This window comes from Oceanospirillum sp. (genome assembly GCF_048265165.1).
Classification (GTDB): domain Bacteria; phylum Pseudomonadota; class Gammaproteobacteria; order Pseudomonadales; family Halomonadaceae; genus Oceanospirillum.
On the sequence record NZ_JBLXCD010000002.1, the window covers coordinates 57672 to 173014 of the forward strand.

The 115343-nt window shown below is 49.0% G+C and carries 104 protein-coding genes and 7 tRNA genes (2 of these 111 cut by a window edge); 46 read left to right on the forward strand and 65 right to left on the reverse strand.

Annotation, left to right across the window (positions count from 1 at the left end; translation table 11 throughout):
• Positions 1-574, forward strand: the 3' portion of a protein-coding gene (locus tag ACN0R8_RS03820; protein ID WP_417595263.1) for a TolC family protein. The gene continues 740 nt to the left of window position 1, outside the view; 574 of the gene's 1314 nt are visible here — the last part of the coding sequence; its start codon lies off the left edge, out of view; it ends in the stop codon at positions 572-574.
• Between the two features lie 282 nt (positions 575-856).
• Here ACN0R8_RS03820 and ACN0R8_RS03825 read toward each other — a convergent pair whose 3' ends face one another.
• The 8 genes from ACN0R8_RS03825 to ampD form a co-directional block, all read right to left on the reverse strand.
• Positions 857-2137 (reverse strand): exopolysaccharide biosynthesis polyprenyl glycosylphosphotransferase, encoded by a 1281-nt coding sequence (locus tag ACN0R8_RS03825; protein WP_417595264.1) that lies wholly within the window; start codon positions 2135-2137, stop codon positions 857-859.
• Between the two features lie 38 nt (positions 2138-2175).
• Positions 2176-3057 carry a glycosyltransferase gene (locus ACN0R8_RS03830; protein WP_417595266.1) on the reverse strand — a complete coding sequence of 294 codons (882 nt, stop codon included), beginning with the start codon at positions 3055-3057 and terminating at the stop codon, positions 2176-2178.
• 4 nt (positions 3058-3061) lie between these two features.
• On the reverse strand, positions 3062-3997 hold the full coding sequence (gene rfbD, locus ACN0R8_RS03835) for a dTDP-4-dehydrorhamnose reductase (RefSeq protein WP_417595268.1): 936 nt from the start codon (positions 3995-3997) through the stop codon (positions 3062-3064).
• Positions 3990-4526 (reverse strand): dTDP-4-dehydrorhamnose 3,5-epimerase, encoded by a 537-nt coding sequence (gene rfbC, locus ACN0R8_RS03840; protein ID WP_417595270.1) that lies wholly within the window; start codon positions 4524-4526, stop codon positions 3990-3992. Before rfbC ends, rfbD begins: the two co-directional genes overlap by 8 nt.
• Positions 4527-4534: 8 nt before the next feature.
• Entirely contained in the window at positions 4535-5410 is an 876-nt protein-coding gene (rfbA, locus tag ACN0R8_RS03845) for a glucose-1-phosphate thymidylyltransferase RfbA (RefSeq protein WP_417595272.1), read from the reverse strand.
• Positions 5407-6498, reverse strand: a complete 1092-nt coding sequence (gene rfbB, locus ACN0R8_RS03850) for a dTDP-glucose 4,6-dehydratase (protein ID WP_417595274.1) — start codon at positions 6496-6498, stop codon at positions 5407-5409. The genes rfbA and rfbB overlap by 4 nt, the downstream gene beginning before the upstream one ends.
• Before the next feature lie 220 nt (positions 6499-6718).
• A complete protein-coding gene (gene ampE, locus ACN0R8_RS03855) occupies positions 6719-7750 on the reverse strand; it encodes a regulatory signaling modulator protein AmpE (RefSeq protein ID WP_417595276.1) in 1032 nt (343 codons plus the stop codon).
• A 45-nt stretch (positions 7751-7795) separates the two neighbouring features.
• On the reverse strand, positions 7796-8413 hold the full coding sequence (gene ampD, locus ACN0R8_RS03860; RefSeq protein ID WP_417595278.1) for a 1,6-anhydro-N-acetylmuramyl-L-alanine amidase AmpD: 618 nt from the start codon (positions 8411-8413) through the stop codon (positions 7796-7798).
• A gap of 185 nt (positions 8414-8598) precedes the next feature.
• Between ampD and nadC the strand changes: the two genes are divergently transcribed.
• Positions 8599-9444: a carboxylating nicotinate-nucleotide diphosphorylase gene (gene nadC, locus ACN0R8_RS03865; protein ID WP_417595280.1), complete on the forward strand. Its 846-nt coding sequence runs from the start codon at positions 8599-8601 to the stop codon at positions 9442-9444.
• 111 nt (positions 9445-9555) lie between these two features.
• Here nadC and rhtB read toward each other — a convergent pair whose 3' ends face one another.
• Both rhtB and ACN0R8_RS03875 read right to left on the reverse strand, forming a co-directional pair.
• Positions 9556-10179 (reverse strand): homoserine/homoserine lactone efflux protein, encoded by a 624-nt coding sequence (gene rhtB / locus ACN0R8_RS03870; protein WP_417595282.1) that lies wholly within the window; start codon positions 10177-10179, stop codon positions 9556-9558.
• 34 nt (positions 10180-10213) lie between these two features.
• Complete coding sequence (locus tag ACN0R8_RS03875) at positions 10214-10738, reverse strand: DUF523 domain-containing protein (protein ID WP_417595284.1); 525 nt, start codon at positions 10736-10738, stop codon at positions 10214-10216.
• 148 nt (positions 10739-10886) lie between these two features.
• Between ACN0R8_RS03875 and tsaA the strand changes: the two genes are divergently transcribed.
• Positions 10887-11639, forward strand: a complete 753-nt coding sequence (gene tsaA, locus ACN0R8_RS03880) for a tRNA (N6-threonylcarbamoyladenosine(37)-N6)-methyltransferase TrmO (RefSeq protein ID WP_417595286.1) — start codon at positions 10887-10889, stop codon at positions 11637-11639.
• 32 nt (positions 11640-11671) lie between these two features.
• Here the strand turns inward: tsaA and ACN0R8_RS03885 are convergent, their stop codons facing one another.
• The gene (locus ACN0R8_RS03885; RefSeq protein ID WP_028303926.1) at positions 11672-11881 is read right to left on the reverse strand and encodes a cold-shock protein; all 210 of its coding nucleotides are present in this window, start codon (positions 11879-11881) and stop codon (positions 11672-11674) included.
• A gap of 406 nt (positions 11882-12287) precedes the next feature.
• Between ACN0R8_RS03885 and ACN0R8_RS03890 the strand changes: the two genes are divergently transcribed.
• Positions 12288-12364, forward strand: a tRNA-Ile gene (locus ACN0R8_RS03890).
• 247 nt (positions 12365-12611) lie between these two features.
• Positions 12612-13055, forward strand: a complete 444-nt coding sequence (locus tag ACN0R8_RS03895; protein WP_417595288.1) for an OsmC family protein — start codon at positions 12612-12614, stop codon at positions 13053-13055.
• A 65-nt stretch (positions 13056-13120) separates the two neighbouring features.
• On the opposite strand, the gene ACN0R8_RS03900 is transcribed toward ACN0R8_RS03895, so the two are convergent.
• The 3 genes from ACN0R8_RS03900 to ACN0R8_RS03910 form a co-directional block, all read right to left on the reverse strand.
• Complete coding sequence (locus ACN0R8_RS03900) at positions 13121-13687, reverse strand: hypothetical protein (RefSeq protein ID WP_417595290.1); 567 nt, start codon at positions 13685-13687, stop codon at positions 13121-13123.
• A 68-nt stretch (positions 13688-13755) separates the two neighbouring features.
• Positions 13756-14490 (reverse strand): OmpA/MotB family protein, encoded by a 735-nt coding sequence (locus ACN0R8_RS03905; protein WP_417595292.1) that lies wholly within the window; start codon positions 14488-14490, stop codon positions 13756-13758.
• Positions 14487-16100: a hypothetical protein gene (locus tag ACN0R8_RS03910; protein WP_417595294.1), complete on the reverse strand. Its 1614-nt coding sequence runs from the start codon at positions 16098-16100 to the stop codon at positions 14487-14489. Before ACN0R8_RS03910 ends, ACN0R8_RS03905 begins: the two co-directional genes overlap by 4 nt.
• 288 nt (positions 16101-16388) lie before the next feature.
• On the opposite strand from ACN0R8_RS03910, the gene ACN0R8_RS03915 reads away from it, so the two are divergent.
• Positions 16389-17231, forward strand: a complete 843-nt coding sequence (locus ACN0R8_RS03915; protein WP_417595296.1) for an HD-GYP domain-containing protein — start codon at positions 16389-16391, stop codon at positions 17229-17231.
• Positions 17232-17324: 93 nt separating this feature from the next.
• Here the strand turns inward: ACN0R8_RS03915 and ACN0R8_RS03920 are convergent, their stop codons facing one another.
• From ACN0R8_RS03920 to ACN0R8_RS03930, 3 genes are all read right to left on the reverse strand, one after another.
• Positions 17325-18626: a sodium ion-translocating decarboxylase subunit beta gene (locus ACN0R8_RS03920; protein ID WP_417595298.1), complete on the reverse strand. Its 1302-nt coding sequence runs from the start codon at positions 18624-18626 to the stop codon at positions 17325-17327.
• A gap of 28 nt (positions 18627-18654) precedes the next feature.
• Positions 18655-20430, reverse strand: a complete 1776-nt coding sequence (gene oadA, locus ACN0R8_RS03925) for a sodium-extruding oxaloacetate decarboxylase subunit alpha (protein ID WP_417595300.1) — start codon at positions 20428-20430, stop codon at positions 18655-18657.
• Positions 20431-20519: 89 nt separating this feature from the next.
• Positions 20520-20768: an OadG family protein gene (locus tag ACN0R8_RS03930; RefSeq protein ID WP_417595302.1), complete on the reverse strand. Its 249-nt coding sequence runs from the start codon at positions 20766-20768 to the stop codon at positions 20520-20522.
• Between the two features lie 431 nt (positions 20769-21199).
• Between ACN0R8_RS03930 and ACN0R8_RS03935 the strand changes: the two genes are divergently transcribed.
• Positions 21200-22333: a tRNA dihydrouridine synthase gene (locus tag ACN0R8_RS03935; RefSeq protein WP_417595304.1), complete on the forward strand. Its 1134-nt coding sequence runs from the start codon at positions 21200-21202 to the stop codon at positions 22331-22333.
• Between the two features lie 75 nt (positions 22334-22408).
• On the opposite strand, the gene ACN0R8_RS03940 is transcribed toward ACN0R8_RS03935, so the two are convergent.
• From ACN0R8_RS03940 to recA, 9 genes are all read right to left on the reverse strand, one after another.
• Positions 22409-22485, reverse strand: a tRNA-Arg gene (locus ACN0R8_RS03940).
• Positions 22486-22602: 117 nt separating this feature from the next.
• Positions 22603-22679 (reverse strand) — tRNA-Arg (locus tag ACN0R8_RS03945).
• A gap of 72 nt (positions 22680-22751) precedes the next feature.
• Positions 22752-22828, reverse strand: a tRNA-Arg gene (locus ACN0R8_RS03950).
• A gap of 43 nt (positions 22829-22871) precedes the next feature.
• Positions 22872-22964 (reverse strand) — tRNA-Ser (locus tag ACN0R8_RS03955).
• 93 nt (positions 22965-23057) lie between these two features.
• Entirely contained in the window at positions 23058-23246 is a 189-nt protein-coding gene (gene csrA, locus ACN0R8_RS03960; RefSeq protein WP_417595306.1) for a carbon storage regulator CsrA, read from the reverse strand.
• A 436-nt stretch (positions 23247-23682) separates the two neighbouring features.
• Positions 23683-24915, reverse strand: coding sequence for an aspartate kinase (locus ACN0R8_RS03965; protein WP_417595308.1), 1233 nt, complete (start codon positions 24913-24915; stop codon positions 23683-23685).
• Positions 24916-25059: 144 nt separating this feature from the next.
• Entirely contained in the window at positions 25060-27705 is a 2646-nt protein-coding gene (alaS, locus tag ACN0R8_RS03970; protein ID WP_417595310.1) for an alanine--tRNA ligase, read from the reverse strand.
• A gap of 211 nt (positions 27706-27916) precedes the next feature.
• Positions 27917-28423, reverse strand: a complete 507-nt coding sequence (locus ACN0R8_RS03975) for a regulatory protein RecX (protein WP_417595312.1) — start codon at positions 28421-28423, stop codon at positions 27917-27919.
• A gap of 185 nt (positions 28424-28608) precedes the next feature.
• Positions 28609-29703, reverse strand: coding sequence for a recombinase RecA (gene recA / locus ACN0R8_RS03980; RefSeq protein WP_417595314.1), 1095 nt, complete (start codon positions 29701-29703; stop codon positions 28609-28611).
• Between the two features lie 243 nt (positions 29704-29946).
• Between recA and ACN0R8_RS03985 the strand changes: the two genes are divergently transcribed.
• Positions 29947-31854 carry a DNA topoisomerase III gene (locus tag ACN0R8_RS03985; RefSeq protein WP_417595316.1) on the forward strand — a complete coding sequence of 636 codons (1908 nt, stop codon included), beginning with the start codon at positions 29947-29949 and terminating at the stop codon, positions 31852-31854.
• A gap of 124 nt (positions 31855-31978) precedes the next feature.
• Here the strand turns inward: ACN0R8_RS03985 and ACN0R8_RS03990 are convergent, their stop codons facing one another.
• The 4 genes from ACN0R8_RS03990 to ACN0R8_RS04005 form a co-directional block, all read right to left on the reverse strand.
• Positions 31979-32476 (reverse strand): CinA family protein, encoded by a 498-nt coding sequence (locus ACN0R8_RS03990; RefSeq protein WP_417595318.1) that lies wholly within the window; start codon positions 32474-32476, stop codon positions 31979-31981.
• Between the two features lie 34 nt (positions 32477-32510).
• Positions 32511-34016, reverse strand: coding sequence for a methyl-accepting chemotaxis protein (locus ACN0R8_RS03995; protein ID WP_417595320.1), 1506 nt, complete (start codon positions 34014-34016; stop codon positions 32511-32513).
• A 94-nt stretch (positions 34017-34110) separates the two neighbouring features.
• On the reverse strand, positions 34111-34722 hold the full coding sequence (locus tag ACN0R8_RS04000) for an SCO family protein (RefSeq protein WP_417595322.1): 612 nt from the start codon (positions 34720-34722) through the stop codon (positions 34111-34113).
• Between the two features lie 319 nt (positions 34723-35041).
• Positions 35042-35299 (reverse strand): hypothetical protein, encoded by a 258-nt coding sequence (locus tag ACN0R8_RS04005; protein ID WP_417595324.1) that lies wholly within the window; start codon positions 35297-35299, stop codon positions 35042-35044.
• 81 nt (positions 35300-35380) lie between these two features.
• Between ACN0R8_RS04005 and ACN0R8_RS04010 the strand changes: the two genes are divergently transcribed.
• The 4 genes from ACN0R8_RS04010 to ACN0R8_RS04025 all read left to right on the forward strand — a co-directional run bounded on the left by ACN0R8_RS04010 (position 35381) and on the right by ACN0R8_RS04025 (position 38496).
• Positions 35381-36034 (forward strand): response regulator, encoded by a 654-nt coding sequence (locus ACN0R8_RS04010; protein WP_417595326.1) that lies wholly within the window; start codon positions 35381-35383, stop codon positions 36032-36034.
• Complete coding sequence (locus tag ACN0R8_RS04015; protein ID WP_417595328.1) at positions 36035-37342, forward strand: ATP-binding protein; 1308 nt, start codon at positions 36035-36037, stop codon at positions 37340-37342.
• A gap of 49 nt (positions 37343-37391) precedes the next feature.
• On the forward strand, positions 37392-37754 hold the full coding sequence (locus ACN0R8_RS04020) for a YgiW/YdeI family stress tolerance OB fold protein (RefSeq protein ID WP_417595330.1): 363 nt from the start codon (positions 37392-37394) through the stop codon (positions 37752-37754).
• A 64-nt stretch (positions 37755-37818) separates the two neighbouring features.
• The gene (locus ACN0R8_RS04025) at positions 37819-38496 is read left to right on the forward strand and encodes an AcfA family outer membrane beta-barrel protein (RefSeq protein ID WP_417595332.1); all 678 of its coding nucleotides are present in this window, start codon (positions 37819-37821) and stop codon (positions 38494-38496) included.
• Positions 38497-38532: 36 nt separating this feature from the next.
• Here ACN0R8_RS04025 and nadS read toward each other — a convergent pair whose 3' ends face one another.
• The 3 genes from nadS to ACN0R8_RS04040 all read right to left on the reverse strand — a co-directional run bounded on the left by nadS (position 38533) and on the right by ACN0R8_RS04040 (position 39412).
• Positions 38533-38823, reverse strand: coding sequence for a NadS family protein (gene nadS, locus ACN0R8_RS04030; protein WP_417595334.1), 291 nt, complete (start codon positions 38821-38823; stop codon positions 38533-38535).
• Positions 38823-39023 (reverse strand): type II toxin-antitoxin system RelE/ParE family toxin, encoded by a 201-nt coding sequence (locus ACN0R8_RS04035; protein WP_417596363.1) that lies wholly within the window; start codon positions 39021-39023, stop codon positions 38823-38825. The genes nadS and ACN0R8_RS04035 overlap by 1 nt, the downstream gene beginning before the upstream one ends.
• A gap of 125 nt (positions 39024-39148) precedes the next feature.
• On the reverse strand, positions 39149-39412 hold the full coding sequence (locus ACN0R8_RS04040) for a hypothetical protein (RefSeq protein WP_417595336.1): 264 nt from the start codon (positions 39410-39412) through the stop codon (positions 39149-39151).
• Positions 39413-39894: 482 nt separating this feature from the next.
• Here ACN0R8_RS04040 and mutS point away from each other — a divergent pair, with 482 nt between their 5' ends.
• Positions 39895-42435, forward strand: a complete 2541-nt coding sequence (mutS, locus tag ACN0R8_RS04045) for a DNA mismatch repair protein MutS (RefSeq protein WP_417596364.1) — start codon at positions 39895-39897, stop codon at positions 42433-42435.
• 11 nt (positions 42436-42446) lie between these two features.
• A complete protein-coding gene (gene fdxA, locus ACN0R8_RS04050; protein ID WP_417595338.1) occupies positions 42447-42785 on the forward strand; it encodes a ferredoxin FdxA in 339 nt (112 codons plus the stop codon).
• 613 nt (positions 42786-43398) lie between these two features.
• Here fdxA and parC read toward each other — a convergent pair.
• Positions 43399-45666: a DNA topoisomerase IV subunit A gene (parC, locus tag ACN0R8_RS04055; RefSeq protein ID WP_417595340.1), complete on the reverse strand. Its 2268-nt coding sequence runs from the start codon at positions 45664-45666 to the stop codon at positions 43399-43401.
• A 264-nt stretch (positions 45667-45930) separates the two neighbouring features.
• On the opposite strand from parC, the gene ACN0R8_RS04060 reads away from it, so the two are divergent.
• A complete protein-coding gene (locus tag ACN0R8_RS04060; RefSeq protein ID WP_417595342.1) occupies positions 45931-46743 on the forward strand; it encodes a nuclease-related domain-containing protein in 813 nt (270 codons plus the stop codon).
• 150 nt (positions 46744-46893) lie between these two features.
• Here the strand turns inward: ACN0R8_RS04060 and ACN0R8_RS04065 are convergent, their stop codons facing one another.
• Positions 46894-48516 carry a methyl-accepting chemotaxis protein gene (locus ACN0R8_RS04065; RefSeq protein WP_417595344.1) on the reverse strand — a complete coding sequence of 541 codons (1623 nt, stop codon included), beginning with the start codon at positions 48514-48516 and terminating at the stop codon, positions 46894-46896.
• Positions 48517-48723: 207 nt separating this feature from the next.
• On the opposite strand from ACN0R8_RS04065, the gene ACN0R8_RS04070 reads away from it, so the two are divergent.
• The gene (locus tag ACN0R8_RS04070; RefSeq protein WP_417595346.1) at positions 48724-49614 is read left to right on the forward strand and encodes a prephenate dehydratase; all 891 of its coding nucleotides are present in this window, start codon (positions 48724-48726) and stop codon (positions 49612-49614) included.
• 98 nt (positions 49615-49712) lie between these two features.
• On the opposite strand, the gene ACN0R8_RS04075 is transcribed toward ACN0R8_RS04070, so the two are convergent.
• A complete protein-coding gene (locus ACN0R8_RS04075; protein WP_078319363.1) occupies positions 49713-50012 on the reverse strand; it encodes a hypothetical protein in 300 nt (99 codons plus the stop codon).
• A 247-nt stretch (positions 50013-50259) separates the two neighbouring features.
• Here ACN0R8_RS04075 and ACN0R8_RS04080 point away from each other — a divergent pair, with 247 nt between their 5' ends.
• Positions 50260-50592, forward strand: coding sequence for a DUF3392 domain-containing protein (locus ACN0R8_RS04080; RefSeq protein ID WP_417595348.1), 333 nt, complete (start codon positions 50260-50262; stop codon positions 50590-50592).
• 101 nt (positions 50593-50693) lie between these two features.
• Positions 50694-51194 (forward strand): hypothetical protein, encoded by a 501-nt coding sequence (locus ACN0R8_RS04085; protein WP_417595350.1) that lies wholly within the window; start codon positions 50694-50696, stop codon positions 51192-51194.
• Positions 51195-51209: 15 nt separating this feature from the next.
• Here ACN0R8_RS04085 and dnaB read toward each other — a convergent pair whose 3' ends face one another.
• The 7 genes from dnaB to rnr all read right to left on the reverse strand — a co-directional run bounded on the left by dnaB (position 51210) and on the right by rnr (position 58550).
• Positions 51210-52613 (reverse strand): replicative DNA helicase, encoded by a 1404-nt coding sequence (gene dnaB, locus ACN0R8_RS04090; RefSeq protein ID WP_417595352.1) that lies wholly within the window; start codon positions 52611-52613, stop codon positions 51210-51212.
• 207 nt (positions 52614-52820) lie between these two features.
• On the reverse strand, positions 52821-53270 hold the full coding sequence (rplI, locus tag ACN0R8_RS04095) for a 50S ribosomal protein L9 (protein ID WP_078319366.1): 450 nt from the start codon (positions 53268-53270) through the stop codon (positions 52821-52823).
• A 20-nt stretch (positions 53271-53290) separates the two neighbouring features.
• On the reverse strand, positions 53291-54157 hold the full coding sequence (locus ACN0R8_RS04100; RefSeq protein ID WP_078319367.1) for a hypothetical protein: 867 nt from the start codon (positions 54155-54157) through the stop codon (positions 53291-53293).
• A 26-nt stretch (positions 54158-54183) separates the two neighbouring features.
• A complete protein-coding gene (gene rpsR, locus ACN0R8_RS04105; protein WP_028299482.1) occupies positions 54184-54411 on the reverse strand; it encodes a 30S ribosomal protein S18 in 228 nt (75 codons plus the stop codon).
• A 30-nt stretch (positions 54412-54441) separates the two neighbouring features.
• Positions 54442-54861 (reverse strand): 30S ribosomal protein S6, encoded by a 420-nt coding sequence (gene rpsF / locus ACN0R8_RS04110; protein WP_078319368.1) that lies wholly within the window; start codon positions 54859-54861, stop codon positions 54442-54444.
• A 177-nt stretch (positions 54862-55038) separates the two neighbouring features.
• The gene (gene rlmB, locus ACN0R8_RS04115) at positions 55039-55881 is read right to left on the reverse strand and encodes a 23S rRNA (guanosine(2251)-2'-O)-methyltransferase RlmB (RefSeq protein ID WP_417595355.1); all 843 of its coding nucleotides are present in this window, start codon (positions 55879-55881) and stop codon (positions 55039-55041) included.
• 182 nt (positions 55882-56063) lie between these two features.
• Positions 56064-58550 (reverse strand): ribonuclease R, encoded by a 2487-nt coding sequence (gene rnr, locus ACN0R8_RS04120; protein ID WP_417595357.1) that lies wholly within the window; start codon positions 58548-58550, stop codon positions 56064-56066.
• Positions 58551-58730: 180 nt separating this feature from the next.
• Between rnr and ACN0R8_RS04125 the strand changes: the two genes are divergently transcribed.
• Both ACN0R8_RS04125 and ACN0R8_RS04130 read left to right on the forward strand, forming a co-directional pair.
• Positions 58731-58817 (forward strand) — tRNA-Leu (locus ACN0R8_RS04125).
• An 81-nt stretch (positions 58818-58898) separates the two neighbouring features.
• Positions 58899-58985 (forward strand) — tRNA-Leu (locus ACN0R8_RS04130).
• Positions 58986-59220: 235 nt separating this feature from the next.
• On the opposite strand, the gene ACN0R8_RS04135 is transcribed toward ACN0R8_RS04130, so the two are convergent.
• Positions 59221-60057 (reverse strand): DNA/RNA non-specific endonuclease, encoded by an 837-nt coding sequence (locus ACN0R8_RS04135; RefSeq protein WP_417595359.1) that lies wholly within the window; start codon positions 60055-60057, stop codon positions 59221-59223.
• Positions 60058-60184: 127 nt separating this feature from the next.
• On the reverse strand, positions 60185-61612 hold the full coding sequence (locus tag ACN0R8_RS04140; RefSeq protein WP_417595361.1) for an MBL fold metallo-hydrolase RNA specificity domain-containing protein: 1428 nt from the start codon (positions 61610-61612) through the stop codon (positions 60185-60187).
• Positions 61613-61845: 233 nt separating this feature from the next.
• On the opposite strand from ACN0R8_RS04140, the gene ACN0R8_RS04145 reads away from it, so the two are divergent.
• From ACN0R8_RS04145 to ACN0R8_RS04170, 6 genes are all read left to right on the forward strand, one after another.
• Positions 61846-62706: a hypothetical protein gene (locus ACN0R8_RS04145; RefSeq protein ID WP_417595363.1), complete on the forward strand. Its 861-nt coding sequence runs from the start codon at positions 61846-61848 to the stop codon at positions 62704-62706.
• Positions 62707-62989: 283 nt separating this feature from the next.
• The gene (locus ACN0R8_RS04150; RefSeq protein ID WP_417595365.1) at positions 62990-63301 is read left to right on the forward strand and encodes a c-type cytochrome; all 312 of its coding nucleotides are present in this window, start codon (positions 62990-62992) and stop codon (positions 63299-63301) included.
• 65 nt (positions 63302-63366) lie between these two features.
• Entirely contained in the window at positions 63367-63657 is a 291-nt protein-coding gene (locus ACN0R8_RS04155) for a high-potential iron-sulfur protein (RefSeq protein WP_417595367.1), read from the forward strand.
• 260 nt (positions 63658-63917) lie between these two features.
• Positions 63918-64685 carry a helix-turn-helix domain-containing protein gene (locus ACN0R8_RS04160; RefSeq protein WP_417595369.1) on the forward strand — a complete coding sequence of 256 codons (768 nt, stop codon included), beginning with the start codon at positions 63918-63920 and terminating at the stop codon, positions 64683-64685.
• A 390-nt stretch (positions 64686-65075) separates the two neighbouring features.
• Positions 65076-66551: a sodium/proline symporter PutP gene (gene putP, locus ACN0R8_RS04165; protein WP_417595371.1), complete on the forward strand. Its 1476-nt coding sequence runs from the start codon at positions 65076-65078 to the stop codon at positions 66549-66551.
• Between the two features lie 204 nt (positions 66552-66755).
• Positions 66756-68498, forward strand: coding sequence for an HDOD domain-containing protein (locus tag ACN0R8_RS04170; RefSeq protein WP_417595373.1), 1743 nt, complete (start codon positions 66756-66758; stop codon positions 68496-68498).
• A gap of 65 nt (positions 68499-68563) precedes the next feature.
• Here the strand turns inward: ACN0R8_RS04170 and ACN0R8_RS04175 are convergent, their stop codons facing one another.
• The 3 genes from ACN0R8_RS04175 to ACN0R8_RS04185 all read right to left on the reverse strand — a co-directional run bounded on the left by ACN0R8_RS04175 (position 68564) and on the right by ACN0R8_RS04185 (position 71275).
• Complete coding sequence (locus ACN0R8_RS04175) at positions 68564-69244, reverse strand: hypothetical protein (protein ID WP_417595375.1); 681 nt, start codon at positions 69242-69244, stop codon at positions 68564-68566.
• Between the two features lie 235 nt (positions 69245-69479).
• Positions 69480-70502, reverse strand: coding sequence for a hypothetical protein (locus ACN0R8_RS04180; RefSeq protein WP_417595377.1), 1023 nt, complete (start codon positions 70500-70502; stop codon positions 69480-69482).
• Between the two features lie 137 nt (positions 70503-70639).
• Positions 70640-71275 (reverse strand): TetR/AcrR family transcriptional regulator, encoded by a 636-nt coding sequence (locus ACN0R8_RS04185; RefSeq protein ID WP_417595379.1) that lies wholly within the window; start codon positions 71273-71275, stop codon positions 70640-70642.
• A 469-nt stretch (positions 71276-71744) separates the two neighbouring features.
• On the opposite strand from ACN0R8_RS04185, the gene ACN0R8_RS04190 reads away from it, so the two are divergent.
• Positions 71745-73736 carry a monovalent cation:proton antiporter-2 (CPA2) family protein gene (locus ACN0R8_RS04190; RefSeq protein ID WP_417595381.1) on the forward strand — a complete coding sequence of 664 codons (1992 nt, stop codon included), beginning with the start codon at positions 71745-71747 and terminating at the stop codon, positions 73734-73736.
• Between the two features lie 80 nt (positions 73737-73816).
• On the forward strand, positions 73817-74089 hold the full coding sequence (locus ACN0R8_RS04195; RefSeq protein WP_417595383.1) for a late competence development ComFB family protein: 273 nt from the start codon (positions 73817-73819) through the stop codon (positions 74087-74089).
• A 54-nt stretch (positions 74090-74143) separates the two neighbouring features.
• On the opposite strand, the gene yegS is transcribed toward ACN0R8_RS04195, so the two are convergent.
• Positions 74144-75085 (reverse strand): lipid kinase YegS, encoded by a 942-nt coding sequence (gene yegS, locus ACN0R8_RS04200; RefSeq protein ID WP_417595385.1) that lies wholly within the window; start codon positions 75083-75085, stop codon positions 74144-74146.
• Between the two features lie 567 nt (positions 75086-75652).
• Here yegS and ACN0R8_RS04205 point away from each other — a divergent pair.
• The gene (locus tag ACN0R8_RS04205) at positions 75653-76711 is read left to right on the forward strand and encodes a DUF3549 family protein (protein ID WP_417595387.1); all 1059 of its coding nucleotides are present in this window, start codon (positions 75653-75655) and stop codon (positions 76709-76711) included.
• A 102-nt stretch (positions 76712-76813) separates the two neighbouring features.
• Here ACN0R8_RS04205 and ACN0R8_RS04210 read toward each other — a convergent pair whose 3' ends face one another.
• Both ACN0R8_RS04210 and ACN0R8_RS04215 read right to left on the reverse strand, forming a co-directional pair.
• A complete protein-coding gene (locus ACN0R8_RS04210; protein ID WP_417595389.1) occupies positions 76814-78331 on the reverse strand; it encodes an acetyl-CoA hydrolase/transferase family protein in 1518 nt (505 codons plus the stop codon).
• Positions 78332-78761: 430 nt separating this feature from the next.
• Positions 78762-79502: a glutathione peroxidase gene (locus tag ACN0R8_RS04215; protein WP_417595391.1), complete on the reverse strand. Its 741-nt coding sequence runs from the start codon at positions 79500-79502 to the stop codon at positions 78762-78764.
• A gap of 347 nt (positions 79503-79849) precedes the next feature.
• Here ACN0R8_RS04215 and ACN0R8_RS04220 point away from each other — a divergent pair, with 347 nt between their 5' ends.
• The 3 genes from ACN0R8_RS04220 (at position 79850) to trxC (ending at position 81361) form a co-directional block, all read left to right on the forward strand.
• Positions 79850-79993 carry a hypothetical protein gene (locus ACN0R8_RS04220; protein WP_417595393.1) on the forward strand — a complete coding sequence of 48 codons (144 nt, stop codon included), beginning with the start codon at positions 79850-79852 and terminating at the stop codon, positions 79991-79993.
• Complete coding sequence (locus ACN0R8_RS04225; protein ID WP_417595395.1) at positions 79968-80831, forward strand: hypothetical protein; 864 nt, start codon at positions 79968-79970, stop codon at positions 80829-80831. The genes ACN0R8_RS04220 and ACN0R8_RS04225 overlap by 26 nt, the downstream gene beginning before the upstream one ends.
• A gap of 89 nt (positions 80832-80920) precedes the next feature.
• Complete coding sequence (gene trxC, locus ACN0R8_RS04230) at positions 80921-81361, forward strand: thioredoxin TrxC (protein WP_417595397.1); 441 nt, start codon at positions 80921-80923, stop codon at positions 81359-81361.
• Positions 81362-81425: 64 nt separating this feature from the next.
• Here the strand turns inward: trxC and ACN0R8_RS04235 are convergent, their stop codons facing one another.
• The 3 genes from ACN0R8_RS04235 to lptF are packed head-to-tail and all read right to left on the reverse strand — an operon-like array spanning position 81426 to position 84204.
• Positions 81426-81983: an RDD family protein gene (locus ACN0R8_RS04235; RefSeq protein WP_417595399.1), complete on the reverse strand. Its 558-nt coding sequence runs from the start codon at positions 81981-81983 to the stop codon at positions 81426-81428.
• Between the two features lie 44 nt (positions 81984-82027).
• The gene (lptG, locus tag ACN0R8_RS04240; RefSeq protein WP_417595401.1) at positions 82028-83098 is read right to left on the reverse strand and encodes an LPS export ABC transporter permease LptG; all 1071 of its coding nucleotides are present in this window, start codon (positions 83096-83098) and stop codon (positions 82028-82030) included.
• Positions 83095-84204, reverse strand: a complete 1110-nt coding sequence (lptF, locus tag ACN0R8_RS04245) for an LPS export ABC transporter permease LptF (protein ID WP_417595403.1) — start codon at positions 84202-84204, stop codon at positions 83095-83097. Before lptF ends, lptG begins: the two co-directional genes overlap by 4 nt.
• Positions 84205-84410: 206 nt before the next feature.
• Between lptF and ACN0R8_RS04250 the strand changes: the two genes are divergently transcribed.
• Positions 84411-85895: a leucyl aminopeptidase gene (locus ACN0R8_RS04250; RefSeq protein WP_417595405.1), complete on the forward strand. Its 1485-nt coding sequence runs from the start codon at positions 84411-84413 to the stop codon at positions 85893-85895.
• A gap of 154 nt (positions 85896-86049) precedes the next feature.
• Here the strand turns inward: ACN0R8_RS04250 and ACN0R8_RS04255 are convergent, their stop codons facing one another.
• Positions 86050-88035: a diguanylate cyclase gene (locus tag ACN0R8_RS04255; RefSeq protein ID WP_417595407.1), complete on the reverse strand. Its 1986-nt coding sequence runs from the start codon at positions 88033-88035 to the stop codon at positions 86050-86052.
• Between the two features lie 297 nt (positions 88036-88332).
• Here ACN0R8_RS04255 and ACN0R8_RS04260 point away from each other — a divergent pair, with 297 nt between their 5' ends.
• The 5 genes from ACN0R8_RS04260 to ACN0R8_RS04280 all read left to right on the forward strand — a co-directional run bounded on the left by ACN0R8_RS04260 (position 88333) and on the right by ACN0R8_RS04280 (position 95471).
• Positions 88333-88764, forward strand: coding sequence for a DNA polymerase III subunit chi (locus ACN0R8_RS04260; RefSeq protein ID WP_417595409.1), 432 nt, complete (start codon positions 88333-88335; stop codon positions 88762-88764).
• A 228-nt stretch (positions 88765-88992) separates the two neighbouring features.
• Entirely contained in the window at positions 88993-91890 is a 2898-nt protein-coding gene (locus ACN0R8_RS04265; protein WP_417595411.1) for a valine--tRNA ligase, read from the forward strand.
• A gap of 184 nt (positions 91891-92074) precedes the next feature.
• Positions 92075-92752 carry a YqiA/YcfP family alpha/beta fold hydrolase gene (locus ACN0R8_RS04270; protein WP_417595413.1) on the forward strand — a complete coding sequence of 226 codons (678 nt, stop codon included), beginning with the start codon at positions 92075-92077 and terminating at the stop codon, positions 92750-92752.
• 58 nt (positions 92753-92810) lie between these two features.
• Positions 92811-94712: a DNA topoisomerase IV subunit B gene (parE, locus tag ACN0R8_RS04275; RefSeq protein ID WP_417595415.1), complete on the forward strand. Its 1902-nt coding sequence runs from the start codon at positions 92811-92813 to the stop codon at positions 94710-94712.
• 150 nt (positions 94713-94862) lie between these two features.
• Positions 94863-95471, forward strand: a complete 609-nt coding sequence (locus tag ACN0R8_RS04280; RefSeq protein ID WP_417595417.1) for a LysE family translocator — start codon at positions 94863-94865, stop codon at positions 95469-95471.
• A gap of 13 nt (positions 95472-95484) precedes the next feature.
• On the opposite strand, the gene ACN0R8_RS04285 is transcribed toward ACN0R8_RS04280, so the two are convergent.
• The gene (locus ACN0R8_RS04285; RefSeq protein WP_417595419.1) at positions 95485-95679 is read right to left on the reverse strand and encodes a hypothetical protein; all 195 of its coding nucleotides are present in this window, start codon (positions 95677-95679) and stop codon (positions 95485-95487) included.
• A 125-nt stretch (positions 95680-95804) separates the two neighbouring features.
• Between ACN0R8_RS04285 and ACN0R8_RS04290 the strand changes: the two genes are divergently transcribed.
• Positions 95805-96407: a hypothetical protein gene (locus ACN0R8_RS04290; protein ID WP_417595421.1), complete on the forward strand. Its 603-nt coding sequence runs from the start codon at positions 95805-95807 to the stop codon at positions 96405-96407.
• A 185-nt stretch (positions 96408-96592) separates the two neighbouring features.
• Here the strand turns inward: ACN0R8_RS04290 and ACN0R8_RS04295 are convergent, their stop codons facing one another.
• The 5 genes from ACN0R8_RS04295 to ACN0R8_RS04315 form a co-directional block, all read right to left on the reverse strand.
• Entirely contained in the window at positions 96593-97471 is an 879-nt protein-coding gene (locus ACN0R8_RS04295) for an Rpn family recombination-promoting nuclease/putative transposase (RefSeq protein WP_417595423.1), read from the reverse strand.
• Between the two features lie 141 nt (positions 97472-97612).
• Positions 97613-99445, reverse strand: coding sequence for a dihydroxy-acid dehydratase (ilvD, locus tag ACN0R8_RS04300; RefSeq protein WP_417595425.1), 1833 nt, complete (start codon positions 99443-99445; stop codon positions 97613-97615).
• Positions 99446-99833: 388 nt separating this feature from the next.
• Complete coding sequence (gene argA, locus ACN0R8_RS04305) at positions 99834-101198, reverse strand: amino-acid N-acetyltransferase (RefSeq protein WP_417595427.1); 1365 nt, start codon at positions 101196-101198, stop codon at positions 99834-99836.
• 203 nt (positions 101199-101401) lie between these two features.
• Positions 101402-102667 carry an inorganic phosphate transporter gene (locus tag ACN0R8_RS04310; RefSeq protein ID WP_417595429.1) on the reverse strand — a complete coding sequence of 422 codons (1266 nt, stop codon included), beginning with the start codon at positions 102665-102667 and terminating at the stop codon, positions 101402-101404.
• 44 nt (positions 102668-102711) lie between these two features.
• The gene (locus tag ACN0R8_RS04315) at positions 102712-103386 is read right to left on the reverse strand and encodes a TIGR00153 family protein (protein WP_417595431.1); all 675 of its coding nucleotides are present in this window, start codon (positions 103384-103386) and stop codon (positions 102712-102714) included.
• 316 nt (positions 103387-103702) lie between these two features.
• Here ACN0R8_RS04315 and ACN0R8_RS04320 point away from each other — a divergent pair, with 316 nt between their 5' ends.
• Entirely contained in the window at positions 103703-105166 is a 1464-nt protein-coding gene (locus ACN0R8_RS04320; RefSeq protein ID WP_417595433.1) for an inorganic triphosphatase, read from the forward strand.
• A 104-nt stretch (positions 105167-105270) separates the two neighbouring features.
• Positions 105271-106263: an ion transporter gene (locus ACN0R8_RS04325; RefSeq protein ID WP_417595435.1), complete on the forward strand. Its 993-nt coding sequence runs from the start codon at positions 105271-105273 to the stop codon at positions 106261-106263.
• A gap of 227 nt (positions 106264-106490) precedes the next feature.
• Here ACN0R8_RS04325 and ACN0R8_RS04330 read toward each other — a convergent pair whose 3' ends face one another.
• Positions 106491-107015 carry a DUF3087 family protein gene (locus ACN0R8_RS04330; protein WP_417595437.1) on the reverse strand — a complete coding sequence of 175 codons (525 nt, stop codon included), beginning with the start codon at positions 107013-107015 and terminating at the stop codon, positions 106491-106493.
• 129 nt (positions 107016-107144) lie between these two features.
• On the opposite strand from ACN0R8_RS04330, the gene ACN0R8_RS04335 reads away from it, so the two are divergent.
• Together ACN0R8_RS04335 and ACN0R8_RS04340 are read left to right on the forward strand one after the other, a co-directional pair.
• Positions 107145-108578 carry a sigma-54 interaction domain-containing protein gene (locus ACN0R8_RS04335; RefSeq protein WP_417595439.1) on the forward strand — a complete coding sequence of 478 codons (1434 nt, stop codon included), beginning with the start codon at positions 107145-107147 and terminating at the stop codon, positions 108576-108578.
• Positions 108579-108809: 231 nt separating this feature from the next.
• Positions 108810-110453: an acyl CoA:acetate/3-ketoacid CoA transferase gene (locus ACN0R8_RS04340; protein WP_417595441.1), complete on the forward strand. Its 1644-nt coding sequence runs from the start codon at positions 108810-108812 to the stop codon at positions 110451-110453.
• Between the two features lie 84 nt (positions 110454-110537).
• Here the strand turns inward: ACN0R8_RS04340 and ACN0R8_RS04345 are convergent, their stop codons facing one another.
• Positions 110538-110840 carry a hypothetical protein gene (locus ACN0R8_RS04345; RefSeq protein WP_417595443.1) on the reverse strand — a complete coding sequence of 101 codons (303 nt, stop codon included), beginning with the start codon at positions 110838-110840 and terminating at the stop codon, positions 110538-110540.
• Between the two features lie 254 nt (positions 110841-111094).
• Between ACN0R8_RS04345 and ACN0R8_RS04350 the strand changes: the two genes are divergently transcribed.
• The 3 genes from ACN0R8_RS04350 (at position 111095) to ACN0R8_RS04360 (ending at position 114265) form a co-directional block, all read left to right on the forward strand.
• Positions 111095-111661: a sigma-70 family RNA polymerase sigma factor gene (locus ACN0R8_RS04350; RefSeq protein ID WP_417595445.1), complete on the forward strand. Its 567-nt coding sequence runs from the start codon at positions 111095-111097 to the stop codon at positions 111659-111661.
• Positions 111640-112368, forward strand: coding sequence for an anti-sigma factor domain-containing protein (locus tag ACN0R8_RS04355; protein WP_417595447.1), 729 nt, complete (start codon positions 111640-111642; stop codon positions 112366-112368). The genes ACN0R8_RS04350 and ACN0R8_RS04355 overlap by 22 nt, the downstream gene beginning before the upstream one ends.
• A 268-nt stretch (positions 112369-112636) precedes the next feature.
• A complete protein-coding gene (locus ACN0R8_RS04360) occupies positions 112637-114265 on the forward strand; it encodes a methyl-accepting chemotaxis protein (RefSeq protein ID WP_417595449.1) in 1629 nt (542 codons plus the stop codon).
• Between the two features lie 120 nt (positions 114266-114385).
• Here ACN0R8_RS04360 and ACN0R8_RS04365 read toward each other — a convergent pair whose 3' ends face one another.
• Together ACN0R8_RS04365 and ACN0R8_RS04370 are read right to left on the reverse strand one after the other, a co-directional pair.
• Positions 114386-115123, reverse strand: a complete 738-nt coding sequence (locus ACN0R8_RS04365) for an ABC transporter permease (protein ID WP_417595451.1) — start codon at positions 115121-115123, stop codon at positions 114386-114388.
• On the reverse strand, positions 115120-115343 hold the end of the coding sequence (locus ACN0R8_RS04370) for an ABC transporter permease (RefSeq protein ID WP_417595453.1). Its footprint extends 469 nt past the window's final position; 224 of the gene's 693 nt are visible here — the last part of the coding sequence; its start codon lies beyond the right edge, outside the window — the gene reads right to left on this strand; the stop codon is at positions 115120-115122. The genes ACN0R8_RS04365 and ACN0R8_RS04370 overlap by 4 nt, the downstream gene beginning before the upstream one ends.

Sequence of the window (115343 nt, forward strand, 5' to 3'; positions counted from 1 at the left end):
CTTTCTGGAAAGTACCGCAACCCTTAGGCAAGCTGTTTTATCTGAAAGCGCGAATAAAGCCTCTTACTACCCGACACTTTCCCTTAGTCTGGATTACAGCGACCGCGACTCCGATGATGAGTTCAGGGAGAGTGAAGCCTTTATAGCGGCTATCAATCTGAGCCTCAATCTTTATGGTGGTGGCAAAACCAGCGCTTATCTTCGTCAGGCAACGGCAAAAGTTAACGCCCAAGAGGCCCGACGTGATGGCGTACTTAAGGATTCCGAGCAAAAAATCAGTCTTGCCTATGCCCGTAAAAAGAACTTGGAAGAGCGCCTGATCGCTCTGAAACGCTCTATACAATCCAGTGAACGCTATCTGGAAGCGGCCGAACGAGGAAGAGATCTCAATCTGCGAAGCCAGGTTGATGTTCTTGATGCGCGTACTCAAACATTGGATGTAAAGCTGAGACTGGCTGAGGCTATGAATGAATACCTACTGTCGGATCTGCAGCTGCAGTATCAGTCCGGCCAGCTGGACAGAGATTATGTGGCATTTTATGACACCTTATTTTCTGAAGCGCTGAGCCACTGATTGTTTTAACCATATTATTGATTAAGTTATTTAAAGCCGGTATTGCAAAAAATTATGATAACTGAACAATCCTCCGGGAAAACATCGTTCAGTATTATTTTCAGGAGCATGAACCGGCGATTGAATCAAATGTTATTCACCGGTTGCTTGGAAGTGGAAGAAAGTGCTGTCTGAGGCTGTTTTAGATAAGCTCTACCTGCTGAAGGCAGAGCTTGCCTAGCCACAGACCTGATCTTTAATGCCGCCCGTATAAATTAAAAAATGATTAACGAGGCCTGCCTGCTAGCGGGCTCCAAATCCTGTCAGTACCGTACGTATCGTCTTGAAAAAAATCAATACATCCAGCCAGATCGAAAAATGCTTTATGTAGTAGAAGTCGTATTGCAGCTTCTTCTCCATTCCTTTCAGGTCGGCTGTATACCCTTGGTTCACCTGCGCCCAGCCGGAAATTCCGGGTCTGACGACATGACGATAGGAAAAGAAGGGGATCATATCTTCATACCATTCGGCCAGCTCTTTTGACTCAGGCCTAGGACCTATAAAGCTCATTTCACCTTTAAGTACGTTAACGAGCTGGGGCAGCTCATCAATGCGATACTTTCTGATGATTCGGCCTATATCGGTTATGCGGGGGTCGTTATTTTCATTCGTATATCCCTCCCCCTCTATATCTACATGCATACTGCGGAATTTATAAACATTAAAGAGTTTTCCGCGGTAGCCAATTCTCTCTTGTATAAAAAAAACGGGGCCTTTTGAATCCAGCTTGATCAGCAGACCGGTAACAATAACCACAGGAAGGATCAACGGAATAAGAATAAACACTAATATAGCGTCAAAAAAACGTTTCATAATGCTGTACATGGGTGATGGCGTTAATGTGCCTATGTCGTTTTCAGCCATGTGCCCAATGCTGACTCGACCTGTCAGCATCTCCTCAATCTGCCTGTAGTGAAAAACCGGAATATTAGACAGTGTGCACTTGGCCAGAAATTTCTCCCATACCGCTGGAATCTGGTCAAAGTGCAGGTCAGCAACAATAGCGTCGTAGCGCCGACCCTGCAGGTCAGGCGCATACAGGGTGTGCAACTGAAGTTCAGGGTTAATGCTCAGGCTTTCTGCTCGGCCAAGGGGCACCAGCGCCAGTTTCGGTGCTCTGAAGCGTTTCCTGATATAAAACGCAGTTACCGACCAAATGTTAGCGAAGATGTAGGAGATCAGTAGCGGTTGCCGGATATATTCAATTCTTAGATAAGACATTCCGGAGACAATAACCAGCCAGATGATGGCTAATAACGGCAAGATATAAACAACGCTTTGCTGGGCCCCAGGAAAATGCCGAATCTGCCTGATAATAATGAACGCCAGGCAAAAACAGGTAACCTCTGAGAGCAGTGTATTAATATATAGGCTGTCGGATAGCTTGCCAGAATGGTTAAAAAATACGAATTGCCACAAGGGGAGTAACGTTACAAAAAGTACCCCCAGCAGGAACTGAAAATAACCACTAAACAGTATGCGTTCATGCCAAAGTGAGTGTCGGCGTTGAAATGTATTCCTCACTGTGAAACCTTATATAAGTAGCAGTACATATTTTTTAATTAGTATAATCCCAGAATAATCAACAACAGCAGATATAGCTTGTCTCGGGGCCGCCGTCTCAACTCTGAAAAGTTCATGATCAGAAAGCATCTGCTATTAAAATTGTTGACCTGAGCAGGGTCCAGTAATTCGGATATTCTGACAACCTGATCTCTGTACCATCCGTTTTTTACGAGCTTAATTCTTTTTATGTAAGCCTTGATGCTGACATTAGCCCCGACCTGATTTGAGCTGTGCTGGCGGTAATGCATACCGGGCTGAGAATCAATATACCATTTATATTTCTGATTTCGACAAAAGGCATAAATTAACCAGTCGTGCAGATCAACTAAATCAACACGCTCCTGTTGCGAAAGCAAGAGATGCTGCAACTTACAAGCCACGGAAGACCTGAGCAGATAAGTACATCCCGGGCCGGCAGCTTCAAAGAAATAGTCGTATTGTGTTTGGGGCTGGGCTTTATTTAAGCATTGCTTACGCCCATCCGGCCAAAAAGCGATTACATTGGAAGAGTATGCATCATACCCTTGCTCCAGAAATGACCAGGCTCGGCTCAGTTTATCGTTAAACCAGATATCATCCTGATCAGCCAGAGCGATGGCATCATAATTCTCCAGCTGGGTATCCCGCAACAGGCGATAAAAGTTCTTCCCGGCACTGCCAAAATGAAAGCCGCAGGGTAGCACTGTTATGTTCCCGGATTGAGCCGCGCGCTGTGTAATCCAGTATTCCGTACCATCATCTGACGAGTCAACACTAACAAAAAGATGCACATCAACATCTTTCTGCTGGAGAATACTGTCCACTTGCTCCTGAAGCCAAACCATTCCCTGATATGCGGCCATCAGAACAGCAATTTTAGGCGGTGGCGCACATGTCATAACATCAGGATTCGTTCTTCAGCTTTGTGAGCATCCGGCTCAACTCATCCTGCCATTGAGGTATCTCTATCGACAAGGTGCGCTGAACTTTAGTGCAATCGAGCCTCGAATTAAGAGGCCTTTTGGCCGGTGTCGGATACTCAGATGTCGTAATACCCTGAACCACAGGCTGCTTTTCAAGTAATCCCATCCCATAGGCCTGCGCGAAAATTTCTATGGCAAAGCCATGCCATGTAGTCTCAGGCTGATTGGAAAAGTGATAGATTCCGGAGTCTAAGCTCCCGGTGTAGAAGTACTGCCGGGCAAAACACCACAGAGTCTCAGCAATGCTGGCAGCACTGGTCGGGGCTCCCTGCTGATCGGCAACAACACTCAAAGCATCACGCTCACCGGCTAACCGAAGCATGGTTTTGACAAAGTTTCCGCCATGAACACCAAATACCCAGCTGGTTCGGAGGATCAGATAAAGGGCACCGGACTGCTGCAGCGCTTGTTCGCCGGCAAGTTTACTCGCGCCATAAATACTCTCAGGCGACGTTGAATCTGTCTCCTTGTAGGGAGTATCTTTTTCACCATCAAACACATAGTCTGTTGAAATATGGAGCACAGGTATCTGTCGCTGTTTGGCTTCTTGGGCTAAATTCAAAACACCATCGTGGTTAACAGCATAAGCCTGATCGGGCTCCGCTTCTGCCTTATCAACTGCAGTATATGCAGCAGCATTGATAATCAGATCCGGCTGAAACTGCTCCATAACAGCCTTTACTCTGTCAGCCTGGGTAATATCCAGTTCAGAAGACGAGCAGGCCAGAACCTGAACTATTTTGCCATCACCATGCTTTTCCCGATCAGCGCCTGAGACCGATACAGTCGTCGGTGCCTGCTCCACTAAAGACTTGCCGACCTGCCCATTAGCTCCGGTTATCAGAATTTTAACCATGCTCAGGTTCCAGAGATGCATATTTTGAGTCTTTATCAGACAATAATACGTCTTCTATTGGCCAATCAATATTCAACAAGGGGCAGTTCCATGCAACGCCACCTTCATCACTGGGGTCATAGTAATCAGTACATTTATAAACAAAATCGACTTCTTCACTTAAAACCACAAAACCATGGGCATAGCCCGGCGGAACCCAGAGTTGCAGGTGATTATCTTCACTCAGCTCAACACCGACATACTGCCCATAAGTTGGCGAGGCGGGGTCAATATCTGCTGCAACATCAAAAACCGCACCACGGGTAACACTGACTAACTTGCCCTGAGGTTTTGTTTTTTGGAAATGCAGCCCCCGTAATACACCTCTGCGGGAGCGGGAGTGATTATCCTGTACAAAAGCCAGGTCGATACCTGCCATATCCAGGTAGCGCTGCGCATTAAATGTCTCTTTAAAAAAACCACGATGATCACCGAACACTTTAGGTTCTATGATTTTAACCCCGGCTAAAGCCGTATCTGTTACTTTCATATTGGTATTTAAACTCTGTCTTCCTGTGCCAGCTTGAGCAAATATTGCCCATAACCGGTTTTAGCCAACAACTGCCCCTGAGACTGCATCTGTTCACGGGTCAGCCAACCGTTGCGATAAGCGATCTCTTCCAGACAGGCAATTTTAAGGCCCTGCCTGTGCTCGACGGTCTGGACAAACATACCGGCTTCCAACAGGCTTTCATGGGTTCCGGTATCCAGCCAGGCAAAACCGCGACCGAGTAATTCAACATTGAGATCACCCCGCTCCAGGTAAGCCTGATTAATGCTGGTAATTTCCAGCTCGCCGCGCTCTGAAGGCTTAACCTGTTTAGCTATTTCAACAACATCATTGTCATAAAAATACAGCCCGGTAACCGCATAGTTTGACTTGGGTTTAACCGGTTTCTCTTCGATGGACAGAGCCTTGCCATCAGGATCAAAATCAACAACACCGAAGCGTTCCGGGTCGTTCACTAAGTAGCCAAAAACAGAAGCACCCTGCTCACGGTCCGCGGCGGCTCTGAGCTGGCGGCTAAAGCTCTGCCCATAGAAGATATTATCTCCAAGAACCAGGCAAACGCGGTCATCACCAATAAACTCTTCACCGATAATAAAGGCCTGAGCCAACCCATCCGGAGATGGTTGCTCTGCATAACTCAGCTCAATGCCATAATCTGAGCCATCTCCCAGCAGCTTCTGAAAATTTGGCAGATCTTCAGGCGTGGAAATCACAAGGATTTCACGAATACCAGCCAGCATCAGTACCGATAGTGGATAAAAAATCATCGGTTTGTCGTAGATGGGCAGCAGCTGTTTCGATACCCCTTTAGTGATTGGGTAAAGGCGGGTGCCCGAACCTCCGGCTAAGATAATACCTTTCATGACTTTTCTCCCAAACGACCCAGTTGATACTCACCACTCAATACTCGCTGCCACCATTGAGGATTGTCCAGATACCATTGCACAGTTTTACGGATACCTGTTTCAAAGGACTCTTCAGGAACCCAGCCTAACTCGCGTTCAATTTTGCCTGCATCAATTGCATAACGCACATCATGACCGGGCCGGTCTTTAACGAAGGTGATCAGATCACGATAATGGTCGGCTGGCTTCTCCGGCAACCATTGCGCGTGGGAGTATGTACCCGGTGGCGCCAGCTCCTGCAGGAGGTCACAAATGACTTCAACAACCTCAAGGTTGCGCTTTTCGTTGTGCCCGCCAATATTATAGGTTTCACCGACAACACCGTTAATAACCACACTTACCAGCGCACGGGCGTGATCTTCAACATAAAGCCAGTCCCGTACCTGATTACCATCGCCATAAACCGGAAGCGATTTTCCGGATAAAGCATTAAGGATCATATGGGGGATCAGTTTTTCCGGAAAGTGGCAGGGGCCATAATTATTGGAACAGTTCGTCACCAACGTTGGCAGGCCATAGGTACGCTGCCAAGCGCGCACCAGGTGATCAGAGCTGGCTTTCGAGGCTGAGTAAGGCGAACTTGGAGCATAAGATGTCGTTTCCAGAAAGAGATCTTCAGTTCCTTCCAGATCCCCATATACCTCATCCGTTGAAATATGATGAAAACGGAACGCTGTCTTATCTGGCTCACTCAAACCATTCCAGTAACGGCGAGCCACTTCCAGAAGCGTGTAAGTACCTACAATGTTGGTCTGGATAAAATCTGCCGGGCCATCAATCGAACGATCAACATGGCTTTCTGCAGCCAGATGCATAACATGCGTGGGTTTAAAATCTGCAAATAGTGCGTCCATAGCTTCTGCATCGCAAATATCCGTTTGCGCAAACCGGTATCGGGGGCAGGAGGCGACACTGGCTACAGAATCCGGGTTGCCAGCGTATGTCAGCTTGTCGATGCTCATGACGTCATGAACTGTATTTTCTACCAGATGGCGAACCACCGCTGAGCCTATGAATCCAGCCCCACCTGTAACCATAATTTTCATTTCAAATGCACTCAAAACTATTTCAAATTTTGTCTGTTTCTACTGCAGAATCACAAGGCCAAAATAAACATGCTATTCCCAGATAAAGACCTCATTACAATCATGGAACCATAACAGAATGAGACATTCTTAGCAGCCAGTTTGACCATAGAATCACCTGCCGGAGCCTCATTCAGATGCCTACGTCACAACTCCATCAAAACCACAGCCATAACCATCATCATAACTCCATCAGAACCACTGTCACGGCTATCGCAATGACCCACAGAACAGAGCTTCTGCGTAGCAGGGCTTCCAGTTCCTGTAGCTGTTCATCTTTGTGGGTGCTGTCTTCAGCAGACGGGAAAGGTTCACTATCACAACCTTCAACTTTTTCACCCAAAGCCCCCAGAGCAAAATGGGTCAAAAGCATTTCATGGGAGTGCTTTTTATTTAAAAGGCTGCTGATCCATTGATGACTACAATACACAAAGTGGCCGGTCAGCATAAAACTCAGCCCCATCAGTTTTGCCGGTAGCCATTCAAACAGGTACTGAACATTTCTGATCCGGCTGGCGGAAATAGCCGAAGTTTTCTCTGCCGTGACTCCGATCGGCGACTTGTCACAAAACAGTATCATTAATCGGGCCAGTAAAGCACCTTCCGCGCCCAACCACATAAACCAAAACGTAATCAGAAAGAAATCCTGGAATCTCATATTTATGAGCCGGGAAAAAACCCGCTGATAAAGCTGTTTCTCATCTTTAATATTCTCACCGGGTAAAAGTTCAGAGGCATACTGATAAGCCCCTTGCAGGTCTTTTTGTCGCCAGGCGATCTGAAAACGGGTGAACCAGTGATAGCTGTCTTTGCGGCCAAGACTGTAAAGCAAGACCAAAATGGATAAAACAAAAGCAGGGAACCCCCAGATAAACTGTTCCAGAACAGCAAGCACAATACTAAGCCCAACAACAGGCAGAATAACTGAGACAAAGAAAACACCTGTTCCGGCAAACCAACGGGGCAAGGTTGTATTAGACGGTGTTGTATTGGACGGTGCTGTATTGGACGGTGCTGTATTGGGCTGATTAGCTGCCGTTGTTACGCTACCCGGTTCTTCACTTTCCGGATCATAAAGATGGCGTGCCTTTGGTTTGAACAAAGTGACAGCTCGGTCCTTAAGCGAAAAAAACCAGTGATCGTGGCATTTTTCAGGCATTAAGCTAAGAAGCGCCCGTAGCATCAGAACGGTAATTAAAACGACAAATTCCATGAGTAAACCTCGCCTGTCCGTAATATGACTTAATAAATTGAATTCTCAGGTCTGATTATCTTCGTTGCTGTGACTTATCATACCCTTGACCTGGTTTCGGTATCTGACCCAATCAAAAGCCTGTCCGGGGTCTGTTTTTCGTCCCGGGGCAATCTCATTATGGCCAGCGATATTATCAGTCGTTATTTTTGGATAATAATGCCTGATCTCATCGGTGACCCTGGCAAGAGCCCTGTACTGTTCATCGGTATAGGGGCAGGTGTCAGTGCCTTCCAGTTCAATACCAATCGAAAAATCATTGCAGTTTTTACGGCCCTGAAATGAAGACTGTCCCGCATGCCAGGCGCGCTGATTCAAAGGTACAAACTGAATTAATGAGCCGTCACGCCTTACCAATAAGTGAGCAGAAACTTCTATACCTTCTATTTCTTTAAAAAACGGATGGTACGAGTGATCCAGACAGTTGGTAAAGAATTGCTCGATATAATTCCCGGAAAACTCCCCTGGCGGCAGACTAATATTATGAATCACCAGAAGCTCCACATCGACACCCTCAGGTCGCCGATTAAAGTTAGGTGAAGGCTTTCGGGCCACACCAGCCAACCAGACATCTTCCTGGTCAGCGCGGGGTAAAGCCGCCGAGGGCCGTAAGTCTTGGTGCATAGTGTTAGCTCATCCCGGTCAGAGTCGTTGTTCGTTCAGGTTTGTAACAGGCAGTCTACCTTATCTTTCTTTATCACTGTTATCCGGGATTGGGATAAATAGTGGCCGATGCAGCCTTGCTGTTTTTATTGCCGTTTGTCTTTATAATAGCCGCAGCATTTTATCCATTGGCCCCGAGGTTGTTTATGTCCATGCCCCCCTTGCTAAAAAAGAGTATTCCTGAACAAGTTGCCGGGGCTATTGCCGAGGACGTGGGCGCTGGTGATATTACCGCAATGCTAATCCCAGAAGAACGTCAGGCCCGGGCACGGGTTATCACTCGTGACGATGCAGTGCTATGCGGCACAGCCTGGGTAGATGAGGTTTTTCGTCAGATAGACCCTGAAGTCAACGTTATCTGGCAAGCCAAAGATGGTGAACGTGTTATTCGTAACCAGGTACTCTTTTATCTCGAAGGCTCTGCACGCTCTTTGCTGACTGGCGAGCGCTGTGCCCTGAACTTTGTACAATCCCTATCCGGTACAGCAACACGCTGTCAACAATATGCGGATCTGGTATCTGATACAAGAGTCCAGCTGCTGGATACCCGCAAAACAATTCCGGGTCTGCGTTTAGCCCAGAAATATGCTGTAACCTGTGGCGGCTGCTTTAACCATCGCATCGGTTTGTATGATGCTTTTCTTATTAAAGAAAACCATATTTCTGCCTGCGGCTCCATTGCAGCCTCTGTTGAGCGTGCGCGCTCAGTCGCTCCGGGCAAACCGGTGGAGGTGGAGGTGGAAAACCTGGATGAATTGAATGAAGCTCTGGATGCCAGTGCCGATATCATTATGATTGATAATTTCTCCCTCAGCATGATGCGGGAAGCTGTAAAAGTAGCCGACGGCCGGGCTAAGCTTGAAGCATCAGGTGGTGTAACCGATGAAACTCTGCGTGATATTGCCTTAACCGGCGTTGACTACATCTCCATCGGTGCGCTGACCAAGGACTGTAAAGCTGTCGATCTCTCTATGCGCCTGGTAGAGATCTGATAGCCTGCATTTCGCCAGCCTCAATATGTCGGATGGCGCGCCTGTAAAATTTTGAGTTAACCTCAAGTTTTGAAACAGACGCCTATACCGGCCTGCTTTGGCTGGCGCACTTCATCCCCGGCTGTAAGAAGCCAATGCTGTTCCGGCTGCCATAAACATACCGCCAAAAACACGATTCTGGGATTTCTGATGTTTAGGGTCTTTAAACCAGCCACTGAGCTTAGCTGCCAGAGAGGCATAACCCACCATCACCAGTATATCGACGATTATCAGGGTTACCCCCATAATCAGAAATTGTGGCAACTGAGGAGCATCTGCCACGATAAACTGCGGAAACAGGGCGACCAGAAACACCGTTGCCTTAGGGTTGACCAGATTTACAAATGCCGCTTGCCAGAAACGTCGCCGACCACTTTCAACATCCTGCTGTTGTTTTGCATCCAGAGATAGCGGCTCCTGTCGCCACTTCTGATACCCCAGCCAAATCAGATAAGCAGCGCCCAGCCACTTGACCAAACTGAAAGCAATCTCAGACGATGCCAGAAGTGCACCTAGGCCAACGCCAACAATAATCACCTGGGCACCATAGCCAAGCTGTAATCCAAGAATAGCAGGCATGCTTTTACGCACACCATAACGAAGGCCATTGCTCATAGTGTTCACAGCGCCAGCACCGGGAGACACACTGATCAGAACCGAGGCCAGAAGAAAAGCCAGAAAAAACTCAAAACTCATAAAGATCCTAGACAGCCATTGCGGAACAATTTACTCAGGCATCTGCCGATGCTGTAAGCGGTTCTTCAAGTGATACCAGATAAGCATCTGCCTCTTCCAGCTGATGTTCATTGAATACTTTAATACCCGCTTCTTCCAGTGCCGCAGCTGTAACCCCCTGCCCATCACGAAGTTGCTTACTGAACTCGCCACTGTAGATCTGCTGATTGCCGCAGGAAGGACTATTTGCTTTCAGAACCGCAACCGCAATTTCTTCCTTCAGTGCCAGTTCCTGTGTTTTGCGGGCACCCCGCACAAAATACTGACTGACATTATGCCCCTGGCGGGTAATCACTTTTCCCTCTTCATGGAAAATATCTTTACCATCGAAACCTACCTGTATCTCTGCTGCAGGCCTTGGAACCAGCAGACCACCAAGGGTTTCAGGGCAAACAGAAACAAGGCGCTCTTCCTGCTGCCATTGATCCAGAATGGTATGAGCGACCGGACGGGAGGAGCCGTCATAACGCACACGCTCGCCAAGCAGACAGGCACTAACAAGTACTTTATTGCGGGTCATTTTTTCTTCCAACTTCTAAAAAAAGCAGTCTAGCAGGCTTTATTCTCTTGGGAAACTGCGAAGCCAATGGGGTGACTTATCTCACTCAGTGTCATTTGGGTTAAAATTAATTGATTGTCGGCTTGTTACTGCTTCTGAGGATATCTCTTTGCTTAAGACTTTATCGTTTTCTCCAATTGGTGTTGTTCACTCCTGTTATAAGGAGAAATTTGGCATTCCCCGTCAGCCGGGTCTGGCTCCGGCATCAACAGGCACTATCCGACTACTGCCACCTTATAACCTGCCGGAGGCTGTTCGGGGGCTAGAGGACAACACACACATTTGGGTACAGTTTGTTTTTCATCAATGTCTGCGGGATGAGTGGAAACCCACCGTGCGCCCTCCTCGCCTCGGGGGCAATGAGCGTCTGGGGGTTTTTGCAACCCGGGCCACATTTCGCCCTAATCCACTGGGTTTATCTGTGGTCAGGCTCGAAGGGATCGCGTTCACCGGTAAGGAGGTACTTATCCACATCAGCGGATTGGATCTGGTGGAGGGTACGCCGGTACTGGATATAAAGCCCTATATTCCCTATGTGGATAAAGTAGAGGATGCCAGAAGTGCATTTGCCCCGGATGCGCCAGTGAGCCACCCTGTCTTCTGGGCACCGGAAGGTAAAGCCGCACTGAATGCCTATGAAAAACAGCACGGTGCGATAAAATCCCTGATCGAGCAGGTATTACAGCAAGATCCTCGGCCAGCATACCGCCATGGCAAAGCTGACGAAAAAATCTACGGAATACGCCTGATGCAGGCAGATGTCAGGTTTCAGATCCGGGAGGGAGACACGGGTGTACTTACGGTCTGGGTAGTCGATGTGGTATCAGAGTATTTTCAGGCAAAAAAATACCCGCCAGGATAAGCGGGTATTCAGGTCAAACGAAGCTGTAATCATTAGACTACAGTTACGTTCTCAGCCTGAGGGCCTTTCTGGCCTTGAGTTACTTCAAAAGTAACCTGCTGACCTTCTTCAAGGCTACGACGGCCAGTACCGTTAATGGCGCGGAAATGTACGAATACATCGCTGTCGCCTTCACGAGAAATAAAGCCAAAACCTTTTTCGTCGTTAAACCATTTAACAGTACCAGTAATTAAACCTGACATAACGTCCTCTTTACTCTTGCTTGCGCCCGGACTCACCGGGAATAAAATCTTACATGGTTCATCCAAAGGACGTTCCATCATTGCCTCTGCAACTTAAGCTGCAGTATCTCTATTAGAGCATGACTTTATGGCTTTACAACAACTTTTTGCAGTTTTTCATAAAAAAAATGCCAAAGCAAAATAGCGGGTCATTATGCCCCAGAAGATAAAACCCTTGCGCGCCAGAGGATAAAACAAAGTGCCTGAGAGGCAATAACCATCACCCTGATCCTGTTTCAGACAGAAAACTCAAATTTATCAATCAGTTTGCGTACTTAAACACTGGCGAATCCGGCTCAGCTTTTGTACAATTCTGCCCACTTAAGTTTTACGGCTCAGTTTCTGTTAAAAGCGCCGGATAACTTTAGGGCCTGTAGCTCAGTTGGTTAGAGCACACGACTCATAATCGTTAGGTCCTCGGTTCAAGTCCGAGCAGGCCCACCATTGAATACCAAAACCCAGCAGTCACCCTGCTGGGTTTTTTATTGCCTGCCATTTCTTTATTGTCATGCTCTCAGCTTCAGTAACTCTTAAGCCTCTTTCTTTAGTTTTAGCGACCTACACGACCTGACCATCTGCTGTTAAGCTATTGACTAAGCGGCATATAAATATTAGAAAAAACTTATGTGATCGGCATTAGCCTGGGGTTCTACCTGAAATCAGCATATTTAATTTGAAAAAGGAATATTCCATGTCAGAACATCGCGCCCAACTTAATTGGCAGCGTAAAGCACACCCGGAAGACAACAGCACTTTCTGCCGGAATCACACTCTTGTATTGAATGGCGAGCAAACTATTAACGCCTCTTCAGCCGCTGGTTTTATGGGAGATGCTCAGTGCTCAGACCCGGAGCAGATGCTGGTCGCTGCCGTTTCCAGTTGTCATATGCTGACCTTTCTGGCCATTGCCGATATTAAAGGTTTTACAGTTGAAAGCTATCAGGATGATGCCGTTGGCTTTCTGACCAAAGCAGAACGCGGAAAAGTGGTCAGTCGGATAGAACTACACCCTTCAATCACTTTTGGTGGTGACAAGCAGCCAACAGAAGCAGAACTGGACAGGCTGCATGACGGAGCCCATAAGAATTGCTTTATTGCCAATTCAATTAAAGCTGAAGTCGAAGTTATTAAATAAGATGCAATAGCATCAGTAAGTGAGATGGCACTCACCATTAAATAGAGCAGTACCGCCGGGAGGGGCTACAAATGCCCCTCAATACGAACTGGGTATAGGGTATAGATCCGAAAAAAGTCCTGCAGCTGGAACCCTCTCAGTAAACCTTCGCTATAGCGTATCCTGCGGTTGCGCGTAAGACTGAACCCTCTATAAGACAGCAGAGCAAGGCACGCTGGACAGACCGTCAGACTACGGCGCTTGTGTTCATCTGCTGGCACAGGAAAGGGTGACGACAGGCAGGTTGTTGCCACCAGAGGCTCATGATGGCGCGCCTGTAAAACACCGCAACCCGCAACATGAAAGTGCTCTTTTTCTCTCTTTCGGGTCGGTTTACCCTCTTCTTTTTGTAGAACACCTTCATCAGCAAAGAACACAACAACCCTGCCATTTTTAATCGCCAATGTCTGATCCGGTAAAACCCGGATACTGTCGTAGGTGGTTTTAACCCCCTGATTTTCCAGTCTGGAACGCTCCTGACCGGTAAGGTGTTTACTGGCGTCAAACAAAACAAAATGTCCCGGCCTACGGGCATTCATCCGACGGCGCAGAGAGAGCATACCTTCATGCTGATTAAAATCCGGTAATTTCATTGCTTAATCTATGCCCTCATCCGCCAGAGCCTTCATCCAACAGTCAGCGCTCTCATTTATCCTGCGCATTATTTATCCAGGGCATCTTTCAGAATTTCACGAATCCGGGAATCTGCATCGGTTCGCAGGCGGAATTCAACACGCCGGGATCGCTCGCTGTTCTCCTGCCCAACCGTATCGATCACCAACTTAGATGAAGAAAGGCCATTAGCGGTCAGATGACCCTTCAACCACTCTTTCTGGTAGTTCACTTCCGGCAGAGAGAGCACATACCCCAGTGCCGAACGGGTACGTGCCTGAGACAGGCGCATATTGTTGATGTAAGCTTCATCGACACTACGGGCATTGGTCCAGTCACTTGAGGTATGGCCCTCGATACGAACCTCAGAAATATCATAACGATATTTATCCGAGGTAATAATGCGGGCGTAACGGGGGAAAAAATCCGCCAGAATTTCCTCAAACTCAGGCTGAAGTGATGACTGCCCCAAGTCAAACATCACATCCGTATTATAAAACTGAAGACTCAGGTCTTCGGCTTTCAACTCGGCCCCCCAGCGCGGCAGATCATCTTTAAACTCATTATAAAGATCCTGGTACAGCTGTTCGCGCAGATCCTGGTATAGCAGCGCCACTTGCTTAATTTTTTCCGTTTCCCGCTCAAGAATCACCATATACGCCACAGCGACCAACAGGAAAACCATCATCAGCCCCGCCATAAGGTCACTAACGGCAACCCAGTGCGCACCCTCTTCAGCGGTCAGGCTTTCTTCTTCATCCTGTTGCGGGCCCAGTTGGTTCACTTCACATTCCTTCCGGCTCTGGCAGCCCTACGCCCGGGCCGCAACGGCACATTGGCACTATCCGCTTCCTGTGTTTTAGCTGCAGAAGGTACAGGCGCAAGTACTGCGGAATCAGCACCATGGGCACTGGTATTATCGGTCTTGGTACTAGCCACCTTAGAACTATCGGTCTTGGTACTAGCCACCTTAGAACTATCCGTCTTGGTACTATCGACCTTGGTACTATCGACCTTCGTACTATCCGCCTTCGTCTTGCCAGCCTCAGTATTATCAACCCTAGCAGCATGGGGCTCAGCGGTTGCAGGTACAGGTCGGCTGCTGCCCGCTGCAGAACCTTTGGCTGCTCCTGATACGGATCGTCCCTCCCCTGGCAGCTGGGCTGAGATCTGAACAACCTGGCGCAATTTTTCAGTCAGTGGTAAGTAATCGCTGACAAATTTTTCAGATAGCGCTGTTAGCTGTCCGCCAAAGGTTTGCAGGGCATGGGTTAGCTCCTGCTCCATGGCATTGTCCATACGTACCAACTGTTTCTCATTCCGGTCAAGCATCTGCAGCACCACATCATGATGGCGACTGTTAACCTGCTCCATATCAGTGACTAGTTGCTGGTTGACGGTAATAACGGTTTTCTCAATGGTGGCGGAGGTCTGTGTCAGCAGATCATTCATCTGTTTATGACTCTCCCGTATGCCTCCGGCAAGCTCTTCTGTCAGAGCCATAATGCGACCTTCAAGGGCGGGCAAGCCATCGGAAGCCTTACTCACCAAACTTGCCAAGCTATCAAGGTAGCTGCCTAACGAGTTTGACTGCTGCTGCAGACCTGTCATGACGCCACCCAGTTTTTCGGAAACTTCATTAAAGGCCTGAGTATGCTGCACCATGGTTTGGTAGGCTTCTGTGGCTTTATCCAATACATCGCCATTGGCTTTTTGCTGCTCAAGCAGTTTAGCCAGCTCGCCTTTATAGTTTTCCTGCCATTCAACCATACGACCAACCGCCTGGTTCAGCTGCCGGAAGTTATCACCATATTGCACGGTAATTTTATCGTTAAAGCTGGTCATCAGCTCCGTAATCGCTGATGTTAACGCGTTACTGTTGGCGGATACCATCTCCTCCTGATACTGGCTGATCACGGTTTCCAGTCGCCCCAGATGCTGCTCCAACCCTTTGGTTCCGGCCTGTATATTATCGCCAATATCAGCCAGACCGGTTTTATTCAACACCAGACGAATGTCCCCCAACAGGGTTGCCAGATCATCCACCGTCGCGCCGGTATATTTGGTTTCGGTCTCGTAATTGCGAACATGCTTAATAACGTGACGCAGCTTAATACTCATCGCCGCCAAAAGACCCGCAATCGAAGACCAAAATGCGGTCTTAAGACCTTCGATCAGCTGGGGAACGCTGCCTTCAATGTCCGTGGTATCAAAATCCATCAGACCCAAAGCAACCCCCAGAAACGTACCAAAAATTCCGATACTGGTCAGAATCGAAGGCGCTGCGTTTACCGTGCGCAAAGAATAAACCGGCCCATGAAAATAAAGGGTCAGTGCCATAATGATCAGAATGACCACTGAGGTCAGTGGAGAAAACGCTGCTAAGAAGTCCATAACTATCGCTTTGGTCAAATGAACACCTATTATGGCGTTAAGTTTGTTGACTGAAAACGGGTATCGAAAAGGCAGCTTGTTATATTTCTGTGAATGGCGCTCAACAACATAACTGCATACAAATAATTGCAAATAGATACCATGCCAATAAATCCGACTAAATAAAGTAACTCAGGGTTTTTCCGAGGTTATCCACTTCTTAAAATATTCTATGATATACATCAATAATATCTAACATAACACTGCCTTCAATCTTATTAAGCTAAGACACATTTAAAGGATTAATTCGTGAGACCGTCACAACTGAACACCATGACAACGGAGCCTCTGGTAAAACTCCCTGCAAACCATCCTACAGAAGACCCAAGTGAATGGGGCAAAAAAAACCGCCCATCCGAGGAACTCAGCCTTGTTCTCAATGCATCAATACCAGCCAAAGAGAAAGCCTCGGCTGTATTTGAACATTGCAGCGATCTGATGCATAACCTGATGAACGAGCCTGTTACAGAGCAGCTGATCGAAGAGACAAGCCAACCGATCATCGCATTGGCAGAGTGCGTTATCGCGGACGAGGATGTCTCCGGCAGCCTTCTGCGCATCACCTCTCACGATTACTATACCTATACTCACTGCGTCAACGTCGGTGTCAAATCCCTGCTGATCGCCAAACATATGCTCAAAACAGCTGACGATAACCTGATGAAAGAACTCGGTGTTGGCTTCTTTTTGCATGATATCGGCAAGTCACAGGTTGACCCTGGTATTCTGAACAAGCCTGGCAGGTTAACCGATGAAGAGTTTGCCATTATGCGCAATCACCCTGAACGGGGTGCCGAGTTGCTGAGGCAGGCAAACTCCCTTGATGAGATCCGTGAAATTACCGTGCTGCAACACCATGAGAAAATTGATGGCACAGGCTACCCCTACGGCTTAAAAGGAGATGAGTTTCACCAATTTGGCCAGATCTGCGCACTGGCTGATATCTACGATGCTCTGACCGCTGAGCGATCCTATAAGAAAGGTATGACGGTATTTGAAGCACTAAAGCTGATGAAAGATAAGATGTCGCACCACTTTGATGAGAAGCTGTTCAATAGCTTTATTCAGCTGTTTATCAAAGAATCGACCTGAGGCTTCCTGCAGGGTATATCGGTATAGTTTCCATAAAAAAACCACCGTGATAAGTCACGGTGGTTTTTTTGTTCCGATCAACCCAGCAACAGCTTAGCCACCGAGATACTTGATCATCACACCGGCAGCAACCGCCGAGCCGATTACACCAGCCACATTTGGCCCCATGGCATGCATCAGCAGGAAGTTGTGCGGGTTATATTCCAGTCCGAGCTTGTTGGAAACCCGAGCCGCCATAGGCACTGCAGAAACACCAGCAGAACCGATCAGCGGGTTCACCGGAGTCTTGGTCATCTTGTTCATCAGCTTCGCCATCAGAACACCGCAACCTGTGCCGATACCAAATGCCACAATACCCAGTGCCAGAATACCCAGTGTTTCCACTGCGAGGAACTTATCCGCAATCAGCTTGGAGCCAACGGACAGCCCCAGGAAGATGGTAGTGATGTTAATCAACGCATTCTGAGCCGTATCACTCAGACGATCCACCACACCGGATTCCTTCATCAGGTTACCGAAACAGAACATACCCAGCAGTGGCGCGGCGTCCGGCAGCAGAAGCGCCACCAATACCAACAGAGCCAATGGGAAAATGATCTTTTCTGCACGGGTCACGGTACGCAGCTGAACCATCTCAATCTTACGCTCCTCCGGAGTGGTCAGCGCACGCATAATCGGCGGCTGAATCAGAGGCACCAGAGCCATGTAAGAGTAGGACGCAACCGCAATCGCACCCAGAAGTTCAGGAGCCAGCAGACTTGCCACATAGATAGATGTCGGGCCATCTGCACCACCAATAATACCGATAGCCGCAGCTTGCTGAACGGAAAAGTCCATCAACCCCATAGCGGACAAGCCAACCGCACCCAGTACCGTTGCAAAGATACCGAACTGAGCCGCTGCCCCCAGGAAAAGCGTTTTAGGATTCGCCAGCAAAGGACCAAAATCGGTCATCGCCCCGACACCCATAAAGATCACCAGAGGGGCAATACCACTACCGATAGCCACAGAATAGAAGCTATACAGCATACCGTTACTATAACCGGCATCCTGAGCCGCCAACTGTGCTGCAGCATAAGCACTCGGGCCAGTTTCATGCACCAGATGCTTGAGTACCGCAGGGTCTGCAGTATTCGCATCCAGAGCCTGGGCAATGGCCGCCAGCACTTCAGGTTTAGCGAAATGAATCGCCTGTTCAGCCGCCGATAACGCCAGTCCCGCCTCAGGAATGTTGGCCAAAAGACCGCCAAAACCGATGGGAACCAGCAGCAGTGGTTCAAAGTTCTTCACAATGGCCAGATAAAGCAGCAGCATACAGATGACAATCATCGTCAGCTGGCCTAAGCCCATATTATAAAGACCCGAGCCCTGCCATAAGCTCAAAAGTTGTTCCATTTGATCAACCTCGTTGTTTCAGCAGGACTTACAGCGTCACCAAAGTATCGCCAACAGTGACAGCATCACCTTCACGAACATCGACACTACCAATCGTACCAGAGCGTGGTGCCCGTACTTCAGTTTCCATCTTCATCGCTTCCAGAATAATGATGACATCACCTTCCTGAACCGCCTGACCGGGGTTAACCAGCACTTTGAAGATGTTACCGGCAAGAGGCGCACCAACAGGCTCACCACCGGACACTACCGGGGCCGCCGCCGGAGCGGGTGCTGCTGCAGGCTGTACGTTAGAGATATCACCACCCTCAGTTACCTGAACCACATAGTTCTGGCCGTTAACGGTGATGGTATAAACTTCAGGACCGGTATTTTTATTGCTGCTCACGGCTTTTGTACCTTCTTCTTCTGTTGGGACGGGCTCAAATGCATCCGGGTTACCACGATTTTCCAGGAATTTCAGGCCAATCTGAGGGAACAGCGCATAAGTCAGCACATCATCAATGGACTCAGAGGCAAGGCTGAAACCTTTCTCTTTTGACAGTTTGCCCAGTTCAGTGGTCAGTTTCTCCACCTCAGACTCAAGCAGATCTGCCGGTCGGCAGGTAATCGCTTCGGCACCATCCAGAACCCGAGCCTGCAGCTCAGCATTAAAAGGCGCCGGTGCAGAACCGTACTCACCCTTCAGAATGCCCTGAGTCTCTTTCGAGATACTCTTATAACGCTCACCGGTCAGTACGTTCAGTACCGCCTGAGTACCCACAATCTGAGAGGTTGGCGTCACCAGAGGAATGTGTCCCAGATCTTCACGTACCCGTGGAATCTCAGCCAGAACCTCATCGAACTTATCACCGGCCCCCTGCTCCCGCAGCTGGCTTTCCATATTGGTCAGCATACCGCCGGGAACCTGTGCCACCAGAATACGGGAGTCCGTACCACGCAGCGCACCTTCAAACTTCGCATACTTCTTGCGAACCTGACGGAAGTAAGCCGCAATGTCTTCCAGCAGAAGCAGATCCAGACCAGTGTCACGATCTGTTCCCTTCAGGGCAGCCACAACAGATTCAGTCGCCGTATGACCATAGGTCATCGACATAGAAGAGATCGCAGAATCCACACGGTCAATACCGGCTTCTACCGCTTTCAGAATCGTCATATCAGACAAACCGGAAGTTGCATGCGCATGCAGCTGTACTTCCAGATCGGTCTCTGACTTAAGGCGAGATACTAATTCATAGGCATCGTAAGGGGTCATAATGCCGGCCATATCTTTGATCGCGATAGAGTCTGCACCCATATCTTCGATCTCTTTGGCCAGGCTCAACCAAGCGTCCAGATTATGGACTGGGCTGGTGGTGTAAGACAGCGTGCCTTGGGCATGCTTACCTACCTTTTTAACCGCCTCAAGCGCGCGCTTCAGGTTACGGGGATCATTCATCGCGTCAAATACACGGAATACATCCACACCGTTTGTTGCGGCGCGTTCGACAAATTTATCAACCACATCGTCAGCATAATGACGGTAGCCAAGAAGGTTCTGGCCACGCAGCAGCATTTGGTGACGGGTATTCGGCATCGCTTTTTTCAGCTCGCGAATACGATCCCACGGGTCTTCACCCAGATATCGGATACAGGCGTCAAATGTCGCGCCGCCCCAGGATTCAAGCGACCAGAAGCCGACCTGATCCAGCTTCTCCGCAATGGGAAGCATGTCATCAAGGCGCAATCGGGTTGCGAACAGGGACTGATGGGCATCACGCAGGACGACATCAGTAATGCCTAGTGGTTTTTTGGACTCGGTCATGGGTTTGGCCTTTTCCATATTAATGAGATTTATTGGCTAAAAAGCGTCTGCTCTTACTTAACGGAATCACATACCTGACTTACGGACGTTTAACGCCCGGAACGGTACTTATGAACCGCCGCTGTCATCACAGCGATCAGCTCATCCTGATTACCGGCTGCAGATGCGCTTACAGGAGCTGGCTTGTTTGTCACCTCAGGAGCGGGTTTAACAAGTTTATTGACCGTAGAGGACATAAAACCCGTTACAAAAACCAGCAACGTCAGAAAAACAAAAACAAACCCCATACCGAACAGCATCAGATTGATACCTTCGGAGATCAGCTCAGAAGAGTGCATTAAGCCATTCCTCGTTTTGTTTTTGGTTGGGTCAGACTGCTTAGCCTTTCACCATTTTTATTGTCTCTTGCAACACATATTGATTGCTTTGCAAGCCGCCCGGTCTATGCTCTCGCCCATGACACAGACCCGGCAGCCGAGCTAATTTACCTTGATTAATAAACACAGGCAATAAAACTACCGTCTATTGTTGACAATATCTAAGACTGGCAAGTCAGCCCACCTTCCGTGTAATGATCAGAACCTCTGCTTTAGTCTAATGCCTTTAGCGCTATATGATCACAACCCTGAGCGTTATATGATGCCCCTCTTCGAAGGTGAGATCTCAGATCATAGCCTACTGAATTAAAAGAAAGCCCGATGCCGGTCGACAGCAGTTGATGACCGATCACCACACCAGAGTAACCCCTACAGAAATCCGGTCAGATACCATGCCTCAAACAGCCACGATTAACCCGCAAGCAGCTAGACCAAAGAAAAGTGCGACGCCGCAAAATAGTGTGACACCTCAGAAGCGTTCAACACCAGCGGAGCGACAGCAGGCAGGCAGCTTCGCGGATACAAAACCACTGGCTCCGACTCAAGACGCCAGAATAGCTCTGGCCCCCATGGAGGGCGTTGTTGATGCCGGAGTACGTCAACTGATCAGCGAGATTGGCGGTGTGGATTTCTGTGTCACCGAATTTATGCGTGTCACCACAGAGCTTCAGCCAAGAAGAGCCTTTATGCGCATCTGCCCCGAGCTTTTGACAGCCAGCCAGACCCCACAGGGCACCCCGGTACATTTTCAGCTTCTGGGCAGTGACCCTCAGTTATTAGCCGCCCATGCTGAAAAAGCCGCTGCGTTAGGCGCACAAGTGGTTGATCTTAATTTTGGCTGCCCGGCAAAAACCGTTAACCGACATAAAGGTGGTGCCGTTTTACTGCAAACACCCGAGCTGATTCACGATATTGTCACCGCCTGCTCTAAAGCACTGGCAGCTACCCCAGCCCGCCTGACCGCCAAGATGCGCCTGGGCTATGAAGACACCCGTCAGGCTTATGACAATCTCAGTGCAATTGAAGAGGGCGGTGCCACAGAGCTTGTTGTTCACGCCCGCACCAAGACCGACGGTTATAAACCTCCGGCCCATTGGCAGTGGCTGGACAAGCTACGGGCAGTCAGCCACATACCCATTATCGGCAACGGCGAAATCTGGAGTCCTGACGACTACTGGCGCTGCCGTGATGTCAGCGGCTGTACTGATCTTATGCTGGGGCGTGGTTTGTTAGCAGATCCCTATCTTGCCCGCCGGATTCTTGATGATAACCCGCAACTGCCCAGCCAAGCCGATTTGAGTGCGGCCTTATTGATCTATCTAAGACGCATGCAGTTACAAGATTACCCTGGCAAGTTTCTTCTCGCCCGTGGCAAACAATGGTTGGGGATGATAAAGAAGGGATTAGTGCCTGTGGATAGTTTGTTTGATGCCGTAAAAACCTGTCGGGATGCCGAGCAGATGTTCCAACTACTGGAGCAAAGTGCCGCCGGTGAATGCCATTACGCCCATTATCTGCCTGAGTAGGCCAGCGGCCTTGGTCAGAAAAAAGTACGGGCGAAAAAAAACCGCAGCCTGCTAGGACTGCGGTTTTTCAAATAATGGCCCGCTCGGGAGGATTCGAACCTCCGACCGCCTGGTTCGTAGCCAGGTACTCTATCCAGCTGAGCTACGAGCGGGTGGTATCAGACGTTTTACCTGTGTCTGCAACAGATTATTTTCTGGGTTGAAATCAAAATGCAATCATCAGAAAATAAAAAAAGCTGTAGCTCAATGAGCTACAGCTTTTTAAAATATGGCCCGCTCGGGAGGATTCGAACCTCCGACCGCCTGGTTCGTAGCCAGGTACTCTATCCAGCTGAGCTACGAGCGGGTGATTTCAGATATTTTGACTCTGCCTGAAAGAGTTTCGTTCACTTGGAGCAACCAAGTACCACATTTTAAATGGCCCGCTCGGGAGGATTCGAACCTCCGACCGCCTGGTTCGTAGCCAGGTACTCTATCCAGCTGAGCTACGAGCGGGTTATATGATAAGCGTTCAAAAAACAAACGTATCAAAAAAATGTGGCGGAGAAGGAGGGATTCGAACCCTCGATAGGGCTACAAACCCTATACTCCCTTAGCAGGGGAGCGCCTTCAGCCTCTCGGCCACCTCTCCGAAACACGCGGCAAATAATACCACGTTTTTTTAACTTGTCCATACCAGTTTCGAAAAAAATTTAGTTATTTTCCCGATAGTTACCACTGGTTACTATGAGTTCCCTTCAGGGTCTTCTTTCTCACGCTGAATGCGCTGGTAAATCTCTTCACGGTGAACAGCAACTTCTTTAGGTGCATTAACACCGATACGAACCTGGTTCCCTTTAACACCCAGAACCGTTACGGTTACTTCATCGCCAATCATTAGTGTTTCGCCTACACGGCGGGTTAAAATCAACATCGTTGAATCTCCTTATTTCCTCGGGTTGCCAGACCTTATCTCGGTTAGGGTCTGGCTTTTATAAAGATGGATGTAGAGACCATCTTGTAAAAAGAGCGCATATTATGCGGTAAATTAGCAGCAGCTCAACACTTTCCTGTCATAAGATTCTGATATCTGCTTTTTTGCTGTAAAAAAATGACCACATCTCACTAATCACTTCCATTGAACCTTTACGCTTAATATTACGTTAGCAGATTCAAAAAAGATTGTCGGCAAAAACTATCGGACTATTAGTCAGAACCTATCGTGGCCTTAATCAGGAACCCATATAACTGACCAGCAGGCTACGGGCCGAGTAACTACGCGATAATAAAAGACTAGCAGAACAAAAAAAGCCTGCAGAAAAATGCAGGCTTTACCAGGTCAGGCCCGGAAAGAATAAACGAAAGAGCGCCTATTCCTCTTCTTTGTCCAGACCAAAAGCGGTGTGCAGGGCACGCACAGCCAGCTCCATGAATTTTTCATCAATGACCACAGAGATTTTAATCTCGGACGTGGACACCATACGAATATTGATACCCTCATCAGACAGAACCTGGAACATTCTGGAGGCAACCCCTGCATGGGAGCGCATACCCACGCCCACCAGAGATACTTTTGCGATGGCGTTGTCACCGGAGATCTCGCCTGAGCCCAGCTCAGCGACCACACCTTCAAGTACAGCACGGGCTTTTTTGTAGTCGCCACGGCTGACAGTGAAGGTAAAGTCTGTGGTTTTACCGTCGGGAGCCACGTTCTGTACGATCATGTCCACTTCGATATTAGCGGCACCCACCGGGCCCAGAATCTTAGAGGCAACACCCGGTACGTCCGGTGCATTCAGAACAGTCAGTTTGGCTTCATTCGCAGTGAATGCGATACCTGAGATTAATGGATCTTCCATCGCGTCAGCTTCCTCAGCAACAATCAGAGTACCCGGGCCTTGGTCATCAAAACTGGACAAAACCCGTAGGGGAACATTGTATTTACCGGCAAATTCAACAGAGCGGATCTGCAGAACCTTAGAACCAAGACTGGCTAGCTCCAGCATCTCTTCCACGGTAATGGTTTCCAGACGCTTTGCTTTGGAGCAAACCCGTGGGTCTGTGGTGTAAACACCATCCACATCAGTAAAGATCTGGCACTCATCGGCTTTTAAGGCTGCGGCCAGTGCGACACCTGTAGTGTCAGAGCCACCACGTCCGAGGGTCGTAATATTGCCGTTTTCGTCAGCTCCCTGAAAACCTGCCACGACCACCACACGACCTTCATTCAGATCATTGCGGATCTTCTGATCATCGATCTGTTTAATACGGGCTTTTGTGTGAGAACTGTCGGTGGTAATGCTAACCTGTGGACCGGTGTAAGAGACCGCAGGGCAACCCAGCGTATTCAGAGTCATCGACAACAGAGCGATAGTCACCTGCTCACCGGTGGATACCAGCATATCCATTTCACGGGGAGTCGGTTCTTCGTTAATTTCATGAGCCAGCGCGATCAAGCGATTGGTTTCACCACTCATTGCAGAGACCACGACAACAACATCATGGCCCTCTGCACGGTAACCTTTCACTTTTTCAGCTACGGCTTTGATACGCTCGATGGAACCAACCGAGGTGCCACCAAATTTTTGAACGTAAAGAGCCATTATCAGCGTTCCGTTAGGGTTTGTTTTCCCCGGAAAAAACCGGGCTTGTTTCGGGTTTAGAATCTTTTAAGACCCGGAGTGAAATCCGGCACACAGCAAAGCGCCCTTCGGACCGAAGAGCGCGTTTATGACCTTAACGCTATATCAGGCCAGTTTGGATTCCACCCAGGCCTGTACTGATTGCAGCGCTGCAGGCAGAGCAGCAGGATCACTGCCACCCGCCTGAGCCATATCCGGGCGGCCACCACCCTTGCCGCCAACCTGAGTGGCAACATGGTTAACCAGCTCGCCTGCTTTAATCTGTCCGGTCAGGTCTTTGCTGACACCTGCGATCAGAGATACTTTATCATCCTTCACTGCCGCCAGAACCAGCGCACAGCGGCCCAGTTTATTCTTCAGCTGGTCCATCAGGTCACGCAGAGACTTACCGTCGGCACCTTCAACATGCATCGCCAGCAGCTTCACATCACCGATCTCAATCGCCTGACCTGCCAGATCAGAGCCTGCAGCGCTGGCCAGCTTGGCTTTCAGTTGCTCCAGCTCTTTTTCCAGCTGTTTGCTGCGATCCATAGAGGCCGTCAGACGCTCAACCAGCTGTTCCGGTTTGGTTTTCAGCTGAGCTGATGCCTGAGACAGTTGCGCTTCACGCTCCTGGGTATACGCCAGGGCTTCAGCACCGGCCACCGCTTCAACACGGCGGACACCGGATGCGATACCTGCTTCAGAGGTGATACGGATAAAGCCGATATCACCGGTGCGCTTGGCGTGGATACCGCCACAAAGCTCGATGGAGAAGCTCTTGTTCTCATCAGAGCCGGCACCCATGGTCAGTACACGAACCTCACCAGCGTATTTCTCACCGAACAGCGCCATTGCGCCCTTCTCTTTCGCAGCTTCCAGCTCCATCAGTTCAGTCTGAACCGGCGTGTTAGCACGGATCTGAGCGTTAACAATGGCTTCCGCCTGAGCGATCTGCGCATCGGTCATGGCTTCAAAGTGGCTGAAATCGAAGCGGAATCGCTGACTGTCAACCAGAGAGCCTTTCTGCTGAACATGCTCACCCAGTACCTGGCGCAGGGCAGCGTGCAACAGGTGCGTTGCCGAGTGGTTACGGGCGGTGCGGTCGCGCAGATCCGCTTCAACCTGAGCATTAACGGTATCGCCTTTCGCCAGAGAGCCCTCGACCAACACACCGTGGTGTACATGGGCGTTAGAGGCTCTCTGCGTATCGCGCACATCAAAACGACTTGCATCTGAGATCAGCGTACCGCAATCCCCTACCTGACCACCGGATTCTGCATAGAAAGGTGTCTGATCCAGTACGATCACACCTTCATCACCTGCGTTCAGGCTGTCTACTTCCTGACCGTCACGGAATAGAGCAATGATCTTGCCTTCACCCTGGGTAGCGCCGTAACCGGTAAATACTGTGTCCTGGTCCACTTTGATCAGGCTGTTGTAATCCAGACCGAAACTACTGCCAGCACGGGCACGCTCACGCTGAGCTTCCATAGCAGCTTCAAAACCGTCTTCGTCAACCTCAAGATCACGCTCACGGGCGATATCTGCGGTCAGATCCATCGGGAAACCATAGGTATCATACAGCTTGAACACGACGTCACCGGGAATCACCTTGCCATCCAGCTCTGTCAGATCCTGCTCCAGAATACGCAGCCCCTGCTCCAGAGTTTTAGCAAACTGTTCTTCCTCAGACTTCAGCAGACGCACAATGGTGTCACGCTGGGTTTTCAGTTCCGGGAAGGCTTCGCCCATCTCAGCCACCAAAGCATCAACCACCTTGTGGAAGAAGAGACCTTTGGCACCCAGCTTGTTACCGTGGCGGCAGGCACGACGAATAATACGGCGCAGCACATAACCACGGCCTTCGTTAGAAGGGATCACTCCATCGGCAATCAGGAAGCTGCATGAGCGAATGTGATCAGCTATGACTTTTAGAGATGGGTTATCATCGTTTGCACAACCCACGGCCTCAGCCACTGCTTTTAGCAGGTTCTGAAACAGGTCGATCTCGTAATTAGAGTGAACATGCTGCATCACTGCACTGATACGCTCCAGCCCCATACCGGTATCAACAGAAGGTGCCGGCAGAGGATGCATCTCGCCATCAGCGGTACGATTGAACTGCATAAAGACCACGTTCCAGATTTCGATGAAACGATCACCATCTTCTTCTGGTGTGCCTGGCAAGCCACCTTCAATATCAGCACCATGGTCATAGAAAATTTCGGTGCACGGCCCACAAGGCCCGGTATCACCCATCGCCCAGAAGTTATCTGAAGCGTAAGGAGCCCCCTTATTATCACCGATGCGGATCATATGTGCTTCAGGCACGCCGACTTCTTTCGTCCAGATGCCATAGGCTTCATCATCGGATTCATAGACAGTGACATACAGCTTTTCTTTCGGGATGCCCATGTATTGCCCGGAGGTCAGAAACTCCCAAGCGTAGTTGATTGCATCCTGTTTAAAGTAGTCACCAAAGCTGAAATTACCCAGCATTTCGAAGAAAGTGTGGTGACGGGCGGTATAACCCACGTTTTCAAGGTCATTATGCTTACCACCGGCACGGACACATTTCTGGGAAGTGGTGGCACGGGTATAAGGTCGTTTTTCCAGACCGAGGAAACAATCTTTAAACTGATTCATACCTGCATTCGTAAATAGCAGGGTTGGATCATCGGCGGGCACCAGTGAGCTACTGGATTCAATCTGATGGCCTTTTGACTTAAAGAAGTTCAAAAAAGCCTGGCGAATTTCTGCGCTTTTCATACAACTGGGTCCGTTGGCTAATACATGGTCTAAGGGCCCTGCTTCCTGACAAGGAGGCGGGCAAGGGGAGAAATGTTCCACCGAATAAATGATAAGTGTGGCTTTTTATCCCAAATAAAAGGCCAACATTATAAGACCTAACCACAGGAAAGGTAGTATTACTTTTGTACTGTCCGGGAATTTGCGACGCAGAAACCCCTAAAGCAGATCTTCAAAACAGATCATCATGATCCGGAAAACCCTGTTCATCAAATCGTGCCTGCGCCCAACGGATATTGTCACTGGAAAATCCCCGTTGATAGAGGTGTCGCTGCTGTTTCTGACGCACTTTAAAATCCTGATTCGGCTGGCGGAACTTTTTTTCCAGCTGGGCCAGTGCCCGTTCATTCCAGACTTTGTCTTTCGGGTCTAGGTACTCCTCTATCAGCAGGCTGTCCAGCTGATACTGCTGCAGATACTGCCGGATAAACTGCGGACCATAGCCTCTTTCAGTGCGAGCCCGTACCAGCATCTCGATATAGCGTTCATCACTTTGGTACCCCATCTCCTGCAAGCGCTGAATGACAGAATCCAACCATTGTGCAGCCTGCTCATTTTCTTTATCCAGCTTGGTTCTGAGCTTCTGACGCAACTCTTTCTCGGCATGATCCCGACGTGCAAGATACTCCATCGCCATCTGAAAAAGCTCAGATTCTGCCTCTGCACATTTCTTTGCCATCTATCTTTTCTCTGGTAAAGCGACACCCTTCGTTTCAAAGCTACATGACCACTTTCCCGGTGGATCAGCCCCGATATGGCATCGGCCGTTAAAAAGCCAAAAGGGCGCACCGTCACCGATGCACCCTTTTGATTATTACAGCGCTATTATACCTGCACCGAAATACTCCATGTTAAAACACAGATTTAGTCACCATCATTCAGCGGCGCTGCTTTGCCCGGTTTAGCCGCTTTATCAGCTTTGGCCGGAATTTCCGACTCTGCTTTCTGCTCAGCCTTGCCCGGAGCCGGAGTCAATAATAACTCACGCAATTTACTGTCAAGTTCAGCCATTTTTTCAGGATTATCCAGCAGGTACTGGGCCGCATTCGCCTTGCCCTGACCAATCTTACTTCCGTTGTAGCTGTACCACGCGCCCGCCTTATCCACCAGCTTGTGCTGTACACCCAGATCGATCACTTCACCGGCGTGGTAAATACCCTTACCGTACATAATCTGGAATTCAGCCTGCTTAAATGGAGGTGATACCTTGTTTTTCACAACCTTAACGCGGGTCTCGTTACCTACAATCTCGTCACCTTGTTTTACAGAACCGGTACGACGGATATCAAGACGAACAGAGGCGTAAAATTTCAGGGCATTACCACCGGTGGTGGTTTCCGGATTACCGAACATCACGCCAATCTTCATACGGATCTGGTTAATAAAGATCACCAGACAGTTGGCGTTCTTGATATTACCGGTAATTTTACGCAACGCCTGGGACATCAAACGTGCTTGCAGCCCCATGTGGGAATCACCCATCTCGCCTTCGATCTCAGCACGGGGTGTCAGAGCAGCAACGGAGTCAACAATCACCACATCCACGGCATTGGAACGTACCAGCATGTCGGTGATTTCCAGTGCTTGCTCACCGGTATCCGGCTGGGAAACCAGCATATCATCCAGGTTCACGCCCAGCTTTTCAGCATAAATAGGGTCAAGTGCGTGCTCCGCATCAACAAAGGCACAGGTTTTACCCATTTTTTGTGCTTCGGCAATTACCTGCAGGGTCAATGTCGTTTTACCGGAAGACTCCGGGCCATAGATCTCAACAATACGGCCAAAAGGCAGACCGCCAATACCTAACGCAACATCCAGCCCTAAAGACCCGGTGGATACCGCAGGGATAGCTTCACGAGGCTGTTCGCCCATACGCATTACAGCGCCTTTACCAAACTGACGTTCAATTTGGCCCAGCGCGGCGGACAGAGCTTTCTGGCGATTTTCTTGATCAGACATGACACACCTTTCGATTAAGATCCTTAAACTGCGAAACACTGTATATGAAAACAGTATAGGTGTACAGTATTCACAGAACCTATCAGGAGCCCTTTTTAAAAATGCTTTCGAATCAAAAAGATACCGATATATTAGGGCTCAATTAGTTTTATTAACCCGAGCTTTTGGCCAACCCAAATACTGGATAAGTCTCTGAAGCCAAAGAAATCAGGTAACTTCGAATTATAACCGTCTGGCAGACCGATGAAACTTTATATTGCGGAAAAACCCAGTTTAGGCCGAGCTATCGCCGCCGTATTACCAAAACCTCACAAAAAGCATGATGGCTATATAGAGGCAGCCAATGGTGACTGCGTCAGCTGGTGTATCGGCCACCTGTTGGAACAGGCTGACCCGGAAAGTTATGATCCGGCTCTGAAAAAATGGCAGCTCAGTACACTCCCTATTATTCCCGATGAGTGGCAGCTCAAGCCTAAGCCTAAAACCCGCAAGCAACTTAGCGTATTGCGCCAGCTAGTAAAGAAAGCCAGCCAACTGGTCAACGCCGGTGACCCGGATCGTGAAGGTCAGCTATTAGTGGACGAAGTGATCAGCTACCTCAAGCCACCTGCCAATAAAATCAAAAATGCCCAGCGGATACTGATCAATGACCTGACCCCAGCGGCCGTCAAAAAAGCATTAGCCAACCCGAGGGCTAACCGTGATTTTATTCCACTGGCGACATCTGCCCTTGCCCGCAGTCGGGCTGACTGGCTGTATGGTATCAACCTGACCCGGGCTTTTACCTTAAAAGGGCAGCAAGCTGGCTACAAAGGGGTACTTTCTGTCGGCCGGGTACAGACTCCGGTACTGGGGCTTGTGGTGCGCCGGGATGAGGAGATCGCCAATTTCTCCCCCAAAGACTTTTATGAAGTATTGGCTCATATCCAGCCAACCGAAGGTGGTCCTGTCAGCTTTACCGCCAAGTGGGTGCCAAGTGACGCCTGTCTGCCTCACCAAGATGAAGAGGGCCGGGTGATCAACCGTAAACTGGCGGAGCATGTTGTACAGAGTATTCTTCAGCAGCCCGCCATAGTGCTTATACTGGAAGAAAAACAAAAAAGGGAGGCCCCGCCTCTGCCTTTTAACCTGTCCCAACTACAAATTACGGCCAATAAGGTGTTCGGACTCTCAGCTCAACAGGTACTCGATACCTGCCAGGGCTTGTACGAGAAGCATAACCTGATTACTTACCCGCGCTCTGACAGCCGCCATCTACCCACAGAACAGTGGGGCGACCGACATCAGGTGTTATCTGCAATAGGCCGGAATCTGGGAAACGAACACCCTGCAGCTTTTGTCGCAAAGGCCAACCCAGAACTGAAAAGCAAAGCCTGGAACAGCGCTAAGGTGGATGCCCACCATGCCATTATTCCCACCGGAAAGGTTTCTGATATCAGCCGGTTATCAAACATAGAACAGAAAGTTTATCGCTTAATAGCCCAGTATTATCTGATGCAGTTTTTTCCGGCATATCGCTATCTGGCGCAAACGGCAGAGTTTGAGATCAAGGGAGGGAAATTTATTGCCAAAGCCCGACAGAATCAGGATCTTGGTTGGAAGCCGCTTTTGAAGCAGGAACCCGAGGAGCAGTATCTCCCCTCTTTCAAACAGGGTGACACCCTCTGGTGCAGCCACGGGGAGTTGCTGGTCAAGGAGACGCAACCACCAAAGCACTTTACTGATGCCTCGTTACTGGCTGCGATGACCGGCATTAGCCGTTTTGTGAAAGATACAAAGATTCGAAAAATTCTGAAGGAAACCGACGGACTTGGCACTGAAGCTACCCGAGCAGGCATTATTGAGCTGTTGATAAAACGAGGCTTTATCCGTCGACAGAACAAGCTTGTTTTATCCACAGACTCAGGCAAGGCACTGATTCGCAATCTTCCCGAGCCCACCACCTTGCCAGACCGAACCGCCCAATGGGAAAGCCAGCTCGACGCCATCAGTCAGAAGGCTAAACGCTACAATGATTTTATGTTGCCGATGCTGGAGGATCTGAAAGCACTGGTCGATCAGGCCAAAGCCGCTCAGATGAGAGGCCTTTCAGGATTAAACAGCCAAACTACGTTTAAAAAGCCTGCGGCCAAAAGGCGGCGTAAAAAGTAGTTTCCCTAGTGCGGTGAACCCTGTGCGTGTCACCATCGGTGCATGACGCCCCTCGTGGCTTATGCGCCCTAAGATCAAGATAGATCAATCACCTCAACCAACCCGTGATAAACAAAATGCAGGGTTATGACTGTTCACTCAAAAACATCAGCAATCGCTGCAAAGCAGTATCTATGGTCTGCTCCCGAACGGCATTGCGGTCACCATCAAAAAGAAAGCACTCGGCCTGAACATCAGAGGCACTGCCCCAGGCGATCCAGACAGTGCCAACCGGTTTGTCAGGACTACCGCCACCGGGGCCAGCAACACCACTAACAGATACGGCGAAAGTCGCCTCACTGTTCGCCACCGCGCCTGCGACCATCGCCGTCACGACCGCCTCGCTTACCGCGCCACGCTCAGCAATCACCTCTGCCGGCACACCCAACATCCGGCTTTTCGATTGATTGGAATAGGTCACAAACCCGGCATCAAACCAGGCTGAACTACCAGCTACTGCCGTTAACGCATGGGCGATACCGCCACCGGTACAGGATTCCGCCGTAGCCATAAGAGCTTTATGCTCACACAGCTGATTAGCCAGTTGCTCTATTAGGTCTTGGCGGAATACTAAACCAGTCATCTGTTTACCTCTGTCCTGAAAACACCAACTGATATCAGGTGATTTTGTAGCCACTAATCAGCTCATCAACATCGAGAACCTGCTGATCCAGTTGATCCGACATCTGGCGTGATCTTTGCGCACCTTCAACCAAACTTTGCCCAGATTCCATTATGGCATGTAAGTTTTCATTAATAGCATTCGAGGTTGAAGATTGCTCCTCTGTTGCAGACGCAATTTGCAGGTTTAACTCATTCACCTGAGTGATAGCATTCTCAATATGCTCAATGGCCACACCCGCACTTTGAATCGAAGTCAGTGTCTCTTCAGATCTCTGGTGCCCTTGCTCAATAGAACGGAGTGCTGCTCCGGAGATACGACCCAGTTCATCCGCTGTATTTTTAATTTCCAGCGTAAACTCCTGAGTTCTCTGGGAAAGTGTCCGCACCTCATCTGCAACCACGGCAAAACCACGGCCATGCTCTCCAGCCCGCGCAGATTCAATGGCAGCGTTCAGCGCCAGCAAATTTGTTTGCTCTGAAATATCGCTGATTGAGCTGGTAATATCAGAGATAGCGCCCACTTTACTCACAAGCTCATTTACCTGAGTAATAGCCGTTTCCAGTGCCTGATTAGTCACCTCTGTCATTTCAATCGAATCCTGCATGCTGCCGGTTCCTTCCCTGGCAGCCTTCACAGCCTGACTGGCAGAGTCCGAAGCCTGCTGAGCATTCTCAGCCACCTGCTCAATACTAACGGTCATCTCTTGGGTCGAGGTCGCTGCTGAGCTTAACTCGCGATCTTGCTCCAGAGAGACGCGGTTCGTGTATTCACTAACGGTAACCAGCTCGCTGACACTCTGTTTCAGGTGGCCGGATAACCCTCTGACCTGCCCAACCAATCCACTAAATTGGTCAACCAGATAATTGAAAGATTCGCCGGCAGCATTTCCGTCCTTGACGCGTTCAGACAGATCTTTTTCACTGCGGAATTGATCCACCAGCTCAATAACTCTTGCCGCCTGATCTCTTTGAGCTCCCATCTGCAGGGCAAAATAAGTCAAAATACCTGCCTCAAAAACAACAAATGAAGCATGTAAAAAAGCAATACCCCAACTACAGCCGTAGTTAAAAATCATGATATCCATATCACCCAGCTGGACGCCGGAAAGCTGTAATCCCGTTAACAACAGATGGTGAACAGCAATAACCACAGCAGCAGTCAGAACCGGTAACCAGTCCCGATAGATGATCAACAGTGCCAACGAGGAAAATATGTGGAAATGCATTTCAATGCGACCCATTTGCGCCTGAATCATGATAGCTGAAAACAACATCAGACAAGCAGCAAACAGTACGGAGCAAGCCCGTGTGCCTTTAAACAGGGTGTAGCCGACAAAAGCCAGACCACCAACCATAAGGGCAGCCACCAGTGCAAAAACGGTCGTGCCGTAATCATAGGGTACCAATAACCCTACAACCGGAATATGCAGCAGTAAAATAGTCAGCATCTGCCGGTCATATGAAAGCACCTGTTGTTGTGCCTGATTGGTTGAACTCACCGAACTATTTCCCTCTGTAAAACCCGACCTATCTGTAAAACCATGCTCACCAGCCCTGCCATTTCCGTTCATATCTCTCCTTCCATCTATCATTTTATGCCCTGTCTTCGAACACTGTAATTAAACGTTTCAGATCCTGCTCGACCCGGTTAAGGTCGAGAGCAGACGAGGTATAAACCAGCTCTAAACGCTGGTCCTGACTAACGACATAGATAAAACCACTGTGATCTATTTCGTAGCCTTGCTGATCCGGTCTGACAGAGACTGTATCAGCCATTATTCTTGCCAAATCCTGTGCTTTTTCCTGCGAAGCGGGGCGTATCGACTGGAAACTCTGACCCAAAGCAGACATCGCACGCTGCAGCTTTTCAGGCGTATCCCTGTTAGGGTCGATGGTAATAAAAGTAAAACGCACCGGTTGGCCTGCTAAACGGTCGTGCAGAGTTTTAAGGTTTAATAATTGCTGCGGGCAAACAGTACCGCACTGCAAATAACCAAAGAACAAAACATTAAGTGATTTTTTCTCATTATAAGGTAGTTGTAGATCTTTAATATCAAGATTGCGCTTTAACCCATAATAGTCTGAGGAGTTCAGAAGTCCAGGTAAAAAGGGCAGCGCAAAGAGCAGTGCCGCCATTGAAAGCGATAGTAACAAGCCACCTAATTTCTGTTTAGTAGAATACGCCAATGTTATGAGTGTCCACATAAAGCCTATTGATAATAGCAAACCGGAGCAACGATACGAACGATACGTTAGGTCAGGTTTTCGACCGCTATAAATTGGCGGCAAATATACATGATTCAGATCAATAAAGCAGCGCCTAATATTGTTAGGCATTGATGTTTTTTGTTAGGCATTGTTATACGAATTATAACTACCTGAACTATAAGCTTATTATTTTAATTCCTAGTACATCTAGTATGTTAATAGTTTCATTTACAACCAAGCCCACTTCAGTTCCCGAAGCAGGTTTATTTTTTATTTATATTAAAAATACAGTTTTACCTTAAGCGTAACTAACTGATTAAAATAAGAATAAATCTTTTTCCATTACTTTAGCCTTGGCTTTAACAAAGTATTTAACAAACCACTCTTTGTTATCATCCTGTGCGTATACCTCCGCATAGGCGTTCAGAACCGAGTTTGAACTAAATACCAGGTCAATACGGGTGGCCGCAACGGCCAGAGCATCCATCGCATCATCACGACCCATTTCAGAGATAGGCTCAGACACTAGCGGGTCGTGCGTTGCAAAAGAATGCCAGTAACCACTATATCCCATTAAAACTATATCCCGTTAAAATAGCCTCTATATTTCCGGCTGGACCGTTGATCATGGATTCATGGAAGGTAACCAAAGAGTATGTATTTACTGTTGATTGAAGACGATATTCCTCTGGGCAATGTCATGCTGCGCTTACTCAAAGCCTATTACCGGGTTGACTGGGTTCGTTCGGTGGCAGCAGCAGTCGCTCATATTTCAGCCCATGACTACGATCTGATTCTGCTGGATCTGGGGCTACCGGATGGCAGCGGCGTGGACTTGCTCAAACAGATTCGGCAAAAATATCAAACCCCCGTTTTGATTGTTTCCGCCCGGGACACCCTGGATGATCGTGTGCAGGGGCTGGATACAGGAGCTGATGACTATATTGTAAAACCCTTTGCTCCAGAGGAGTTACTGGCGAGGATCAGAGCCCTGTTAAGGCGACAGGCGGGGCAGGCAACCAACCTCATCTACTCTGGCGATTTATGCTTTTCACCGGCAGAGAACACCTTCTACCTGCAGGATCAGCCAATATCACTCCCCAGAAAAGAGCACGAGCTGCTGACCGTATTGCTACATGCCGGTGGCAAACCCGTTAGCCGGGAGCGTCTGACACAGCAACTGTACAGTAGCGGCAATGAAGCTGAATCCAATACAATTGACGTCTATATTCATGCCTTGAGAAAAATACTGGGCAAAAAGCGCATTGAAACGCTTCGTGGCCGGGGCTTCCGTATTGTTGAGAACTAAATGAAACGACAGCTGAAACTAAAACAACTGGCTTGGGCATTAGGTATAAGCATTGCCCTGACGGCTCTAATCACACCGGTTATCACCTGGCTAGCCGTTGATGATGAACTGTCAGAGCTGCTCTATGAAGATATTCAGCAGCAAACCCAGCTTCTCTATCGTCTGATTGACCGGGGCCATATCGCCGCCGATGAGCTGGAGGTTTTCCTCAATGAGTCTTTTATTGATGACCATGAAGACACCTTTCTGATCTCTGTAGAACACCTGGGAGAGCACTGGTACGCCAGTAACTTTAATCTGGAGCGGCACTACGGAAGCACCGAGTCCGGCGTTATCCAGATGGAACATATGGATCATCTCTGGAAAGGGTATCAGCTACGACAGGGAGACCTTCTGATCAAACTGATGCGCCGTGATGATATGGCTAACGATATCAAAGGGGACGTTACGGAAGATGTCTTACTGCCGATTATGCTCGGAAACCTGATCAGTATTTTCCTGTTACTGGTACTGCTTAACCTGGTGACCGCACCACTGAACCGCCTTGTACACCTGATCCGGCAACGCCATGCAGAAGACCTCAGTGAACTACCTCAAATCAGCCGACTGGCGGAGCTTCAGGCCATCACCTCCAGTCTGAACCGGCTGATCACAGGTATCAAAGAAACGCTGCAGCGGGAGAAACGCTTTACCAGTGACGTTGCCCATGAACTCAGAACGCCCCTGACCACACTCAAGCTAGAACTATCCATGCCCGATACGGATCACCAGTCCGTTCGAAAGGAAGTTGACCGCCTGATCCATGTGGTTGATCAACTGCTGATACTTGCCAGAATTGAAGCCGGGCAATGGCAACAACATTGCACCCGCTTTAATATCCGAACGGCCCTTCAGGATGTATGCCAACGCTCAGAATCACGGTTGCAGCAGGTCGGCATCCGGTTCGATTATGCGCTGTCAGACTTCGATATCGAAGGCGACCCAACACTCATCTCTCTGCTGGTTGAAAACCTGCTGAACAATGCAGCACATCACGCCGAAACGGCAGACCATGTCTCCCTGACGATGCAGGCAACAGCATCCCGGCTGAGGCTGATTATTGAAGATAATGGTCGCGGCATACCCGCATCAAAGCGCCAGACGATGCTGGAACCCTTTGCCCGGCTTGACCAAAGAACAGAGGGGCTTGGCCTGGGGTTAGCCATCAGTCAACAAACTGCCAGACTCCACAGCAGCCAACTCACTCTGGAAGATGCAGAACCAGGTCTGAGGGTTTGCCTGACCTTTGACCACTTAATGCAAAGTTAATATTCCCACCGGCATACTGAACCTGTTGGTCATTCCCAAGGAGTTCAGTATGCGATCTGTCTATTTCATTCTTTTCCCGGCTTTAACCGTCTCTCTGGCAACGCTTTCTCTGACAGCACATGCAACCCATCCTGTACCGGATCATTGTCCAATCCTTTCTCTCGCTCAGGCCCAGCAAGCTCATGATGACAGTCAGGTCTGCGTTAAAGGCCGTATCATCAAGCGGCTTTCAGATGAAGACTATCTGCTTAAAGACAATAGCGGCACGCTAACTGTCGAAATCAGCAATCACCTCTGGCGTGGTCTGCAACTCACGTCGGAACAACCCCTTCTGCTCTGGGGTGAAATTGATCAGGACCCGGAGCATACAAGCCTGGAAGTGGATGCTCTGGAAAAAATCATCGCGGACTGAGATCTCTTTTATCGGGCTTTCTTAGCAGACCAACTAAAACATCAGACACATATGGAGTTAACCCATGAAAAAATATCTGCCTCTGGCACTGCTGGCTATTTCACCACTCTCTCAGGCTGATGCCTATCTGCAACTGGGCTTAGGCACCGTCGAAATGGATCATGATGAAGCGGTTGTATTTTCCGATAGCACTCGTCTGAAGCCGGACAGCAATGACAGCTCGCAACAGATCACACTGGGCTATCGCTTTGAAAGTTTCGGGATTGAGATCAGTCACCGGAATATGGAAGGAACGGAAGATCATGAGTTTTCGACACTGACAGCAATTCCCTCTCTTCCCAGCGGAGTTACAGGTGGTACTCCAAATGAATACGAAGAAGATAAAGACGCTACGTTTGATGCCAGCCAGGTGGCTATTAAAGGTGTCTACTACTGGGATCTGGATCAGCAGTGGTTACTGAAAAGCGGTCTGGGCCTGACCTATACCGACTATGAGATGCGCGCTTCCTATGTGCGCTCATGGGAGGAGGACAAACCCGGTGAGGACTGGGAGTACGATCAGGTTGTCAGTCAAAGTAAGGAAACCGATACCGCATGGGGTGGCATCGCCAGCATCGGTGTTCACTACACCCCCCTGCCGGATAGCGTACCGGGGCTGAACCTGGGCGTTGAAGCCTCTGTCGCCACAGATAAATACAACACCGCCAGCGCTCTATACGGCACATTAGGCTGGAGATTCTGATTAAAACGATGGGGCTGGTTTCAGCCCCTCTCGGCGTTACTGACAAAGTGTCTTAATGGCGTACTCAGGATCTGCATCCAGTATTTTCAGCAAGGCACGTGCAGGCCCAGTAGGATGTCGTCGTCCCTGTTCCCAGTTCTCCAATGTGCGCTTACTCACCCCAACCACACGGGCGAAATGGGCTTGAGTTAAACCTGTCTTATTCCGAATTGCTATCACTTCAGGCTCTGCAAACGCTGCAACACGAGCGGGTTCAGCATTGCCTTTAATGATCTCATCAGCCTGCTCTACGCTGGCAAGTAACTCTTCAAACAATGAGTTATCCATCACGACCACCTCTCGGCTATCTGACGCAGAGCCTTGAGCTGTGCGTCGGTCAAATTCTCTCTTTCATTTTTGGGGAAGGCATAGATCATGTATATCTGATCTCGTGGGCTCATCCAGTAATAAATAATTCGAGCACCGCCACTTTTGCCTCTACCTTCAAGTAACCACCGCGCCTTTCTTAGTCCACCGCCATTACGAATAAGTGCACCATATCAGGGCGGTTGACCAGAGCTTCCTGCAATTCCTTATACTCGGCATCATCCATCAGACTATTTATTGTCTTGGTGAATATTGGTGTTTCAATAATTACCATACATATACCCAATTATACGCCATTGGCGTATTTTGTCGAATCCAACAAATCATCCAAATGATCCGCCCAGCGTTGCAGCCATTCGTGACACTCGTCCTCATAGCGGTGCAGGTTGTATGTACCTTCGATACCTTTCTTGGAGTGACCAAGGAAGTAAAGGTCGACCATATCTTTGATGGTGAACTGATCACAAACAGCAACCTGCTGTTGTTCTTCAATCTTCTTTAGCTCTTTAGCAGGGCACAGTCCCTGATCGCGCATTTGCTTTAATTCCATCAAACGGCTTCGAGCATCCTGTAACCCTACAGCTGGAAAGTTGCCGATTTTTACCTGGACTAACTAACCCGTAATAGGGCTTCGATATCGGTAGAAAAATGTCTTTGCGCTTTTACCACTCCTGATTCTCAGGTCTCTGTATTCACCAATATCAGCCAGTGTCGAACCGTCTGGCTTCAGGTGCTCAATTGCCTTGGTTGTGAGAGGTTTGTTATTCTGCGCACCGCTCATTTTGTTGCCTCAAAAAGTGCCGTAAAACTGATCTTAGCCATGACTAGCGACTTGCCCTCGCTAGTGTAGTTTTTTTCGAAAAAGTGTTACACGACATTATATGCTACACATGAGTGTAGGTTTTCACGGTTCTCAAAGAGTCCTACTGGCACTCCAAGAGACAACAAAAAAAAGAGAAAATCCAGCAGAATCAACGATATAACTAGGCCAAACCCGTGAAAAGCAACGAAAAACAGCAACAACATACGCCAATGATGCAACAGTACTTCAGCATCAAAAAAGATCACCCGAACGAGCTTGTGTTTTATCGCATGGGAGACTTTTACGAGCTGTTCTTTGATGATGCAAAAAAGGCAGCCAGCCTGCTGGATATTACGCTGACGGCACGGGGCAAGTCCGGTGGTCAGCCGATTCCAATGGCGGGTATTCCCTTTCATGCGGCGGAGAACTACCTAGCACGCCTGGTGCGAGGCGGTCTGTCGGTGGCGATTGCGGAGCAGATCGGGGACCCAGCAACCAGTAAAGGCCCGGTGGAGCGCAAGGTAGTTCGCATACTGACCCCTGGCACAGTGAGTGATGAAGCGCTTCTGGACGAGCGCAAGGACAACCTACTGGTATCTCTGACTCGCCGTGGTGAAGTGTTTGGCTTGTCAGCGCTGGACGTGACCAGTGGCCGCTTTACCGTACAGGAACTGAATGAAGAATCTGCTTTATTAGCGGAGATTCAACGTCTGGACCCAGCGGAACTGCTCTTGGATGAAGGTGAGGTTTTTGAAGCTCAGATCAACCAGCGTAAAGGAGCCCGACAGGTACCGCCTTGGCAGTTTGATACAGAAAGCGCCAGCACTCAGCTGTGCCGTCAGTTTGAAACCCGCGACCTTGCCGGTTTCGGCTGTCAGCATCTGGACGTGGCAATTGGTGCCGCCGGTGCTCTGCTGGAGTATGTTAAAGATACGCAGCGCAGCGGCCTGCCTCATGTGCGCACCCTGCAGGAAGAATCCCGGGATGAGTGCATTCAGATCGATGCCGCCAGTCGCCGCAATCTGGAGATCGACACCAATCTGGGTGGCGGTATCGAAAATACCCTGGCCTCGGTACTGGATAACACCGCAACCGCCATGGGCAGCCGTCAGCTGCGCCGCTGGCTGAACCGCCCGATCCGCTGTCACGATCAGCTGCATCTGCGTCAGTCCTGTGTACAGGCGATTCAGGACAGCTTCCAGTGGCAGAGTATTTACGACCACCTGAAAGCGATCGGCGATATTGAGCGCATTCTGGCCCGTGTTGCATTACGCAGCGCCCGCCCCCGAGATCTGGCCCGTCTTCGCGATGCGATGGGTGAACTGCCGGAACTGACCGCTTTGCTGGGCAGTATTCAGGAGTCGGCTCTGGATCATCTGCGTGAGACCATCATCGACTTCCCTAAAGAAGCTGATCTGCTTTCTCGTGCGATTATCGATAATCCGCCAGTGGTAATTCGTGATGGCGGCGTGATTGCAGAAGGTTTTGATGCCGAGCTAGATGAATTGCGCCAGCTGAGCGAACACGCAGGGGATTTCCTGATCCGATTGGAAGAGCAGGAAAAAGCCACCACCGGCTTGTCTACACTGAAAGTCGGCTACAACCGGGTACACGGCTATTACATCGAGATCAGTCGCGCGCAATCCGATCAGGCTCCGGCGCACTATATCCGTCGTCAGACTCTGAAAAACGCCGAGCGTTTTATCACCCCGGAACTGAAAGAGTTTGAAGACAAAGTACTAAGCAGCAAATCCCGCGCCCTGACCCGGGAAAAAGCTCTGTACGAGCAGGTGATTGAGCAGCTGAACGGGAATCTGATGGGCCTGCAGAATCTGGCAGTCTCCCTGTCGGAGCTTGATGCCCTGAATAACTTTGCCGAACGGGCGGAAACCCTGAATTTCTCACGTCCAACACTAACGCGTGATAACGGTATTCTGATTGAAGGTGGCCGCCATCCAGTGGTTGAGCAGGTATCGGATCAGCCCTTTGTACCCAATGATCTCACCTTTAGTAATGACGACCGTATGGCCGTGATTACCGGCCCAAATATGGGCGGTAAATCGACCTATATGCGGCAAATTGCGCTGATCGTGTTACTGGCACACACCGGCTGTTATGTGCCGGCTGAAAGCGCCAAAATCGGTCCGATTGACCGCATCTTCACCCGCATTGGTTCTTCCGATGATCTGGCAAGCGGCCGTTCCACCTTTATGGTAGAGATGACAGAAACCGCCAATATTCTGAACAATGCGACACCGTGTTCTCTGGTACTGATGGATGAGATTGGCCGCGGCACCAGCACCTTTGATGGCTTGTCACTGGCCTGGGCCTGCGCTGCACACCTGGCACAGAAACTACGGGCTTACACTCTGTTTGCCACTCACTATTTTGAACTGACCGCCCTGCCGGAGCAGTTTGACGGCGTTATGAACCTGCATTTAAACGCCACTGAGCATAATGACAATATCATTTTTATGCACAAGGTTCAGGAAGGGCCTGCCAGTCAAAGCTATGGACTGCAAGTGGCGAAACTGGCGGGTATTCCCCATGACGTCGTCGGACAGGCCCGGGAAAAACTGGTGCAACTGGAGCAGCAGGAAAATCAGAACGGTGACCAGGTACGAACCACCTATACACCGGTACAGAATGATCTGTTTTCGGTGGCAGAGCCTGCTCCGGCCCTGGAAAAGTTAGAAAGCATCAGCCCGGATGAACTGACGCCACGACAGGCCCTCGAACTACTCTATGAGTTGAAAGCGTTGACCAGATAAAGGAGACCAGCATGGCATTTGTCGTAACTGATAACTGTATTCAGTGCAAATACACCGACTGCGTAGAGGTCTGCCCTGTAGACTGCTTCTATGAAGGGCCAAATTTTCTTGTGATCAATCCGGATGAGTGCATCGATTGCGCGTTATGTGAACCGGAGTGTCCGGCAAGCGCGATCTATTCAGAAGATGAGCTACCGGACAATATGCAGCACTTTTTTGAACTGAATGAGATGCTGGCAGAACACTGGCCAAATCTTGCAGAACGCAAAGACCCGTTACCGGATGCTGAAAAGTGGGACGGTGTTGAAAACAAACTGGATAAACTGGAAGGGCTGCCAGAAAATTTATAATGGTTTGAGAAAAGATAATGGTTTGAGACTAGATAGTGGCTTGAGACAGAATAACGGCTTGAGAAAAGATAGTGGTTTGAGACTAGAGATGCGTTTTTCATCAGAAAAAGAGAAGGGCGGCCCCGCCGCCCTATGTCCCTTTGCTATCCAATCCATGACAGCGCCATCATCCTGATAGCAGACTTATCCTAAGTCTTCCATGTGGCTTCCATGAACGTATGCATCCTGCATCCCTGTTCGCCACGTGTTTCCATTCCTTTTCCCTTAATCCCTGTGCCGGTTTCCATTCCGGCTTGCTGCCACTCCCTGACTGCACGTTCATATTAACAAATATCCGCCACCCAATGACACAACTTTTATGTGGTTAATTATATTCCTGGCAACCTATAAAATATAACCAATTGATTTTAAACGATTAAAATTAATATCTTATGGATTAAGAGCTTTATACCCTGCTCCGTGGCGCAGATATCTTAATGTTTTGTAGGAAATATCTTACAACTTGAGAAGAGATCCACCCAAGAGCCAAGGGTTAAAATAAAAAACCAGCACCCTGGGGTACTGGCATTCTTTAATCTCCGGCAATCATAACCGTACAACCTTGAGAAAGAGGTTATTCCGCATCGTTTACATCGAGCCGGTCAACCTTTTGGAAACCACGGGGGAGCTTATTCCCGCGCCGGCCACGTTCACTGAGGTAGTGTTCAAGGTCAGAGGGCTTCAGCTTAAGATGACGCTTGCCTGCAAAAATAGTTAAGGGGTCTTCGGCTTGCATAACAATCAGATCACGAACAAACTCTTCCCGACCTGATGATTTAGCCGATGGAATATCGATCATTTTATTACCCTTACCTTTACCCAGCACCGGAAGCTGATCCAAACGAAAGACAAGAAGACGCCCTTCAGTCGTCACAACAGCAACCCGGCTTTCAGTACCTTCCGGGATCAGTTTAGGAGGCAGAACCTCACATCCTTTCGGCACGGTCAACAGTGCTTTCCCTGCCTTCTTGCTGGCCAGCATATCTGAAGACGCCACAACAAAGCCATACCCTGCATCACTGGCCATCAGAAAATGACGTTTATCCTCAGCTATGACCAGTCCCTGGAACGTTGCACCGGATGGCGGGTTGATACGCCCGGTCAAGGGTTCACCCTGCCCTCTGGCTGAGGGTAGCGTGTGCACCGGCAAGGAGTAACTTCGGCCGCTACTATCAACAAAAACGGCTTGTTGGTTAGACTTGCCTTTACAGGCCAGGTGAAAGCTATCACCGGATTTATAGCTCAGGCCTTCCGGGTCAATATCATGCCCTTTAGCAGCTCGTACCCATCCTTGTTTTGATAAAACAATGGTCACAGGATCAGCGCTCACCAGAGCCGTTTCATCCAGTGCTTTAGCTTCTTCACGACACACCAACGGTGAGCGACGAAGGTCACCAAATTTATCAGCATCTGTGGTTAGTTCGTCCTCGATGAGCTGATTCAGAGCACTATCCGACCCCAGCAAGTGTTCCAGGCTTTCCCGTTCATCCTGCAGCTCATCCTGCTCACCCCGGATTTTGATCTCTTCCAGTTTTGCTAACTGTCGTAAACGCAGTTCAAGAATCGCTTCTGCCTGGCGTTCACTGAGAGCAAAGCGGCCGATCAGTTCCTGTTTTGGCTGATCTTCTGTACGGATAATATCAATCACTTCATCAATATTCAGATAAGCGATCAGAAGCCCTTCCAGTAAATGCAGGCGATCATTCACTTTTTCTAACCGGTACTCAAGCCTGCGCTTAACCGTTGCCCGCCGGAAGTTAATCCACTCCCCCAAAATCTGTAATAACCCCTTAACCTGTGGCCGCCCATCGGTGCCGATCATATTCAGATTAACGCGGTAACTTTTTTCCAGATCCGTAGTAGCAAACAGGTGGGCCATCATCGAGTCTGTATCGATCCGGTTTGAGCGAGGAACAATAACCAAACGCGTTGGGTTTTCATGATCTGACTCATCGCGCAAATCAACGACCATCGGCAATTTCTTAGCCTGCATTTGTGCCGCAATTTGCTCCAGGACTTTGGCTCCGGAAACCTGATGCGGTAAAGCGGTTACAACGACATCACCGTCTTCTATCTGGTAAACAGCCCTCATTTTCAGGCTGCCTTTGCCCGACTCGTAAAGCTTGCGAATATCCGCCTCAGGTGTGATGATTTCAGCATCGGTAGGATAGTCCGGTGCCTTAACAAAACGCATCAGATCGGATATCCCCGAGGCTGGGTTGTTCAGTAAATGAACCGTCGCCTGAACTACTTCATTTAAGTTATGGGGGGGAATATCAGTCGCCATCCCCACTGCAATACCGGTAGAACCATTTAAAAGCACATGAGGAACCCGGCTCGGTAACACTGCGGGCTCATTTAAAGTACCATCGAAATTAGGTAGCCAGTCAGCTGTACCGTGGCCCAGTTCAGATAGCAGCAGCTCAGAGAACTTAGCCAGTTTAGCTTCGGTATAACGCATGGCAGCAAAAGACTTAGGGTCATCCGGTGAACCCCAGTTGCCCTGCCCATCCACCAGAGGGTACCGGTAAGAGAAAGGCTGAGCCATCAGTACCATTGCCTCATAGCAGGCGCTGTCGCCATGGGGATGGAATTTACCCAAGACATCACCGACAGTACGTGCAGATTTTTTATGTTTGGCACTGGCTTTAAGACCCAGTTCAGACATCGCATAGATAATCCGGCGCTGAACAGGTTTAAGCCCATCACCAAGGTGAGGAAGTGCACGATCAAGAATGACGTACATGGAGTAATCAAGGTAAGCTTTCTCGGTGTACTGTTTGAGCGAAATCTGCTCAACACCATCGAAGCCGGGGTCTGCTGGGTTAATTGGTGCACTCATCCGATTTGGTAATCCACTGATTGTTCACACGGAAAATTTTAGCCAAGTCTATCTAACATCTGGTTATTTTTACAGGATTCATCGCCACCAGATCTTCAGATACCGGACTTTGTCAGTTTTCCTGCTGTTTAGCCGTTAATAGTAGTTAAGATTCCTGCAAAGCAGCCGATAGATTAAATCTATTAAAATTGCGCGATTTCTGGCTACAATCAGTAAGATAAAAATCCACTTTAAGCGTAATATTTTTACCAGAGCCCATTAATAATGATTCTGACCGAATATAAATTTCGTCCTGAAAGTGACTCACGAGCAGAAGAAAGTTGCGCCGATGTCGCTAACAAGCTGAAAACCGCCTTTGCTGAAAGCACTGATATGATTGTAATTAACAATCTTCAGATTGAAGTATATGACCGGCAGATTACCGTCGACCATGCAGTGCTTCATACCTATGGCATGACACTGATCAACAGCCGTACTCTCTATGGCAAAATTGAGGTGAATTATCGCGGCGAGTGGTCACGCAGTGTTAAAGGACGCGATATTCCAATGGAAAACCCCATTGACCTCTACAAGCATGCGAGCAAGGCTGTTCGGGATGATTTGGTAAAAAATGTTGAAACCATTATGAGTAAACATAATGGCGTTCAGAAAACCTTTGACGGTATGCCCATTGAGTTGATGTTTATTCAGGCTCCCAAGAGCGGATTGCAGGGTAATGGCATTAACTCATCTGCTATTCTGTTCTCTGAGCTACTAACACAAACAATCACCCGGCACTTTAATTCCTATAAAAAGCGGGTCTATCAACAGTTTGGTGGCATGGATGTTTTTCGCTTTTTCTCTTCAGATATGTTTGCCTGCGCAGACTATCTTATTGGTAACGAGATTAATAGAGAGAGCTACCCTGTAGCCCAGCCAGACCAGACCGCATCCGGAGCAAGCTCGAGCAGCGGGCAGTCGGGAAAACGTGTAATTGTACGAACAAAACAAATAGGGGGCGGCCCCGGTATTATCAAAGCCAGAAGCATCAAGCCCAGTCGCAAAAAACCGGAACAGATGGCCAAAGAACCTGATTAAGATCACCTGCCTATTTACTCCTGCAAGACCTGTACACGACAAAAAAAAGGCTGATCAGATCTGATCAGCCCTTTTTCATAAGAATTGTAACACTGGGGAAATCCACAAAGAGAAGCTTTCGCCTATGGTGGATTCCCAGTAAAAAGATCACTAGCGTAACTTAAACTGATCAACCATCTTCTCAAGGTCAACGGCCAACTTCAGCAAGCTATCACTGACAGCAACACCTTCGTTAGCCTCTGCGGAAGTCTGTTCAGCAATAGCACTAATCTCTTTAACATTGCGGTTAACCTCAGCAGACGCAACCTCCTGCTGTTGCGCTGAAAGCGTCATTTGGCTATTCAGAGCATTAATACCAGTAACAGCTTCGGCAATTTCCTGCAGAGACGACGCCACTTTTTCGACCTCGCTGACGCTCTCATGAGTACTTTCCTGGGCACTCTGCATCACCTCAATAGCTTCTGTCACCTCTTTCTGTAACTGCTCGATGGTCTGATGAACCTCCTGGGTGGACTCATGAGTTCGGGTCGCTAATGAGCGTACCTCATCTGCCACAACGGCGAAGCCACGCCCGGCTTCACCGGCCCGGGCAGCCTCAATAGCAGCATTCAGGGCCAATAAGTTGGTTTGCTCTGCAATTGAGGTGATAACATCCAGAACAGTCCCCACTTCATTACTGTAATTGCCCACTTTACTGATAACGCCTGCAGCCTGCTCTATTTCGCCGGTCAGGCGGCTAATTGCAGAAATCGCAGTTCCCGTAAGAGAAGCACCCAACCTGGCTTGCTCATCAGCACTGGAGGACGCACCAGAGGCACTTTCTGCGTACGACTTTACCTCATGGGCATTATTCTCAACCTGCTGCATGGCTGAAACAACGGTTTCTGTACCGGCCTTCTGATCCTGTACTGCAGAGACAGTGCTCTCAGAGACCCTTGAAATACGCTCTGCGGCCTCTTTCAACTGATGAGTTGTTCCGGAAACCTGCTGCATACTCCCCCGGAACCGGGTCAGCATATTGTTAAAAGCAGTCGCCAAAGCGCCTATCTCATCATTACTCTGGACATTGCTGACTTCTACGGCCAGGTCAGACTGTCGTTCTACCTGCTGCATTACACTCCGCACACGGTTCAGAGGTGTTACGATAAGGCGGCGTAACAGATAGATAATCACCAGAAAACCGACAAAGAAGAGGGCAACTTGTATAAGCCCAAGGCGCCACAAATTGGCGCTGATATGGCGGTCCAGGGTGGCCAGCGAGTAACTGACACGCACAGCGCCCAAAACAGTTCCTTCTTCCACAATATGACAGGCAAGGCAGTTCGTACCCCGATAATCCTTACTGGCCCGAACAGGATTCAGAACCGTAAGAACCCTTCCAGTCTCACTTTCACTGATATGTGTTATTTTTTCACCGGAAAGAGCGCGGCGATCCAGATCATCGGATGCTTTTTCCTCAGGACGCCCGGGGCCAAAAAACTTATTGATATCCGGCCCCCGAATAATACGGGCATCGACAACATCCGGCTGACTCATCACTTTTTTGCGTAAAATATCCCGGTTTTCCAGAGTACCGGTGATCATCATGATGTTAACAGCATCAAAATAGGAATCAGCCGTATCCTGAGTATGTTGCCAAATAACCTCTTCAACCATATCCCGCTCATTGCGGACGCTGAAAATCATGGATACAACAAGTACCAAAACAAAGACCAAAAGCAAGGCTACAGTGATTTTGGTTTGAATGGAGGTTCCCGGTGAAGTCTGACTCATTATACTCTCCGCCTTTCCAGCGCTATTTTTAATTCTGGCTCATTTTTGTGATTATCATGCTTGGCTTAACTTTAACGGTAAAGTTAAGCTATAGAAGTAACCAACCATATATTTTTTGTTAATTCTTTTATGGCTGTTCAGTGTCGACACAACATGCCATGACTTACTTCGTTTGTACATCATCTAACCTACGGCTTTCACAGGAAAATGTCAGTGTCTGAAATCAAAACATCGTCATCAAAATATGATCAGGTTATTGCATTCCAAGGTCATCTTGGCGCGTACTCGCATCTTGCTTGCCGTAATGCACGCCCTCACCTCTCACCCGTGCCCTGTGCAACTTTTACCGAAGCGATGCAAAAAGTAGAAAGAAAAGAAGCAGGCCTCGCTATGATTCCAATCGAAAACTCGACTGCCGGGCGTGTTGAGGAGATCTATCGTCAGCTACCAAAAACACAGCTTTCGATTATTGGTGAGCACTTTGAAAGCATCAGCCACTGCCTGATCGCACTTAAGGGCAGCAGCCTAGAACAGATCAAAACGGTCTGCTCTCACCCACAAGCTTTAGCACAGTGTGATAACAATATTATGAAACTTGGCCTGGAAACAGATGTGAAATCTGATACCGCAGGTGCAGCCCATGAAATTATGCAGTTACAGGACCATAGCCGCGCCGCTATCGCATCTTCGTTGGCAGCAGAGCTTTACGGCATGGATATTCTGAGAGAAAACTTTCAGGATCATGATGGCAACACAACCCGCTTTATTATCCTGTCGCGGGAAGCAGAAATGCCGGATTATCGTTCTGGTCATAAATATCTGACGTCATTAATGTTCAGAGTACGCAACCTGCCTGCAGCTCTTTACAAAGCGATGGGAGGGTTTGCCACCAACGGCATCAATATGGTCAAACTTGAAAGTTATATGGACACGGGCAGCTTTCAGGCAACATCTTTTTATATGGATGTTGAAGCACACCAATGCGAACAGGCAATGCTTAATGCCCTTGAGGAACTATCTTTTTTTGCAGAGGATATCCGTATTCTGGGGACCTATATCCCCAGCCCATGGCGACAATCCAAAGGAGCTATTTCTTAGCCCAACCAGACAACTTTTGAGCAGAAAGCAGATAACCTGGTACGACAAAAATAAAACAACGGGAGCAATGCTCCCGCCAGAATCAGCAGCAGAAATAATTACTGATTATACGTCGCCGGATCGATCCAGACCCCCAGAGAGTTACGGTCAATCCAATTACCCTGCTTATTCTCTTTGTAGCGAAACACAACAATGTCACCCTCGCTCACAGAGAGTTCGGGATCTTCAGTCTGGTAAGAGTATGTAATACCATCCACAATCAGAGCGTGGCGATACAGCTCAGGCATTCCCAGCCATTCCTGAAACGGTCCTTCCGTAACAACAGATTCCAGTTTTCCCTTTCCTTGAAGCTTAGGCGCGCGCTGTCGGCGTGCACCGGGACGGAAGTTACCAGCCATGAATGCTCCTTTTATGTTGAGCCAAATATTTTAAACAAAGTCGCCTGAGCAGAGAAACGTGAAATCTAATCTGTTCACCCAAACGAAAGGCGATGGATTATAGGGCTTATTTCGCAAGAGACAAGTTACAAAACAACAAAATGTCATAAGTCGAAATACAATCCGTCAAAGGTTCTTACTTTTTTAACTGGTGGTTCAAAAAGCAATCAGTAAACTAACTATTTTCCCAAGCAAGGAACCTCACTTTATGGAAATGCTTCGCGAACTGCTTTTTACTATGGCTGACTGGATTCGCCCTCACAGCGATAATATTGCACTTGCACTTATTGCTACCTTATTAGTTATTTATGGCGATGAGATAAACCGTACCGTCAAGCAACAGCTACGCCCCTACCCATACATCATCCGACTGGTCGGCTTTGTTGTGCTATGTGCGTTTGGTTACGGTGCTCTCACGGTATACGCAACGCCAGTACTGGAAGACATTATTAATCGCATACCAGGTCTTTACTTGGCACCCGCTATTATGCTCCTCTTCCTACTGGTTGGTTTACTGGCTGAAAGACGCCGTCAGATCTGATTCAAGCAGTGCTCTATAGCCCGGAATGTATGCTTTTCCACGCCAATAACACTGACTCGGACAACCGAGTATGTGAATAATGCTCCACAGGAGAACCCGCCATGCCGACACATGATATTGATGGAAATTACTGTATTTTCCGTAAAAGTTATTCTGCAGCAGGCATTCAGCAAGAACCTGGAGAGCTGACGGCATTCTCTGATCAGAAAAAGCAAAATTTTGCACTTTTCTGGCTTGCTGATCAGGCTGAAAACAGTCTGATGTTGGGCTATTTTACTTCGGAAGCAATATTAGAAGAGCATGCAAAACGCTTTATACTAAAGCCTTTGACCGTACCCGCTATCGCTTTAGGCCAAGCTGAAGCTCAGCAGCTCAGAAAGCAGGATACGCCACTTGTGCTCCCACCTCTTCATGGGGTGTTTGGCACAGCCTTCAGCGGCTACCTGCTAAAGCCAGATAGTGAAGAAGCATCAGACAAACTGATGCTCTTCTATGTGGCGGATTACCGCTCAGAATTACTGGGGGTGTTTGATGCTGCTGAGGCAACTCATGTGTTGACTGAACACTATGATCGCCGCCGACAGCAGTGCATGCTCTGCTGAGGGAGAGGGGTCGGTCTATTCGTCTCCGCCCATGGCTTCAACGTACTGCGCATAATGTTCAGGGGCCAGATCTTCGAAACGGGTAAACTGTCCCCGGAAGGCGAGTTTAACACTGCCGATCGGGCCGTTACGCTGTTTACCAATAATAACCTCCGCAATTCCCTTATTCGCTTCATCCTCTTTGTTATACACCTCATCACGATAGATAAAGGCGATAACATCAGCATCCTGCTCGATAGCACCGGACTCACGCAGATCTGACATCACAGGGCGTTTATTCGGACGCTGCTCCAAACTCCGGTTCAACTGGGAAAGTGCAATCACAGGGCAATTAAACTCTTTTGCGAGTGCTTTAAGAGAGCGGGAGATCTCTGAAATCTCACCAGTACGGTTATCTGCCAACCCCGGAACACGCATCAGCTGAAGATAATCGATCATCACCAGACCTATATCGCCATTCTCACGGTGCAGACGGCGCACACGGGAGCGCATCTCACTGGGGCTTAAACCTGCCGTATCGTCGATAAAGAGTTTTTTCTTTTCCAGTAAGTTAACTGCCGACATAAGCCTCGGCCAATCGTCATCATCCAGCTTACCGGTACGCACCTTAGTCTGATCGATACGTCCCAGGGAAGATAGCATACGCAGCATCAGAGAATCACTGGGCATCTCCATACTGAACACTACCACAGGTTTATCCTGGGTCAGGGCTACATTCTCGACAATATTCATGGCAAAGGTGGTTTTGCCCATGGATGGACGTCCGGCAACAATAACCAAGTCTGAGGGCTGCAGACCGGATGTCATACCATCAAGATCAGTAAAGCCTGTAGCAATACCGGTCATAGAGGAATCAAGACGATAAAGTTCATCAATGCGGTCGACTGTTTTTTGCAGAATAGAAACCACACCTTCCGGCCCTCCCACCTTAGGCCGGTTTTCAGCGATGGAGAATACCAGCTGCTCAGCCTCATTCAGCAGTTCATCAGAGGTTCGCCCTTCAGTATCGTAGGCGCTTTCAGCGATCTTATTAGCGGCATGAATCATCTGACGCAGCGTTGAACGCTCCTGAACAATTGAAGCATAAGCGGCGATATTGCTGGCCGATGGCGTATTGCGAGCCACCTCAGCCAGATATGCTAACCCACCGACCTGATCCAGCTCTTTACGATCATCAAGCAGCTCAGAAATAGTAATCACATCAAACGGCTGAGCGCGTTCAGCCAGCTCCATCATCGCGTTAAAGATCAGCTTATGGTCCCGACGATAAAAATCATGGGCACTGATACGTTCAGCTACGGCATCCCAGGCTTCGTTATCCAGCAGCAGACCACCTAACACCGATCGTTCCGCCTCCAATGAATAAGGAGGGATTTTGAGAGCTTCGGTTTGCTTATCGGTATCAGTTCGTGCGGACATAAACCTGAGATTCTCCTGGGTAAAGATGAAGTGGCAACTAAGTGTATCTGAAAATGGATGCCCGTAAAGATGACAAAAAAGAAGAAGGGGCAACACCGGGAATAGCTTGCGTTAATATCCCAGTTGCTTACCGGTATACCAAAAAAAAGGAATAAAAAAAGGCACCTGGGAAAACCCAAAGTGCCTTTCAGAGCTGATCAGCAGATCTTATTCTTCAGATGTCACGATAACGCGAACTGAAGTCATAACATCGCTGTGCAGCTGGATTGCAACGTCGAATTCACCAACGGTGCGAATCGGGCCTTCCGGCAGACGAACTTCGCTTTTCGCTACATCGATGCCAGCAGAGCTGATTGCTTCTGCCAGGTCACGTGTACCGATAGAGCCGAACAGCTTACCTTCGTCACCAGCTTTAGCACCGATAGACAGTTCAATCTCACCCAGAGCAGCAGCACGAGCTTCTGCTTCAGCTTTGATCTCTGCAGCCTGAGCTTCAAGCTCAGCACGGCGGGTTTCGAATTCAGCAATGTTTGCTTCTGTTGCTACAACAGCTTTGCCGTATGGCAACAGGAAGTTGCGGCCATAACCAGGCTTAACGGTTACTTTGTCGCCTAAGCCACCCAGTTTGCCTACTTTCTCGAGCAGAATAACTTCCATCTCGTTAACCTCTTTCTATTTTATGGCGCTTCATCATCTGAAGGCTTCATCAGCCTTTTACGGAAATTCAGACTACTATCAAGCAACGCCACAAAAATCATCAATACGTACAGTGAGTGTCCGGCAAAAAACAGCACAAAATAGAAGGCTGTCAGCCAAAACGAACTCAGTTGTTTGATCGTTACAACAGCATGTACTAAAGCGATACAGGCAAAAACCAACGGCAGTGTCAGTGAGGGAATCCACTTGATCGCCTCGGGGGTAATACCCGCACCGAAAACAACCATGCCACCCAAAATCAGACCTGCCCAGACCGGAAGACGCAGCTGATGAAATTCTTTCTGGAAACCACCCGGATTATACAGGGCAGCTTGCCAGAAACGGGCCAGCATAAGGCTCCCCGTCATCATCAGCGCATGCACCGCAGAGATAACACCAGAGAAAAGCCCAACCAGAAACTGATCAAGCTCAACACCAGGACTCTCCGCCAGCTCAGCTTCGCTCAGAATCATTTCCCGACTTGCCTGGGCAAGATCAAGCATTAATTCCGGCGGTAACCACTGAACTGTACTTGCGGTAACAGCTCCGATACCAGCGCCTACCAATAACGTTTGCGACCAGCTGACGCTGTGCCTCAGCACCAGTGCCATAATATAGGCACCAATTATTACAAACGCAGGGGTTAGGTCGCCCTGAGCAAACCAAAAGAGAGCAGGCAGCGAGCCCCAGAGCATCACCTGACTGCCATCTTTACCACCCTTTCTCAGGGTGACCACACTGACAACAGCGGCAGCAATCCAGAATAAAAATGGAATAGCTGCACTTAACGCTGTTGCTATAATCGCGTTAGTCCGCGATTTTAGTGCATATTGTGCGATAGAACGCATGCACCTGCCTTATATCGTTTTAAATCTTACTGGTGGCCGTCGGTGTACGGCAGCAGAGCCAGGTAGCGGGCGCGCTTAATAGCGGTAGCCAGCTGACGCTGATAACGTGCTTTAGTACCTGTGATACGGCTTGGAACGATCTTGCCAGTTTCAGTGATGTAGCTTTTCAGAGTTTCGATGTCTTTATAATCGATCTGATCTACACCTTCAGCGGTGAAACGGCAGAACTTACGACGACGGAAAAAACGTGCCATGGAATATACTCCCAATAAGTCTGTTAAAAATTACTCTTCAGAGTCAGCAGCTGGAGCTACTTCTTCTTTAGATTCAGCCTGGGCTTCCGGAGCACGCTCTGGTTTACGATCGTCACGACGATCTTCACGAGAGGCTTCTGCTTTTACCGGAGATGCTTCAGTTACAGCATTTTTAGTACGAACAACCAGATTACGGATGATCGCATCGTTGTAACGGAAGATCTCAGTCAACTCATCAACAACCTCGCTGGTTGTCTCTACATTCATCAGAACATAGTGAGCTTTGTGAATCTTGTTAATTGGGTATGCCAGATGACGACGACCCCAATCTTCCATACGATGAACCGAACCACCATTGTCCTGTACCAGGCTGGTGTAACGCTCGATCATTGCTGGAACCTGTTCGCTCTGGTCCGGATGAACCATGAACACAACTTCGTAATGACGCATTATAGCTCCTTACGGTTTTACAGCTTCTCAAAGGGTTTGTTCCCTAGAAAAGCAAGGAGTGGAAAGAAACGTTGTTTAAAAACAACCGCGAGATCTTACAGACCCAGAAAATAAGACGCAAGAGAAATCATCCTGCAAAAGAATATTTCCTGCATAACGTATGCGCGTTGGCTGTGCCTAAGCGGTCTGCGAGCGCTGGCGGACAGCTTCGTATAAGCAAACACCGCTGGCAACAGAAACATTCAGACTACTAACCTCACCGGCCATCGGCAGATTAACCAACAGGTCACAGTGCTCACGGGTCAGGCGGCGCATCCCTTTACCTTCAGCTCCCATGACCAGAGCCGTCGGGCCGGTCAGGTCCGTTTCATACAGCCCCTGATCCGCCTCGCCAGCCGTTCCCATCACCCAGACACCATGCTGTTTTAATTCATCCAGACAACGAGACAGGTTTGTAACACTAACAACCGGCATCACTTCAGCCGCACCGCAGGCTACCTTGCGTACCGTGGCATTCAGGGTAGCTGATTTATCCTTGGGAACAATAACCGCATCGGCGCCTGCTGCATCAGCCGTTCGTAATACCGCCCCCAGATTGTGCGGGTCAGTTACGCCATCTAATACCAGCAGTAAAGGTGACGTTTTCTCTGCCAGCCGATCAAAAAGCCATTGCTCACTATAGGTTTTCAGAGGCTTGCAGACAGCAACAACCCCTTGATGGACCAAACCACCGGTCATCTCATCCAACAGGTCACGTTCCATTAGTTCCTGCTGAAGACCGATTTGAGAAGCCAAACGAGCAATCCGGTCCAACTTATCATCTTCACGGCCTTTCATAAGGTGAAGACTGATTACCTGTTCAGGCTGACGCTCCAGGAGGCTGGTGACAGCATGGATACCAAACACCGCTTCAACGGATGGCTTTCTGGGCGCTTTACGTCTGCCCTGCTGCTTTTTGCCACCGCTATGCTGAGGACGTTCACTTCTGTTTTGGGGGCGTTCATTTCTTTGCTGTTTCACTAACGTACCTGATTACAGTTTCTGGCAGCCCGATGCTGCGCGATCGATTTCTGCCGTCTTGCGGCCTGATACGGAAACAGGGCTCTGATTCAGAGCCCTGCTGGGAAATATTAAGACAGGCAGACAACAACAGGAAACCGGGTGTATCCATCGCTGCTCAACTGCTTGCTCTTAATCTTTTTTTACTTTTTCTTCTTGGGTCGCTTTTTCCTGAGGTCATCATTCAGGCCCGAACGCCCTTTTTCAGCTGGCTTCAGTTTTTTCTTTCTTCCACCTTTAGGCTTCGGCTTGCCGGATGCGTCGTCACGATCATTTTTCCGGTTCGAATCCGGCGCATCATTTGAAGTGACAACCTTTGAAAGCCGGTCTTCAGCATCGGTCATATTGCGCTTGCGGGGTTTACGCTTACGCCCCACGGCATTATCCGGCTGGCTGGTATCCAGTTCAAAGTCGATCTTGCGTTCATCAAGATCAACCCGTGCCACAATGACGGTCAACTCATCATTCATACCGTAAACGCGACCACTACGTTCACCGCGCAAACGCTGGGTCAGAGGGTCAAACTGATAGTAGTCCGATGGCAGGCCGGTGATATGTACCAAGCCTTCAACATAGATCTCATCCAAACGAACAAAGAGCCCAAAACCAGTAACACCCGTCACCTTACCGGTAAAGCTTTCCCCTACGTGACTCGCCGTGTATTCACACTTCAGCCAGGCAAGAACATCATAGGTGGCATCATCCGCACGACGCTCTGTCATAGAGCAGTGTTCACCAAGCTCGACCATCTGAGCTTCATTGTACGGCAGCCATTTATCCCGGGGTTCTGTCGGCGTTGTCTCACAGCGCTGCAGATGACTACCGGTCAGGTCGCTGCGAATCAGAGCGCGAATCGCACGATGCAGCAGCAGATCCGGGTAACGACGAATCGGCGAAGTAAAATGTGTGTAGGCCTTGTAGTTCAGGCCGAAATGCCCTTCATTCTCCGGCGTATAAACCGCCTGTGACAACGATTGCAGCAACATCGTCTGAATATTACCGGCATCAGGACGGTCACCGATCGCCTGAAGAACTTCCTGATAATCTTCCGGCGTTGGCTTTAAGCCACCACCCAGTTCAAAGCCCAGTTCACCCAGGAAAGATTTAAGCTTTTCAAGCCGTTGCTCTTTCGGGCCTTTGTGGACACGAAACAGCCCCGGTACTTTGTACTTCTCCAGCAAACGGGCAGAAGCGACGTTTGCACAGAGCATGCACTCTTCGATCAGTTTATGGGCTTCGTTACGCACCACGGGAACAATACGCTCGATTTTGCGGTTATCATCAAAAACGATACGGGTTTCTACCGTTTCAAAGTCAATCGCACCACGCTCACTGCGGGCAATACGAAGTTGTTTGTACAGTCCGTACAGCGTTTCAATCGGATGAACCAGATCAGTATATTTTTCTTTAAAAATAGCGGCATCCGGTAGCTCAGGATCATCCAGAAGCGCACCCACCTGAGTGTATGTCAGGCGTGCCTGAGACTTGATAATAGCCTCACAGAAACGGTAGCGGCTGATATCTCCTTTAGCACTGATACTCATCTCGCAAACCATCACAAGACGGTCTACATGAGGATTCAATGAGCAAAGGCCATTGGAGAGCAGCTCCGGCAGCATCGGAATCACTTGCCCCGGGAAGTAAACGGAGTTCCCCCGGCGGTGCGCCTCCTGATCCAGAGGGGTATTAACACCGACATAATGCGAAACATCTGCGATAGCAACAAAGAGCTTCCAATTGCCGCTACGCTTTTTCTCGCAATAAACTGCATCATCAAAGTCTTTCGCATCTTCACCATCAATGGTGACAAACGGCAGGTGACGAAGATCTACGCGATCACGTTTATCAGCATCCTGAACCTGGTCAGACATATTGCGGATCTGATCCAGAACTTCTTCCGGAAATTCATTTGGCAGATTATGCTTGCGAATGGCGATATCAATCTCCATCCCAGGAGCCATCTCATCGCCCAATACTTCCTTTATGCGCCCCTGAACATGAGCACGACGGGCTGGCTGCTGGGTCACTTCAGCACATACCACCTGACCATCTTCAGCCCCAGCTTCCTGCCCTGGCGGAATCAGTACATCATGATGCAGTTTAGGGTTATCAGGACGGACATAACCAATGCCGTTACGCTCAACAATGTAGCGACCGACAATTTCGTGTGTATTATGCTGCAGAACTTCAACAACAGCGCCTTCTTTGCGATTACGACGATCGACACCAACCACACGCGCTAAAGCCAGATCTCCGTGATACACGGTTTTCATCTGAAAGTTAGACAGAAAAAGATCTTCCCCGCCATCATCCGGCACCATAAAACCAAAGCCATCAGCATGGGCTTCGATACGCCCTTTAACTAACTGCATTTTTGAGATCAGCCCATAAGCCCCTTTTCGGTTGCTTAATAACTGGCCATCACGCTCCATCGCCTTTAAACGGCGACGCAATGCTTCAATATCATTTTCACCGGTCAGCCCCATGCGCTCACACAGCTGCATATGGGTTAGGGGGCGCCCGTAGTTTTCAAGCCATTGCATAATAAATTCACGGCTCGGAACCGGATTATCATACTTATTAGCTTCACGATCGGCCTGAGGATCCTGCTTCACTGACCAGCGTGTCATATCATTTGCCTTTTTTATCAATCTATATCTTCTTTAATTTATCATTTGTTTTTTAATTACCCCACCAAAGTACCACTGATTATAAGACTTGGCGAAGAAATTTGCTTTTTATACTGTTTTTTCTGCAAAAAAGTATTGCAAGAGGGGAAATCCTCCTTATAATACGCCCCCAGTTGTCCAGCCCAGGTGGTGGAATTGGTAGACACGCTAGCTTCAGGTGCTAGTGGCCGTATGGCCGTGGAGGTTCAAGTCCTCTTCTGGGCACCAACTCTTAATCTTAGGCAGATTAAGCGATTGATGTGACAACTAGGTTGTAATAAACAACTTTTTGTTTTGCCTGTGCATTGCGCCCAGGTGGTGGAATTGGTAGACACGCTAGCTTCAGGTGCTAGTGGCCGTATGGCCGTGGAGGTTCAAGTCCTCTTCTGGGCACCATTCCCAATGCAAGTAAAACAAAGACAAGCCTAAAAGAAAATAAATCCCGCGATGGGATTTTTTTCGTTTCTGACACCTGTATTTCCTATCCCGAACAGCTCTACGCCATACAGCCAACCGCAACCCCTTCCAGAACCCCCTTAACAACAACAGACTCGCAACAAGGCATTCCGGCACGCAACCGTTCAGCCTTGCTTCATTTTGTTTGTCGGCCAGCAACTAAAGCGCGAATTAACTAATACCGTGAAGGCTTCCGGGCAACATCATTCAAACGCCAAGAGCTGCTGTCTTTCATGGCTTCCAACTTCACTTCCTGGCCGTCCGGCAACGTGCTGAAGAAATTAAGCCCAGTCACTTCCTCGACCTGATCGACACTAACGACAAACTTTGTCAGTGGCTCACTACCCCGAACATTTTGCGGCATCAAGAAGGCCAGCATGCTTTCTGCTTCACCGTTTCGATTAAGGCCAACAAAAATCTTGTAGAAAGCATCAGGCACCTCAACCCAACTGTCCAGGCGCTCTGTTTCCTGATCAAAAACAGGCCCGGTTATAACGGCAACCCGGGCAAACTGACCTGTAAAATGGTCGACAGCGGCTTCTTCAAGGCGCTGCCAGACTTTACGGTTAAGATTCGGTTTCTGCGGCACAATATTGGTCATCAGAAACGTTTCTGTCTGAGCCTTCTTGCCATACAAGCGCGAGATCGCATAATTCGGAGCCAAATGCCCTCGATCATAACCTGAGCGCGTATAATCCCGGTGACTGACCCGCCAGACCGTACGCCAATCCTCACTAAACTGCCCCGGTCGTTTATAGCTATGGCGCTTCTGTTGCGCAGTAAGCTCCTGCAGCCAATAGGTTGCCCAGAGCGGATTCATACGGAGGTCGGAATAGCCCACCATAAAACCGTCATTTCTTAACACCCGATACCAGTGATGCCAACCGGACTCCATCCGCTCCGGCATGCCTCCATAAATAAAACTATTACGACTATTTTGTTCAAGAAAATACCAGGCGGTACTCCCCAAAAGTGCCAGTACCAATGCAAAAACGACAGGTATAGAGCGCACACTTATTCCTTTTTTAAATACCGATTGAACCAGAAACGCCAAACCTGATTGTTGGAAATCTAAGTTTGGCGTCAGTTGAAATAATAATTTTTTTCGGGTCAGGCTACAAACAGAAAGACCTCAACGTTCAGAGGGCCTGACTTTCTGCGTTATCATAGCTCATACGGATCAAGTCCAACTTCTGTCCCGGCTTAGCAATATCCGGGAAGTATCCCAGACGACGGCCAACTTCATGCTGCAAAGCATCCTGGGCTCCGGGCTCACCATGAACAAGAACAACCTTCGGCTGCTTTCTAAAATGTTCCAGCCAGTTGATAAGGCCATCCTGATCGGCATGGGCTGAAAATCCTCCCACCGTATAAACACTGGCCCCAACAGAAATAGTCTCGCCCCATAGCTTGACAGTTTCAGCTCCTTCTACTAATTGACGGCCCAGTGTACCTTTTGCCTGAAACCCAACCATGAGTACCTTGGTGTTACGCTTCCAAAGCTGACATTTGAAGTGATGCCGGATTCGACCGCCTTCACACATTCCGCTACCGGCAATAATGATCGCTCCGGAGGCGATACGGTTGAGCGCCATGGATTCTTCAGGCGTCTTTGTTAACCGAAGGTTAGGAAGGCTATCCAGTGACTCATGATTTAAAACTCTCTGCTTTGCCTCTTTATTATATAACTCACAGTGATTCAGGTAGACCTCTGTTGCCTCAATAGCCATGGGGCTATCCAAAAAAATCTGCCAACGCCCCATATTCCAGGCATCAAAATTTTCACTAAACAGGTATAACAACTCCTGAGTGCGACCAACAGCAAAAGAGGGGATCAGTATATTTCCTTTGGAGTTTGCCGCATCATTTAAAATTTCCCCCATCTCATCCATACTCTCCTGCCAGGGACGGTGACATCGGCCGCCATATGTGCTTTCCATCAGAACAACATCAGCCTGATGAATCGGTGTCGGATCTCTGAGTATGGGCGCATCACTATGCCCCAAATCACCCGTGAATACGACTTTACGGCGGTGCTTGCCGTCCTCCAGCCAAAGCTCAACAATTGAAGAGCCAATGATATGGCCAGCATCTTTAAAACGGATGCGAATGCCTGGCAAAATCTCATCTTCGACGTCATAACCCATCGGCTGAAAATGCTTTAATGCCTTCTCTGCATCGTCAGCCGTATATAAAGGTTCAACCGGAGGAAGGTGTTTTCGGGCCCGCTTCCGGTTCAGGGTTTTAGTGTCATGATCATAAATATTGGCCGCATCCCGAAACATAATGCCACACATCTCACGACATACTTTTTGTGTATACACCGGGCCCTTAAAACCTCGCTTAACAAGCAAGGGGATACGCCCGCAATGATCAAGGTGCGAGTGACTGAGCACCACGGCATCAATCTGCTTAGGGTCGAAAGAAAAAGGTTCCGCATTACGCTGCTCACCGTACTTTCCACCCTGTATCAAACCACAATCCAAAAGCACCCGATAATGCCCAACCTGAATCAGGTGGCAGGAGCCTGTCACTTCTTGTGCTGCGCCATGAAATTCAATATGCATAACAACTCCTTGTACCCAGCTAAACTCCACTAAGCTATAAAAACGAGCAGCCGGTCAACCTAAAAAAGTCAGATATAAAATGACTTCTGATGGGCGTTTTGACATAACGAAACATAATTGACAGTTAGCAACCGTTTAACATCAAAAAGCACCAATTACAGCTAGATTACCGCGTTTATAAGGGGTACAGTCAATATAATTAATCAGCAACTGGCAACCGTTTGCAACCCAAAATGTCACTTATTAAATACGTCTTTAGTATCTCACTGTTTCTTACGTTGTCACTCTGGCAGCAGTATGGACTTGCCGCGGAAAACCCGGAGGGGCCAGATGATGCGCTTCAGCATTTTCGGTTACTGTTGGGTGAGCAATTAAGCCCTGACCGCGCAACTATTGAGCGTGTTTTTAACCCTATTGGAGAGGGCCAGTCGTTGCTGATTCGGGCTTATGTCTCAGGCCCACAGGAGTTGGTATACCGGCCGCTTTTCTCAGAGTCTGAAGATGGCAGTCTGATATCATCCCACCCTGACAGTTTTATTCTGCGCACGCTACCGGGCACCGAACTGAAAGAAGTTCTGGTCAACTTTGAAGCCAACAAAGATCACTATGAGCTCTTCTTCGGTAATTTCCGCTATAGCGTAACTCCGGATATGAGCGATGCCAGTCATATATCCGCTCGCCGCGAAGCGGCTCCGTTTCTGACTCAAAATTTCCAGACACTTTTTATCGACCAGCCTTCAGCAGCCTTAGGCATTCGCTACCTATTTGACCAGCAAAACGAGCAGGGTACACAGGCAATTATTCAGCTTAAAAAAGAATATAAGGACAGTACAACTGGTGAATTAATGGTAACCAGTGATGGTGATATTCTGAATCATTATCGCTTTGAGATGTACGAAGCCGTTAATGTCGAACCTGTCTACTTTATCGAGCAATACCATCTGGATGATACGGGCACTATCCGCTATTACATTCAACCAGATGGCCTGCAAAGCTATCATCTAGGCGAAACCGGCGAAACACGTGCCGGAAGTTGGATCCCACGCCGCCATATGCAAAAACCCCGGCTATTCACACCATCTCAAAATCCTTAAAAATTAACCATGTGAAATATGGCATCAGCGAAACTCCCCTACTAACATCAGTAATCCATCAATGCAGAAAAAGAAAGGCGACATGCGACGTATAGCCGCCTGTTTTTATGCCTGAAAGAGAGTATTCTTAGGGCAAATATGATTTGCGCCAATGCATGAAACCAAACCATCTGTTTTGATCTCATGCCCAGTTACAACCACTGAGCATTTTTTCCCGTAATAAGAAAGAATGATCAGTAATCATTTTAAAAAAAGCTTGATGATAAAACCTAAGGTGAATCCTATGAAAAAACTATTAGCTATTGCAGGTATGCTTGCAATCTCTGCTTCTGGTTCCGCCCTTGCTGCCGGTGACGCAGCAGCAGGAAAAACAAAAGCAGCTGTATGTGCAGCATGCCATGGCGCCAACGGTGTCAGCATGATACCTATGTACCCGAACCTGGCAGGACAGAAAGCGCAATATCTGGAAAACGCCCTGAAAGCCTATAAAGCGGGTCAGCGTGGCGGCCCTACAGCTGCACTGATGAACCCTCAGGCAGCCAATCTGAGCGATCAGGACATTGCAGATCTAGCAGCACACTTCAGCTCGCTCTAAGCTCTAATCGATCTGTACAAAGGGTTGGCTACGGCCAACCCTTTGTGATAACGGAGGACTCAGAGATGGATATTAGTCGTCGCACGTTTCTGATCATAGCCTGCACTCTGCCAGTGACACCCTTTATCAGCCATAAAGCTCTGGCGGCATTTCCACCATTATCCGAACGTTCTGCGCTAGCCAAAGCTCGGCACTATAAAAGTAATGTAAGACGGGTTAGACACCCAAAATACAAAAAAGGCCAGACCTGCTCTAATTGTCAGTTTTTTAAATTTCTCGACAGTGGCTGTCAGCTATTCTCCTCCAATAGTGTCGCACCAACAGGTTGGTGTCAGTCCTGGGTTCTGAAATCCTGACGCTGCCTCAGCACTAAAAAACTCGTCATCTAACGGCCTATAATAAAAAATTTGAGTCTTTTTTATCTAAACAGAGATCAAAACACACTCATCATAAAAAGCAAATGCGAATCAATAACAAAAAACCCCTTTACCCGCTAAACCAAAGTCGTACAATGACTGCTCAGAACGTAAAGTATTGAAAAGGGTATCGGAAACAAAACTATCCGCTACCGGACATCACTGGATGTGTTATCTGAAATCGGTCCAAGAGGCGACCCATGAATACGGCGATCCGCGTAAACCGACTCCCTAACAGCTGTCTGAGCCATGATCATGAATACCATCAACTGGTGGTTGCTTTGTCAGGTAAAGCTGAGTTTGAGATAGAAGGCAACCAAGGTATCGTTACCCCTTGGCAGGGATGTCTAGTACCTTCTGAGCATACGCACTACTACGAAGGCATCGGAAGTAATACCCACCTGATTATCGATCTGCCTCACCGTCATCCGTTACTACAGAGCAGTTTGATTGATCTCAGCCGTTTATTCGATACACCCGGATACTTCACCATCGATAGTAATCTGAAGCTCTTTCTCTCATTTATGCTGAAAGAGATTAAATCCTTTGGCGATGACCCTGGCACAGCAGACTTCCTGGCTTTTGCTTTTCTTCATCGTCTGCATCAGCGTATATTTCAACAGGAAGCGCCGCTTAAACAGATCGACCGGGTCACCCTAAAACTGGATTTGATTGACCGTTATATTGCGGAACATCTGGCGGAAAAAATATCAGTTGCCCAATTAGCTGATGTTGCCTGCATGAGCGAAAGCCACTTTCATATCATGTTCCGTAATGTTGCCGGTATCACACCGCACCAATACCTGATTCAGGCCAGACTGAAAGAAGCAGCAAGACTTTTGCGACACTCTCAATCTCCACTAAACGATATTGCTGAACAAACAGGCTTTACCAGTCAAAGCGCCCTAGGAAATGCATTCAAACGATACTTTCAACTAACGCCGGGGCAGTTTCGTCAACAGCACTAACAAGCTTTTCAGAGGAATATCAGAGTTTTTTACAAAAAAAACACAGTTTTTTGCAAGAAGCACCTGACTTATCTCAATAGAGTGCCCTTAGCGTGGTTTTTTTTTACCCCCGCGAAATGTCTGGCTTCTCAGTTTGCACGCAGAGAAAGCTCAGCCCACAGTAAATATTTGCCTCGATTGAGGCAGGAACAGAAGTGATCATCTACGCTCTGTAGATATTGCTTAGCAAATGTTCTGCTATATCGTATTGAATTCGGTTTGCTTCACAGCTGAAATCTCATTCCATACGATATGGCCCGCTGGGTATAGCCTCCTTAAGAGAGGCAATCTAAACACCATCCGGTGTGCCCATAAAAATAACTAAAGAGTCTGCACATAAAGGTAACTACCATGGTAGAAACAAACGCGATTGTTGGCTGGACCTTTGTGGTCTATATCGCCCTGATGCTAGGGATCGGTATTTATGCCTACCGTAAAACACAAGATCTTTCCGATTATATTCTGGGTGGCCGCAGCTTAGGCCCTTGGCCTTCAGCTTTGTCCGCTGGCGCATCCGATATGAGTGGCTGGCTGTTGCTTGGTCTTCCTGGCTATGCTCTGGCAGCAGGTTTCGAAGCCTTCTGGCTCGCGGGTGGTTTGCTAGTTGGAACCTGGCTAAACTGGCTGATCGTTGCCGGTCGTCTGCGCGTTTACAGCCAGGTGGCCAGTGATTCTCTGACCCTGCCTGAATTCTTCGAAAAACGCTTCCGTGATAACTCTCATCTACTGCGCGTCATTTCAGCCTTTTTCATTCTGCTCTTCTTCCTGTTCTACACCAGCTCCGGTCTGGTAGCGGGCGGTAAGCTATTCGCAACAGTATTCGGCATGGACTACTTCACTGCTGTGCTGGTTGGTACCCTAGCGGTTATTACCTACACCTTCTTTGGTGGTTTCCTGGCAGTATCCTGGACCGATTTGGTACAGGGTCTGATGATGGCAGCCGCTCTGATAATCGTTCCTGTAATCCTGCTGGGTGAAACCGGTGGCATATCCGGTACGTTTGCCGCGATGGAAGCGAAAAACCCTGAGTTCCTGACACTATTTAACGGTATGAATGGCGAGCCTCTGGGCATCATCGCAATCATATCTCTGGTAGCCTGGGGTCTGGGTTATTTTGGTCAGCCTCATATCCTGGCACGTTTTGCAGCAATCCGTAGTGAAAATGACATTCCAACTGCACGCCGCATTGCAACAAGCTGGACAGCTATCAGTTTGCTGGGTGCCTGCTTTGTTGGTTTTGGTGCTGTAAGCTATCTTGATACAGGTCTTGCCGATGGCGAAACAGTGTTTATGGTACTGGTTAATGCCCTGTTCCACCCGGTTGTAGCAGGTATTCTGCTGGCAGCGATTCTGGCGGCGGTAATGTCTACTGCGGATTCCCAGCTACTGGTATCGTCTTCTGCACTGACCGAAGACTTCTATAAGTCCCTGTTTCGCAAAGATGCAACCCAGAAAGAACTGGTAATGGTTGGTCGTTTCGCAGTTGTTGGCATCGCAATGATCGCGCTGCTGCTGGCACGTGATCCTGATTCTTCAGTGCTGGGCCTGGTATCTTATGCATGGGCCGGCTTCGGCGCAGCATTTGGTCCGACCCTGATCCTTGCTCTGTTCTGGAAACGTATGAACACCATGGGCGCGCTTGCAGGTATCATTGTTGGCGGCGTCACCGTGGTAATCTGGAAGCAACTATCCGGTGGACTGTTCGATATCTACGAAATCGTTCCTGGTTTTATTCTGGCCTCGATTGCAGTCTATATTGTAAGTTTGGCCACTCCTGAACCTTCTCAGGAAATCCAGGATGAGTTTGACCAGGTAGCTAATCGTTAATCTGCCCTGTTCAAACACTATATGATCCTTCAGCAAAGGGCCCTTCGGGGCCCTTTGTTGTTTTCATACAACAGTCTGCCATTGCTCAATTAAAAAGGCCTGACATATAAACAAACACGAAGATATCTGAGTTACAATGCTGATAACTGCTTGTATTCCCGTGGATCTCAAGCCTGGTTGTGTACCGGAATTCGGAATAAAATCATGTCGTCAAAAGCCACATCAACAAATACTTCTGTTGCCAAAGGACTGACTCAGTGGCGCAAAGAGCTGTTAAAAGTGTCCCTGCCCGCGTTATCGGATACTGGTGCCCGCTTATTGAAATCATTGAAAAAACCGGATATATGCCTAAAAGACCTTGAGCTGATTATTGCAGAAGACCCTGTCCTTTCTTTTCAGATTATTGCCCATGCCAGTAAACGCCGGAACAAGCCTGAGAACGACATGCTGTCTCTGCCTCACTCGCTTTCTCTACTGGGGATGGACAAGCTGCAACCAATGCTCAGGAAGGTAAAGTACATTCGTTTTGATCCGGCGAAAACAGCCCATAGAGCCTTCCTGCAGGCACTGAACACCAGCCTCCATGCAGCGACCCAAGCCTATATGATTGCGGAAAGGAAAACCCCTGGCACAGGTGAAAGTAATTACTGGATATCACTACGCCTGAGTTCCGTGTTCTGGCAGTTGGCTTTAGCTTCACCAAAAATTTACCATGCCATTGAACAGCGGGTTCAAACCGGTGAAAGTCGTCACCACGTTGAAATGACTTTGATGGGATGCACAACTCAACAACTTACTCAGGCAATGTTGCCTGATTGGTATCTGAGTAAGTTTACTCAGGATAACCTGCACAAGTTACTCGACTCAAAAGCCAGAATACTGGCCGATATTGCTCAATGCGCCTGGAAAGATGGTATGGCACCTGAGATCCCCCAAAATGTCGGGCTCTTCTTGCAAACCCCTTGGTCAGCAGCAGTTCTGGCCCACTGGCTGGCGCTTAATACGGCGATCACCTGGTTTGGCCCAAAAACGGAGCGAGTTGAATGTATGATCGCAGCGTTCCTGCACCAGCATCTTGATGACGTTATACCTTTCCTGCACCGTAATGCCGTTATCTGCTCTGCAAGCCATAAACTCAGCGGCGTCTGGTTACCTGCTATAAAACTGCTGCATCCTCCTCTGGAAAAACGCTCACTGCAGATAAAAGAAGCACCGACACAGACTAAAAAAGCAAAGCATTATCAGGATCTATCCAGTGATACGCGCAGAAAAGCTGAGTTGCAATCAGCCCGTGCTCAAAATACAGAGCCTCAGAAGCGAGTCTCCCCAACATCTATAGCCGTCACTGAAAAAGCCCAGGTAAAAGCGGCAACCACTCCTCCTAATAAAGATATTGCGGTACAGACAGCGCTATTTAAGATCTATTATCTGCAAACAGTCAGGCAGAAGCAGGTTTTTTCTATTCATCAGATGATGGACGGTGCCAGCCAGGTTCTGCACTTTGATCTGGGTTTAACCCGCTGCATCCTGTTCATGAAGTCCCGCAGTCACGGGAGTGTTAAGGGTGTTTACGCCAAAGGCTTTACCGATAACAGCCCATTTGCCCAAATGACCCTTAATGCGGACAGACGACACCTCTTTGGCAAGTTACTGACAAAACAAGCCGCTTTATGGGCTAAACCTGAAAATCGTTCACGTTATCTCACTGAGTTACCAGCAGGTTTCTGGCCTTACTTGAACGAGCCTGCAGAGTTTGTACTGGCTTCGATTATGCTGAGAGGTAAAGTTTCCGGAATCTTGTACGCTGACAATAAGGGCTCAAATAAAGCACTAACAGAATCCAACTATGCGACCTTCCGGGCTCTGGCTCAGGCCATCAGCCATGGCATGGGAACACTGGCTGACCGAAAAGAGCAGGAGCACCTAAAGAAACCGCCTTCAGCCTGATACCAGGGTCGGGTAATTAGAATAGAGCGCAGCCTTCTGTTACAAAAGCTCATTGGCAGACTGTTTTAGTGGAGGCGATTTTTCCGGAAAACCAGTTCGATATCTTCAAAACCCGTTCTGCCCTGAGATTGAAGAGGGTCTTGCGGAGCAGGGTAATAATGCCGTTCAATATAAAGACTTACCTGAGGAAAGTCCCAGTGTCCGACATAACCTTCCCGCAGGTACTGACCTACTTCAGCAGGCATAGTATGTCCCAAAACCGGTAAAGATAAGCTTTGCCCGAACCGAACCAGTTCATTTACAGCGCCCGCCCCACCGTAGCGTCCCAACCGGAGACTGATCCGCATCTCTTCGATCACACTCCCCCGGCCCAGCGCCATATAGCGCAACGTGTGCTGATTATTTACACCAAGATAGCGTACCGGACTTAAACAACGTACAGAGCCGTCTTTCTGATATTGGTATGCCCCTGCCAGGTCCAGATGGCTTAAATAGTGACACTCATCGGTTTTATGCATATTGGGGTAGCGGGTATCACTCTGAATAAAGCTGAAAACGCCATATAAAATCAGACCAAAAGCAGTCGCTGCCAGAGAGTATGCTGCAAAGGAGTAACGGGAAGCAGGTGGTGGGTCAGTACAGACTGGTGGCAGAGTGGTGCTTATCAGAGAGGCACTCTGTTGACGGGGCGGAAGGTTACGCCGAGGCCCCAGCTTAGGCAAAGCCGTCGGTTTTAAAGACTTCATTGGCTTTGGTTCCTCTCCTTGCCTGTAAGCCACATAGATAACCACACTGTGCGCGTACTGTCTAATCCTTTAGTCTAAAACCATCTGATAAAAAGAAAGGAAGTTCCATTCGGCTATATATAGCCAGCGGGCAAAAGTAAAACCGCCTCCCTATGTAATATAAGCCCCGGAACAGCTCAAAGCCGAGACTGTCCAGGGAAAGATGAACCAGGGTTCTGCACGCAGGCCCAAAAAGTTAGTTCATCAGGGATAGCAGTTCATGCCTAAGACGAGGGTCGAGCAAAATGACACTCTGGGGCATCCACTCTTTGCGTAACATCAGTTTCCGGATCAAAGCATTAGAGCTGATAGCCAGCTGCCAGCGGCTCCCTTTCGTAGTACCGTCAACGCAAGGCTGGGCATATTCATTCATATATTCCTGCCAGAACTCAGGAAGGAAACGGCGTACAGGCCGACCAGTTTCTCCTGCAATATGCTCAGCTAGTGCCAGTCCGCTGGGATCCAGATCACCAAAATGTATATGAGGGACATACTGAGGAATCATCTTCAGCACTTTAATGGCCAGGTCTGGGTAATTTAGCGGAGCCCAAATCAACATCAGATGATCAGGAATATCCATATCAGCAAACACGGAAAGATTCTCAACCGTCATCACCATATACGGCTGTTCACCATCAATTTCCGTCAGCTCCATCACGTCCCGTTCAGGAATGGCTGCATGAGACATCATCTGAAGAATCGGACCTAATCGAATCGGTTTTAGCATCTTTCTCATCAGATGCATATCCGTTGTCCCTCTGATCCTTAACATCGCATCCTCACTGATACGATATTTTGGCAGCAGGGCCTGAAGATCATCAGAAACCTGCGTTTTTTCATCCCCGCCATACAAGGTATTAAAGCTTTTCCGATTAATCCAGACCGGTAAATCAAAACGGGTATTAGCTCGAATAAACTCAAGACGGCGCATAAAGGCATCGCGTTCGTCATCCTGCATATTCATACCAGACAGAGCCAGCTCCTGCCACTGAGGTAAATTCTGATCCAGAAGCTTGGGATACTGATGACGCCCTTTTGGGGTCAACGTATATGCATCCTCATTATCAATCTGACTCAGCCACTCAAGATCAAGCAGCTCACTAATTAATGGCCCCGTATAAACATCGCGCCGGATTCGCTCCGTTTTAAACAGACCGATTGCAGCATCTCTCAATATCTGGCTTTGCCAGTCTACCGCCAACTCTGGCTGATCACTCATTGAAAACCTCTTCCTTACAGAACCTGCGTTGCTCTGCATCATACCGAAAGGGCGGCGGCGGGAATAGTTTCTGCACTGATCACTCAGAAATGAGTGTCAGCGCAAACAGGAAGGAATACTCTTATAGGCTGAATAAATCAGGCCTGGGCTAATGTCTGCCCAGTACGCCCTCCGGAAACCGGCCGCGCAGGATTAGGCTGCAACTGCCTGAGCAGGTCATCAGCAACGCCCTGAAAATGCCCCCGGTCACCCGATGCCCGGGCTACCAGCATAGCACCTTGCAGTGTTGCCAGAATAATACGTGATTGGGACTGGAAGCTACCGGAAAACTGAAGCTCATGAGCCCGCTTACCCTGCTCCAGAGTTTGTCCTAACCAACGCTCTGTTTCGCTGATAAAACGCTGCAGATGTTCTCTCGCAGAGTTTGGTAACGCCTCCACCTCAGCAGATAACATCGTCACCGGACACAGCTTTTCTTTGTCTTTGATGATACGACTGTAGATCAGAGTAAATTCCCGAAGCCTTGTCAGACAGGAGTCATGTTTGCGGTCTATCTGGTGCAGTCTTTCCAGAAACTGGTCCACGTAACGAGTACAAAGACTGACAACAAGATCTCCCTTGGATGGGAAATGATAATGAATACTTGCTTTGCGAATTTTGACCCGTTCGGCTATATCCTGATAGCTAAAGCCGTTAAAGCCCTGACGCTGTAGCAGATCCTGGGCAATATCCAGAATTCGCTCAGCAGTCGATGAGTTATTGTTTTTATTCATCTTGACCCTAATAAGTAGCAGGCTGGCACCTGTCGCTTTTCTTTATTAATTTTATTGTCTGCAGTCTGTGGAACACTCAATGCCTCACATCTGCTTTTGCAAATTTTTTTGCTCTGCTACTAACAAGTAGTAACCAACACGTTATTAGTAGTAACCGAGCACATCATACAACAATCATGCACGCCGCTTTATTCTTCTTTCCAGCATGCCAACCGACATACTAGCATTAACATCCATTGCGTATCACCTCACCGAAAGACATAAAAAATATCAGGCTGGCATCATAGGTTCAATTGACCGCAACTCCAGCTATAGAAATCCAGCGCCTGCCAGACATCACACAGAGGACTGAGTAGGTAGACCATCAAAACGCTGTATTTCATTTTAGCTGTACAGTGTTAATCTCAAAATACAAAGCATTAATACTAAAAACTAAAACAAAAATAAGGGCTGACGCCTGGGGACACCGATGCTAGAAAACACTGATTATTTCAACCAGGTGATGATTATTCTGGGTGGCTCCGTTATATCCACAGCACTGTTGCGCAGATTACGCTTACCCCCTGTTCTCGGCTATCTGGTCGTAGGCCTTTTAATTGGCCCCTATGCATTTCAATTGATCCCCAACCCTGATGATCTGAGTTTTCTGTCAGAGTTTGGCCTGGTTTTCCTGCTCTTTTCCCTCGGCCTTGAGTTCTCTTTAGGCAAAATGAATGCCCTGCGTAAAACCGTGTTCGGCCTGGGCAGCAGCCAGGTTATTCTATGCAGCCTCTTTTTCTGGTCCGTTCTCCACTTTATGCTGGGGTTCAGTTCAGAAACATCACTTATTGTAGCCGGAGCACTAGGCCTGTCTTCAACGGCTATTGTCACCCAGGAACTGACCCGCTGGAACGAACTCAACAGCAGCCATGGCCACTCGGCTATTGGAATACTGCTGTTCCAGGATCTGGCTGCCGTTATCTTTCTTATCATGATCCCTGCCTTAGCCGGAACCAGTGATAACAGCTTCTCGTTTGCTATTGGCCTTATTCTACTGAAAGGTGTTGCCCTCTTCATTGTGATGCTTGCTATAGGCAAGTGGCTGATGCCTTTTATATTTCATGAGATCAGTAAAACCCGCTCGGAAGAGCTTTTTGTCATGACAGTACTCTTGGTCGCTCTGACAGCGGCCTGGATCACCCACGCTCTGGAATTATCCATGGCGTTAGGTGCTTTTCTGGCTGGCATGATGCTAGGTGAAAGCCACTTTAAGCATCAGATTGAAGCCGATATCCGCCCATTCAGAGATATTCTGTTGGGGCTGTTCTTTGTTACCGTAGGTATGCAGCTTAATTATCAGATTCTGATCAGCAATCTGCACTGGGTCATACTCGGCAGCATAGGCCTGGTACTTTCCAAAGCCTTTCTCATCGGTCTGTTGGCTCAGCTATTAGGTAAAAACAAATCATCTGCCATTCGTACCGGACTTATATTAGCCCAGGGTGGCGAATTCGGTTTCGCGCTGCTGACATTGGCCTTAACTAACGGGCTGTTAGAAGCTAAAACCGCCAGCCTGGTCGTCGCCATTATCGTATTCTCCATTGCCGTCACACCGTTTCTTATCCGCTATAACGCCGATATCTGTCAGCGTCTTATCCCCAATAAGCCTTATGAGGAACCACCGCCCCACAATTCGGAAGAACTTGCAGAGGCAACCTCTGAGTTAAACAAACATATTATTGTTTGTGGCTTTGGTCGCGTTGGGCAAACGGTCGCTCGCTTTATGGGCAAAGAAAACCTTCCCATTCTGGCTCTTGATAACGACCCCATCCGGGTACAGGAAGCCACAGGTGGTGGTGAGAATATTTTCTTTGGCGACTCAGCCAGCCGCAAGGTTCTTGAGGCTGCAGGCTTGCGCCGCGCAAGCCTTGTGGTTATCACCGTCAATGAATATGAGCAAACCCTGTCGATTCTCCGTAGTGTTCGCGCTATGGATTATCAGATCCCTGTGGTAGTACGTACCCGGGATGACTCTCACCTGGAGGACCTGAAGCAGGCGGGTGCTACCGAAGTCATTCCGGAGGCACTGGAAGGCAGCCTTATGCTGGTAACTCATGTGATGACCCAAATGCACATTCCTTTTCGCCGTATAGCCCGTATGGTTCAGACCGCCAGAGAACAACGCTACCAGCTGCTTCATGGATACTTCCATGGCAGCCTTTCCCAACTTCTTGATAAGCAAGGGAACCCAAGAGTCCGCCTTCATCCGGTAAAAATCAGTAACAGCTGTTACGCTCACGGCAAGACCATAGAAGAAATTAAATTAAGCAGCTGTCAGGTTCAGGTTCTGCGTATTCATCGCAGAAATGAGGATATTGAGCAGCCGGAGGCCAACATCCGGCTTACCAGTGGCGACACCTTGATTCTTCAGGGGATGACGGATCAGATCGAACAGGCTGAATCCCTGATCTATAGTGGTTAGACTAAGTAGTACAAGAGTATTCGTCAGCTAAAGAATATAATGAACAGAGGTAAGATAACTCTGATTACTGGAGAAACATTATGCTGCTTCAGAACGTACAAAATTACTATGAAAAACTGGTACTGGAAGACCTAACCGAACGGGGTCTTATATCAGGCTACGAGCAAGGCTACGCCGAGGATATCGCCTGTGTGGCACTGAATAACTTACCACCTCAATATTTCCGTTTTGAGGTCGATATGGGATTCTACCTCGAAGATGAAGATCATATTATGATGTCTAAACAGGTAAAAGAAGCCGTTGATAACGCAATTGCTTTTATCAACGACAAAATAGATAAAGAAAAAGCCTGACCTAGCTATCAATCTTAATAAAGCTGGCCCAAGCCAGCTTTATGACACCCTAACTTACTCCGATTCTGTATTACCTGTAAGCAGAGGTGCTGTTCGGGGTAAGTGCATTTTTAAAGCACCGGGGACAGCTTCAAACCTCAAATGACGGCCAGAAACCGGCTCCCCGTCGATATTGATATTCATGCTTTGCTCAGCTTCAATTTCAAGCCAGGGAACCCGCCGATGAATCATCTGATCCTGCATAACGGAACCATTATCCAGCATAAAATACTGCAGAGTATCCGTCAGTGTCTGCTGATCTGCCTTTGGTAACAGATTAAGATCCAGCAACCCATCATCCAGTAAAGCCTCCGGACAAAGTTCGTGACCTCCTCCGGCCTGCCTGCCATTGCCAACCCCGAGCACCATAAACTGACCATGCCAGCTGAAGTCAGGTGCGGTAATCTGACCTTCAACAGCAGCAATGCTGGTGAACTTACTCATCCCGGTCAGCAGATAAGCCAGACTCCCCAAGGCACGCTTCAACTCATCCGGTGTCGCTGTCGTTATCTGAGCACCAAAACCACCGGACGCCATATTCAGATAATAACGCTGATTCACCCGTGCCAGATCCACAGCGACCGGACCGACCTCAGTAATCAGCATCAACGCCTCCAGAGGAGCTAAAGGAATTCGGCAGCTTACGGCAAAATCATTGGCCGTTCCGAGAGGGATAACACCTAAAGAGGGCATCTCAAGCCTAGAGTCCGCCGCCATCAAACCATTAACCACTTCGTTGAGCGTTCCGTCCCCGCCGGCGGCGACGACAATATCCACCCCTAGCTGACGGGCTTCACAGGCCAATCTGCGAGCATCGCCTTCTTCCCAGGTGACACGTACATCAATTTTATAACGATGATCCCGAAGCAAGCGTACTGCATCGCGTAAAGCAACATTCTGAGCTTCTTTACCATGCAGGATAATGCGTAGATGGTAGCGGTTATCCGATAAAGTCATTGGGGCTCGTCTCTTTGAGCTTTAACCTGGTCTGTTACATCCCTGATGGCACTTGTTTCTTGCTATCAGTCTGTGGAAAACCCTGATACTTCAACCAGAAGCATAAAGCTGTGGATAAAACCTGAATAGGCTGGGACTTTAACGGGAGTATACTGTTATTTCCGCTAAATGCACGGCCCTGAAGAGCATGATAAATTCGTCTATTACCAACAGCAACATACAAAACACTGGATATAAAAACACCTTAACCAGCTGTTTTGATTCGCTTTTCAAGAAAAAAGAGGTCAAATAATAGTAAACCATCCCCCTGAAACAGATATATGGCAAAACGGAGCAGCTATACACAAGTATCCGGTAAACAGCTGTGGATAATTATGGGACAACTCATGCGGTACAAGGCTGCATCGCACTTGTAGAAAACTGTCTATTTTTTGATCAAAAAAGAAACTCTATTCTCCTGCTTATGTAGCCTCTACTGGCACAACAAGCTTAAAAGCAGTAATCTCTGCAACCTCTGAAAACCCGCACAATTGAAACTGTCTTCAGCTTGGCAAAACAGGAAGCTCTATGTCTGACATCACAACCCTCACCGACTTTCTCGAAAAAACCGGGGCAAATCTTCGTGTCTTCGATATGGGACGACGGGTATCCCTGGTGTCTGCTAATACCTTTTCTCGATTTGAGCAATGCGAGATACCTTATCCGCAGCCTTACATGTACCACGCACGACTAGGTGTCCTTTTCTGGTATCCACAGGCTCCTGAGCAACACTTTATCTGGTTTCTGCAATTCCCGCTGGATGAACAGGGCTTTATTATTCAGGCGGCCCGGGATGACTTTCTAAAGCGCCTGCTGGAGACCATCGGCCAGAACGCGAAAGACCTGTCAGACGAGGAGAATCAGCAGGCCCAGAACCTGATGAAGGACAACCCTCTGGCCTTCACACCTGATCAGGAAAGAATCGCCATATTTAATGCCAAAGCCAAGCTGGCATTGGGTCAGCCCGCTTCCCGCTTCCACGATCAGGCGGAAGAATATTTCACCGGCCAGCGGGAAATGGACAACTGGGAAGATGTTGGCCTTCAGGGTATTGCAGACTTTACCGTTCGTCTGGAAAAGCAGGATAACGCCGGTGACCTGACGAAACACATCGAATCTTTCCCGGATATCCCCTTCAGTGCACTTTGTCGCTGCCTGGAAAACGAAGCCATTGATCATAAACTGGCCGCAGCCATTTGTGAGAGGGCGGAACAACTGATTGCTGATCCTGAAGCCGACCGACTGACCCTGGCCGCAGCGATTCGGGGAGTGGGCCACAGTCAGGCTAAGGGCCTTCGTGACGGACTAATCCGAAACGTGCTGGAAAGCAGTCATAGTGAGGATATTGAGATACTGACGGTCATTGCTGCCCGCGCCTGGGAGTCATTGGAAAGCCCGGCACTGCTAAAGCCTTATCTTGAAAAGCTGGCCATCTGCTCTGCCGGTGACCAGGCCTTTGTTAAAATCGTCAGGGATCTGATATTTGTTCCCGGCCTGCGTACACTGATAATTGCTCAATTCAGAGACCCAGAGCGCAGTGAAGCCCTGAGCAATGCCATCGGCCTGCTGATGGGCCAGGATAGTTAAAATCCTGCAGGTCTCGTCAAAAAGTCCAATAAAAAAGCCGTTCTCTTTTAACAGAACGGCTTTTTATTCAGGCAGCGGTGAGTTTGTCTTATTAGGGACAGGTTACATCTGCCCCTCTTCTTCGTAACGTTGGTGCCAGCTCAGAGCCTCACCTAAAAGATGAGGTGTGTGCATACCTCTCCCTGAATGCAACGCCCGCTCGAAGTAGTCATGCAATGCCGGACGGAAATCCGGATGAGCACAATTTTTAATAATCTCCCGGGCCCGCTGGCGGGGTGACAATCCACGTAAATCAGCCAACCCCTGCTCAGTCACGATCACTTTGACATCATGTTCCGTATGATCCACGTGGGAAACCATAGGAACAATTGAGGAGATCGCACCGTCTTTGGCTATAGATGGCGAGACAAAAATCGACAGATAACCGTTTCGGGCAAAGTCGCCGGAACCCCCAATACCATTCATCATACGGGTACCCATAATATGGGTAGAATTAACGTTACCGTATATATCGCACTCGATCATACCGTTCATGGCGATAATCCCGAGACGGCGCGCCAGCTCAGGATGATTGCTGATATCCTGCTGACGCAGAATGATCTTGTCCCGATAAAGATCAATATTCTCATCAAACTCTTTAATGCCCTCAGGACTCAGCGAAAAAGCCGTCGCAGATGCCACACTCAAGGTGCCTGATTTCAGCATTTTCAACATGCCATCCTGAATCACTTCAGTAAAAGCTGTCAGGTTTTTAAACGGCCCAGCATCCAATCCCTCAAGAACCGCATTTGGAATATTACCGACACCGGACTGAATCGGCAGCAGCTCTTTTGGCAGGCGACCCAGTTCAATTTCACGCTCGAAAAAATCTAGAATATGCTGAGCAATCTTCTGAGAAGTCTCATCCGAGGCTTTGAATGGAGAGTTACGGTCGGCAGCATTACTTTCAACCACCGCAATCACCTTTTCCGGAGGGCATTCAAAATAAAACTCTCCGATACGGTCTGAAGGGTCCGTCAGCATAATGGGTTTTCGATGTGGCGGAAGAGCTGTGCCGTAGTAAACATCATGCATCCCTTCCAGCTTGATATTCTGTTGGCTGTTAACTTCCAGAATGATCTTATCTGCCTGCTCAATCCAGGTTTTGTTATTACCGATGGAGGAGGAAGGAATCAGACTGCCATCTTCGCGGATACCTGCCACTTCAATCAGTGCAATATCCATCTTGCCGAGAAACCCGGACCAGGCGTACTGGGAAACTTCAGACAGATGCAGATCCACATAATCCATAGTCCCGTTGTTGATGCGTTGCCGACAAATCGGGTCGCTCTGAAAGGGAAGGCGCATCTCAATACCATCAACCTCAGCCAGAACACCATCCAGCTCAGGCGCAGTGGAAGCACCTGTCCAAACATTGATACGAAAGGGCTCACTGCCTTCACAGGCGTTCAGCTTGCGGATACGCTCAGCCAGAGCCCCGGGCACGGCTTTCGGGTAGCCGGCACCGGTAAAGCCACTCATGCCAACATTAGCACCGGCGGGTATCAGCTCTGCAGCCTTCTCGGCAGACATCAGGCGCTGTTTCAAAGTCGGACAGAGAATTCTGGCGTTAGCTGACATGGTGTTTTCTCACTTACTATCGAGTCAGGTTTTGCCTGCAACAGAAGGTTGCTAAGCTATTTTACGAGGCAGGAATTTTAGCAGCATTTAATTCTATATTTAGAAATAATTGCAGAAAAAAGCTACACATTTAGTCTAAATAGATAGTTTTATCTGCAACTTATCGACATTTAGACACAATCCAGAAATCCAATCAATCAGAAGGTAGACACGTATTTCAAAGCATTATCTTCCGGGGATAGCGCCTGTTCCTCTCCAAACTGCCGGCACCTTTATAACACGTATCATTTGAGAACTATTTAGCAAATAGCGCCTTATACGCAGGTAAAAAAAAAGCCGTCAGAGTCACCTTACGGTCAACCCTGACAGCTCTATTCTGTGCTCAACGACCGGTTTAAACGTCAATAAACCGAACGCTGATTAATCACCCTTAAGCCTGCTGGCTTAACCAGGCTTCCAGTTCATCAGCACCACCAATATGCTCACCCTCAATAAAGATCTGAGGCGTCGTTCCCTGACCTGATATCGCATTCAGAGTTGCCAGACTAATACCATGGCTACCAACGGTGATCTCTTCAAACTTCATGCCTTGCGCTTTAAGCGCATTCTTTGCACGAGTACAGTGGCTGCAGCCTGGCTTACCAATCAAAGTCACACGCTTAGGCGCCGCAGCATCCGGTGCAAGATAGTTCAGCATGGTGTCGGCATCAGAAACTTCAAACGGGTCACCCGGCACATCTGGCTCAATGAACATTTTCTCAACAACACCATCACGAACCAGCATAGAGTAGCGCCAGCTACGATCACCGAAGCCCAGATCAGCTTTATTAACCAACATTCCCATGCCTCGGCTGAAATCACCATTACCATCCGGCAACATAGTGATATTCTCAGCATTCTGATCGCCAGCCCAAGCATCCATTACAAACGGATCATTCACTGACAGGCAGATAATGTCGTCAATACCCTGGGACTTAAAGACCGGAGCCAGCTCATTATAACGTGGCAGGTGAGTACTGGAGCAGGTTGGGGTAAAAGCACCCGGCAAAGCAAACAGAATAATATTTTTACCTTTGAACAGGTCATCCGTTGTTAACTGAACCCACTCATTATCAACGCGTGTATTAAAAACAACCTGTGGAACCTTCTGGCCTTCACGATTCTCTAACATGGTATATATCCCCTTCAATTCAGATAAACCAACGTCCGGCTTTCAGATATCGGTTATGGTGGGCTGAAAGCCCTCTGGTATATGTTTGACAGTATTCAGGTTAACAGTCGGTTTCACCGCTGTCTTTGATGGGATCACTATATCGCCCCTCTTTTAATCGATAAAATATAACTTTCATATCATAACAATAGGTGGAACCTATCAAGGTCGATGCCCGATGCATTTTTCATAGACATCAACCTGTCACCTTATTGTGATCAACCATCAGCCATGCTATCTATAGGTAGACGGTCCAAGCCGATTTATTACCATTTATTAACCAACGCTAATCTAAAGAGATACTCACTATGAAAACATTCATTATTAAGACCATGACGACCAAACCTATGATGCGCAATATTATGACCACCACTGCAGATAACCTATCGCGACCAGAACCCTTGCTTCAGAATCAGGAACATCATCATGCTGCCTCAGAATCCGTCTGCTAATCCGTTTGAATTTGCATCACCATCATATCTGACCTCTGCCCTCTTTGACCTGGGCGACTGCTTTGGCAACCTCTGCCGACTACCGCTTCAAAGCGCCGTAAAACTCTTCGGTTCTTACTCATCCGACAACCGCTCCGAATCGACTTCTGACAGCGCGCGCCAACGACTACCGATTCCACCATCACGCTTTCTTGCTCAGCAGTTGAAAACCAATATTCCTTTTGCGGTGAGCCGTGAATGGAAAAACCAGGTCTGGAGTTATCAGCTTTCCCTGCACACGTCCTATACCGGACCTGATAGCCATGCACTGCATCGTCACCTGTCTGCCCGCAGCCTGACAAGCATTCCAACGGAACAGAAGGACAGCGTGCAGGACTGGCTCTACTTCGCCAGCCCCCTTGACCACCTCACCAGACTCCACTGGCAGCTACTTACGACAGAAGAGCTGAAACAACAACGCCTGCTGAATCTGACTTTCTGGCTGAAGCAAAAACTTAACCAGGGCAGCCTGATTAATAATCTGCTACTAACCCCTCTGACTGACCTACCCCTGGGGGACGGATTAAATCTGCAGCCAGCCCGCAGTTTCGCACGGGTTGGAAAACAGTCACTACCTGACCAGCAGCGCCTTCCATCCCTGCACTTTGCAATCTTTCGCCAACACAGGTTAACTGAAGGTTATGGCCTACAGCCATCAGAGCTATTTGCTGCTCAGGAAAAACTGGCAGCCCAGTCGTCTGTATTGGCTTCAGACCAGGCTCTGCTAATTCTCGATTACCGGCAGTGTTCAAAGATTCTGGAGCTTCTAGAAAAAGCACTTCTCTTAAAAAACAGCTAGGCTTCAGGCTATACAATTGCGGCGGTTGAAAACCCTTTGACCGCCCTTATATAAGATTTAACTAACAAATCTTAGCAATGGAAATCATCATGTCTGAGCAACCAATATCTCACGTTGTCTGTCCTCACTGCAGTGCCGTGAACCGCATCCCTGATAACAGGCTGGCTGATAAGCCCAATTGTGGTAAATGTAAGCAAGCTTTGTTTACCGGAGAGCCACAAAATCTGACTCAATCAACAATGGCTAAAGTGATTGCCAACTCTGACTTGCCGGTTGTTGTGGATTTCTGGGCACCCTGGTGCGGCCCTTGCCAAATGATGGGGCCGATGTTCTCTCAAATGGCATCCGAGCTTGAGCCTAATGTCAGAATGGCGAAAGTAAATACTGAGCAGGAGCAGCAACTGGGTGCTCAGTTTGGCATCCGAAGCATTCCGACATTAGCGATCTTTAAAGGTGGAAAGGAGGTTGCCCGACAGTCAGGCGTCATGCAGCCCGCTCAGCTGAAAGCCTGGATTCAGGCCAACAGCTAACGACAGCAAGGTAAGGGATAAGAAGAGTCCAGATTAAACATGACGGAGCACTAAGCAGGAGTGCTTAGTTCTTTTTTTTGCCTTGCTTGCGGTTTTCTTTATCAGCCGGCTCTGCAGTAACAGCCTTATCAGCATCAGTAGTATTCAGGCGTGCGATCTCTTTATCAGAAGGAACATAGACCACCTCTGATTCCGAGAGACTATCTGGCCAGGCCTTTTTCGAACGGGAAAACAGCATCCAGAAATGCCCCAGTCCCAAACAGCTCAGGGAAAAAGCACCACAGAAAAAGCGTATCAGAGACTGAGTCAGAGAGATCGGTCGACCATCACTGTTCTGGATGCGGATACGCCACGCCTGCATACCTAAGGTCTGACCGGTGCGACGCCAGAAGAAGGTGAAAAAACCAAAGGTCACCAGAAACAAAACACTCTGGAAACCCGGCCCTGCATGATCATTCATCGCATCAACCCCTTCCGCTAAGAAGGGCAGTCGGGCAAAGCCCAGCAGCATCCAGATAGCAACAATGATCAGAAAATCGTACATCATCGCCCCTAATCGGCGAACCAGTCCCGCCGGGCGGGTATAAGTCTGTTTTGGAAACGGGCGACCATTTGTTGTCATTTCTCAGCCTTAATATGCATTAAAAGAATAAAACTAAACTGCCTCTAACCGGTTCTTCGAATAAGAAAAACCCCATACAAGGCGCAGCCTATTGTCGGTGTCAGTACAGCCCACACAGGATCGAAACCATACACAACACTGGCAGGGCCTAAAATATCCTGAACATATTTCACCGCCAGGCCAACGATAACGCCGCTGAAGACACGAGTGCCTGCCGGTGCTGATCGTAGCGGACCAAACACAAAGGATGCCGCAACCAAAACCAGCGATGACAGTGTTAATGGCAGCAACACTTTCTGCCAGAAAGCCATCTCATGCTCATGTGACTTCAACCCCTGATCCTTGAGGTATTGGGAGTATCGCCACAAGTCTGACGGTGCCAGATATCGCTGTTCCAGAATAATAACCTTCATCAGCTCCGGCTTTAGGTCGCTGCTCCAGAAAATAGAAGGAATTTGTTCATTTACGACCCGGTGAGTGCCAATGTTTGCCTTTACAGCCTGATCCAGTACCCAGCCTTTTTTATCAAAATCATAATGCCCGGACTGGGCATAAGTAATCGAAAGCAACTTTTTACCTGCTTCATCAAAGCTGTGGCGCTGTATTCCGGATAGTTTGCCATCCGTCCGGATCGATCTGAAATAAAAGTAATCATTACCATCCCTGAGCCATACACCCGACTTCCCAGCTGCATTGGTTGTATCCCAACGCTTCATCGTGCGGTAGTTCTGTGCCTCTACCTCTGTTTTCGGAGAGATAAACTCACCCACAAAAGCCGTTACCATGATAATAAGCAGCATTGGCTTCATCACAGACCAGATAATTCGGGTGATTGAAACCCCTGCTGCCCGAATGACAGCTAATTCATTATTACTGGCGAGGCTGCCCAAGCCAATCAGGGCGCCGACCATGACCCCCACGGGTACAAGATCATAAAAGCGACGAGGAGCACTCAACATCACATAATAAAGTGCATTGCTAAGTTGATAACTGTCATTCAGATTATCAAGCTCATTGACCAGCGCCAACATCATATCCAGACCCAGTAGTAACATCTGAACAATCAGAACCGCTGCAAAAACACTCTTAGCAATATACCGGTCCAGCGTTTTCATACCTCTTGCCCTCTCAGGCCTGAGGACTTAAACATATTAGCCACGGGCTCTTTTAGTAACAGATACGCTGCAATCATTAAGAAAACACCATGTACCACCCATAAACCAACTGCAGGATCCAGTTTTCCTTTCTCAATCATCCCCTGAACAGAGATCAAACCACTCAGATAAAAAATATGTAGAAAGATTGCAGGAAAAAGCTTCGCAAAGCGCCCCTGTCTTGGGCGCACATAACTCAAAGGTACCGCAATCATGGTCACAACAATCACCATCAAGGGTAACGATATTCGCCATTGAAAAGCGGCCTGATGCTCAATTTTATCGGAGTTCCACACAGCCGATGTTGGCATCTGACGGACTTTATAAGAGATCGTCGTGGCTTTTCTTTCTGACATACGCACGGCATAACGCTCGAACGTCAATAATGAAAAATCCCCCAACCCGGCCCGGCCCTCGGTACGGGAACCATTCTCTAAAACCAGGTAACGGCTGCCGGTTGTCGCATCCAGATACTGATAGCCCTGCTCAGCTTTAAAAACAGCGGTTCGTTTCTGCCCGTCATCATCAGTGACCTCCTGCGACAAAAATACCGTATGCATCCGGGTATTTGAGTCAGTCAACTCTTCCGTATAAACCACCTGCCCGCCGGAGAACTCCTGAAAGCGGCCTGGCTTAATCGTGGAAAAATCGACCCGCTGCTTCTGCTCCTCCAGAATCTGAGCAACCCGGGACTCACTCCAGGGCGTCAGCCAGAGGCTAAAACTGGCGACAACAGATGCGACAAGCAGGCCTGTCATCAGGGTATAGCTCAGTAATCGATTGGGTGAAAAACCGCAAGCCATCAAAACACCCATCTCATTTTCCTGGTAAAGCCGGCCATAGGTCAGCATTACAGACAGAAAAAAACCAAGAGGGAGAATCAACTCCAGCACCGAAGGAAACTGCAACAGAAGAAGCGTCCAGAGAAAATCAAGAGACAGGGAGCCTTCCGCAACATCCTGAAAAAGACCAATAAACCGCCCGCCAAGAATAATCAGCAGCAAAACGGCAGATACCGCTGTCAGCGTCAGCAGTACCTCTCGGACCAGATAGCGAAACAGGATCAAAAGATGCTCCTAAGATATGAAACGATAAGCCAAAGTGCTTATGTCAGATTCGATAACCTCTTCGGTGATACGTCCATATCACTTTCGGTTACCACAGGCATTGCGTAAACTATCAGCAGTCACCATATACTACTGAGTCAAACGGGCAAATTATCTAATAACAGACTGCTTTTGTCTTGCCTGTCATCATTTCAAGTGGGGTTTTTATGTTCTTTAATGCTACAACTCAAGCACTATCCGAAGTAACCGCTGACTGCCAGATCGCATTTGTCGCTGCAGACGCAACACTTGGCAACAACGCGCAACAGCTGGATAAAGCCAGCGGTGATGCCATCAGCCGCATTTTAAAACTAGGGGACTTCACCGGAAAATTTGGCCAGACACAACTGCTGCCGGAAGCGGGTGAACTAAAAGGCCGACTACTGCTGGTGGGCACCGGCAAAGCTGAAGAGCTGAAAGAGGGTAAATTCCGTACCCTTATCAAAAATATTATCAGCTCCGTAAAAGACACCAAAATCAAATCTCTGGCCCTGAGCCTTGAAGATGTTGAATTCAAAGCCCGTGACCTGAACTGGAAAGCACGCCAGTTCGCTGAAAGCACGGTCACCACCCTCTATGTTTTTGACCAACTGAAGAGCAAGCAGGCTGACCCCAGCGCTCTGAACAGCATCACCTTGTCTGTACCGGGTGCAGAAGGGGCGGTTCAGAAAGCACTGGATACCGGTGCAGCAACCGGTGAAGGCATGAACCTGACACGCACACTCGGCAATCTGCCGGGCAACATCTGCACACCGGTTTACCTGGCGGAACAGGCCGAAACACTGGCAAAAGATTTTGACGAGCTATCCCTGACCATTCTGGATGAAAACCAGATGGCTGAGCTGGGCATGAATTCACTACTGTCCGTCGCAAAAGGCAGCGTTGAAGCACCACGCCTTGTGGTCATGGAGTACAAGGGTAACGGTGATGCCAAACCTCATGTTCTCGTGGGCAAAGGCGTTACCTTTGACTCCGGCGGTATCAGCCTGAAACCTGGTGAAGGCATGGATGAGATGAAGTACGACATGTGTGGCGCTGCCAGCGTATTTGGCACCATGCAGATGTTGAAGCAGCTGAAGCCTGCCATCAACGTTGTCGGTGTCGTTGCTGCAGTTGAGAATATGCCCGCCGGTAACGCCTCTAAGCCGGGGGATATCGTCACAACGATGTCCGGTAAAACCGTCGAAATTTTAAATACCGATGCTGAAGGTCGTCTGGTTCTTTGCGACGCTCTGACGTATATCGGCAAATACAACCCGGAAACCGTTGTTGATATCGCTACTTTAACCGGAGCCTGCATTATTGGTTTAGGCCATCACGCAACCGGGCTTTTGTCCAATGACGATACCCTGGCCGCTGAACTGTTAAGCGCAGGTATTGACGCAAGCGACAAAGCCTGGCAAATGCCGCTATGGGCAGAGTATCAGCAACAGCTAGATTCTAATTTCGCCGATATGGCTAATATTGGAGGTCGTCCTGCCGGTACTATCACCGCAGCCTGCTTTCTGTCCCGCTTTACTGAAGACTACCGCTGGGCACACCTGGATATCGCAGGAACAGCCTGGCATAGCGGAAAAGAGAAAGGCGCTACAGGCCGCCCCGTGCCTCTGCTGACCCAATATCTGCTGTCTAAGACTGATAAAGCCTCGTAAACAGAACAGGTGACAACGTAAGGTATTGATTTCTAAGCACTCAGTAGCTTGCGGATCAGAGGGGCTCAACAAACATGGTTGAGCCCCCTTATGACTTAATTGTTCCAGTCTTTAAGAGCTTTTTATCGCATAGCGGGCTACAGGGCCGCTGGCTTTAGTGTTTTGGCTGCCGTACCGACTCCGCACAAACCTGATTGCGCCCCGAATTTTTAGCACGGTAAAGTGCTTCATCCGCCCGGTAAACCAATTGATCTAATGTCGCAGCTTCGGAGTCGTCATAAACCGCAACACCAATCGATACCGTAAAAGCGATATTATCTCTTGTACTATTATTGATGCGCAAAGCCTCTGTTTCAGCCCTTATATGCTCAGCACAAAGGGCAGCAGCCGACAGGTCCATTCCGGGTAAAACCGCCAAAAACTCTTCACCACCAAAGCGTGAGAAGTAGCCCTGATCCCCCAGACACTCCTGACATAACCGCGTAAATGCAACAAGAACGTCATCCCCGATACTATGGCCGTAGGTATCATTGATATTTTTGAAGTGATCAATATCCAGCATCAATATGGCCAGATTATCATTTTCAGGGGACAACTCTTCCAGAGCATGAAGAAACAGCTTTTCAACATATCGACGGTTATAGGCACCTGTTAAAGCATCTGTATTAGCAAGCGCTTTCAAACGTTGTTCCAGTTCTAACTGCAGGCTAATATCCTGCACACTACAGCGGCTGATCGTTAATGATGAGCCGTGAAATTTGGATGAAATCGCACTGGCAACGGGCAGCCAGCGGCCATCTTTACACTGAAGATCCAGACGTAAATCACCTACATAGTGCGTCGACATCGCCATATTAAGCTGGGCCTTCGAAGCATCTGACAACATCTCTCTCAGGCACTTTTTGTTGACTAGCTCGTCCCGATCATAGCCTAGGTATTCCAACGTTTTATTGTTGGCATTCGTGATAAGGCTGGTCGCATCAAAGGTCAGATAACCCACTGGCGCGTTGTAATAAAGGTCTTCCAACTCTGCCGTGTAAATACTTCTTTGCTGTTCATTTATCTGCTTCGCAATTCGGTGCTTTAAGAAAAACCAAACCAGCGTAAATACAGAAAAGTAAATAAAACCGATAAGAAGCTTTATGCTGAGATGGTGGTAAAAAGCATTGGCCAGCCACTCATCTTTTGAGGTCCGAACCATAGAAAACCATGATTGGACTTTTACATCCTGCTTTAAACCCAGGTCAGCGTTAAAGCGCCCATCCGAGAACTCATCAAACTCTGCGGGCCTGATTTTACGGTAGCTAATCAGCTCATCATTAGCATCAACAACACCGTCTGACTGCTGCTGCATCTTTTGCCAAAGCTCTGCATTCCACGCCGCGATAATCTTATCAGGCCGGTGTAGCTGCCAACCCCATTCGCTTTCTCTGAAGTGATTTGACAGCCAATAGCCATCACTATTGACCAGCATACCCCGATCACCGGCTTCAAAATGTGCCCGAAAACGGTTCAGAAAATGACCAGCTTTATAGTTAAGCACCACCATAGCTACAGGAGCGTCAAGCTCATCGGTAAGCAGCGTGACCGCACGAATAACCGGCTTATAGGGTTGTTCAACCTCGCCCCGCTCTTCATTCAGATCTAATGGCGACAGGTAGATCTGGCCCGGTGCTAGCTTCAAGCCTTCCTGAACGTAATAGCGGTCATACTTGTTTTGCAGGTGTTCAATGGCAACAGGACGTGCGCCATCGGGATAGTCATTGATACGGATAAGCTCTTGACCTGACAGGTCAATAATTCGAACCTGATCATAACGACTGTCAACATCCGTCGCACGGCGGAAAATATCTTCTACTTCCAGCCGGTTTGCTTTGGAGGGACTTGATATGAAATGCCGCACACTCGGCAGAATACTTAGTTGCTGTGCATCCAGAGCTACACGCAACACAAACTGATGAACACGGTTTTCGGTAAGATTCAGCAGATACTGATGGCGCTCAACAACTCGGTTCTTAAACCCCTGATCATATGCATCCTTCCCCGCCAGGAGAGCTAGGGTTATAACAAGATAGGCACCACAGGTGAGTACAAGTAAACGCTTCCATTCTTTTTTTAAGAACTGGACAGATTCAAACATTAACTGTGTTCTCCCGGTAAAAGCCGTCATGCTGTCTCTGCCTTAAAATAGCATCGGCCATAGACCGACCAACCAAACACGTATGCCTTTAGGGTCAATCGACTCTAGCTAAGCGGTCTACCCATTAGGATACTATCACAGCCATTTCTGGTGTTATCGTATTGTTTTTTCAGGTGTTACAATACCCATATGCTTTACCGGTGACATCTGTATTTATGTCAAAAAAACCAACAAACTGTTACAAAAAATCTGCTGGAAGCAACTGATTCAGCGACTCATTACGGGCACTTTACCGATATGACCCAAGTTGACTTCTACATTTTGCCTACCACCGAACCTGAAACTCAGCTTCATTTCGTCTGCCGCTTGGTTGAAAAAGTGCTGCATAAAGGTCATAAGGTCTATATCCAGACCACTGATAAAGCTCAGGCAAAAGAGATTGACCGCCTGCTTTGGGAGTTTCGCCCGGATAGCTTCATCCCACACCTGATGGTTGATGATGAAAAAATCCAGGAAGTTCCTGTTGCCATCGGCCATACAGATGACTGCGCCCACCATCACGATGTGATGATCAATCTTTGCCCCCATGTCCCGGATCATTTCAGCCGTTTTGAGCGAGTTGCCGAGGTCATTTTTCAGCAAGAGTCACTTTTAAAGGCTAAGCGTAACGATTGGCGCTTTTACAAAGAGCGGGGTTATGTACTGAACCGCCATGACATGCGCCGCTGATCATCAACAGGCAAATCATCCTCCATCAACAATTTCTGGCTTCACGCCGGTATCAGGCGGTTATCACAACCTTAAACGCCATGTATAATCGACCGATTATCAAGTACTGACCCGTATCGAGCACGAAACAGTCTCCAGTACGACCTAACAATTTCCGTTCGCTGCCCGCCTGTGTCTTTCTGACCTGTCAGCAGGCAGCCAACCTGATTAGCGGTGAACCAGACCTCCATGGAAAAGACTTACCAACCCGAACAGATTGAACGCACCTGGTATCAGAACTGGGAAGAGAACAAATACTTCCGCCCTGCCAGCGAAACAAGCCGCGGCGAAGGTGATGCTTATTCCATCGTGATTCCACCGCCGAATGTCACCGGTAGTCTGCACATGGGCCACGCCTTCCAGCATACCATTATGGATGCGCTAACCCGCTACCGCCGTATGCAGGGCCGTAATACACTCTGGCAGGTGGGCACAGACCACGCAGGTATCGCCACCCAAATGGTCGTAGAGCGTAAGCTGGCCGCTGAAACCGGTGAAAGCCGTTATGACTTGGGTCGTGAATCTTTTGTCGAAAAAATCTGGGAATGGAAAGAAGAGTCCGGCGGCACCATCACCAAACAGATGCGCCGATTGGGCAACTCCGTAGACTGGGAAAACGAACGCTTTACCATGGATTCCGGCTTCTACCATGCGGTGCAGGAAGTCTTTATTCGCCTGCATGATGAAGGCCTGATCTATCGCGGCAAACGCCTGGTTAACTGGGACCCGAAGCTACACACCGCGATCTCTGATCTGGAAGTTGAGAACAAAGAAGTTAAAGGCAAGATGTGGTATCTGCGTTACCCGCTGGCTGATGGTGTTAAAACTGCAGCCGGTGAAGACCACATCGTTGTGGGTACTACCCGCCCGGAAACGCTTTTAGGTGATACCGGTGTTGCGGTAAACCCGGAAGATGAGCGCTATAAAGATCTGATTGGTAAATTTGTTGAGCTGCCACTGGTGGGCCGTCGCATCCCTATTGTCGGTGACGAACACGCGGATATGGAAAAAGGCACCGGCTGCGTAAAAATAACTCCGGCGCACGATTTCAACGATAACGAAGTGGGTAAGCGCTGCGGTCTGCCGATGATCAACATCTTGACCCTGAACGCCGATATCCGCGATGCCGCACAAACCTTTAACACCGACGGCTCCGTTAATACTGAGATCGACACCTACATCCCTGAGCAATACCGTGGCATGGAGCGCTTTGCCGCCCGTAAAGCGATTGTTGCCGAAATGGAAGAGAAGGGACTGCTGGTTAAGATTGAAGAGAACAACATGACCGTACCTTACGGTGATCGTGGTGGTGTTGTGATTGAGCCGATGCTGACCGATCAGTGGTTCTGCGATGCCAAGACACTGGCAAAGCCTGCCATTGAAGCCGTGGAAAACGGCGATATCAAATTTGTGCCTAAACAGTACGAAAATATGTACTTCTCCTGGATGCGTGATATTCAGGACTGGTGTATCTCCCGTCAGCTGTGGTGGGGTCATCGTATTCCGGCCTTCTACGATAACGAAGGTAATGTATACGTCGCCGCTTCTGCCGAAGCCGCCCGGGAGAAATACAATCTGGATCTGGAAACCGAGCTGCGTCAGGACGATGACGTACTGGATACCTGGTTCAGTTCCGCCCTGTGGACTTTCGGCACCATGGGCTGGCCAAACGATATCGAGAAGATGAAAACCTTCCACCCCACCGATACCCTGGTGACCGGTTTTGACATCATCTTCTTCTGGGTAGCCCGCATGATTATGATGACCATGCACTTCATCAAAGATGAAGACGGCAAGCCGCAGGTACCGTTCAAAAATGTTTACGTCACCGGTCTGATCCGTGATGAGAACGGCGACAAAATGTCCAAGTCCAAGGGTAACGTATTGGACCCACTGGATATGATCGACGGTATCGATCTGGAAACTCTGCTGGAAAAACGCACCGGTAATATGATGCAGCCGCAGCTGGCTGAGAAGATCGGCAAGCGCACCAAGAAAGAGTTCCCGGAAGGCATCACCGCCCACGGTACAGATGCCCTTCGCTTCACTCTGGCAGCTCTGGCCTCTACCGGCCGGGATGTGAACTGGGATATGAAGCGTCTGGAAGGTTACCGTAATTTCTGTAACAAGATCTGGAACGCAGCCCGTTACGTGCTGACCAACACAGAAGGTGAAGACTGCGGACAGGAAGGTGGCGAGGTTCTTCTGTCTCTGGCAGATCGCTGGATTATCAGCAGTCTGCAGCGCACCGAAGAAACCGTGATGCGTCAGATGGACGAATACCGCTTCGATCTGGCCTCTCAGACTCTGTACGACTTCATCTGGAACCAATACTGTGACTGGTATCTGGAGCTTTCCAAGCCGGTACTATGGGATGAGTCCGAAGGTGAAACCGAGGAAGAAAAAGCCCAGCTGGCGGCATTGAAGCGCGGCACCCGTGGCACCCTGGTACGTGTACTGGAAGCGATCATGCGACTGTCTCACCCGATCATGCCCTTTATCACCGAAGAGATCTGGCAGCAGATCAAAGGTCTGGCCGGTAAAGAGGGCGACACCATTATGTTGCAGCCATACCCGGCACCTGTGGCGGAGCTGATTGATGAAGCCGCTGAAAGTGATATCGAATGGCTGAAACAGGTGATCGTCAGCATCCGTAACATCCGTGGCGAAATGAATATCGCACCGGGTAAAGAGCTACCGGTACTGATCCAGAACGGCAGTGATGATGACTTCCGTCGTCTGCAGGACAACTATGTTGCACTTTCCAAGTTAGCCAAACTGGAAAAAATCACCTGGCTGGAAGATGACGAAGAAGCCCCTATGTCTGCCACCAAGTTGGTGGGCAAAATGGAAGTACTGGTACCCATGGCTGGCCTGATCGATAAAGATGCCGAGCTGGGCCGTCTGACCAAAGAGATGGAAAAGCTGCAGAAAGAAGTCGGTCGCCTGGAAGGCAAACTGGGTAACGATAAGTTTGTAGCCAGTGCACCGGAAGAGGTCGTTGCCAAAGAGCGTGAAAAACTGGCATCCGCACAATCATCACAGGCCAAACTCCAGGAACAGTATAAAAAGATCGAGGCACTCTAAACGCCCCGACACAGGTATTACCTGTTCAGAAATGCAAGCCCGGTTCGCCGGGCTTTTTTATGTCGGACGTTTACCTGACCGGAAGCAAAACCGGATACAATAAGCATCTGTACACCTAACCAGTATTTACCTAAACTATTTGCCCTTCACCGATTCGCCCGATACGGCAGAATGAGAGGTCATTGTGGATAACCCGATTCAACATCACATTATTTATGTGCACGGTTTTAACAGCTCCCCCGGCTCTTTTAAGGCGTTGCAACTGAAAGCTTTTGTCGAGCAGAACCAACTGGAGCCGACCTACCACGCTCCGATGCTCAGCCACTGGCCGGAGAAGGCCATGGAAGCACTGGAGGATCTGTTGGAACAGATTAAATCCGGCGATCAGGGCAAAGGGAAAATCACCCGAATTTTGTTGGTAGGCAGCTCATTAGGAGGCTTTTACAGTACCTATCTGATGGCCCGCTACCCCGGTCTTAAAGCCTTTCTGATTAACCCGGCTGTTTTCCCCCAGGAGTTGCTACCTGCTTACCTTGGGTTGAACAAAAACCTTTATACCGGTGAAGAGTACGAGCTGACCCAAGATCATATGCAACAACTGCGACACCTGCACCTTGCAGAACCTGCCTGTACCCAAAACATCAAGGTGCTACTGCAAGCGGATGATGAAATTCTCGACTATCGTCGGGCCGAAAATTATTACCGTCAGGCCGATGTTACTGTCATTCCAGGTGGCGACCACGGCTTTCAGAACTTCGAGCAACACTTCACAGACCTGCTGGACTTTGCAGGTATCAGCTATCCCGATCAGCTGACCATGCCGGAAGATGATGCTGTACTGAAATTACGGGAACAGGTTTAAACCCGCAATCTCCAGCACAGCCGGTATCACAGAAGATAAAAGAGATTCAGGAACATCCATGAGTGCAGATAAACCGACACAAAGTTATAACGCCCAGGCCATTGAGGTATTAAGCGGGCTGGACCCGGTGAAAAAACGTCCGGGTATGTACACCGACACCACCCGCCCCAACCATCTGGCCCAGGAAGTAATTGATAACAGTGTCGATGAAGCACTCGGCGGCTTTGCTCAGAACATTCAGGTCTGCTTGTTTAAGGATGGCTCCCTGTCAGTGGAAGATGACGGCCGGGGCATGCCCACGGACATCCACCCGGAACACGGTGTATCCGGGGTTGAGCTGATCCTGACCCGCCTGCATGCCGGTGGTAAATTCTCTAATAACAATTATCAGTTCTCCGGTGGCCTGCACGGCGTCGGTGTCTCCGTCGTTAACGCACTGTCCACAAGGTTGGAAGTCTATGTAAAACGTGGCGGTGAGCAGTTAAAGGTTGCTTTTGCCCATGGCGACAAGATTGAAGATCTGGAGGTAATCGGTACCGTAGGTAAACGTAACACAGGCACCAAAGTTCACTTCTGGCCTGAAGTGAGCTATTTCGACAGCCCTAAGTTTTCCGTTACCAAACTCAAGCACAATCTAAGGGCAAAAGCGGTTCTTTGCCCCGGTCTGCATATCACCTTCTGGGATGAAAACACCGGCGAAACCACTGAATGGCAGTTTGCCGATGGTCTGACAGACTACCTCAAGCAAGCCTCTGTTGACTGGGAAACCTTGCCTGCATCACCTTTCACGGGCAGCTTCAGCGCATCGATAGAAGCCGTGGACTGGGCTTTACATTGGCTGCCGGAAGGTGGCGAGCTACTCACAGAAAGCTATGTAAACCTGATTCCTACGGCCCAGGGCGGCACCCATGTTAACGGCCTACGTGCTGGCTTACTGGATGCTCTACGGGAGTTTTGTGAGTTCCGCAACCTGATTCCCCGAGGTGTAAAACTGACCCCGGAAGACCTTTGGGAGCGTTGTAGTTACGTACTATCAGTCAAAATGCAGGACCCGCAATTTGCCGGTCAGACCAAAGAGCGCCTCTCCTCCCGTCAGACCGCCAGCTTTGTTTCCGGCGTGGTAAAAGATGCTTTCAGCCTCTGGCTGAACCAGCACACCGCCGAAGCAGAGGCCCTTGCAGAAATGGCCATCAGCATCGCCCAGAAGCGTCTGCGCGCCAGCAAAAAAGTGGCCCGGAAAAAAGTGACCCAGGGCCCTGCCCTGCCCGGAAAACTGGCGGACTGCTCAGGCCAGGACACCGCCCGTTCAGAGCTGTTTCTGGTGGAGGGGGACTCTGCAGGAGGTTCCGCCAAACAAGCCCGGGATCGTGAGTTTCAAGCGATTCTGCCGCTGCGGGGTAAGATTCTGAACACCTGGGAGGTCAGCTCTGATCAGATTCTGGCCTCGCAGGAAGTGCACGATATTGCCGTGGCATTGGGTATCGACCCGGCGAACCCGGATCTGTCCGGTCTGCGTTACGGCAAGATCTGTATTCTTGCCGATGCGGACTCCGATGGACTGCATATCGCAACCTTGCTCTGCGCGCTCTTTATCCGTCACTTCCCGGCTATGGTGGATAACGGCCATGTCTTTGTTGCCATGCCACCACTGTACCGTATTGATATCGGTAAAGAGGTGCACTATGCACTGGATGATGATGAGAAACAGGGCATTCTGGATCGGCTGGAAGCGGAAAACAAACGCGGTAAGGTAAACGTGCAACGCTTCAAAGGTCTGGGTGAAATGAATCCGTTGCAGTTACGGGAAACCACCATGGACCCGAACACCCGCCGCCTTGTCCAGCTAACCCGTGAAGAACACGACGGGACAAACGAGATGATGGATATGCTGCTGGCGAAGAAACGCTCCGGTGACCGTAAAGACTGGCTGCAAACAAAAGGGAATCTGGCAGAAGTTTAAGCCGCTGTAGGTCGGGCTTTAGCCCATCAACACTCTATACCCTCTATATTACTACCGTTGTCGCCCTAAAGGGCGACCTACATAAAATGGCTCCCAGGCTTTGCGTGATAGCCTTTTTTATTTCCAGCACCTGAAAAATACCGGAGCCCTATGAGCCTCTACCTGCTTTATCTGGCCACCATCTTTCTGATTATCGCCACTCCCGGCCCGTCAATTTTGCTGATCATGCAGCACTCAGCAAGTTATGGCGTAAAGCGCAGTTTTTATAACGCCTTAGGAGGAGTCAGCGCGGCCCTTATTCTCATCACCCTCTCTCTTGGTGGCGTGGCTTTTCTGGTACAGGGTATCTGGATTAACGTACTGTCGATTCTGGGTGCCTGCCTGTTGGTCTGGATCGGCTTTAAAAACTTCAAGCCGATAGTCTTGAGTGAAGAGGGCGATCACAAAGAGAGTAACAAAGAGCTCTTTAAAACGGCGTTCTATACCGGCATCAGTAACCCGAAAGACCTGATCTTTTTTGCCACCCTGCTACCGCAGTTTATCATCACCGACCTGCCCTACTGGCAGGCCTCGCTGTACCTCGCCTTCGGCTGGCTGGTGTTGGATGTCAGTATTATGATGAGTTATGCACTGGGCGCGCACCTGCTGGCGCAAAAACTCAGTATGGGCGCACTGAACAAAAACCGAGCCTTTAGCGGCGTATTACTGATCCTAATCGGCGGGGCGCTGCTATCAAGCAACGCATATCAGTTGGTGTGAGGTTTAGTAGGTGCTAAAGGCTACCCCGAAGTTCATCGAGATGTTCTTTAGCCGTCAAAGATTTATAGCTGCCGGACTCAATATCCTGAATCACCTGCAAGTATGCAGAGTCAAGCTTATCAGGCGTCACTGAACTGAAAGCCCCTTGCTTCTGACCGTAAGCCCTTTTGAAATACTTGAAACGCTGAGACCAACGAACGTCTGTCATAACAGACCTATTTTGTTTGAGATGGTGTTGGGTGGAGTTTATCAGATTTGGCAAAGCGTACGTGAGTTGCAAGGACTGGAGCAATATAGTTTGATTGCAGCGATTTTCAGAAAACAGGGAAGGTTATGGGCTGTTCAAAATTGGTAGCAGTAGGTTTTGTTATCTCAATTATTCTTGGTGCAGTGATTGGCAGTTCCGCTGGGGCTAGCTTTGACCTGAATACGTTATTCAGCGCTGCGGGTGCTTTCGGCGGCCTTGGAGCATTTGTTATTGCAATTTATGCGTACAAATTTGCCAGAAAGGAAACCCATAGATGGGCTGAGCGAGAAATTTATAGTTTGATTGATGAAACGATTACCGCCGCATATCAATTAGTAAAGTTAGAGCATTCTCTCCGGGACTTTTTTACCGAACCACTGAGCTCGACACCAAAATTAATTAATGCCGACGAGCTTGCAACCCCTTATATCCTTAAAGCAAAAATTCGCTACATCAAGGGCGTTTATTCATTCGTAAACAAGTCCCCCGAGCTAAAATCGGTCGAGCAAATGGTCAAAGATGTTGTAGATGATTACGAAATAGCGATTCAAGCTTATTACAACTGTATTGAACGACCTATCGCAAAAAACACTGAGCAACACTACCTAGAGGGTCATAATGCTTATTTTCGCATTGAGAATAAGTTCTATGATATTGCTGAAGCAATTGAGTCTTTATACCCAAATTAAAAACAGCCCATCATAAAAAACCCGCTGTGATCACTCACAGCGGGTTTCCAGTCTCTGAACCTCAGCTAAAAATCAATCCAACTGAGACAGATCCCGTACAGCACCTTTGTCGGCGGAGGTGGCGAGTAAAGCATAGGCTTTCAGTGCTGCTGAGCAGCAGCGTGTTTTAGTTGATACTTGGTTTACTACTCAAACAACTGATCCAGACTATCAGCGGTCAGAACCTGTGCAACCCATTGATCAAGCTGCTCTTTTTCAGCGGCATTCAGCCGAGCCTCAACCCAGTCCGGCTGGTCGCCAAACTTTATCTTAATCAGTTTAAATAGTGTTTGAGCTTCACCACGAATCTCTGCCTCTCGCAAAAGAGCCACTTCATCACGCTGAGCCCGCTCCCGCACAAATGCCAGCCGCCGGGCTTCCTCATCTGCACTTAAATTATGGATATAACCGCGAACGTCTTTTACTGCGTCATGCTTGATGGTCGCCATACGCGCTTCCTCCTGCCAGTGTTCAAACAAGGTGATCCAGTCTTTTAAATTCTGGTCACCCAAACCCAAACGATCGGCTTTTTTCATTTCGATCAGGTTGAGTTGAAGAGTATCACCCAGCTTAACCTCTGGCTGCAATCCATCCCGCATCTCAAAGCGCCACAACGCCTGTTCTCGTTGTTCAGACGATGCCATAAACAGATCAAAATCCAGCAGATGAATACCGATCACTGTGTTCAGATCAGCATAATCCTCACCAGAGGCCAATTGATCTGTCAGCATTCTAGCCAAATAGAATGCACTGCGCTTACCCCAGTCATTATAGCGGCGAACCTGCATCTCAATATTGTAGCGGTTACCGCGAACATCCTGTGCCAGCACATCCAGCACAATACTTTTACCGGACAGCTCTTCGGGGGTAATAGCAGGGTTGAGAATTTCAACCTCAGCAATAGCAGGGAGGTCCGGGCGGATATCATTTATCAGATGCACTAACGCACTGGGATGTTCGGTAAAAACCCGTTTGAAAACATAATCGTTTTTCGGATCCAGCAGGGTAAAGCTTTTCTCTGTCATAGTGCGCTCCATCGCAGATTCTAAGGCAACGGAATGCAGTATAGGGCCGCTTTCCGTTGGGGTTCGCTTCGCTCATCCCAACCTACGCATGGCTAAACCCTTGCGTCCTGTAGGCTGAGCTCGGCGAACCTCAGCTAAAAATCAATCCAGCTGAGACAGATCCCGTACAGCGCCTTTGTCGGCGGAGGTTGCCAACAGGGCGTAGGCTTTCAGCGCGGCGGACACCTTACGTGGACGCTCTTCAGCCGGTTTCCAGCCCAGTTTGTCCTGTTCGGCGCGGCGTTTTGCCAGCTCTTCATCGGATACCAGCACGTCGATGGTGCGGTTCGGGATGTCGATGCGGATCATATCGCCATTGCGTACCAGACCGATAGCACCGCCAGCGGCTGCTTCCGGTGAACAGTGGCCGATAGACAGACCAGAGGTACCACCGGAGAAGCGACCATCGGTCAGCAGAGCACAGGCTTTACCCAGACCTTTCGATTTAATGTACGACGTTGGGTACAGCATCTCCTGCATACCCGGGCCGCCTTTAGGGCCTTCGTAACGAACAATAACCACTTCTCCCGCAACGACTTTGTCATCCAGGATATTGGCTACGGCTTCGTCCTGAGATTCTGTCACATGGGCCGGGCCTTCAAACACTAGAATAGATTCATCCACACCGGCGGATTTCACCACACAGCCATCCTGTGCGATGTTACCGTAAAGTACTGCCAGGCCACCCTCCAGCGAGAAAGCGTTTTCCAGCGAGCGGATACAGCCGCTTTCGCGGTCGCCATCCAGTGTTGGCCAGCGGGTCGCCTGACTGAAGGCGGTTTGGGTCGGGATACCGGCAGGGCCTGCTTTGTAGAGTTCAACCACCTCTTCCGATGGGTTACGCATAATATCCCACTGATCCAGCGCGTCTTTCATGGAGTCGCTATGAACTGTTGGTGTGTCGGTGTGCAGCTTACCGGCACGATCCAGCTCACCCAGAATACCCATGATGCCACCGGCGCGGTGAACGTCTTCGATATGGTATTTTTGGGTATTAGGCGCGACTTTACACAGCTGTGGGATCTCCCGGGATAAACGATCAATATCCTTCATGGTGAAGTCGATTTCCGCTTCCTGAGCGATGGCCAGCAGGTGCAAAATGGTGTTGGTGGAACCACCCATAGCGATGTCCAGTGCGATAGCGTTTTCAAACGCTTTAAAGCCTACGGAGCGAGGCAGAACACGCTCGTTGTCTTGCTCGTAGTATTCGCGGGCCATTTCAACGATGCGGTGACCGGCGCGCTGGAACAGCTTTTCACGGTCGGCATGGGTTGCCAGTACCGTTCCGTTACCCGGCAGCGCCAGACCCAGGGCTTCTGCAAGGCAGTTCATAGAGTTGGCAGTAAACATACCAGAGCAGGAACCACAGGTAGGGCAGGCGGAACGCTCAACGGCATCAACCATCTCATCAGTGGCGGTCGGATCGGCAGCCAGTACCATGGCATCAACCAGATCCAGCTTATGTTCAGCCAGCTTGGTTTTACCGGCTTCCATTGGGCCGCCGGAGACAAAGATCACCGGAATATTGAGGCGCATAGCCGCCATCAGCATCCCCGGAGTGATTTTGTCGCAGTTCGAGATACAAACCATGGCATCAGCACAGTGGGCATTTACCATATACTCCACAGAGTCAGCGATGATGTCCCGGGATGGCAGAGAGTAAAGCATGCCATCGTGACCCATGGCGATACCATCATCAATGGCGATGGTATTGAACTCTTTAGCAACACCACCCGCTTGCTCAATCTGGCGGGCAACCAGCTGGCCCATATCTTTCAGGTGTACGTGGCCCGGTACAAACTGGGTAAAGGAGTTCACAACCGCAATAATCGGCTTTTGAAAGTCATCATCTTTCATACCGGTTGCGCGCCATAGGGCACGGGCGCCAGCCATATTACGGCCTGCGGTGGAGGTCTTGGAACGATACACGGGCATGGGTAGTCCTCAGCAGCTTGGTGCGGGTAAAAGCCTTGTCAGAACAGGGGGTTTACCCTTCTTTATAGGTTAACTCTTGCAAGCCACTTTTTTACCATTGTGACGCCGGTATGGCTAGGCATAGAGCATGGAAAAACGGACTTAAAACAGAAATTTTCACTACAAAGCCTGTTCTATACCGGTAATAACAGACTATTTATATTGGATTTTACTGGCAGGGCCTTGTTTTTCAGAACACAGTGCGGGTGAATTGATCGGCTTTCCTGATAGCGCTTATCAGGCAGCGGGCCTGATCGGATGATACAGCCCCTTGCTTAGAGTCTCATAGCAAGCAAGGCGGCAGACCTCCTTGAAGTTCAGAAAACCCTGCCTTTCCCCGCAGCCTCAATTAAAGCGCCTTCACAAACACTTTTGAATTACGCTGCCAGTTGTACAGCTCCTGACGGGCCCGAGGTAAGGCATCAACGTCAGCGGGCTCAAAGCCTCGCTCCCGGAACCAATGAGCAGTGTGGGTCGTTAGAACAAACAGGCGATTTAAACCGATACGATTGGCGCGCTTCTCAATATGCTGCAATATCAGATCACCGCGATGCCCGCCCTGATACTGCCGGTGAACCGCGACACAAGCCAGTTCACCGATACCCTCCTCTCCGAAAGGATACAAGGCAGCGCAGCCGATCATCATGCCATCCAGCTCCACCACGGTGAACAGATCAATCTCATTTTCTAGGCGCTCCCGTGAACGCCGTACCAGTACTCCCTGCTCTTCCAGAGGCCGGATCAGTTCCAGAATACCGCCAACATCTTCAATGGTGGCATCCCGTACCTGCTCATACAGCTCCTGGGTGATCATGGTGCCACCGCCATTACGAGTGAACAGCTCCTCGATCAGAGCACCATCCTGCTGATAGCTGATCAGATGGGCTCGATTAACACCAAAACGACTGGTCTGCCATGCCGCATGCAAGGCGGCATATTCTGGGGCTGTTTCATTAAGCATTTCCAGCCGACGCCCGGCTTCGCGGGGTGGCATAACACGGATCACGTGTCCGCTTTCATCCAGCAAGCCCTGGGCTTCGCTGAAGACCACCAGTTTATCGGCTTTCAGCTCGATAGCCGCACGGGTGGCCACCTCCTCGACACTCAGCGAGAACACCTCTCCGGTAGGCGAAAAACCTAGCGGGGGTAGCAAGACAATAGCCCGGTCATCCAGCTGACGATTAATCGCGTCGCAATCCACCTTGCGTACCTGTCCGGTATGGCCAAAATCTTTGCCATCGATCACACCAACGGGGCGCGCCGTTATCATATTGCCTGTCGCGACACGAAGTGAAGCGCCATGCATCGGGGAGTTTGGCAGCCCCATGGATAAACGGGACTGAATATCGATACCCGCTGAGCCTGCCGCATCCTTGACCGCTTCCAGCACCTCATTAGTGATCACCGGACGAGCACCGGCATACTCCAGCGACAAACCTCGTCGCTCCAGCCGCTCCATAATCTGAGGACGGGCACCATAAGCCAGCACCAGACGTACACCCAGGCTATTCAGCAGGGCTAGATCGTTAATGATATTGGCAAAGTTAGGGTGCTGAATCCCCTGTCCATCCAGCAGAACAACAAAGGTTCTGCCCCGGTGGGCATTGATATAGGGCGAAGAGTTGCGAAAACTGCGCACATAGTCACTAGTGACCTGAAAACAGTCACTGGTGGATTTCAGGCAGTCATTTGTCGGTTGAGCAGTTGAGTCCAAGGTCGCTAATCCCAGCAGATCAGAAAGGTAGGGTGTGCTCTGGCTGATAACCGCAAACCAGAGTCATACGATACAAGCGATTGTAGTCGGGCAGCGCGTCAGAGAAAAGGGATGAAGCTTAAACGACTTAAATCACGGATCACAGAAACAACAATGGCCGCAAAAAGCGGCCATTGTGAGCGAAAGTTGCCTGAAATCTCTGCTTAACTGAAAATCCCTTTCAGCATAAAGAAGAAGAAGATAGACAATGCGGCACCCGCAGGTAGTGTAATAATCCAGGACATAAAGATCGTTTTAACGATATTCATATTCAAAGCAGCCATACCACGGGCCAGACCGACACCCAGAACAGCACCAACCAGAGTATGTGTTGTGGAGATCGGCAGCCCGGTCCCTGAGGCGATAACAACCGTCGCTGCAGCCGCCAGCGTTGCAGCAAAGCCTCGACTTGGCGTCAGTTCCGTAATATTAGTGCCCACCGTTGCGATAACTTTATGGCCATACATAATCAGGCCAGCGACAATACCGCCACCGCCCAGCAGCAAAATCCATGCAGGCATAACCGATTTACCAGCGACAATACCACCGCTTTCAACAACGGCAACAACCGCTGCCAGCGGACCAACGGCATTTGCCACATCGTTGGATCCGTGCGCAAACGCCATGGCGCAGGCGGTAAACATCATCAGAACGCCAAATACTTTTTCGACACTGGAGAAGTGAAACTCTTTATCTGCCTTCTCGTCGCGCTTAACCGACTTCAGCATCCAGACACCGATTAGCAGCACACCAATACCCACAGCGACCGACCAGAGAGTCGCTTCAGGAAAGCTCAGGTGCAGGCCCACATGCTTGAGCCCTTTCAGCAGCGTCACCATCGCGATGATAAAGCCCACCAGAAACATATAGAAAGGGACATAACGTTTTGCATTTGCAAAAGGGTCATCTTTTTCAAGAATCAGCCCCTGAACACTACGGAACAATGCAAAGGCGATCGTACCGGCCAGTAAGGGAGAAACAACCCAGCTGGCTGCAATCTTACCGACTTTGCCCCAGCTAACGGCATCCATAGAGATACCTACCGCAGCAAAACCGACAATCGCCCCGACAATGGAGTGCGTGGTGGAAACCGGCCAACCAAAATGAGTGGCCACCAGCAACCAGATACCGGCCGCCAACAGAGAGGCCAACATACCGTACACCAGCAGTTCCGGTGTCCCGGAGAGCAAACCAGGATCGATAATGCCTTTACGGATCGTTGCTGTCACTTCACCACCGGCAAGATAAGCACCGGCAAATTCAAACAGAATCGCAATCACAATCGCCTGCTTAATCGTAATTGCTTTAGAGCCAACAGAAGTACCCATGGCATTCGCCACATCGTTGGCACCTACGCCCCAAGCCATAAAAAAACCAAAGACACAGGCCAGGATAATAAAGACATCAGTGTACTGAGCTAGAATCGACATAAAATAACCATTGGTTGTCTGATATTAAGTGGTTACAACAGGCATTATTTCGCCAGCAAAATCTGTAAACGGCTGCCCACACGCTCAGCCCGATCAGATACATCACCAATCCAATCGATGATCTTATACATAAAGATCACATCAACCGGTGGTAAATCGGTTTCGAGGCTGAACAGCTGAGCACGAAGAGTAACCTGTAGTTTGTCAGCTTCGTGTTCGCAAACATCAATCTTGTGGATCATCTTTTTCACCACTTCAGATTCATGACGACCAAAACCGGTTTCAATTAACTCATCAATCTCATGCAGCGCACGACTGGCATACTCTGCGGCTTTAACCGCTTTTTCGACATAGGTCATCATGGCTTCAGCTAATGAGACAGGAATCCGCATACGGCGACCCAGCATGATACCGGCGATGTCTTTTGTCTTATTGGCGATTTTGTCCTGAACCGTCAGCAGTTCCAGCAGATCGGAACGAGGCACAGGCATAAAAAGACTCTCCGGCATATTCATGCGGATCGCTGTTTTCATATCATCAGCTTCGTTCTCCAGGACAGCGATCCTTTGCTGCAGTTTTTCAGCGTGTTCCCAATCTTCTGCTAATACCGCCTGAAAAAATGGAATCAACTGTTCAGCACAGTTGAAGGACTTGGACATATGGTCCTGCATCGGACCAAAGGGGGAGCGCCCAAAGAGCTTGGAGAATGGATTACTCATGTGGGTATCTGCCTTGGAGTATGAATTTGCGCGAAAGTATAAGAGCTGTTTTTCGCCGTGTCATAAAAAAATCTCAGTTTTGTCACCTTTATTTGACTTAACTGTCATGATTTCTTGGTAGGAGCAATTTATATGTCAGTTATATTACAGCTTTATGACACAGAGACCGGCGTTAGTCTTTTTATGCAAACAGGTAAGGCTAAAAGCTCCTGCGGGGCTGGTATACTCATTCAATGCGCCATATCCTGAGCAGAAACTAGGTATCTCACATCTCTGATAAGAGAAGCATCATTAAATCATTCGTCACGAGGAAGCTATGGCCAAGGAAATTGAACTGAAACTGGCGATCCCTATGCCGGCCGGAATCTTGCTTCGCGAGCACGCCGCTCTTGGTCAGGCCGTAAGCTTTGACAGCAAGCTTCTGCAAAATATTTACTACGACACCAAAGACCTGCTGCTGAATCAGGCCCGGGTTGCATTACGTATTCGTAAAGCCGGTGATCGCTTTATCCAAACGTTAAAGACCAGCGGCAGCGGCAGCGGAGGGCTTCACGAGCGGGGCGAGTGGGAATGGGAGCTGAGTAAACCTGAGCTGGATCTCAGCCTGATCGACGATACGCTTCTCCCGGACACACTGAACCTGGCAGAGCTGAAAACAACGCTGGAGCCCGCATTTGAAACCAACTTTACCCGCCAACGCTGGCTGCTGGATGTCCGGCATGAACATCTGAAAGCAGAGATAGAGCTGGTACACGATCAGGGGAACGTGGTTGCGCAGGGCCAGAAAGACCCCATTAGTGAAATCGAGCTAGAGCTTAAGTCCGGCGATACAGACCTGCTGTTTAAAGTTGCCCACGATCTTTCAGACACGGTTCCTCTCCTGGTAAGCAATATCAGTAAGGGACAACGGGGCTTCCGGCTTTTTGCGCCTAAAAAAGCCGGACTTATACCTGCCCGGGTCCCGGCATTTGATCATCTGCACGGCCTGATTCGCGCCGCTCAAAACGAGCTGGACCACTTTATTGCTGCCCGGGATCAACTGGCATTCAACCGTAGCTGGGCTCTGCTGGAAAAACTGTATAACAGTCTGCGCCAGTTGCGCTGGTGCCTTTTACACCTGAGTCGCCTGACGGATATCCCTGAAGCCCTCAGTTTGCCTACAGCCCTGCGCTATAAATTACGCATGTTCAGCTATGCTCTGGAACACTTGGTCACGCTATACCAGCAGAAAGTAAGCTGGGAACGTTTGGAAAGCTGCCCCACGGCACTGCGTAACTGTGCTGATTTCGCCGTGCTGAATGAGCAGTATCAACGACTGATGGCTGCCCCCTGGGTTGGTCAGACACTATTGGAGGTAATGCAATGGCTTTATCTGATGAACCGCGAAATGCCGGAACGCCAAATAATCGACGGTGAATCCGTATTTCAGTCATTGTTAAGCCGAGTACACCTTCCCCGCTACCCCACCGACAAGGTACTCTGGTTGCGTCAGCTGGCTCCTCTTCTTCATTTGACCCGCTGGATTCACTATCAGTATCCTGACCCGGCACTGGGAATTCAGAAGCTGCAGCAGCAAGCTACAACGATACAGACCTGTATTTTACGGCTTAGCGGACTGATGTCGGAAGAGGTCACTCTGATAGGACTGCAACAGCAAGAACAGCTCAAAGAATATGAGTCTCTGCTGAAGCGTAACCAGGATGATCAGTATGAGCAGGTGCTGGAGTTGGGCCGTTATGAACTCAGCTTCAATAGTCTGCAACAAAACCTGCAGAGCTGAAGTTCAATGCAGGAAGTGACATCACTCAAGAATACCCGACACAACGTCAGACGGGAGCGATCTCCTGCTGACGTTCAAAACTGATGATGCAGAAACCATTGTAAATGAATACGGATAGTAACAACGCCCGCAATACAGGCAGTGGCGACAGCGACATGCCGGAAACCCTGAGACAGAAGATCTATCACGTTATCTTCGAAGCCAGCACACCGATGGCAAAAGGGTTCGATCTGTCTCTTATTGTACTGATTCTGCTTAGTGTCGCGCTGGTGATGCTGGACAGCGTGCAGGCAATACATGAGCAGTGGCATCGTGAGCTCTATATTATCGAATGGTGCTTGACCATTATCTTTACCATTGAGTATCTACTGCGGCTTTACAGTATTGGCAAACCGCTGAAGTATGCCACCAGTTTTTTTGGGCTAGTGGATCTGCTTTGCATTATTCCTACTTACCTCAGTTTATTTATCGTCGGTGCTGAAGTGTTTCTGGTGGTTCGCCTGCTGCGGGTCTTGCGGGTATTCCGCATATTGCGACTACTGCATTACGTAGGAGAGGCCACAGCATTGGCAAAAGCGATGCAGGCCAGTCGTCGCAAAATCACCGTATTTATTCTCACCGTACTGACAATGGTTACTGTTTTTGGCTCGCTGATGTATCTGGTGGAAGGGCCGGAAGGAGGCTATACCAGTATCCCCCGCAGCATCTATTGGGCCATTGTCACCCTTACCACTGTGGGCTATGGCGATATCACACCACAAACAGACTTTGGCCAGTTTCTCTCTTCCATCGTAATGATCATGGGTTATGCCGTAATCGCCGTACCTACAGGTATCGTTACCGTGGAGCTGTCCAATACCATGAGGCGCCACATGCACCTGGTTTGTCATGGCTGTGGCGAAGAGGGGCATGATGCCGATGCGGATTACTGCAAACTCTGCGGAACAGAGCTTAGCCGTAGGGATGGCCGTAGCCGTCACCTGAAACCGATGCCTCTACCGGACCGGCAGAATTCGTCGCCGGATGAGAAAAGCAGTGAAAACAATCCAGACGATGATCCTAAAGATGAGCCGCCCACCTCTCAGAAGCCCGTTTAAACAAAACGCAAAAAGGCCAGCACAAGCTGACCTTTTTGAGTTTACGGCAAGGTGAAGTCAAAGGCGTTCGGTAATCTTTCGGGAAAACACCTTAAAATCCGTAAGCTCTTCGGAGATACGATTCAAACAGCGCCGAATAGTCGCCAGTTTATGCAGAACCACATCATTCAATTTTTCAGTCCCCGGATAAAATCCTGCACAGACCCGGCTCCAGTAAAAATACCGTTTTAATCCGAATACCGTTTGGCGACGTCTTCGATAAATTCCGGCTGAAGATCTATTAACGCTTCGTCTTTAAGGGGCTCAGACAAACCTTCAATAAAAACGTCCCGCTCTTTAACCAGCTCAGAGTGACCGTATTCATTGCTTTCCAGATAATAGACCTGCATCAGACCTTCATAGTAAAAGCGTAAAATACGCTGAGCATCGTTATCATCCGCTGCAACACCCTTTTTCAGCTTATGCATGCGGTTAGTTGTTCGTGCCAGTATACGCTTCAGACGGAAAACATAGAGCAGATCCGTCAGTCGGGAGTCATTCTTATAAAATGAAAACAGCAATCCGGAGATCAAAACTCCTATGATGACGCCGGAAAGATTCAGATAAAAATTACCACCCTCAGGGTTCCCCCACATAACGACCATAAACTGACCACTGAGCATCGCGGTAACCGCAAAACAAACCATCAGTACAACACTGACTTTTCGACTCAGCTTTAAATAATGCTGCTTATCAACTTCTTGTATCTGCATGTTTCCCTCTGAAACCCGTAAATAGCCACCTCGTGTTCTGCCATGCTATTTTAGCCCTAATTTGTAGCCGTACCCAGCAAAGGTTTCTCAGGCTGATAAACATCAACGCTTTAAAGAGTATCGATATTGATGACCCCGGAAAATCTGATGCACCTGCTTTCCAACGACCAGGCATCTCATATCCTGCTGGAACAGCTGACAAATGCCTGTCAGGGATCTTTAGTGATTGACCGGGGGTGTCGAATCGTCTGGATCAGCGAAGCCTACAGAAAGCTTCTGGCATTACCAGAGACATTCGATGCCACCGGTTTACCTGTAGAGCAACTGCTACCAACCTCTCAAATGCCCAGAGTCGTCCAAACCGGAAAACCTATGTTTGTTGACCTGATGGAAATCAACAATCATTGGTGCGTAGTAAATCGTCTGCCACTGCGTAACGAATCCGGTGACGTTGTCGGTGCTCTGGGTCTTATTTTCCATAATGACCTGGATGAACTTCAGCCCCTGTTTGATAAGTTTGCACGACTCCGTCGCCGCTTTGAACAGGAAAACCTGCTTCGTACCAGTCGATATCAGTTAGACGACATTATCGGCCTGTCACCTCAGATAACTCAGATGAAGCGTCAGGCGCAACGCGCTGCTCAGCTGGATGCCACATTACTGCTGTTAGGCGAAACAGGAACCGGTAAAGAGTTGCTGGCACAGGGAATTCATCAGGCATCGCCCAGGAGTAATGCTCCTTTTGTTGGTATTAATATGGCCGCACTACCGGAACCATTAGCTGAAGCAGAGTTATTCGGCACCGCAGCAGGCGCATACACGGGTGCAGACAGAAAAAGCCGTATTGGCAAGATTCAGCTGGCCGATGGGGGTACTCTATTTCTCGACGAAATCGCCGAAATGCCGCTGGCAATGCAGGCAAAGCTGCTTAGGGTGCTCCAGGAGCGGGAAGTGGAAGCGCTGGGCTCTAACCGGCTGATCAGTGTTGATGTGCGCATCATCGCCGCCACCTCAAAAAATCTGGCAGAACTGGTAGAGCATGGACTATTCCGCGCCGATCTTTACTACCGACTTCACGTTCTGCCAATCCACCTGCCGCCCCTACGTGCGCGCCAGGGAGATATCGCCTTGCTGGCGGAGCATCTGCTACAGACAATTCAGCGCCAAACCCATCTGCCAGAGCTTAAACTTTCCGCGACAGCGTTGGATTGGCTGAATGGTTACCACTGGCCGGGCAATGTCCGTGAATTACGTAACCGTCTTGAGCGAGCTTGCGTCATGGCGGAAGGAGAACAGATCAGCCCCATGGATTTAGGTTCAGAGGATCCGATCTCAACCCTGAACAAACTGAGCCCTGCATCAGCTCAGCCTGATAGAGCACCTGTATCGGAAACAGAAACCGTCTCATCTTCTGACCTGAAGACCCTGCGACAACGCCATGAGTGCCAGCTTTTGGAAGAAGCCCTGCATCAGCACCAGGGCAATCGTACCGCAGCCGCAAAGAGCCTTGGTATCTCCAGGGCAACTTTCTACAATCGTATCCGGCACTGCAAAGCTGACTAGAAATGTCTAAAAAAATACAGCGTATAAATATTTAGACAAAAAACATAAAACTTAGACGATACGTATCTCAGCCTGGACATTTATCTCACAAAGAAAACCACCACAAACCTTTAACCTATTGTTTTATAAACAGTTAACTAAACTGGCCCAAACCTTGTACTAACTCTCTCCAATATGGCTCCAAAGCAGCCTGCAATTTCTGAAAATAAAAATAATCTGAGAGTTCTGACAATGGACAAGTTAATCAGCGCTGAACAGGCGGCTAACCTCATCGATGACAATGCCACACTTTCCACCGGTGGTTTTATCGGAATCGGTTTTGCCGAGACTCTGGCTAAAGCAATCGAGAAACGTTTTCTGGCAACGGGCCATCCCAGTAACCTCTCACTGGTTTACGCTGCAGGTCAGGGAGATGCCCAAACCCGGGGACTGAATCACTTTGCCCATAAAGGCCTCATAAAAAAAGTATTAGGTGGCCACTGGGGGCTCGCTCCGGGACTTGGCCGCATGGCGATGGATAATGAAATCGCCGCTTACAACCTGCCCCAGGGCGTTATCTGTCACCTATATCGAGATATCGCCGCCGGAAAGCCCGGCACCCTGACCCGTGTTGGCCTGCACACCTTTGTTGATCCCCGTCAGGATGGCGGCAAGGTAAATCAGGTCAGTGAAGAAGATCACGTTCAACTGATGCCGATTAATGGCGAGGATTACCTGTTCTACAAAAGCTTTCCGCTGGATGTGGCCCTGCTTCGCGGCACCACCGCAGACGCAGAAGGCAATATATCTATGGAACGGGAAGCCCTGCCTCTTGACGGACTGGCTATCGCCCAGGCTGTCCGTAACAGTGGCGGCAAAGTTTTTGTCCAGGTTGAACGCCTGACAGAGCGACATCAACTGACTCCAGACCGGGTACGTATTCCAGCAAGCCTTGTAGATTACGTTATTGTCGCACCAGCTGAAGATCACCCTCAGACCTTTGCAGAGCACTATAACCCTGCTTACACCGGCGAGACTCATGCTCATAAAGGCGATACCAGCCCTACCAATCTTGATGCCCGTAAGGTAATCGGGCGACGGGCTCTGCTGGAGCTGAAAAAAGGCGGTGTGATCAACCTGGGCATCGGTATGCCGGAGATGGTGTCGCAGGTTGCGGCTGAAGAAGGCCTGCTGAACAGCTTTACCCTCAGCGTGGAACCTGGCGGAATTGGTGGCCAACCTGCCAGTGGGCTAAGCTTTGGCGCTGTCACCAATGCCACATCCGTTATCGATCAACCGGCTCAGTTTGACTTCTACGATGGCGGCGGACTGGACCAGGCTTTTCTGGGGCTGGCAGAAACCTGTCCGCAAGGGCATGTGAATGTTAGTCGCTTCGGGCCGAAGCTTGCTGGGGCCGGCGGCTTCATCAATATCACCCAAAATACGCAGCAGATTTTCTTTCTGGGAACCTTCACTTCCGGCAAACAGGAACAGACCTTCGAAGGAGAGTCACTGCAGATTCTGAGTAACGGCAAACAAAAGAAATTCTGCCGGGCCGTTCAACAGATCACATTTAATGGCGAATATGCCATCCAAAAAGGGCAGGAAATTACTTTCATTACCGAACGAGCCGTATTCCGCCTGACGGAAAACGGTCTTTTACTGGAAGAAATTGCACCCGGTGTCGATCTTGAGCAAGATATTCTGGCCCAAATGGACTTCACACCGGAAATTGCAGAAAATCTGACCGAAATGGATCATAGACTGTTCAGAAAAGGGCCAATGAATATCCGCCACCCCGGAAGTGTTCCGGTAAAGCAGCTACGCTCCATGCTTAAGAAGGCTTCCCATCAGGCTGCTTTTTCAACCCCCGAAGCATCGGCCCTGGCTATTTAGACTGATTTTAACCAGATCACAAAAAAACAGACAGCAAACCACTCGGGGTTCGCTGTCTGATTTTTTTAATGCCTAAGGTCAGAATCAGTGATGCGTATCGCCGGCTACGGGCTGGCCTGTCATCAGTTTGGTGACATACTCTGCACGGCTGCTGCTATTAACCGTACGCTCCTTCTCATTACACCAGGCAATCAACTCTTCAACATCTACCGGGACCTTCACAACATCAATTCCCTTGGCTGAAAACGTTTCTATCATCTCCTCGGTCTTTCTCACCCAATCATGCCAGTCATTTTCCAGCATATCGGCATCATCGGTAACCTCCAGAAAACGCTGCCATTGATCTTCTTTAATCCAACAAATACCCGCCTGATGCTGTATCGCCATAATCCTGTCCTGTTATGCGCAAGGTAACTGAAACGCGCCCTGCAGCACAAAGATGCCGCAGATCATAAACGCAAAATGAATATCAGACCCTAACACAGTTTAATCCGTGATTTCAGTGACCTTGTCCAGTCTTTCTGCACAGAGCGCTACATCAGAGCGCGATCCAGCACAGCAACCCGATACCTTGCCTTAATCGCTGTTTTGGCATTATCACTTTTTGAGGCACAATAGCAGGACATGATAAGAGAGCCATTATGAAATCAGAGACTCTGGAACCAACCCATCTGAAAGAATTGCTCACTCGCTGCCAGCAACAAGACCCCAAAGCACTGAAGTCGTTATATAAAGCAACGTCTTCGCATCTGTTTGCGGTTTTGCTGCGTATCTTACGTAATGAGAGCTACGCGGAAGATTGTCTGCAGCAAGTGTTCCTGAAAATCTGGAATAACGCAGGGCAGTACAACCCCGACATTGCTCGTCCAATGACTTGGATGAATACGATCGCCCGTAATCAGGCCCTGGACTGGCTGCGCCGTTATAAAAATGATCAGCTGAACGACAGCGATGATGTATTGCTGCAGCAGGCTGATCCGGCCAAGCAAACAGATTCACTGGCTCAGCAATGGCAAAATTCAGACAAGGTGCATCACTGCCTTAAAGAGCTGAAAGATGCCCAGCGTCAATGTATCGAGCTGGCTTATTTTGAAGGCCATAGTCATCAGGAATTGTCCGAACGGTTAGACCAACCGCTGGGCACTGTAAAAACCTGGATTCGTCGCGGTCTTGAGAGGTTGAAATCATGTCTGACCCCCATCATATAACCGAGCCTTATGACCTGACTCTGCCAGAGCAACGTCATCTTGCTGCCGGGGAATATGTACTCAATACCTTATCCCCAAAAGAGAAAGCCTCTTTTGAAGCTCTGATGGCCTTCAGCCCGGACCTGCAGGCTGATGTGCAGCAGTGGCGGGAGCAGCTGCAAATCCTGGACACCAGTTTAAAACCCGTTCAGCCGCCAGCAAATTTGTGGAAAAAGATAGAACAGCAGATTAAACCATCTAAGAAAGGCTTCAGCCTGAAAGTCTGGCAGCTATCTGCCATGGTTTCCTTCTCATTTTCCCTAGCGCTAGCAACGGTTCTTTTAATTAAACCGCCGATGATGAATGCAGACACAGCGGATCATCTCTATGTCGTCAACTCCCCGGAACAAAAGCCGGCATGGCTGGTAAACACCAGCATGGATCGCAGTCATCTTATGGTGCAGACCGTCAAGCCTGCTTCTTTACCAGATGGCAAAGTATGCAAGCTCTGGCTTAAAGTTGGTGACCAATATGCCATGGTCGGTGTTTTGCCCCATTCAGGCCTGAGTAAGCTGAATGTCCCTCAGTGGATGCAAAACCAGCTGGTCAACGCCCAGGTTATTGTCAGTGTCGATCCGATGGATAGTGATAACAATCCGGACGAAATGGGGCCGGTTGTCGATAAAGGCGGCTTTATGCCACTGGAAGGGTCCTTACGAAGATTCTGACAGCTCTGAGCGACTATAAAAAAACCTATGATAAACGGTGCCGATAGCACCGTTTTTTTGTTATTCAGGACCTGTTTTTCTATAACACTAAAAACTGCCTCAGAGCAATTTTCTAACACTACACCTACCTGTTGAAACATGCAATGTAACAGAAAGTTTAAGGGTTCATTGCTAAAATGAGTAATTAACATCATAAGCCCAAATGCTTGCATACAGCATAGGGCCGACAACAATTGTACCCACCTAAGTTTAGCCCAAAGGGAGTGTTATGAACCTTCAGGAATTCACAGTAAAGGCCCGCCTTTACTTTCTTATCGGACTGGCAGTGATGGCAATGGCCATCCTTGAGTTTATGTCCCTGCATAACCAGCGTGATGCATTGTTTGATCATTCCAATCAAAAAATTAAAGCACTGGTGGAATCAGCCCACACTTTGGTTGAAGGTTATGCCAATCTGGCAAAAACAGGTGTAATGACAGAAGCAGAAGCCCAAGCAGCAGCTAAGCGTTCTGTGGAAAGCATGGAATATGCTGACGGTGAGTACTTTTTTATTCTTGATTACAGCACAGTCGTTGTTGCCCACGGCGTGGATACCGACATTATTGGCCGGAACCTTTCTAATGTAAAAACAGAGGATGGTCAGTTTGTGTTCAAGGATATCGCCAACCTAGGTCGACAGGGGAAAACTGACGGATACTTCTCCTACCGTTGGCCCAAACCAGGTTTCGATGAACCTAAAATGAAAACGACCTATGTCAAAACACTACCTGAGTGGCAATGGGTTATTGCAAGTGGCGACTATACCTATCAAATCGAAGATGAGTTTGTAAAAGGCGTAATCCATGCCTTCATTCAGTTAGCTGTAATCCTTATTGCTATGGTCGCGGCAGCCGTTGCTATCAGCCGCTCTATCATCACGCCTCTGCAGCAGGTTAGCCAAGCGATGGATCAGGTGGCCCGGGGTGATTTAAGAGTACGGGTTAACATGAAAGGCAAAGATGAGTTGAGCCGTATGTCTCAATCCGTTGATCATACCTTACAAACCTTCCAGGATCTGATATTCCTGCTAACCAGTTCTGCAAATCAGCTGCAGGGTGCTGCAGAAGAGCTGGCTGCAACAGCAGAGCAAACCAGCACGGGTATTCGCCGCCAGTCTGAAGAGACCGATCTGCTCTCAACCGCCATGAATGAGATGTCAGCCACCGTTCAGGAAGTCGCACACAATGCCAGTGCCAGTGCTCAGGCGACGAATGCAGCGGATGAAGAAGCGGATGAAGGTAACCATGAGGTTGAAGATACGGTTAATAAAATCACCCGCCTAAGCCATGAGGTTGAAGAAGCCTCCAGCGTAATCCGTGCTCTGGAAAGCGATACTGAAGAGATTGGTACTGTACTGGAAGTTATTCAGGGTATCTCCGAACAAACTAACCTATTGGCCCTTAATGCAGCCATTGAAGCTGCTCGTGCCGGTGAAACGGGTCGCGGCTTTGCCGTTGTTGCCGACGAAGTGCGTCAGCTTGCCCAACGTACCCAAGACTCCACCAAGGAGATCCGGGATATGAATGACCGCTTGCGCAGCGGTGCCCGCAACGCTGTGGAAGTTATGGAACGCAGTCGTAAATGGGCGGAAGAGTCTGTTACCGCAGCAACCCACGCTGGCGAAGAGTTGAAGATGATTGTGCAACAGATGGAAACGGTTCGTGATATGACGGCTCAGGTTGCTACTGCGACTGAAGAACAGAGCGCTGTAGCAGAAGAGATGAACCGTAACCTGGTGAATATTGTGAACGTCTCCGCTGAGGCCGCTACGGGCTCAGACATGGTTGCTGCCAGCAGTGAGGAGCTTTCACAATTAGCGGTTCAGTTACAGCAGAACATCGCCAAGTTCAAATGCTAATCGACCTGGTCTTCAGGTAACCTGAAGGCCCGCCTGAATAACAAAGCCCCGCTACAGAGCACTATCCAGTGCGATAAAGCGGGGCTTTTATCTCTTACGTCAGATCTTACAAATCAGCAATCAGTCTTTGATCAATAGCTGAGAATCCAGACCTTTAGGCTTTTCGTTTGGCCAATGCTGATGCCGGTTAAAATAACGCTCCAGCAGACGGAATATAAATATAATCAAAGCACTGATCATCAGGTACATAACACCGGCCGCCAGGAAGATCTCCATAGGTGTATAGGTTCGGGCAATGATGGTGCGAGCCATACCAGTTAGGTCTAACAAAGTAATAGTGGATGCAAGAGCACTCCCCTTCAGCATCAGAATCACTTCGTTACCGTAAGACGGCATCATAATGCCAAAAGCCCGGGGCAGAGTAATACGACGCAACATCTTGGGATAGCTCATACCCAACGCTTTGGCGGCCTCAATCTCCCCTCTTGGAATAGACTGAATCGCACCGCGCAACAGCTCCGCGATATAAGCAGCAGTATGCAAGCCAAACGTGATAACAGCACACCAGTAAGGTTCACGCAGAATAGGCCATAGAGAGGATTCTTTGACCCATTCAAACTGAGAAGCACCGTAGTACACCAGGAAGATCTGGATCAGAAGCGGCGTTCCCCGAAAGAAAAAGATATAAGCATACGGCAAGGCACGTACCCAGATATTGCCGGATACACGCAGTAGCGCCAAAGGAACGGCCAACAAAACACCAATTAAACCGGAGAAAAACACCAGCTCCAGCGTTAGCAGTGCACCATCCATCAGTTTTGGCAAATTCTGCCAGATAACCGTCCAGTCCCAATTCATGAGCGAGCCCCCTGATAACCACGATTAGCGAAGCGTTCCAGATAATACAGACCCGCCATTGAGATAGACGTCAGTAAAAGATAAACGCAGGCAGCAGCCAGATAAAAGGTAAACGGCTCTTTGGTATAACCTACCGCCACAGCGGCCTGGCGCATAAGCTCATTCAATCCAATAACGGAGACCAGAGCAGTGTCTTTCAGCAATACCAAAAAGAGGTTTC

What these genes read in the sequence shown, in the direction of transcription:
- rpsF (WP_078319368.1), bottom strand. Translation starts at nt 54,861, where the DNA reads ATGCGTCATTACGAAGTTGTGTTCATGGTTCATCCGGACCAGAGCGAA.
- dnaB (WP_417595352.1), bottom strand. Translation starts at nt 52,613, where the DNA reads ATGTCCGCACGAACTGATACCGATAAGCAAACCGAAGCTCTCAAAATC.
- ACN0R8_RS04160 (WP_417595369.1), top strand. Translation starts at nt 63,918, where the DNA reads ATGAATACGGCGATCCGCGTAAACCGACTCCCTAACAGCTGTCTGAGC.
- mutS (WP_417596364.1), top strand. Translation starts at nt 39,895, where the DNA reads ATGATGCAACAGTACTTCAGCATCAAAAAAGATCACCCGAACGAGCTT.
- ACN0R8_RS04315 (WP_417595431.1), bottom strand. Translation starts at nt 103,386, where the DNA reads ATGAGTAATCCATTCTCCAAGCTCTTTGGGCGCTCCCCCTTTGGTCCG.
- ACN0R8_RS03930 (WP_417595302.1), bottom strand. Translation starts at nt 20,768, where the DNA reads ATGCACTCTTCTGAGCTGATCTCCGAAGGTATCAATCTGATGCTGTTC.
- ACN0R8_RS04085 (WP_417595350.1), top strand. Translation starts at nt 50,694, where the DNA reads ATGCCGACACATGATATTGATGGAAATTACTGTATTTTCCGTAAAAGT.
- ACN0R8_RS04285 (WP_417595419.1), bottom strand. Translation starts at nt 95,679, where the DNA reads ATGACAGACGTTCGTTGGTCTCAGCGTTTCAAGTATTTCAAAAGGGCT.
- ACN0R8_RS04025 (WP_417595332.1), top strand. Translation starts at nt 37,819, where the DNA reads ATGAAAAAATATCTGCCTCTGGCACTGCTGGCTATTTCACCACTCTCT.
- ACN0R8_RS04280 (WP_417595417.1), top strand. Translation starts at nt 94,863, where the DNA reads ATGAGCCTCTACCTGCTTTATCTGGCCACCATCTTTCTGATTATCGCC.
- ACN0R8_RS04195 (WP_417595383.1), top strand. Translation starts at nt 73,817, where the DNA reads ATGCTGCTTCAGAACGTACAAAATTACTATGAAAAACTGGTACTGGAA.
- trxC (WP_417595397.1), top strand. Translation starts at nt 80,921, where the DNA reads ATGTCTGAGCAACCAATATCTCACGTTGTCTGTCCTCACTGCAGTGCC.
- oadA (WP_417595300.1), bottom strand. Translation starts at nt 20,430, where the DNA reads ATGACCGAGTCCAAAAAACCACTAGGCATTACTGATGTCGTCCTGCGT.
- rpsR (WP_028299482.1), bottom strand. Translation starts at nt 54,411, where the DNA reads ATGGCACGTTTTTTCCGTCGTCGTAAGTTCTGCCGTTTCACCGCTGAA.
- ACN0R8_RS04210 (WP_417595389.1), bottom strand. Translation starts at nt 78,331, where the DNA reads ATGTCAGCTAACGCCAGAATTCTCTGTCCGACTTTGAAACAGCGCCTG.
- ACN0R8_RS04345 (WP_417595443.1), bottom strand. Translation starts at nt 110,840, where the DNA reads ATGGCGATACAGCATCAGGCGGGTATTTGTTGGATTAAAGAAGATCAA.
- putP (WP_417595371.1), top strand. Translation starts at nt 65,076, where the DNA reads ATGGTAGAAACAAACGCGATTGTTGGCTGGACCTTTGTGGTCTATATC.
- ACN0R8_RS04235 (WP_417595399.1), bottom strand. Translation starts at nt 81,983, where the DNA reads ATGACAACAAATGGTCGCCCGTTTCCAAAACAGACTTATACCCGCCCG.
- ACN0R8_RS03990 (WP_417595318.1), bottom strand. Translation starts at nt 32,476, where the DNA reads ATGACTGGTTTAGTATTCCGCCAAGACCTAATAGAGCAACTGGCTAAT.
- ACN0R8_RS04310 (WP_417595429.1), bottom strand. Translation starts at nt 102,667, where the DNA reads ATGTCGATTCTAGCTCAGTACACTGATGTCTTTATTATCCTGGCCTGT.
- ACN0R8_RS04190 (WP_417595381.1), top strand. Translation starts at nt 71,745, where the DNA reads ATGCTAGAAAACACTGATTATTTCAACCAGGTGATGATTATTCTGGGT.
- parC (WP_417595340.1), bottom strand. Translation starts at nt 45,666, where the DNA reads ATGAGTGCACCAATTAACCCAGCAGACCCCGGCTTCGATGGTGTTGAG.
- ACN0R8_RS04215 (WP_417595391.1), bottom strand. Translation starts at nt 79,502, where the DNA reads ATGTTAGAGAATCGTGAAGGCCAGAAGGTTCCACAGGTTGTTTTTAAT.
- rhtB (WP_417595282.1), bottom strand. Translation starts at nt 10,179, where the DNA reads ATGAGTTTTGAGTTTTTTCTGGCTTTTCTTCTGGCCTCGGTTCTGATC.
- ACN0R8_RS04040 (WP_417595336.1), bottom strand. Translation starts at nt 39,412, where the DNA reads ATGGAATTAAAGCAAATGCGCGATCAGGGACTGTGCCCTGCTAAAGAG.
- ACN0R8_RS04175 (WP_417595375.1), bottom strand. Translation starts at nt 69,244, where the DNA reads ATGAAGTCTTTAAAACCGACGGCTTTGCCTAAGCTGGGGCCTCGGCGT.
- ACN0R8_RS03900 (WP_417595290.1), bottom strand. Translation starts at nt 13,687, where the DNA reads ATGAAATTACCGGATTTTAATCAGCATGAAGGTATGCTCTCTCTGCGC.
- ACN0R8_RS04290 (WP_417595421.1), top strand. Translation starts at nt 95,805, where the DNA reads ATGGGCTGTTCAAAATTGGTAGCAGTAGGTTTTGTTATCTCAATTATT.
- ACN0R8_RS04220 (WP_417595393.1), top strand. Translation starts at nt 79,850, where the DNA reads ATGAAAACATTCATTATTAAGACCATGACGACCAAACCTATGATGCGC.
- ACN0R8_RS04170 (WP_417595373.1), top strand. Translation starts at nt 66,756, where the DNA reads ATGTCGTCAAAAGCCACATCAACAAATACTTCTGTTGCCAAAGGACTG.
- ACN0R8_RS04330 (WP_417595437.1), bottom strand. Translation starts at nt 107,015, where the DNA reads ATGCAGATACAAGAAGTTGATAAGCAGCATTATTTAAAGCTGAGTCGA.
- ACN0R8_RS04360 (WP_417595449.1), top strand. Translation starts at nt 112,637, where the DNA reads ATGAACCTTCAGGAATTCACAGTAAAGGCCCGCCTTTACTTTCTTATC.
- ACN0R8_RS03875 (WP_417595284.1), bottom strand. Translation starts at nt 10,738, where the DNA reads ATGACCCGCAATAAAGTACTTGTTAGTGCCTGTCTGCTTGGCGAGCGT.
- recA (WP_417595314.1), bottom strand. Translation starts at nt 29,703, where the DNA reads ATGTCTGATCAAGAAAATCGCCAGAAAGCTCTGTCCGCCGCGCTGGGC.
- ACN0R8_RS04320 (WP_417595433.1), top strand. Translation starts at nt 103,703, where the DNA reads ATGGCCAAGGAAATTGAACTGAAACTGGCGATCCCTATGCCGGCCGGA.
- rfbD (WP_417595268.1), bottom strand. Translation starts at nt 3,997, where the DNA reads ATGGTTAAAATTCTGATAACCGGAGCTAATGGGCAGGTCGGCAAGTCT.
- ACN0R8_RS03920 (WP_417595298.1), bottom strand. Translation starts at nt 18,626, where the DNA reads ATGGAACAACTTTTGAGCTTATGGCAGGGCTCGGGTCTTTATAATATG.
- ACN0R8_RS04225 (WP_417595395.1), top strand. Translation starts at nt 79,968, where the DNA reads ATGCTGCCTCAGAATCCGTCTGCTAATCCGTTTGAATTTGCATCACCA.
- ACN0R8_RS04335 (WP_417595439.1), top strand. Translation starts at nt 107,145, where the DNA reads ATGACCCCGGAAAATCTGATGCACCTGCTTTCCAACGACCAGGCATCT.
- ACN0R8_RS04350 (WP_417595445.1), top strand. Translation starts at nt 111,095, where the DNA reads ATGAAATCAGAGACTCTGGAACCAACCCATCTGAAAGAATTGCTCACT.
- ACN0R8_RS04060 (WP_417595342.1), top strand. Translation starts at nt 45,931, where the DNA reads ATGATTCTGACCGAATATAAATTTCGTCCTGAAAGTGACTCACGAGCA.
- ACN0R8_RS04080 (WP_417595348.1), top strand. Translation starts at nt 50,260, where the DNA reads ATGGAAATGCTTCGCGAACTGCTTTTTACTATGGCTGACTGGATTCGC.
- ACN0R8_RS03885 (WP_028303926.1), bottom strand. Translation starts at nt 11,881, where the DNA reads ATGTCAGGTTTAATTACTGGTACTGTTAAATGGTTTAACGACGAAAAA.
- rfbB (WP_417595274.1), bottom strand. Translation starts at nt 6,498, where the DNA reads ATGAAAATTATGGTTACAGGTGGGGCTGGATTCATAGGCTCAGCGGTG.
- ACN0R8_RS04155 (WP_417595367.1), top strand. Translation starts at nt 63,367, where the DNA reads ATGGATATTAGTCGTCGCACGTTTCTGATCATAGCCTGCACTCTGCCA.
- ACN0R8_RS03965 (WP_417595308.1), bottom strand. Translation starts at nt 24,915, where the DNA reads ATGGCTCTTTACGTTCAAAAATTTGGTGGCACCTCGGTTGGTTCCATC.
- ampD (WP_417595278.1), bottom strand. Translation starts at nt 8,413, where the DNA reads ATGCACCAAGACTTACGGCCCTCGGCGGCTTTACCCCGCGCTGACCAG.
- ACN0R8_RS04100 (WP_078319367.1), bottom strand. Translation starts at nt 54,157, where the DNA reads ATGCGTTCTATCGCACAATATGCACTAAAATCGCGGACTAACGCGATT.
- csrA (WP_417595306.1), bottom strand. Translation starts at nt 23,246, where the DNA reads ATGTTGATTTTAACCCGCCGTGTAGGCGAAACACTAATGATTGGCGAT.
- ACN0R8_RS04065 (WP_417595344.1), bottom strand. Translation starts at nt 48,516, where the DNA reads ATGAGTCAGACTTCACCGGGAACCTCCATTCAAACCAAAATCACTGTA.
- rplI (WP_078319366.1), bottom strand. Translation starts at nt 53,270, where the DNA reads ATGGAAGTTATTCTGCTCGAGAAAGTAGGCAAACTGGGTGGCTTAGGC.
- ACN0R8_RS03935 (WP_417595304.1), top strand. Translation starts at nt 21,200, where the DNA reads ATGCCTCAAACAGCCACGATTAACCCGCAAGCAGCTAGACCAAAGAAA.
- ACN0R8_RS04000 (WP_417595322.1), bottom strand. Translation starts at nt 34,722, where the DNA reads ATGTGGACACTCATAACATTGGCGTATTCTACTAAACAGAAATTAGGT.
- ACN0R8_RS04145 (WP_417595363.1), top strand. Translation starts at nt 61,846, where the DNA reads ATGTCACTTATTAAATACGTCTTTAGTATCTCACTGTTTCTTACGTTG.
- rfbC (WP_417595270.1), bottom strand. Translation starts at nt 4,526, where the DNA reads ATGAAAGTAACAGATACGGCTTTAGCCGGGGTTAAAATCATAGAACCT.
- ACN0R8_RS04150 (WP_417595365.1), top strand. Translation starts at nt 62,990, where the DNA reads ATGAAAAAACTATTAGCTATTGCAGGTATGCTTGCAATCTCTGCTTCT.
- ACN0R8_RS04005 (WP_417595324.1), bottom strand. Translation starts at nt 35,299, where the DNA reads ATGGGATATAGTGGTTACTGGCATTCTTTTGCAACGCACGACCCGCTA.
- ACN0R8_RS04185 (WP_417595379.1), bottom strand. Translation starts at nt 71,275, where the DNA reads ATGAATAAAAACAATAACTCATCGACTGCTGAGCGAATTCTGGATATT.
- ACN0R8_RS04070 (WP_417595346.1), top strand. Translation starts at nt 48,724, where the DNA reads ATGTCAGTGTCTGAAATCAAAACATCGTCATCAAAATATGATCAGGTT.
- ACN0R8_RS03830 (WP_417595266.1), bottom strand. Translation starts at nt 3,057, where the DNA reads ATGACATGTGCGCCACCGCCTAAAATTGCTGTTCTGATGGCCGCATAT.
- ACN0R8_RS04010 (WP_417595326.1), top strand. Translation starts at nt 35,381, where the DNA reads ATGTATTTACTGTTGATTGAAGACGATATTCCTCTGGGCAATGTCATG.
- parE (WP_417595415.1), top strand. Translation starts at nt 92,811, where the DNA reads ATGAGTGCAGATAAACCGACACAAAGTTATAACGCCCAGGCCATTGAG.
- ACN0R8_RS04255 (WP_417595407.1), bottom strand. Translation starts at nt 88,035, where the DNA reads ATGTTTGAATCTGTCCAGTTCTTAAAAAAAGAATGGAAGCGTTTACTT.
- nadC (WP_417595280.1), top strand. Translation starts at nt 8,599, where the DNA reads ATGTCCATGCCCCCCTTGCTAAAAAAGAGTATTCCTGAACAAGTTGCC.
- nadS (WP_417595334.1), bottom strand. Translation starts at nt 38,823, where the DNA reads ATGGATAACTCATTGTTTGAAGAGTTACTTGCCAGCGTAGAGCAGGCT.
- fdxA (WP_417595338.1), top strand. Translation starts at nt 42,447, where the DNA reads ATGGCATTTGTCGTAACTGATAACTGTATTCAGTGCAAATACACCGAC.
- ACN0R8_RS03985 (WP_417595316.1), top strand. Translation starts at nt 29,947, where the DNA reads ATGAAACTTTATATTGCGGAAAAACCCAGTTTAGGCCGAGCTATCGCC.
- rnr (WP_417595357.1), bottom strand. Translation starts at nt 58,550, where the DNA reads ATGACACGCTGGTCAGTGAAGCAGGATCCTCAGGCCGATCGTGAAGCT.
- ACN0R8_RS04140 (WP_417595361.1), bottom strand. Translation starts at nt 61,612, where the DNA reads ATGCATATTGAATTTCATGGCGCAGCACAAGAAGTGACAGGCTCCTGC.
- ilvD (WP_417595425.1), bottom strand. Translation starts at nt 99,445, where the DNA reads ATGCCCGTGTATCGTTCCAAGACCTCCACCGCAGGCCGTAATATGGCT.
- lptG (WP_417595401.1), bottom strand. Translation starts at nt 83,098, where the DNA reads ATGAAAACGCTGGACCGGTATATTGCTAAGAGTGTTTTTGCAGCGGTT.
- ACN0R8_RS03975 (WP_417595312.1), bottom strand. Translation starts at nt 28,423, where the DNA reads ATGGCAAAGAAATGTGCAGAGGCAGAATCTGAGCTTTTTCAGATGGCG.
- ACN0R8_RS04365 (WP_417595451.1), bottom strand. Translation starts at nt 115,123, where the DNA reads ATGAATTGGGACTGGACGGTTATCTGGCAGAATTTGCCAAAACTGATG.
- ACN0R8_RS04250 (WP_417595405.1), top strand. Translation starts at nt 84,411, where the DNA reads ATGTTCTTTAATGCTACAACTCAAGCACTATCCGAAGTAACCGCTGAC.
- ACN0R8_RS03895 (WP_417595288.1), top strand. Translation starts at nt 12,612, where the DNA reads ATGTCAGAACATCGCGCCCAACTTAATTGGCAGCGTAAAGCACACCCG.
- ACN0R8_RS04260 (WP_417595409.1), top strand. Translation starts at nt 88,333, where the DNA reads ATGACCCAAGTTGACTTCTACATTTTGCCTACCACCGAACCTGAAACT.
- ACN0R8_RS04295 (WP_417595423.1), bottom strand. Translation starts at nt 97,471, where the DNA reads ATGACAGAGAAAAGCTTTACCCTGCTGGATCCGAAAAACGATTATGTT.
- ACN0R8_RS04325 (WP_417595435.1), top strand. Translation starts at nt 105,271, where the DNA reads ATGAATACGGATAGTAACAACGCCCGCAATACAGGCAGTGGCGACAGC.
- rfbA (WP_417595272.1), bottom strand. Translation starts at nt 5,410, where the DNA reads ATGAAAGGTATTATCTTAGCCGGAGGTTCGGGCACCCGCCTTTACCCA.
- alaS (WP_417595310.1), bottom strand. Translation starts at nt 27,705, where the DNA reads ATGAAAAGCGCAGAAATTCGCCAGGCTTTTTTGAACTTCTTTAAGTCA.
- yegS (WP_417595385.1), bottom strand. Translation starts at nt 75,085, where the DNA reads ATGACTTTATCGGATAACCGCTACCATCTACGCATTATCCTGCATGGT.
- ACN0R8_RS04180 (WP_417595377.1), bottom strand. Translation starts at nt 70,502, where the DNA reads ATGAGTGATCAGCCAGAGTTGGCGGTAGACTGGCAAAGCCAGATATTG.
- ACN0R8_RS04020 (WP_417595330.1), top strand. Translation starts at nt 37,392, where the DNA reads ATGCGATCTGTCTATTTCATTCTTTTCCCGGCTTTAACCGTCTCTCTG.
- ACN0R8_RS04015 (WP_417595328.1), top strand. Translation starts at nt 36,035, where the DNA reads ATGAAACGACAGCTGAAACTAAAACAACTGGCTTGGGCATTAGGTATA.
- ACN0R8_RS04340 (WP_417595441.1), top strand. Translation starts at nt 108,810, where the DNA reads ATGGACAAGTTAATCAGCGCTGAACAGGCGGCTAACCTCATCGATGAC.
- ACN0R8_RS04355 (WP_417595447.1), top strand. Translation starts at nt 111,640, where the DNA reads ATGTCTGACCCCCATCATATAACCGAGCCTTATGACCTGACTCTGCCA.
- ampE (WP_417595276.1), bottom strand. Translation starts at nt 7,750, where the DNA reads ATGGAATTTGTCGTTTTAATTACCGTTCTGATGCTACGGGCGCTTCTT.
- ACN0R8_RS03910 (WP_417595294.1), bottom strand. Translation starts at nt 16,100, where the DNA reads ATGGACTTCTTAGCAGCGTTTTCTCCACTGACCTCAGTGGTCATTCTG.
- ACN0R8_RS04205 (WP_417595387.1), top strand. Translation starts at nt 75,653, where the DNA reads ATGTCTGACATCACAACCCTCACCGACTTTCTCGAAAAAACCGGGGCA.
- ACN0R8_RS04075 (WP_078319363.1), bottom strand. Translation starts at nt 50,012, where the DNA reads ATGGCTGGTAACTTCCGTCCCGGTGCACGCCGACAGCGCGCGCCTAAG.
- ACN0R8_RS04265 (WP_417595411.1), top strand. Translation starts at nt 88,993, where the DNA reads ATGGAAAAGACTTACCAACCCGAACAGATTGAACGCACCTGGTATCAG.